Source organism: Nocardia sp. NPDC056000 (genome assembly GCF_042269265.1).
Taxonomy (GTDB): Bacteria; Actinomycetota; Actinomycetes; order Mycobacteriales; family Mycobacteriaceae; genus Nocardia.
The window spans coordinates 342,645-452,924 of sequence record NZ_JBHJXS010000006.1; the positions used below are offsets into that span (position 1 = coordinate 342,645).

At 66.1% G+C, this 110,280-nt stretch carries 116 protein-coding genes (2 of these 116 running past the window's edge); 44 read left to right on the forward strand and 72 right to left on the reverse strand.

Annotated elements, in window-relative coordinates:
- A protein-coding gene (locus ACFC4D_RS20145) for a DEDD exonuclease domain-containing protein (protein ID WP_376065275.1) crosses the window boundary here: on the forward strand, window positions 1-1,350 show its 3' portion. It extends 381 nt beyond the left edge of the window; the window shows 1,350 of its 1,731 coding nt (coding positions 382-1,731); the start codon falls outside the window, past its left edge; its stop codon occupies window positions 1,348-1,350.
- 44 nt (window positions 1,351-1,394) lie between these two features.
- Here ACFC4D_RS20145 and ACFC4D_RS20150 read toward each other — a convergent pair whose 3' ends face one another.
- From ACFC4D_RS20150 to fabD, 14 genes are all read right to left on the reverse strand, one after another.
- On the reverse strand, window positions 1,395-1,832 hold the full coding sequence (locus tag ACFC4D_RS20150; protein WP_376065277.1) for a nuclear transport factor 2 family protein: 438 nt from the start codon (window positions 1,830-1,832) through the stop codon (window positions 1,395-1,397).
- Between the two features lie 58 nt (window positions 1,833-1,890).
- Window positions 1,891-3,015 (reverse strand): serine/threonine-protein kinase, encoded by a 1,125-nt coding sequence (locus tag ACFC4D_RS20155; RefSeq protein ID WP_376065279.1) that lies wholly within the window; start codon window positions 3,013-3,015, stop codon window positions 1,891-1,893.
- Window positions 3,016-3,060: 45 nt separating this feature from the next.
- The gene (locus ACFC4D_RS20160) at window positions 3,061-4,071 is read right to left on the reverse strand and encodes an acyl-CoA dehydrogenase family protein (protein ID WP_376065282.1); all 1,011 of its coding nucleotides are present in this window, start codon (window positions 4,069-4,071) and stop codon (window positions 3,061-3,063) included.
- A gap of 117 nt (window positions 4,072-4,188) precedes the next feature.
- Window positions 4,189-5,733 (reverse strand): acyl-CoA carboxylase subunit beta, encoded by a 1,545-nt coding sequence (locus tag ACFC4D_RS20165; RefSeq protein WP_376065285.1) that lies wholly within the window; start codon window positions 5,731-5,733, stop codon window positions 4,189-4,191.
- 12 nt (window positions 5,734-5,745) lie between these two features.
- Window positions 5,746-7,296 (reverse strand): phytoene desaturase family protein, encoded by a 1,551-nt coding sequence (locus tag ACFC4D_RS20170; protein ID WP_376065286.1) that lies wholly within the window; start codon window positions 7,294-7,296, stop codon window positions 5,746-5,748.
- Window positions 7,293-8,369: a 3-oxoacyl-ACP synthase III family protein gene (locus ACFC4D_RS20175; protein WP_376065288.1), complete on the reverse strand. Its 1,077-nt coding sequence runs from the start codon at window positions 8,367-8,369 to the stop codon at window positions 7,293-7,295. The genes ACFC4D_RS20170 and ACFC4D_RS20175 overlap by 4 nt, the downstream gene beginning before the upstream one ends.
- Complete coding sequence (locus tag ACFC4D_RS20180) at window positions 8,363-10,684, reverse strand: beta-ketoacyl synthase N-terminal-like domain-containing protein (protein ID WP_376065290.1); 2,322 nt, start codon at window positions 10,682-10,684, stop codon at window positions 8,363-8,365. The genes ACFC4D_RS20175 and ACFC4D_RS20180 overlap by 7 nt, the downstream gene beginning before the upstream one ends.
- A gap of 14 nt (window positions 10,685-10,698) precedes the next feature.
- Complete coding sequence (locus ACFC4D_RS20185; protein ID WP_376065292.1) at window positions 10,699-11,976, reverse strand: beta-ketoacyl-[acyl-carrier-protein] synthase family protein; 1,278 nt, start codon at window positions 11,974-11,976, stop codon at window positions 10,699-10,701.
- Window positions 11,973-12,362, reverse strand: coding sequence for a 3-hydroxyacyl-ACP dehydratase FabZ family protein (locus ACFC4D_RS20190; RefSeq protein WP_376065295.1), 390 nt, complete (start codon window positions 12,360-12,362; stop codon window positions 11,973-11,975). Before ACFC4D_RS20190 ends, ACFC4D_RS20185 begins: the two co-directional genes overlap by 4 nt.
- Window positions 12,359-13,609, reverse strand: coding sequence for a beta-ketoacyl-[acyl-carrier-protein] synthase family protein (locus tag ACFC4D_RS20195; protein WP_376065297.1), 1,251 nt, complete (start codon window positions 13,607-13,609; stop codon window positions 12,359-12,361). Before ACFC4D_RS20195 ends, ACFC4D_RS20190 begins: the two co-directional genes overlap by 4 nt.
- Window positions 13,606-14,052, reverse strand: a complete 447-nt coding sequence (locus ACFC4D_RS20200) for a hypothetical protein (RefSeq protein WP_376065300.1) — start codon at window positions 14,050-14,052, stop codon at window positions 13,606-13,608. The genes ACFC4D_RS20195 and ACFC4D_RS20200 overlap by 4 nt, the downstream gene beginning before the upstream one ends.
- A 7-nt stretch (window positions 14,053-14,059) precedes the next feature.
- Entirely contained in the window at window positions 14,060-14,839 is a 780-nt protein-coding gene (fabG, locus tag ACFC4D_RS20205; protein ID WP_376065302.1) for a 3-oxoacyl-ACP reductase FabG, read from the reverse strand.
- Window position 14,840: 1 nt separating this feature from the next.
- Window positions 14,841-15,242, reverse strand: a complete 402-nt coding sequence (locus ACFC4D_RS20210; protein ID WP_364643814.1) for a phosphopantetheine-binding protein — start codon at window positions 15,240-15,242, stop codon at window positions 14,841-14,843.
- 48 nt (window positions 15,243-15,290) lie between these two features.
- The gene (gene fabD, locus ACFC4D_RS20215) at window positions 15,291-16,250 is read right to left on the reverse strand and encodes an ACP S-malonyltransferase (RefSeq protein ID WP_376065305.1); all 960 of its coding nucleotides are present in this window, start codon (window positions 16,248-16,250) and stop codon (window positions 15,291-15,293) included.
- Between the two features lie 209 nt (window positions 16,251-16,459).
- On the opposite strand from fabD, the gene ACFC4D_RS20220 reads away from it, so the two are divergent.
- Both ACFC4D_RS20220 and ubiG read left to right on the forward strand, forming a co-directional pair.
- Complete coding sequence (locus ACFC4D_RS20220) at window positions 16,460-17,650, forward strand: FAD-dependent monooxygenase (protein ID WP_376065307.1); 1,191 nt, start codon at window positions 16,460-16,462, stop codon at window positions 17,648-17,650.
- Window positions 17,651-17,685: 35 nt separating this feature from the next.
- Complete coding sequence (gene ubiG / locus ACFC4D_RS20225; RefSeq protein ID WP_376065308.1) at window positions 17,686-18,390, forward strand: bifunctional 2-polyprenyl-6-hydroxyphenol methylase/3-demethylubiquinol 3-O-methyltransferase UbiG; 705 nt, start codon at window positions 17,686-17,688, stop codon at window positions 18,388-18,390.
- Between the two features lie 40 nt (window positions 18,391-18,430).
- On the opposite strand, the gene ACFC4D_RS20230 is transcribed toward ubiG, so the two are convergent.
- Genes ACFC4D_RS20230 through ACFC4D_RS20240 form a run of 3 tightly spaced genes read right to left on the reverse strand, consistent with a single transcriptional unit; the run spans window position 18,431 to window position 20,309 of the window.
- Window positions 18,431-19,339, reverse strand: coding sequence for an SDR family NAD(P)-dependent oxidoreductase (locus tag ACFC4D_RS20230; RefSeq protein ID WP_376065311.1), 909 nt, complete (start codon window positions 19,337-19,339; stop codon window positions 18,431-18,433).
- Window positions 19,336-19,851 (reverse strand): DUF2505 domain-containing protein, encoded by a 516-nt coding sequence (locus tag ACFC4D_RS20235; protein ID WP_375968124.1) that lies wholly within the window; start codon window positions 19,849-19,851, stop codon window positions 19,336-19,338. Before ACFC4D_RS20235 ends, ACFC4D_RS20230 begins: the two co-directional genes overlap by 4 nt.
- Entirely contained in the window at window positions 19,848-20,309 is a 462-nt protein-coding gene (locus tag ACFC4D_RS20240; RefSeq protein WP_375968125.1) for an ester cyclase, read from the reverse strand. The genes ACFC4D_RS20235 and ACFC4D_RS20240 overlap by 4 nt, the downstream gene beginning before the upstream one ends.
- A gap of 135 nt (window positions 20,310-20,444) precedes the next feature.
- Between ACFC4D_RS20240 and ACFC4D_RS20245 the strand changes: the two genes are divergently transcribed.
- Entirely contained in the window at window positions 20,445-20,924 is a 480-nt protein-coding gene (locus tag ACFC4D_RS20245) for a hypothetical protein (RefSeq protein ID WP_375968126.1), read from the forward strand.
- A 10-nt stretch (window positions 20,925-20,934) separates the two neighbouring features.
- Here the strand turns inward: ACFC4D_RS20245 and ACFC4D_RS20250 are convergent, their stop codons facing one another.
- A complete protein-coding gene (locus tag ACFC4D_RS20250; RefSeq protein WP_375968127.1) occupies window positions 20,935-21,576 on the reverse strand; it encodes a TetR/AcrR family transcriptional regulator in 642 nt (213 codons plus the stop codon).
- A 149-nt stretch (window positions 21,577-21,725) separates the two neighbouring features.
- Here ACFC4D_RS20250 and ACFC4D_RS20255 point away from each other — a divergent pair, with 149 nt between their 5' ends.
- The 5 genes from ACFC4D_RS20255 to ACFC4D_RS20275 all read left to right on the forward strand — a co-directional run bounded on the left by ACFC4D_RS20255 (window position 21,726) and on the right by ACFC4D_RS20275 (window position 26,474).
- A complete protein-coding gene (locus ACFC4D_RS20255; protein WP_376065314.1) occupies window positions 21,726-23,909 on the forward strand; it encodes an MMPL family transporter in 2,184 nt (727 codons plus the stop codon).
- 179 nt (window positions 23,910-24,088) lie between these two features.
- Window positions 24,089-24,859, forward strand: coding sequence for a BTAD domain-containing putative transcriptional regulator (locus ACFC4D_RS20260; RefSeq protein WP_375968129.1), 771 nt, complete (start codon window positions 24,089-24,091; stop codon window positions 24,857-24,859).
- A 121-nt stretch (window positions 24,860-24,980) separates the two neighbouring features.
- Window positions 24,981-25,379 carry a hypothetical protein gene (locus ACFC4D_RS20265; protein WP_364643847.1) on the forward strand — a complete coding sequence of 133 codons (399 nt, stop codon included), beginning with the start codon at window positions 24,981-24,983 and terminating at the stop codon, window positions 25,377-25,379.
- 19 nt (window positions 25,380-25,398) lie between these two features.
- Window positions 25,399-25,878, forward strand: a complete 480-nt coding sequence (locus ACFC4D_RS20270; protein ID WP_376065316.1) for a DUF1772 domain-containing protein — start codon at window positions 25,399-25,401, stop codon at window positions 25,876-25,878.
- Entirely contained in the window at window positions 25,875-26,474 is a 600-nt protein-coding gene (locus ACFC4D_RS20275; protein WP_375968131.1) for a TetR/AcrR family transcriptional regulator, read from the forward strand. Before ACFC4D_RS20270 ends, ACFC4D_RS20275 begins: the two co-directional genes overlap by 4 nt.
- Before the next feature lie 91 nt (window positions 26,475-26,565).
- Here ACFC4D_RS20275 and ACFC4D_RS20280 read toward each other — a convergent pair whose 3' ends face one another.
- The 4 genes from ACFC4D_RS20280 to ACFC4D_RS20295 form a co-directional block, all read right to left on the reverse strand.
- A complete protein-coding gene (locus tag ACFC4D_RS20280) occupies window positions 26,566-28,170 on the reverse strand; it encodes a cytochrome bc complex cytochrome b subunit (protein ID WP_364643856.1) in 1,605 nt (534 codons plus the stop codon).
- The gene (locus ACFC4D_RS20285; protein WP_375968132.1) at window positions 28,167-29,321 is read right to left on the reverse strand and encodes a ubiquinol-cytochrome c reductase iron-sulfur subunit; all 1,155 of its coding nucleotides are present in this window, start codon (window positions 29,319-29,321) and stop codon (window positions 28,167-28,169) included. The genes ACFC4D_RS20280 and ACFC4D_RS20285 overlap by 4 nt, the downstream gene beginning before the upstream one ends.
- Window positions 29,318-30,181: a c-type cytochrome gene (locus tag ACFC4D_RS20290; RefSeq protein ID WP_375968133.1), complete on the reverse strand. Its 864-nt coding sequence runs from the start codon at window positions 30,179-30,181 to the stop codon at window positions 29,318-29,320. The genes ACFC4D_RS20285 and ACFC4D_RS20290 overlap by 4 nt, the downstream gene beginning before the upstream one ends.
- 85 nt (window positions 30,182-30,266) lie before the next feature.
- A complete protein-coding gene (locus ACFC4D_RS20295) occupies window positions 30,267-30,878 on the reverse strand; it encodes a heme-copper oxidase subunit III (RefSeq protein WP_364643862.1) in 612 nt (203 codons plus the stop codon).
- Window positions 30,879-31,055: 177 nt separating this feature from the next.
- On the opposite strand from ACFC4D_RS20295, the gene ACFC4D_RS20300 reads away from it, so the two are divergent.
- From ACFC4D_RS20300 to ACFC4D_RS20310, 3 genes are all read left to right on the forward strand, one after another.
- Window positions 31,056-31,466, forward strand: a complete 411-nt coding sequence (locus ACFC4D_RS20300; RefSeq protein ID WP_375968134.1) for a hypothetical protein — start codon at window positions 31,056-31,058, stop codon at window positions 31,464-31,466.
- 77 nt (window positions 31,467-31,543) lie between these two features.
- Window positions 31,544-32,599 carry an anthranilate phosphoribosyltransferase gene (gene trpD, locus ACFC4D_RS20305; protein ID WP_375968135.1) on the forward strand — a complete coding sequence of 352 codons (1,056 nt, stop codon included), beginning with the start codon at window positions 31,544-31,546 and terminating at the stop codon, window positions 32,597-32,599.
- A 138-nt stretch (window positions 32,600-32,737) separates the two neighbouring features.
- Window positions 32,738-33,088: a hypothetical protein gene (locus ACFC4D_RS20310; protein WP_375968136.1), complete on the forward strand. Its 351-nt coding sequence runs from the start codon at window positions 32,738-32,740 to the stop codon at window positions 33,086-33,088.
- Window positions 33,089-33,169: 81 nt separating this feature from the next.
- On the opposite strand, the gene ACFC4D_RS20315 is transcribed toward ACFC4D_RS20310, so the two are convergent.
- Together ACFC4D_RS20315 and ACFC4D_RS20320 are read right to left on the reverse strand one after the other, a co-directional pair.
- A complete protein-coding gene (locus ACFC4D_RS20315; protein ID WP_364643874.1) occupies window positions 33,170-33,445 on the reverse strand; it encodes an Lrp/AsnC ligand binding domain-containing protein in 276 nt (91 codons plus the stop codon).
- Between the two features lie 44 nt (window positions 33,446-33,489).
- Complete coding sequence (locus tag ACFC4D_RS20320) at window positions 33,490-33,624, reverse strand: hypothetical protein (RefSeq protein ID WP_376065318.1); 135 nt, start codon at window positions 33,622-33,624, stop codon at window positions 33,490-33,492.
- A gap of 154 nt (window positions 33,625-33,778) precedes the next feature.
- Here ACFC4D_RS20320 and ACFC4D_RS20325 point away from each other — a divergent pair, with 154 nt between their 5' ends.
- Window positions 33,779-34,573, forward strand: coding sequence for a YdcF family protein (locus ACFC4D_RS20325; RefSeq protein WP_376065321.1), 795 nt, complete (start codon window positions 33,779-33,781; stop codon window positions 34,571-34,573).
- An 18-nt stretch (window positions 34,574-34,591) separates the two neighbouring features.
- Here ACFC4D_RS20325 and ACFC4D_RS20330 read toward each other — a convergent pair whose 3' ends face one another.
- Window positions 34,592-35,236, reverse strand: coding sequence for a TetR/AcrR family transcriptional regulator (locus ACFC4D_RS20330; protein WP_376065323.1), 645 nt, complete (start codon window positions 35,234-35,236; stop codon window positions 34,592-34,594).
- 63 nt (window positions 35,237-35,299) lie between these two features.
- Between ACFC4D_RS20330 and ACFC4D_RS20335 the strand changes: the two genes are divergently transcribed.
- A complete protein-coding gene (locus tag ACFC4D_RS20335; RefSeq protein ID WP_376065325.1) occupies window positions 35,300-35,764 on the forward strand; it encodes a VOC family protein in 465 nt (154 codons plus the stop codon).
- Window positions 35,765-35,804: 40 nt separating this feature from the next.
- Here the strand turns inward: ACFC4D_RS20335 and ACFC4D_RS20340 are convergent, their stop codons facing one another.
- Genes ACFC4D_RS20340 through ACFC4D_RS20360 form a run of 5 tightly spaced genes read right to left on the reverse strand, consistent with a single transcriptional unit; the run spans window position 35,805 to window position 40,883 of the window.
- Window positions 35,805-36,263, reverse strand: a complete 459-nt coding sequence (locus tag ACFC4D_RS20340) for a MaoC family dehydratase (protein WP_376065328.1) — start codon at window positions 36,261-36,263, stop codon at window positions 35,805-35,807.
- Window positions 36,260-37,744: a long-chain fatty acid--CoA ligase gene (locus ACFC4D_RS20345; protein WP_376065331.1), complete on the reverse strand. Its 1,485-nt coding sequence runs from the start codon at window positions 37,742-37,744 to the stop codon at window positions 36,260-36,262. The genes ACFC4D_RS20340 and ACFC4D_RS20345 overlap by 4 nt, the downstream gene beginning before the upstream one ends.
- Window positions 37,745-37,766: 22 nt before the next feature.
- On the reverse strand, window positions 37,767-38,924 hold the full coding sequence (locus ACFC4D_RS20350; RefSeq protein ID WP_376065333.1) for an acyl-CoA dehydrogenase family protein: 1,158 nt from the start codon (window positions 38,922-38,924) through the stop codon (window positions 37,767-37,769).
- 23 nt (window positions 38,925-38,947) lie between these two features.
- Window positions 38,948-39,700 (reverse strand): 3-oxoacyl-ACP reductase FabG, encoded by a 753-nt coding sequence (gene fabG, locus ACFC4D_RS20355; protein WP_376065336.1) that lies wholly within the window; start codon window positions 39,698-39,700, stop codon window positions 38,948-38,950.
- A 31-nt stretch (window positions 39,701-39,731) separates the two neighbouring features.
- Complete coding sequence (locus ACFC4D_RS20360; RefSeq protein ID WP_376065339.1) at window positions 39,732-40,883, reverse strand: acyl-CoA dehydrogenase family protein; 1,152 nt, start codon at window positions 40,881-40,883, stop codon at window positions 39,732-39,734.
- A 96-nt stretch (window positions 40,884-40,979) separates the two neighbouring features.
- On the opposite strand from ACFC4D_RS20360, the gene ACFC4D_RS20365 reads away from it, so the two are divergent.
- Both ACFC4D_RS20365 and ACFC4D_RS20370 read left to right on the forward strand, forming a co-directional pair.
- Window positions 40,980-41,612, forward strand: coding sequence for a TetR/AcrR family transcriptional regulator C-terminal domain-containing protein (locus ACFC4D_RS20365; protein ID WP_364643904.1), 633 nt, complete (start codon window positions 40,980-40,982; stop codon window positions 41,610-41,612).
- A gap of 64 nt (window positions 41,613-41,676) precedes the next feature.
- A complete protein-coding gene (locus tag ACFC4D_RS20370) occupies window positions 41,677-42,693 on the forward strand; it encodes an N-acetylmuramoyl-L-alanine amidase (RefSeq protein ID WP_376065342.1) in 1,017 nt (338 codons plus the stop codon).
- 7 nt (window positions 42,694-42,700) lie between these two features.
- Here the strand turns inward: ACFC4D_RS20370 and ACFC4D_RS20375 are convergent, their stop codons facing one another.
- Genes ACFC4D_RS20375 through ACFC4D_RS20385 form a run of 3 tightly spaced genes read right to left on the reverse strand, consistent with a single transcriptional unit; the run spans window position 42,701 to window position 44,732 of the window.
- Complete coding sequence (locus tag ACFC4D_RS20375; protein ID WP_376065562.1) at window positions 42,701-43,483, reverse strand: ABC transporter permease; 783 nt, start codon at window positions 43,481-43,483, stop codon at window positions 42,701-42,703.
- Between the two features lie 5 nt (window positions 43,484-43,488).
- Entirely contained in the window at window positions 43,489-44,232 is a 744-nt protein-coding gene (locus ACFC4D_RS20380) for an ABC transporter ATP-binding protein (protein WP_376065344.1), read from the reverse strand.
- Between the two features lie 17 nt (window positions 44,233-44,249).
- Window positions 44,250-44,732: a hypothetical protein gene (locus ACFC4D_RS20385; protein ID WP_376065347.1), complete on the reverse strand. Its 483-nt coding sequence runs from the start codon at window positions 44,730-44,732 to the stop codon at window positions 44,250-44,252.
- Between the two features lie 320 nt (window positions 44,733-45,052).
- Here ACFC4D_RS20385 and ACFC4D_RS20390 point away from each other — a divergent pair, with 320 nt between their 5' ends.
- Window positions 45,053-46,453, forward strand: coding sequence for a DUF222 domain-containing protein (locus ACFC4D_RS20390; RefSeq protein ID WP_376065350.1), 1,401 nt, complete (start codon window positions 45,053-45,055; stop codon window positions 46,451-46,453).
- A gap of 410 nt (window positions 46,454-46,863) precedes the next feature.
- Here the strand turns inward: ACFC4D_RS20390 and ACFC4D_RS20395 are convergent, their stop codons facing one another.
- From ACFC4D_RS20395 to cysD, 6 genes are all read right to left on the reverse strand, one after another.
- Window positions 46,864-48,183, reverse strand: a complete 1,320-nt coding sequence (locus tag ACFC4D_RS20395) for a TIGR03118 family protein (RefSeq protein ID WP_375968151.1) — start codon at window positions 48,181-48,183, stop codon at window positions 46,864-46,866.
- A gap of 103 nt (window positions 48,184-48,286) precedes the next feature.
- Complete coding sequence (locus tag ACFC4D_RS20400) at window positions 48,287-49,420, reverse strand: sulfotransferase (protein ID WP_375968152.1); 1,134 nt, start codon at window positions 49,418-49,420, stop codon at window positions 48,287-48,289.
- A gap of 20 nt (window positions 49,421-49,440) precedes the next feature.
- Complete coding sequence (locus ACFC4D_RS20405) at window positions 49,441-50,235, reverse strand: SDR family oxidoreductase (RefSeq protein WP_375968153.1); 795 nt, start codon at window positions 50,233-50,235, stop codon at window positions 49,441-49,443.
- On the reverse strand, window positions 50,232-51,434 hold the full coding sequence (locus ACFC4D_RS20410; RefSeq protein WP_376065352.1) for a hypothetical protein: 1,203 nt from the start codon (window positions 51,432-51,434) through the stop codon (window positions 50,232-50,234). Before ACFC4D_RS20410 ends, ACFC4D_RS20405 begins: the two co-directional genes overlap by 4 nt.
- Window positions 51,434-53,323 carry an adenylyl-sulfate kinase gene (cysC, locus tag ACFC4D_RS20415; RefSeq protein WP_376065354.1) on the reverse strand — a complete coding sequence of 630 codons (1,890 nt, stop codon included), beginning with the start codon at window positions 53,321-53,323 and terminating at the stop codon, window positions 51,434-51,436. Before cysC ends, ACFC4D_RS20410 begins: the two co-directional genes overlap by 1 nt.
- A complete protein-coding gene (gene cysD, locus ACFC4D_RS20420) occupies window positions 53,323-54,228 on the reverse strand; it encodes a sulfate adenylyltransferase subunit CysD (RefSeq protein ID WP_375968250.1) in 906 nt (301 codons plus the stop codon). The genes cysC and cysD overlap by 1 nt, the downstream gene beginning before the upstream one ends.
- A gap of 286 nt (window positions 54,229-54,514) precedes the next feature.
- Here cysD and ACFC4D_RS20425 point away from each other — a divergent pair, with 286 nt between their 5' ends.
- Window positions 54,515-55,423, forward strand: coding sequence for an IclR family transcriptional regulator (locus ACFC4D_RS20425; RefSeq protein WP_376065357.1), 909 nt, complete (start codon window positions 54,515-54,517; stop codon window positions 55,421-55,423).
- On the opposite strand, the gene trxA is transcribed toward ACFC4D_RS20425, so the two are convergent.
- The gene (gene trxA / locus ACFC4D_RS20430; protein ID WP_376065358.1) at window positions 55,420-55,767 is read right to left on the reverse strand and encodes a thioredoxin; all 348 of its coding nucleotides are present in this window, start codon (window positions 55,765-55,767) and stop codon (window positions 55,420-55,422) included. The two genes, ACFC4D_RS20425 and trxA, sit on opposite strands and share 4 nt — an antisense overlap.
- Window positions 55,768-55,783: 16 nt before the next feature.
- Window positions 55,784-56,158 (reverse strand): MerR family DNA-binding transcriptional regulator, encoded by a 375-nt coding sequence (locus tag ACFC4D_RS20435; RefSeq protein WP_364643935.1) that lies wholly within the window; start codon window positions 56,156-56,158, stop codon window positions 55,784-55,786.
- Between the two features lie 73 nt (window positions 56,159-56,231).
- On the opposite strand from ACFC4D_RS20435, the gene ACFC4D_RS20440 reads away from it, so the two are divergent.
- Window positions 56,232-56,789 (forward strand): NUDIX domain-containing protein, encoded by a 558-nt coding sequence (locus ACFC4D_RS20440; RefSeq protein ID WP_376065360.1) that lies wholly within the window; start codon window positions 56,232-56,234, stop codon window positions 56,787-56,789.
- Here the strand turns inward: ACFC4D_RS20440 and ACFC4D_RS20445 are convergent.
- On the reverse strand, window positions 56,764-57,246 hold the full coding sequence (locus tag ACFC4D_RS20445; protein WP_376065362.1) for an SRPBCC family protein: 483 nt from the start codon (window positions 57,244-57,246) through the stop codon (window positions 56,764-56,766). The two genes, ACFC4D_RS20440 and ACFC4D_RS20445, sit on opposite strands and share 26 nt — an antisense overlap.
- A 144-nt stretch (window positions 57,247-57,390) precedes the next feature.
- Between ACFC4D_RS20445 and ACFC4D_RS20450 the strand changes: the two genes are divergently transcribed.
- Complete coding sequence (locus ACFC4D_RS20450) at window positions 57,391-57,906, forward strand: L,D-transpeptidase (protein WP_364643941.1); 516 nt, start codon at window positions 57,391-57,393, stop codon at window positions 57,904-57,906.
- A 55-nt stretch (window positions 57,907-57,961) separates the two neighbouring features.
- Here the strand turns inward: ACFC4D_RS20450 and ACFC4D_RS20455 are convergent, their stop codons facing one another.
- Window positions 57,962-58,708, reverse strand: coding sequence for an SDR family oxidoreductase (locus tag ACFC4D_RS20455; protein ID WP_376065363.1), 747 nt, complete (start codon window positions 58,706-58,708; stop codon window positions 57,962-57,964).
- Window positions 58,709-58,794: 86 nt separating this feature from the next.
- Here ACFC4D_RS20455 and ACFC4D_RS20460 point away from each other — a divergent pair, with 86 nt between their 5' ends.
- Window positions 58,795-59,628: a helix-turn-helix transcriptional regulator gene (locus tag ACFC4D_RS20460; protein WP_376065365.1), complete on the forward strand. Its 834-nt coding sequence runs from the start codon at window positions 58,795-58,797 to the stop codon at window positions 59,626-59,628.
- A gap of 1 nt (window position 59,629) precedes the next feature.
- Here the strand turns inward: ACFC4D_RS20460 and ACFC4D_RS20465 are convergent, their stop codons facing one another.
- A complete protein-coding gene (locus ACFC4D_RS20465) occupies window positions 59,630-60,202 on the reverse strand; it encodes a TetR family transcriptional regulator (protein WP_376065368.1) in 573 nt (190 codons plus the stop codon).
- Between the two features lie 160 nt (window positions 60,203-60,362).
- On the opposite strand from ACFC4D_RS20465, the gene ACFC4D_RS20470 reads away from it, so the two are divergent.
- Complete coding sequence (locus tag ACFC4D_RS20470) at window positions 60,363-61,529, forward strand: FAD-dependent oxidoreductase (protein ID WP_376065370.1); 1,167 nt, start codon at window positions 60,363-60,365, stop codon at window positions 61,527-61,529.
- A gap of 36 nt (window positions 61,530-61,565) precedes the next feature.
- Here the strand turns inward: ACFC4D_RS20470 and ACFC4D_RS20475 are convergent, their stop codons facing one another.
- Both ACFC4D_RS20475 and ACFC4D_RS20480 read right to left on the reverse strand, forming a co-directional pair.
- Window positions 61,566-62,114 carry an NADAR family protein gene (locus ACFC4D_RS20475; protein ID WP_376065373.1) on the reverse strand — a complete coding sequence of 183 codons (549 nt, stop codon included), beginning with the start codon at window positions 62,112-62,114 and terminating at the stop codon, window positions 61,566-61,568.
- Between the two features lie 166 nt (window positions 62,115-62,280).
- A complete protein-coding gene (locus ACFC4D_RS20480) occupies window positions 62,281-63,486 on the reverse strand; it encodes a hypothetical protein (RefSeq protein WP_376065376.1) in 1,206 nt (401 codons plus the stop codon).
- A 137-nt stretch (window positions 63,487-63,623) separates the two neighbouring features.
- On the opposite strand from ACFC4D_RS20480, the gene ACFC4D_RS20485 reads away from it, so the two are divergent.
- The 3 genes from ACFC4D_RS20485 to ACFC4D_RS20495 all read left to right on the forward strand — a co-directional run bounded on the left by ACFC4D_RS20485 (window position 63,624) and on the right by ACFC4D_RS20495 (window position 67,412).
- Window positions 63,624-65,174, forward strand: a complete 1,551-nt coding sequence (locus ACFC4D_RS20485; protein ID WP_376065379.1) for an alkaline phosphatase D family protein — start codon at window positions 63,624-63,626, stop codon at window positions 65,172-65,174.
- Window positions 65,175-65,228: 54 nt separating this feature from the next.
- Window positions 65,229-66,488: an FAD-dependent oxidoreductase gene (locus ACFC4D_RS20490; RefSeq protein ID WP_375968168.1), complete on the forward strand. Its 1,260-nt coding sequence runs from the start codon at window positions 65,229-65,231 to the stop codon at window positions 66,486-66,488.
- 99 nt (window positions 66,489-66,587) lie between these two features.
- The gene (locus ACFC4D_RS20495) at window positions 66,588-67,412 is read left to right on the forward strand and encodes an SDR family NAD(P)-dependent oxidoreductase (RefSeq protein ID WP_375968169.1); all 825 of its coding nucleotides are present in this window, start codon (window positions 66,588-66,590) and stop codon (window positions 67,410-67,412) included.
- Between the two features lie 56 nt (window positions 67,413-67,468).
- Here the strand turns inward: ACFC4D_RS20495 and ACFC4D_RS20500 are convergent, their stop codons facing one another.
- A complete protein-coding gene (locus tag ACFC4D_RS20500) occupies window positions 67,469-67,855 on the reverse strand; it encodes a MerR family transcriptional regulator (protein WP_376065382.1) in 387 nt (128 codons plus the stop codon).
- A gap of 142 nt (window positions 67,856-67,997) precedes the next feature.
- Between ACFC4D_RS20500 and ACFC4D_RS20505 the strand changes: the two genes are divergently transcribed.
- On the forward strand, window positions 67,998-68,843 hold the full coding sequence (locus ACFC4D_RS20505) for a hypothetical protein (protein ID WP_376065383.1): 846 nt from the start codon (window positions 67,998-68,000) through the stop codon (window positions 68,841-68,843).
- A gap of 5 nt (window positions 68,844-68,848) precedes the next feature.
- On the opposite strand, the gene ACFC4D_RS20510 is transcribed toward ACFC4D_RS20505, so the two are convergent.
- The 4 genes from ACFC4D_RS20510 to ACFC4D_RS20525 form a co-directional block, all read right to left on the reverse strand.
- On the reverse strand, window positions 68,849-69,292 hold the full coding sequence (locus ACFC4D_RS20510) for a pyridoxamine 5'-phosphate oxidase (RefSeq protein ID WP_376065385.1): 444 nt from the start codon (window positions 69,290-69,292) through the stop codon (window positions 68,849-68,851).
- A 9-nt stretch (window positions 69,293-69,301) separates the two neighbouring features.
- Window positions 69,302-70,099: a ParA family protein gene (locus ACFC4D_RS20515; protein WP_376065388.1), complete on the reverse strand. Its 798-nt coding sequence runs from the start codon at window positions 70,097-70,099 to the stop codon at window positions 69,302-69,304.
- A gap of 156 nt (window positions 70,100-70,255) precedes the next feature.
- Complete coding sequence (locus ACFC4D_RS20520) at window positions 70,256-70,672, reverse strand: cytochrome c oxidase subunit 4 (RefSeq protein WP_364643981.1); 417 nt, start codon at window positions 70,670-70,672, stop codon at window positions 70,256-70,258.
- 13 nt (window positions 70,673-70,685) lie between these two features.
- Entirely contained in the window at window positions 70,686-71,684 is a 999-nt protein-coding gene (locus tag ACFC4D_RS20525; protein WP_375968176.1) for a cytochrome c oxidase subunit II, read from the reverse strand.
- 419 nt (window positions 71,685-72,103) lie between these two features.
- On the opposite strand from ACFC4D_RS20525, the gene asnB reads away from it, so the two are divergent.
- A complete protein-coding gene (asnB, locus tag ACFC4D_RS20530) occupies window positions 72,104-74,065 on the forward strand; it encodes an asparagine synthase (glutamine-hydrolyzing) (protein ID WP_364643987.1) in 1,962 nt (653 codons plus the stop codon).
- A 17-nt stretch (window positions 74,066-74,082) separates the two neighbouring features.
- Here asnB and ACFC4D_RS20535 read toward each other — a convergent pair whose 3' ends face one another.
- The 3 genes from ACFC4D_RS20535 to ACFC4D_RS20545 all read right to left on the reverse strand — a co-directional run bounded on the left by ACFC4D_RS20535 (window position 74,083) and on the right by ACFC4D_RS20545 (window position 78,506).
- Entirely contained in the window at window positions 74,083-75,999 is a 1,917-nt protein-coding gene (locus tag ACFC4D_RS20535) for a sigma-54-dependent Fis family transcriptional regulator (RefSeq protein WP_376065389.1), read from the reverse strand.
- A 302-nt stretch (window positions 76,000-76,301) separates the two neighbouring features.
- Complete coding sequence (locus tag ACFC4D_RS20540; protein ID WP_364643994.1) at window positions 76,302-77,030, reverse strand: IclR family transcriptional regulator C-terminal domain-containing protein; 729 nt, start codon at window positions 77,028-77,030, stop codon at window positions 76,302-76,304.
- 6 nt (window positions 77,031-77,036) lie between these two features.
- A complete protein-coding gene (locus ACFC4D_RS20545) occupies window positions 77,037-78,506 on the reverse strand; it encodes an APC family permease (protein WP_376065392.1) in 1,470 nt (489 codons plus the stop codon).
- A 301-nt stretch (window positions 78,507-78,807) separates the two neighbouring features.
- Between ACFC4D_RS20545 and ACFC4D_RS20550 the strand changes: the two genes are divergently transcribed.
- Entirely contained in the window at window positions 78,808-80,319 is a 1,512-nt protein-coding gene (locus ACFC4D_RS20550; RefSeq protein WP_376065395.1) for an amidase, read from the forward strand.
- Window positions 80,320-80,362: 43 nt separating this feature from the next.
- Entirely contained in the window at window positions 80,363-81,892 is a 1,530-nt protein-coding gene (locus tag ACFC4D_RS20555; protein ID WP_376065396.1) for an APC family permease, read from the forward strand.
- A 48-nt stretch (window positions 81,893-81,940) separates the two neighbouring features.
- Here ACFC4D_RS20555 and ACFC4D_RS20560 read toward each other — a convergent pair whose 3' ends face one another.
- Window positions 81,941-82,336 carry an ankyrin repeat domain-containing protein gene (locus ACFC4D_RS20560; protein ID WP_364644007.1) on the reverse strand — a complete coding sequence of 132 codons (396 nt, stop codon included), beginning with the start codon at window positions 82,334-82,336 and terminating at the stop codon, window positions 81,941-81,943.
- Window positions 82,337-82,399: 63 nt separating this feature from the next.
- Here ACFC4D_RS20560 and ACFC4D_RS20565 point away from each other — a divergent pair, with 63 nt between their 5' ends.
- Both ACFC4D_RS20565 and ACFC4D_RS20570 read left to right on the forward strand, forming a co-directional pair.
- The gene (locus ACFC4D_RS20565) at window positions 82,400-83,773 is read left to right on the forward strand and encodes an FAD-dependent oxidoreductase (RefSeq protein ID WP_376065399.1); all 1,374 of its coding nucleotides are present in this window, start codon (window positions 82,400-82,402) and stop codon (window positions 83,771-83,773) included.
- Window positions 83,774-83,932: 159 nt separating this feature from the next.
- Complete coding sequence (locus ACFC4D_RS20570) at window positions 83,933-84,673, forward strand: hypothetical protein (RefSeq protein WP_376065400.1); 741 nt, start codon at window positions 83,933-83,935, stop codon at window positions 84,671-84,673.
- A 49-nt stretch (window positions 84,674-84,722) separates the two neighbouring features.
- Here the strand turns inward: ACFC4D_RS20570 and ACFC4D_RS20575 are convergent, their stop codons facing one another.
- Genes ACFC4D_RS20575 through ACFC4D_RS20585 form a run of 3 tightly spaced genes read right to left on the reverse strand, consistent with a single transcriptional unit; the run spans window position 84,723 to window position 87,402 of the window.
- Complete coding sequence (locus tag ACFC4D_RS20575; RefSeq protein ID WP_375968251.1) at window positions 84,723-85,400, reverse strand: methionine ABC transporter permease; 678 nt, start codon at window positions 85,398-85,400, stop codon at window positions 84,723-84,725.
- Between the two features lie 23 nt (window positions 85,401-85,423).
- Complete coding sequence (locus ACFC4D_RS20580) at window positions 85,424-86,524, reverse strand: methionine ABC transporter ATP-binding protein (RefSeq protein ID WP_376065402.1); 1,101 nt, start codon at window positions 86,522-86,524, stop codon at window positions 85,424-85,426.
- Window positions 86,521-87,402, reverse strand: a complete 882-nt coding sequence (locus tag ACFC4D_RS20585; protein ID WP_376065405.1) for a MetQ/NlpA family ABC transporter substrate-binding protein — start codon at window positions 87,400-87,402, stop codon at window positions 86,521-86,523. Before ACFC4D_RS20585 ends, ACFC4D_RS20580 begins: the two co-directional genes overlap by 4 nt.
- A gap of 131 nt (window positions 87,403-87,533) precedes the next feature.
- Here ACFC4D_RS20585 and ACFC4D_RS20590 point away from each other — a divergent pair, with 131 nt between their 5' ends.
- Complete coding sequence (locus ACFC4D_RS20590; RefSeq protein WP_375968186.1) at window positions 87,534-88,397, forward strand: MetQ/NlpA family ABC transporter substrate-binding protein; 864 nt, start codon at window positions 87,534-87,536, stop codon at window positions 88,395-88,397.
- 1 nt (window position 88,398) lies between these two features.
- Here ACFC4D_RS20590 and ACFC4D_RS20595 read toward each other — a convergent pair whose 3' ends face one another.
- From ACFC4D_RS20595 to ACFC4D_RS20615, 5 genes are all read right to left on the reverse strand, one after another.
- On the reverse strand, window positions 88,399-89,424 hold the full coding sequence (locus ACFC4D_RS20595; RefSeq protein WP_376065407.1) for a hypothetical protein: 1,026 nt from the start codon (window positions 89,422-89,424) through the stop codon (window positions 88,399-88,401).
- 13 nt (window positions 89,425-89,437) lie between these two features.
- Window positions 89,438-90,229 (reverse strand): DUF4239 domain-containing protein, encoded by a 792-nt coding sequence (locus ACFC4D_RS20600; protein WP_375968188.1) that lies wholly within the window; start codon window positions 90,227-90,229, stop codon window positions 89,438-89,440.
- A gap of 133 nt (window positions 90,230-90,362) precedes the next feature.
- Window positions 90,363-91,106 carry an adenosylcobinamide-GDP ribazoletransferase gene (locus tag ACFC4D_RS20605; RefSeq protein ID WP_376065409.1) on the reverse strand — a complete coding sequence of 248 codons (744 nt, stop codon included), beginning with the start codon at window positions 91,104-91,106 and terminating at the stop codon, window positions 90,363-90,365.
- 204 nt (window positions 91,107-91,310) lie between these two features.
- Entirely contained in the window at window positions 91,311-93,308 is a 1,998-nt protein-coding gene (gene cobT, locus ACFC4D_RS20610; protein WP_376065410.1) for a nicotinate-nucleotide--dimethylbenzimidazole phosphoribosyltransferase, read from the reverse strand.
- Between the two features lie 105 nt (window positions 93,309-93,413).
- Window positions 93,414-94,382 (reverse strand): helix-turn-helix domain-containing protein, encoded by a 969-nt coding sequence (locus tag ACFC4D_RS20615; protein WP_375968191.1) that lies wholly within the window; start codon window positions 94,380-94,382, stop codon window positions 93,414-93,416.
- 86 nt (window positions 94,383-94,468) lie between these two features.
- Here ACFC4D_RS20615 and ACFC4D_RS20620 point away from each other — a divergent pair, with 86 nt between their 5' ends.
- Genes ACFC4D_RS20620 through ACFC4D_RS20630 form a run of 3 tightly spaced genes read left to right on the forward strand, consistent with a single transcriptional unit; the run spans window position 94,469 to window position 94,961 of the window.
- Window positions 94,469-94,591 carry a hypothetical protein gene (locus ACFC4D_RS20620; RefSeq protein WP_364644037.1) on the forward strand — a complete coding sequence of 41 codons (123 nt, stop codon included), beginning with the start codon at window positions 94,469-94,471 and terminating at the stop codon, window positions 94,589-94,591.
- Window positions 94,588-94,818, forward strand: a complete 231-nt coding sequence (locus ACFC4D_RS20625) for a hypothetical protein (RefSeq protein ID WP_376065413.1) — start codon at window positions 94,588-94,590, stop codon at window positions 94,816-94,818. Before ACFC4D_RS20620 ends, ACFC4D_RS20625 begins: the two co-directional genes overlap by 4 nt.
- A complete protein-coding gene (locus ACFC4D_RS20630; RefSeq protein ID WP_376065416.1) occupies window positions 94,818-94,961 on the forward strand; it encodes a hypothetical protein in 144 nt (47 codons plus the stop codon). Before ACFC4D_RS20625 ends, ACFC4D_RS20630 begins: the two co-directional genes overlap by 1 nt.
- Before the next feature lie 43 nt (window positions 94,962-95,004).
- Here ACFC4D_RS20630 and ACFC4D_RS20635 read toward each other — a convergent pair whose 3' ends face one another.
- On the reverse strand, window positions 95,005-95,682 hold the full coding sequence (locus ACFC4D_RS20635) for a DUF3043 domain-containing protein (protein ID WP_375968194.1): 678 nt from the start codon (window positions 95,680-95,682) through the stop codon (window positions 95,005-95,007).
- 174 nt (window positions 95,683-95,856) lie between these two features.
- On the opposite strand from ACFC4D_RS20635, the gene ACFC4D_RS20640 reads away from it, so the two are divergent.
- From ACFC4D_RS20640 to ACFC4D_RS20655, 4 genes are all read left to right on the forward strand, one after another.
- Entirely contained in the window at window positions 95,857-96,207 is a 351-nt protein-coding gene (locus ACFC4D_RS20640; protein ID WP_067565240.1) for an iron-sulfur cluster assembly accessory protein, read from the forward strand.
- A gap of 203 nt (window positions 96,208-96,410) precedes the next feature.
- A complete protein-coding gene (locus ACFC4D_RS20645; RefSeq protein ID WP_376065418.1) occupies window positions 96,411-97,382 on the forward strand; it encodes a carbohydrate kinase family protein in 972 nt (323 codons plus the stop codon).
- Window positions 97,383-97,506: 124 nt separating this feature from the next.
- On the forward strand, window positions 97,507-98,583 hold the full coding sequence (locus ACFC4D_RS20650; protein WP_376065420.1) for a homoserine O-succinyltransferase: 1,077 nt from the start codon (window positions 97,507-97,509) through the stop codon (window positions 98,581-98,583).
- Window positions 98,584-98,683: 100 nt separating this feature from the next.
- Window positions 98,684-99,397 (forward strand): MBL fold metallo-hydrolase, encoded by a 714-nt coding sequence (locus tag ACFC4D_RS20655; RefSeq protein ID WP_364644054.1) that lies wholly within the window; start codon window positions 98,684-98,686, stop codon window positions 99,395-99,397.
- A gap of 84 nt (window positions 99,398-99,481) precedes the next feature.
- Here the strand turns inward: ACFC4D_RS20655 and ACFC4D_RS20660 are convergent, their stop codons facing one another.
- Window positions 99,482-100,582 (reverse strand): branched-chain amino acid aminotransferase, encoded by a 1,101-nt coding sequence (locus ACFC4D_RS20660; protein ID WP_375968197.1) that lies wholly within the window; start codon window positions 100,580-100,582, stop codon window positions 99,482-99,484.
- A 204-nt stretch (window positions 100,583-100,786) separates the two neighbouring features.
- Window positions 100,787-101,887 (reverse strand): glycine cleavage system aminomethyltransferase GcvT, encoded by a 1,101-nt coding sequence (gene gcvT, locus ACFC4D_RS20665; protein WP_376065422.1) that lies wholly within the window; start codon window positions 101,885-101,887, stop codon window positions 100,787-100,789.
- A gap of 114 nt (window positions 101,888-102,001) precedes the next feature.
- Between gcvT and ACFC4D_RS20670 the strand changes: the two genes are divergently transcribed.
- From ACFC4D_RS20670 to ACFC4D_RS20690, 5 genes are read left to right on the forward strand one after another with little or no spacing between them, the layout of a single operon-like run.
- Window positions 102,002-102,322 carry a hypothetical protein gene (locus ACFC4D_RS20670; protein WP_376065424.1) on the forward strand — a complete coding sequence of 107 codons (321 nt, stop codon included), beginning with the start codon at window positions 102,002-102,004 and terminating at the stop codon, window positions 102,320-102,322.
- The gene (locus tag ACFC4D_RS20675; protein WP_376065426.1) at window positions 102,322-103,728 is read left to right on the forward strand and encodes a hypothetical protein; all 1,407 of its coding nucleotides are present in this window, start codon (window positions 102,322-102,324) and stop codon (window positions 103,726-103,728) included. Before ACFC4D_RS20670 ends, ACFC4D_RS20675 begins: the two co-directional genes overlap by 1 nt.
- A 5-nt stretch (window positions 103,729-103,733) precedes the next feature.
- A complete protein-coding gene (locus ACFC4D_RS20680) occupies window positions 103,734-104,039 on the forward strand; it encodes a hypothetical protein (RefSeq protein ID WP_376065427.1) in 306 nt (101 codons plus the stop codon).
- Window positions 104,036-104,341 (forward strand): hypothetical protein, encoded by a 306-nt coding sequence (locus ACFC4D_RS20685; protein WP_376065429.1) that lies wholly within the window; start codon window positions 104,036-104,038, stop codon window positions 104,339-104,341. The genes ACFC4D_RS20680 and ACFC4D_RS20685 overlap by 4 nt, the downstream gene beginning before the upstream one ends.
- Window positions 104,342-104,536, forward strand: coding sequence for a hypothetical protein (locus tag ACFC4D_RS20690; RefSeq protein WP_376065431.1), 195 nt, complete (start codon window positions 104,342-104,344; stop codon window positions 104,534-104,536). It abuts the gene before it with no gap.
- A gap of 17 nt (window positions 104,537-104,553) precedes the next feature.
- Here the strand turns inward: ACFC4D_RS20690 and ACFC4D_RS20695 are convergent, their stop codons facing one another.
- From ACFC4D_RS20695 to ACFC4D_RS20720, 6 genes are all read right to left on the reverse strand, one after another.
- Window positions 104,554-105,534, reverse strand: a complete 981-nt coding sequence (locus ACFC4D_RS20695; RefSeq protein ID WP_376065434.1) for an exonuclease domain-containing protein — start codon at window positions 105,532-105,534, stop codon at window positions 104,554-104,556.
- A 2-nt stretch (window positions 105,535-105,536) separates the two neighbouring features.
- Window positions 105,537-106,076, reverse strand: a complete 540-nt coding sequence (locus tag ACFC4D_RS20700) for a hypothetical protein (RefSeq protein WP_376065436.1) — start codon at window positions 106,074-106,076, stop codon at window positions 105,537-105,539.
- 115 nt (window positions 106,077-106,191) lie between these two features.
- Entirely contained in the window at window positions 106,192-107,262 is a 1,071-nt protein-coding gene (locus ACFC4D_RS20705) for a helix-turn-helix domain-containing protein (RefSeq protein WP_376065438.1), read from the reverse strand.
- The gene (locus ACFC4D_RS20710) at window positions 107,263-108,054 is read right to left on the reverse strand and encodes a hypothetical protein (RefSeq protein WP_376065441.1); all 792 of its coding nucleotides are present in this window, start codon (window positions 108,052-108,054) and stop codon (window positions 107,263-107,265) included. It lies immediately after the preceding gene.
- A 253-nt stretch (window positions 108,055-108,307) separates the two neighbouring features.
- Entirely contained in the window at window positions 108,308-109,747 is a 1,440-nt protein-coding gene (locus tag ACFC4D_RS20715) for a protein kinase (protein ID WP_376065444.1), read from the reverse strand.
- A 36-nt stretch (window positions 109,748-109,783) separates the two neighbouring features.
- Window positions 109,784-110,280, reverse strand: the end of a protein-coding gene (locus tag ACFC4D_RS20720) for a hypothetical protein (protein WP_376065446.1). 772 nt of this gene lie beyond the right edge of the window; only the last 497 of its 1,269 coding nucleotides appear in the window; its start codon lies off the right edge, out of view — the gene reads right to left on this strand; the stop codon is at window positions 109,784-109,786.

Sequence of the window (110,280 nt, forward strand, 5' to 3'; positions counted from 1 at the left end):
GTGCTGTGCACGGTGCGGCTGGCGCGGCGGGTGCTCGGGCGCGATGAGGCCCCCTCGGTGAAGCTGTCCTTCATAGCGGAACTGCTCGGCGCGCAGACCCGTCCCACGCACCGCGCGCTCGATGACGCGCGCGCCACCGTGGACGTGCTGCACGCGCTCATCGCCCGGGTGGGCAATCAGGGCGTGCACAGCCTCACCGAGCTGCTGGACTATCTGCCGGAGGTGACGCGCCGCCAGCGCGCGAAACGGACTCTCGCGGCGGACCTTCCGGCCACCCCCGGGGTCTATCTCTTCCGGGGTCCCTCCGATGAAGTCCTATATATAGGAACCGCGGTGAATCTTCGCCGCCGTGTCCGCAACTATTTCACCGGTTCGGACACCCGTCCGCGCATGCGCGAGATGGTGCAGCTGGCAACGCGAGTCGATCATGTCGAGTGTGCGCACGGGCTCGAGGCGGGTGTGCGCGAACTCCGGCTGTTGCTCGCGCACACTCCGCCGTACAACCGGCGCTCCAAATTTCCGCAGCGCGCGTGGTGGCTCAATCTCACCGACGAATCGTTCCCCCGTTTCGCGGTGTCCCGCACCCCCGCCCGAGACTCCCTCGGCCCCTTCACCTCCCGTGCCGATGCCATGGAGGTGGCGACCACGATCGCCGAGAATTCCGCCCTGCGCACCTGCACCGCCCGCATCCCCCGCGACGGCGCGCACGATTGCCCGCCCGCCGTGGTCGGCGGTTGCCCGGCGAGCGCCCAAAACAGACCCCTATATATAAAGGAGTACGCGCACGCCCCGGAAGCGGTCCGCGCCCTCTTCTCCGGCGATAGCGACGCCATCCTGATCGCGATCCAGGAAAAAATCGAATTCCTTTCAACCGCAGAAAATTTCGAGGCCGCAGCCCGTCTGCGGGACCGCACGGTCACTGTTATCCGGGCCCTGCGCCGCACCCAGCGCCTCGCCGCCCTCACCCGCATCCCCGAACTGATAGCCGCCCACCCCGACGGAGCCGGTGGCTGGCAGTTCGCGATCATCCGCCACGGCCGCCTCGCCTCGGCGGGCAACGCGCCCCGCGGCATCTCCCCCATGCTGACGGTCGACCGGCTCGCGGCCGCCGCCGAAACCGTCATCCCGCCCCGCCTCAACTCCCCCGCCGACCCACCCGTCCATCCCCCATTGCACGGCGCACTGCCGGAGGAAGTCGGCCTCCTGGTCCGCTGGCTCGAACAACCGGGCACCCGAATAGTCCGAACCACCGACGGCTACGCCGAACCCCGCCTCGGCGCGGGCCTCTGGCTGGAATGGCTGGAACGCGCGGAGAACGCGCGCAAACTCGACGACCCGCAGCCGTCATAGCGAACCTTCAAGGCCCCGATGCGGGCCCGAAAACTAGCAGGAACTCACCGACTCCGCCCAGCCCCTTCATAACCCACCCCGAGAACGTCCAGCACCGCCGCGGTATCCCGATAGAACGGCCGAAACCCAGCAATAAGCCCATCCCGAAAAGTGATCCACTGAACCAACTCCGTCTCCAGCCCCCGCCCCGTAGCACGAGCCGTCAATCGCCCCCGACTGTGCACAACCACCACATCCCCCTCCACGACAAACCACTGCTCGAGAAATTCCAACGCACTCCAAGCCTCCCCGAAAGCCGTCAAGAACTCAGCGAACCCCTCAGCCCCCCGCCACTCCCCTCCATACGGCAGCACCCCGGCCTGAGACATCACAACATCAGCCGCCAAATAAACAACCATCCCCTCAACCCCCGCATCCCCACGCACATAGGCAGCCTCGGCGTCATAGAACTTCTGCAAAACGGCAAGCGAGTCGACGGTCATCCCTCGATCCTCGCCGCCCCCGCCGCACGGTTCCGGCGGTAATCCGCCGCGGCGCTCGTCAGAAGTCGACCGCGGACGTGAAGCCTTGAACGGGGGCGATTTTGATCGGCATTGCGATTGCTGCCCCCGCGGCGGTGGTCGGTTCCATCGACTGCCGGTGGCCCGCGCTGGATACGCCGCGAATCAGAGCGATGACGAGAGCCAGCAGGATCAGGAGCGATACCGCGATGAATACGATCGCTCGCACGGGGCTACCTGATTCGGCCGGTTCGGCCGCCGGGGACTTCGGCGGCGCTGAAGCCGGCGGCTTCGGCACGAGATGCCGGGGGTTGACCATGGTGGCGCGATCCGACGAAGTGAGCGCCCGCTCGGTCTCGGTCGCGAATTCCATGCAGTCGGAGAATCGGTGGCCGGGTGATTTCGCCATCGCGGTGGCGATCACTTCGTCCAGGCCGCCGGGCAGGTCCGGGCGAAGCGCGGTCGGGCGTGGCGGTGGTGCGGTGAGGTGGGCCGCGAATACCGCGGCTTGATCCGATCGCGGGAATGGTGTTTGCCCGGTGAGCATTTCGTAGAAGGTCGCACCGAGCGAGTAGACGTCGGCACGAAGGTCGACGGGGACGCCTTCGAATCGTTCCGGTGCGGCGTAGGCGAGGCTGGCCATGACCGTCGACCGTGTCGCAGTGTCGTCCAGGCTGCGGGCGATTCCGAAATCGGCGACCAGCACCTGCTCGAGATCATCGATCTGTTCGATGAGCAGGTTGGCCGGTTTCACATCCCGATGCAGCACCCCTTGGCGATGCGCGAAGCCAAGCCCGCGTGCGGCTCCCGTGATCAGGTGCAGCGCGCGATCGGCGGGCAGTCGGCCGTCGGCGCGTGCAATCAATTCGGCGGTGTCCCCGCCCGATACGTAGCGCATGGCCAGCCACAGCACCGGATCTCCGGGACCGCTGCGGTCATGTATGGCAACGATATTGGGGTGTTCGAGCCGGGTCACCACTTCGACTTCACGCTCGAAACGCGCCCGCGCCTTCGGATCCGCGCTCAGTGCCGAATTGACGACCTTGAGCGCCACCTGCCGCTGCAGCCGCGGATGCTGCGCCAGATACACCTGCCCCATTCCGCCGGAGCCGACCAATTTTCTGATGGTGTAACCGGCGAACACCGTCCCAGGCTCGAATGCCACCCCTGACAACACCTTCCACAACTCGATACCTCGGTGAACCCTACGTCAGGATTCGACGGTGGGTGTGAAGGCTTGTAGGAGGGTGGATTTGATGGGGGTGCGGGTGGTGCAGACGAGGGCGAAGGTTGCTTCGCGCATGAGTTGTTCGGCGGGGGTGTGGGTGAGGGTGGAGCGGCTGCCGGTGGTTACCACGGCGGCTGCGGCTGCGGTGAGGGCGGCTTGGGATATTTCGGCTCGGAGGGAGTGGGTCAGGGCGGGGTTGCCGAGGGCGGTGGCGTATTTGGTTCGGAGAGAGGCGAGTTGGGCCCTGTAGGGGGTGGCGTCGATCGGTTGAGATGCCAGGTAGCGGTTGATGCGGATGAGGATGCCCAGGGAGAGGGCGCCGTTGATCCAGTCGCTGAGGGGGTTGGGGGCGGATTCGTCGACCGGTTTGATGGAGATCAGGGTGGAGTCGGGGACGAAGGATTCGGTGAAGCGGAGGGCGACGGTGGCGCTTGCGTCGGCGGCGGTCAGGGGGAGGCGGGTGGCGGTGAGGGCGGCGGTGTCGTGGATCGGGATGAGCAGGGTGGCAACGGATTCGGTGCCGCTGGCGTGGACGCGGACGGCAGTGGCGACGGCGTCGATGTAGTCCCAGCCGGTGATGAAGGGGGCGGTGCCGGTGAGGAGGAAGCCGTCCGCGACGGGTTCGGCGAACAGGGTGGGGTTGGCGCGGGCCGCCGCCCAGGAGACGCCACAGCGGTAGGTGCCCGCGAGCATGCGGGGCAGGAAGCGCTCGCGCAGCGCTGCGTCGGGGCTGAAGGCGACGGCGCGCAGGGCTCCCAGGTGTTGCGCCCAGACGAAACCCGTTGCGAGACAACCGCTGATGATCGTCGCCGCGGTATCGATGAGGATGTCCGGTGACATGCCCTCGGAGAGCGGGAATCCGTAAAACCCGCGTTCGGCGAGAGCGTCGAAATGCGCGGCGGGGATCTTGCCGGTGCGATCGACGTCCGCGGCGTGATCGTCGAGCACTTCACACACGAGTGTTTCGGCCGCGCGTACCCAGTCCACACTCATTCGGTTCCCTCCCAGATCCCGATCGAGGCCCACCGTGAATTCGACATGGCGACCTCGGGCACAGGGAGACTACCAGTGCCGATATGGGTGATTTCGGGTGATTCGGCTCGCGCGGAGCTACTGCGGTGGGTTCCCATGCTTGCGGATCGGCAGTCCGACTTGCTTGCGCCGCAGCATCGCCAGTCCGCGTATGAGGGCGATTCTGGTGTCGGCGGGATCGATGACATCGTCGACGAGTCCGCGTTCGGCGGCGTAGTACGGGTGCATGAGTTCGGTGCGATATTCCTTGACGCGCTGCTGCCGCAGGGCTTCCGGATCGTCGGCGGCGGCGATCTCGCGGCGGAAGATCACATTGGCGGTGGCCTCGGCACCCATCACCGCGATCTCGTTGGTCGGCCACGCCAATGCCAGATCGGAGCCGATGGATCGGGAATCCATGACGATGTACGCCCCGCCGTACGCCTTGCGCATAACCACCGAAATCCGCGGCACCGTCGCATTGCAGTACGCGTACAGCAGTTTCGCGCCGTGGCGGATGATGCCGTGGTGTTCCTGATCGACCCCGGGCAGGAATCCGGGCACATCGAGCAGGGTGACGATCGGGATATTGAACGCGTCGCACATCTGCACGAAGCGCGCGGCCTTCTCCGAGGCGGCGATATCGAGCACGCCCGCCAGCACGATCGGCTGGTTCGCGACGATCCCCACGAGCTGCCCGTCCAGGTGCGCGAAGATGCACAGGATATTGGCGGCCCAGTTCTCGTGGACCTCGAAGAAGTCCCCGTCGTCGACGATCTCCTCGACCACGGTGCGCATATCGTAGGGCCGGTTGCCGTCGGCGGGCACGATGTCGTAGACGCGTTCGCAGCGCCGATCCGGCTGGTCCGGGGTGTCGGCGACGGGGGCCGGATCGCGATTGTTGGCGGGCAGGATGGCCAGCAGGTATCGCACATCGTGCAGGCATCCGGCTTCGTCGTCGTAGGCGAAATGCGCGACCCCGGAGGTGTCGGCGTGCACATCCGCCCCGCCGAGTCCGTTCATGGTGACCTGTTCCCCGGTGACGGCGGCGATCACATCGGGCCCGGTGATGAACATCTGCGAGGTCTCGCGCACCATGAAGATGAAGTCGGTGAGCGCGGGGCTGTAGGCCGCGCCGCCCGCGCACGGCCCCAGGATCACGCTGATCTGCGGGATCACCCCGGAGGCCGCGACATTGCGCTGGAAGATCCCGCCGAATCCGGCGAGCGCGGTGACGCCCTCCTGAATGCGTGCTCCCGCACCGTCATTCAGTCCGACCAGGGGCGCACCGGCGGCCAGCGCCAGATCCATGATCTTGTGGATTTTCTGCGCGTGCGCCTCGCCGACCGCCCCGCCCATGATCCGGAAGTCCTGCGCGTAGACGAAGACGGTGCGGCCGAAGACGGTGCCCCAGCCGGTGACCACGCCATCGGTATGGGGTTTGCGGTTCTCCAATCCGAAGCCGGTGGCGCGATGTTTGCGCAATGCGTCGACCTCGTGAAATGACCCCTCGTCCAATAGGATCGAGATGCGCTCGCGGGCGGTGAGCTTACCTTTGGCGTGCTGGGCCGCGGTGGCGGCCGTATCCGGCCAATCCAGCACGCGTCGTTTGATATCGGCCAGTTCCGCTGTGGCTCTGCGCATTCGATACCCCTTTTATCTGGTGGATGCCTGAAAGCGATCGATGCGATCGAAGGCCGGTACGAAAACCGGTGCGCCCGCGACCAATTCGGCGGTCTGGATGCCGGAGCTGACCACGGTGAGCACCCCGCCGCCGGGCTGGGTCCAATGCCCGGAGAAGAAGAGTCCGTCGACGGGCCCGCGATGCGGCATCCGATCGGTCGAGCTCTGGTCCGGGGTGTGCGCCCAGCCGTAGATCGCGCCCTGCTGATTGAGCGTGTAGCGCTCCATGGTTCGCGGTGTTCCGGCTTCGGCGAAGTCGATATGCCCGCCGATCCCGGGTATCACCTGCTCGAGTTTCTCCAGCATGAGCTGCTCATAGCGCGGCTTGTGCGCCCGCCACGAGTCCACCGCGTCGTAGGCGATGAGCGTGGACAGTGTCACCAGGTGTTTGGCCCGCCCGCGCAGCAGTGATGAATCACTCAGTGTCGGAACGGTTACCGCGAGCGCGGGCACCTCACCGGCATTCATGCGGTCGTAGACGATGTCGTGATCCCAGTGGTCGTACAGGAAGGTTTCGTGCGCGACGTCAATCTCCTCGAGCGGTAGATCGGTGGCCAGGAACACCACCGCCGCCGAGAGCGATGGGCGCATATCCCGCAGTCGCTTCGTATATTCCTGTCCCACAACGGCTTCACCGATCAGCTCGTCGCAGGTCTGGAGCGGATCGGCATTGGAGATGACGGTCTGCGCGCGAATGCGCTGCCCATTGTCGAGGACGACCCCGGTGACGCGGTCGTTCTCGACGGTGATGCGCCGCACCGAGGTCTTCAGCAGCGTCTCACCACCGGCGGTGGTCAGACTCGAGGCGATGCCGTCGACCAGATTCTGGAAACTGCCGACGCAGTAGTAGACGCCCAGATCCACATAGTTCATCAGCATCGGAGCCCAGGTGTCGAAGGCCGCCGAACTGGGCGGCACACCGAGATACGGCCACAGCGTGCCCAGCAGCGCCTTCAATTTCGGATCGCGCAAATGCTGATCGAAGACCTCTCCGACGGTCCGATGCCGGTATTCGTGCAGCAGCGGCAGCCCGGCCGCGAGCAGATCCTCGGACGGCAGATCCGGTGGCGTCCGCATCACCTCGCGGGCCAGCTGTGTCGAAAGCCGTTGCAGGCGGCGCAGTCCCAGCTTCTCCTCCGGAAAGAGCCGGGTGTGGACGTCGAGAAACTCGGGCCCGGTGGGGATGTCGACGCTGGTGCCGGGAAACATGGCCCGGTACAGCGAATCCAGCTGCCGGAACTCACACCGATCGGCGACCCCGAGGTAATCCAGCAGCAGCGGCAGCATGCTCGGAAATCCGCTCTCACCGTGTTCGGCACCGGCGATCAAATGCACCGCCGAATCGAAGATCTGCCGTTTATGCGTGAACGAGTGCGCATAACCGCCGAGCCGGTTGTGCCGTTCCACCACCAGCACGCTGCGCCCGGTCTGCGCGAGCAGCGCCGCGGCGGTCAGGCCGCCCAGCCCGCTGCCGATGACCACGACGTCATAGCTGTCCTGTGCGGCATCCACCAGAATCGTCATCGCGGGCTCTTCTCTGCTGTCCAGGTCAACGCCATTCCGGCGTAAATCCAACGGCTGGTTTCGATTCCGAGCAGCAGCACCTTGTCACCCGGGCGAATGCGCCCGTGCTGCCAGGCGTCGTCGAGTGCGATGGGCACCGCCGCCGAGCCGGTCGCGCCCACGTCGGAGAGGTTCTCCATGATCTTGGATTGCACGGTTTTCCACTGTTCGGCGGACATGCCCGCGGATTCGAGTTCGGCGGTGAAGTAGGGCGCGTTGCCTTCGGGCAGTACGCATCCGGTGATCTCGTCGATGGTCAGATCGCTCGCCCGCAGCAGGGCGTCGAGGGCTTCCACGAAGACGGTCGGCCCGAATTTCTCGGACTGCACGACATCGAGGTTCAATCGCACCATCTGCCGTGCGGCCAGCTGTTCGGCGATCGGTGCGTGCGTACCGCCGCCGACGATGTGCATACCGGGCTGGCGATCACCGCCGATGCAGGCATTCACGCTGCCGTGCAATCGATCCGGGCCGTCACCGGATGTCAGCACGACCGCGCCCGCACCATCGCCGAAGTTGTAGAACGAGATTCGATCCCGCAACCGCACGGCCTCGGGATCGCCGCTGCGCAGATACGGGAACAGCAGCGGTGAGATGATCTCGCTGCCGATCACCACCGCATTGGCGTACCGCCCGGATTCCAGCATGCGCCAGGCGATATCGAGCGCCTGCACCGCGCCCGCGCAGCCCGAGCGCACCTCGACCACCGCGCAGCGCGTCAGCCCGAGTCGCGCCTGCACGAATGTGACCTGCGCGGGCAGATGGTATTCCGGGCTGGAGGTCGACATGACCAGCAGTTCGACATCCCCGGGTTCGATCCCGACGCGGTCGAGCGCCTGCCGCGCGGCCGCCTCCGCCATCTCCCCATTGCTGACCAGATGGTGGCCGGAGATCGGATCGATGGCCCAGTGCCTGCGCTGCACCTGCAAACCCTCGAGCACCTCGGGCGGCAGGGTTCCGCACAGCCCCGCCATATCGTCGTTCGTGAGCGGTGCGCCCGGCAGATACGCGCCCGTGCTGGCGATCGTCACCACGATGTACTCCTGTCGTCGGCGGTGCGCACCGGGGTCAGCACCACGCTGATATGGGTGCCGCCCGGCGAGGAACTGTTGATCAGCACGGGCTTGTCGAGCGGCTGTTCGGCCGCGAGCGCGATGGCCAGGTGCGCGCCCGCGCCGACCGGTTCGCCCAGCCACCGCTTCGGTGTTTCGACGAACGGTTCGGTGCTGTCGAAAACCCTTCCGATGGCGGCGAATTCGGCGGTGTCGAAGGCTTCGATCCCGGCCGCGTTGGATTGGATGCGCGTGACCTGCGCCGCGGTCAGCCCGGCATGCGTCAGCGCGGCCCGCATGGCGCGTTCGAAACCGCCTCCGTCCGTATCGAATTCGCCGATGCCGCGACCGTCGGAGGCCATACCGAATCCGGCGAATTCCGCGCGCGGCACCGCACCGCGCGCCAGCGCCTTCGAAAGCGGTTCCAGCACAATGCCGTATCCGCCCTCGGTGGGAATGTATTCGGGTGACCGCGCGAACGCGGGCAGGCGTCCGTACGCGGTTTGCGCCGCGGCGCAGAAGGTATCGACGGCGGGCACCACGATGGCATCAGCGGTTCCTCGGCGCAGCAGATCGCGCGCGACGCACAGCGCGGCCGCACCCGCGGCGTGCGCGGCGGTGAGCGTGGAAGTCACGCCGGTGAGCCCGAGTTTCATGGCGACCTGTCCGGCGGCGGCGTTGTAGACGGTGTTCGGGAACACCGCCGGATTGGCGCTCTCCGGCCCGGAGTCGACCAGCGGCACCACGAATTCCTCGATGCTGGCGAGCGGTCCGAGCCCGGTGCCCAGCACCACGCCGATGCGCGGTGCGGGCCGCTCCGCCCCGGCCAGTCCGGCATCGGCGAGCGCCATGGCGGAGGCCATGATGGCATACCTGCCGAGCCGGTCGACGCGACGCCGTTCCCGCGGCGGCAGTTCCCATTCGGGGTTGCCGAGCAGTGCCGCGAACCGTTCGGGCCTGCGGTCCGCGGCCGAGTAGTCGCGGTAGGCGGTGTGCAGTCCTGCGATGGTGTTCCAGTCCGGGCCGAGCGCGGCCAATCCGGTGATGACGATCGGTTCATCGGCCGGTGCCGGAATATCGATCCGGCCGGGCAGTCCGAACAGGATGCTGGCGTTGGCCCCGGCGAACGCGAAGTTGTTGGACAGCGCGGCCGCGGTGTCGAGGGGCCGCGAGCCGCCGGGCACCACATCGATGGCGCAGTGCGGATCGGCCTCCAGGAATCCGGCCGTGGGCGGCGCGGTTTGCTCCCGCAGCGCCTGTACGGTCACGATGCTCTCGACCGCGCCCGCCGCACCGAGCAGATGCCCGATCATCGATTTGGTACTGCTCAACAGGGTTTTCGAGGTGCCATCGCCGAAAGCCGTTCGGACCGCCGCGACTTCGGCCGGATCATTCTTGGGCGTTCCGGTGCCGTGCCCGTTCACATACCCGACGTGTTCGGGCCGCACACCGCCCGAGGCGAGTGCCGCGACAATGGCACGCGCCGCCCCCGCGCCTTCGGGATGCGGTGCGGTGGCGTGATATCCGTCCGCCGACAGCCCGTAGCCGAGCACCTCGGCCAGCACCGGCGCATCGTGCGCCGCCGCGATCTCCGCCCGGGTGAGCACCAACATGCCACTGCCCTCGCCGAGCGAAAGACCATCGCGCCCTTTCGAATACGGCGCGGCCGGATTGGGCGACAGTGATTCCAGGCTGTTGAATCCCGCGAACGTCACCCCCGACAGCGAATCGCTCCCGCCCACCAGCAGCGCGTCGGCATGCCCGTCGCGCAGCAGTTCCACCGCGTGCGCGATGGCGTGCGCACCGGAGGCGCAGGCGGTGTTCACCGACAGCACCGGCCCGCCGAATCCGAAGGCCGCGCCGATCACCTCGGCGATGGTTTGCGGTGATACCAGCAGCAGCTGTTCGAACGGTGCGGGCTGCCCGCTCGCCTCGGCGCGCAATGCCTGTTCCCCACTGACCAATCCACCGTTGCAGGTCGCGAACACCACGCCCCAGCGCTGCGGCGGCACGAGCTTCGCGAGTCCGCTGGCGGTCAGCGCCTCCTCGGCGGCGACCAGCGCGAAATCCAGCGACGGCTCCCGCACGACATCGGAAATCCCGGCGTACGAGGGCTTTACCTCCTCGGGCACCTCCCCCGCGAGCTTGGTCCGGTATCCGGCCATGGGCAGTCCGGCTACCGGGCGAATGGCGACCGCACCGGCTCGCGCACCCTCCCACAGCGGTTGCAGGCCGATGCCGAAGGCGGTGACGGCCCCCATTCCGCTCACGACTATGCGGTCGATGGTTTTCGACATGAGTTCCTCCGGGTCTACGAGATGGGGCGCAGCGCGAGCGCCACCTGCTGACCGGCCAGCCCGCGGGCCAGCGCCAGCGCGCCGGTGAGCGTGGCGGCCGGGCGCGCGGATTTGGGCACCCAGTCCAGATCGCAGTCCGGATCCGGGGTTTCCAGGTGCAGCGTCGGCGGCACGATCGCGTGATGCAGGGTGAGCGCGGCGACGGCGATATTGAGCGCACCGGCCGCGCCGACCAGATGCCCGGTCTGCGGTTTCACGCTGCTGGCCAGCACGGTGTCGGCGGTGGACCCCAATGCCGTTCGGATGCCCCGGGTTTCGGTGACATCGCCGAGCCGGGTGGCGCAGCCGTGCGCGGCGATGTACCCGACCTGATCGACCGGCATGGCGGCATCGTCGAGCGCCCGGGTGATGGCCGCGGCCAGCGCCCGCCCGTGCGGTTCGGGGGTGAGCGCCTGCCGGTCGTTGGTCAGGCCCGAGCCCGCGATCTCGGCGTAGCAGCGCGCACCGCGCGCGAGTGCGGCGTCCCGGCGTTCCAGAATGAGGAAGGCCGCGCCGTCGCCGAGCACCGAACCGGAGCGATCCCGGTCGAAGGGCCGGAAAGCCGAGGGGCCGAGATCATTTCGATCCGACAGCACCCCGATGGTGTCCATATGCGACATCGGCCACCACGAGGTCGGATCGTCGAATCCGCCCGCGACCGCGATATCGGCCTCACCGCGCCGCAGTGCCCGCGCGGCCCGGGCGACGGCATTGGCTCCCGCCTCCGCGGTGCCGTGGAAATAGGCGTTCGGCCCACGGACCCCGAACATCTGGGACAGGAAGAACAGCACGGCGGGCTGCAAACCCTCGACGTAGAACAGTGGCGGGAACACCGAGGAGGCGACCTCGCCGAGTTTGCGGAAGTCGGCCCGGCCGTCCGCACCGCGCACCGCCAGCGCGCCCTCGACCACGCCTTCGGGGCGGCACAGTTCCTTGTTGCCGCCCGCGAACACCCCGGTGCGCGCCGGATCCAGCTCGGCCACGTCGAGTCCCGCGTCTCGTAGCGCGAGCAACGCTGCCGCAGCGGCGATTTCATCGACCGGGGCCATGAAGCGGCGAGCCTTGCGCTCCAGGTAAGTACGAACATCGAAGTCCCGCAACTGCGCGGCCTGGCGCGTGTGCAGTGATGCGGGGTCATAGGTCGCGATCGGCCCGATTCCGGTGCGGCCCTCGATGAGTCCCTGCCAGGTCGGTTCCTGGCCCTCGCCCAGGGCGGTGATCAGTCCGATACCGGTGACGACTACCCCGTTCATACCGGCACCACCGCCTCGACCGGGCTCAGGCGCAGCGACCGGCAGGTGGCGACCACCCGATCACCGACCTTGGCCTGCACCTTGAACGTGCCGGGCGCGGTGGTCAGCGTCGCCTCGATGATGACACGATCCCCCGGCTGCACGAAGTGCCGGAAGCGCACCACCCCGGCCTCACTCGCCTGCCAGGCCGGACCGGGTTCGCCGACAACGTATTTCGCGGTCTCGATCATGCTGTCGAGCAGCAGCACCCCCGGCAGCACCGGGAAGCGCGGAAAGTGGCTGTCGAAAATGGCCAGGGTGGCCGGGATATTGCGGACCGTCACCGCACGCTGTCCGGGTTCGACGAGCAGCACCCCGTCCAGGATCGGTTCCCATGCCGGATTCATTCGTGCTCCTGTGGCTTGGCGACGACCAGGCAGGTGTTGGTGCCGCCGAATGCGAAGGCGTTCACCAGCACCGCACCGACCTCGCGATGGGCGGCGATATTGGGCACGTAGTCCAGATCGAGCTTGGGATCGGGCCGATCGAGGTTGATGGTCGGCGGCACGATCGAGGTACGCAGCGCGCCGACCGCGGCCAGCACATTGAGCGAGGCCGCCGCCGAAGTCAGGTGCCCGGTCATGGATTTCGGCGAACTGACCGCCAACCGCGCGGCGCTGTCGCCGAATACGGATTTGATGGCGATGGTTTCGGAGAGATCGTTACCGGGCGTCCCGGTCCCGTGCGCGACCACGTAATCGATATCGGCGGGCGCGATTCCGGCATCGTCGAGCGCGCCGGTCATGGCGCTGATCGCACCGCCGCCGTCCGGTGGCGAATCGGTGATGCGGTACGCGTTCAAGGTCGAGGCGTAGCCGCGCAATTCGGCGAGGACGGTCGCGCCGCGATCCTGCGCCGCCTCCCACTCCTCGAGCACCACCATGACCGCGCCCTCACCGATCACGAATCCCGAGCGATCGGCTTCGAAAGGGCGGGAAGCCTTTTCGGGCCGATCGTTGTAGTCGACGGTGAGCGCGCCCAGCAGTCCGAAGCCGAGCACATCCATCCAGCTGGTCAGTGTGTCGGTGCCGCCCGCGACCATGGCGAGGGCGTCACCGTCCTGAATGGCCCGGAACGCCTCACCGATGGCGTGTCCCGAGCCCGCGCAGGCGGTGCTGACGCTGATCATCGGCCCGGCCGCGTCTGCCGCGACCGCGAGCGCGGACAGGGTGATATTGGCATTGCGGTACAGCACATCTCGCGGCGCGTGCCGATAGATCTCGGTGGCCCCGGTCTGATCGCGCAGGTACGCGACATCGACGACGGTCTGCAATTCCGGGCGGCCGACACTGGCTCCCACCGCTATGCCGATCCGCTCGGGCGCATAGGTGCCCGGGCCGATCCCGGCCTGCGCCAGGGCCTCACGGGTGGCGGCGATGCCGTACCGTCCCGCGTCGGGCAGTCGTCGATCCCGCAGGTCCGTACAGCGGAAGTCCTTGACCTGTCCCCCGATTCGCGCCGGATAGGTGGACGCGTCGAAGGTGGTGAGCGGGCCGACGCCGCTGCGCCCGGCGGCCAGACCCGCCCAGGTCTCGACGGCAGTATTGCCCAGCGGCGTCACCGCGCCGATACCGGTGATCGCGACCCGCCTCACAGCGCACCCCCGAGCAGCTGTTCCCCGTGCAGGCGAACCCGTTCGGGGTCATCGAGTTTGCCGGTGTCGATGAGCGCGCACATCACCCCGGTGGCGGTCAGCACCCGCCGCTCCCCGACGGTGACGGTGCCGTCCAGCACCGCGACCTCATCGGAATTCGAGATGACCGTGCCGTCGATGGTGAGCACATCGCCGCTGTACACCTCGGATTCGAATTCGACGTGCTCGATGCTCAGCAGCGCCGCTCGCCGGGCGTAGTCGCTGCTGAGCATGACCAGCCAGGCCCCCGCCTGGCAGAGTGCCTCCAGCACAAGGGGTTTCGGCATGACCGGTCCGTCCGGTCCCACACGCCAGAACTCCTCGGCCGCCGAGGTGAGTTTGCGCGCCCGGATCTCGGTATGCGGTGTCCAGGATTCGATGCGGTCTACCAGGTGGAATCGCATACAGTCCTCACAGCTTGGGGCGGCCGAGGCCGAGCGCGGCGCCCGCGCCGCCGTCGACTCGCACCAGCGAACCGGTCATATACGCCGCACCCGGTCCGGCCAGGAAGGCGACCACCTCGGCCACCTGTTCCGGACTCGCGAACTCGCGCACGGGAATCTGCTGTTTGATCGAGCGCCCGCCGTCCTTGGCCAGCAGGCCGCCGACCAGTTCGGTCGGGGTGAAGCCCGGCAGGGCCGCGTTCACCCGGACGCCGAATCGCGCGAGTTCCAGTGCGCTGCACCGGGTGAACGCGTTGATGGCGGCCTTGGAGGCGGCGTAGTTGGATTCGCCGATCCAGCCCGCCTCCCCCATCACCGAGGAGACATTCACGATCGCGCCCGCGCGCTGACCCATGAAATGCGCCATGGCGGCCTTGGTGCAGTTGAAGGTGCCGCCGAAATTGGTGCGCATGACCTCGACCCAATCCGCTTCCGCGAGATTGAAAATCAGTCCGTCCCTGGCGATTCCGGCATTGTTCACCAGAATGTCGAGCCCGCCGAGTTCGGTGACGGTGCGCTCGACCAGGGTCTGCGCCTGCTCCGGCTCGGCGACATCCGCGCCCAGGGCAATGGCTTTCCCACCGCGCGCGTCGATTTCGCGCACCACATCCTCGGCTTGGGCGCTCCCGGAGCGATAGTTCACCGCGACCCGGGCACCGGCGGCGGCCAGGCGCAATGCCACCGCCCGCCCGATCCCCCGCGACCCACCGGTGACGAGCGCGACCCGACCGTCGAGTTCGGCAGCCATATCAGGCCGCATTCTCGGCGGCCTTGGCCTTGCCGATCACAATGTCGACCAGGTTCTGCACGGTCAGCAGCGACATGATCCGCTCGGCGGGCAGCTTGCCGGCCAGCGCCTCGACATCGATCTGCGGCATCACCTTGGCCAACTGGGCCAGGCCGGCCGCGGTGACGATCTCGTTCTCATCGCCGAATTCCTCATCCGGGATACCGCCCTGGATGGCGTCACCGATATCGGAGGCCTGCACCTTGATGCCGCTCTTGCGCTCGACGCGGAACAGAATGTCGAGCAGGTCGATGGACTCGGCGCCGAGCTCATCGATGAGGGTCGACTCCAGGGTTACCTCGCTGTCGTCGAGCCCGAGGGCGGCGGCCACGGCTTCGATAACGGTGGAATTGATTTCGGACATGAGGGACTCCTCGTGAAGTGGTGAAACTGTTATTCGTGAAGCGGTGGTTCAGGAGGCGATCGCGCGAGCGTTCTCCAGCGCCGCGAGCACCGCGGCGAGGTTCTTGGGATTGCCGGTGCCGAGCGTTTGGGCTTCGGGCGCAATGCGTTTGGCGAAACCGGTGAGCGCACGACCCGGGCCGATCTCCACCAGCGTGGTGCTGCCGCCATTGAGCGCGGCGCGAACCGTGCGGACCCACTGCACACTGCCGCTGAGCTGGCGGCGCAAGAGGATTCGCGCCTCCGCGCCCGAGCGCAGGGGTGCGGCGGTGACCGAACTGATGACCGTCATGCGGGGATCGGCGAAGGGCTGGCGATCCAGCTCGGCACCGAAGTCTGCGGCGATGGCGTCCATCAGCGAACAGTGAAAGGGCGCACCGACTTTGAGGCGGACGCACTTCTCGGCCCCGGCGGCCAGCGCGGCGGTCTCGACCTCGGCGATGGCGGTCGCGGTGCCGGAGATCACGGTCTGTTCGGGCTCGTTGTAGTTCGCGACCTCCGCGCCCGGGGCCTGTTCGCACAGTTCCTCGACCCGCTCGGCCGACAACCCGATGATCGCCAGCATGGCTCCCGGCACGCTCTCCCCGACCTGCGCCATGAGTTCGCCACGGCGCGCGACCAGCAGTAGTGCCTGCTCATAGGTCAGCACCCCCGCCGCGGCCAGCGCCGCGAACTCACCGAGGCTGTGCCCGGCCACCGCCGCGGGCTCGAAGCCCCTGGCGCGCAGTACATCCCAGATGGCCAGGCTGGTGGCGACCACGGCGGGCTGGGTGATATCGGTGCGCTGCAACTCCTCCTCGCTGCCGGTGCTGCACAGCTGCGAGATCGGCTGCTCCAGTACGGCATCCGCCGTCGCGAAGACGGCCGCCGCCTCATGATGATCGGCGCGCAAGGCGGTCGCCATCCCCGGACGCTGTGATCCCTGACCTGGGAACATGCCCAGAATCGGGCCCTCGAGCTCAATACCCATCGCTCGTGATCTCCTCTCCAGAGCGCCTGGAACTGAGCATGCCGGGCGGTACTGTGCCGCCCACTGGATCGCGTGCCGGGCGGTCCACTTGCAGTTCACTGGGCGGACCACTGACCGTGACCGAATTCAAGACAACCTCGAGATGCCCGGCCAGCTGCGGTGGCCAGGCTGGCACCCGACATCGCACTACACATTGCCGGGAGGCGCAGATGGTAGGGACACAGGCCCGCCGAGTCCTGATCGCCGGGGGCGGGATCGGCGGTCTGGCCGCCGCACTGGCGTTGCAGCACAGGGGATTCGACCCGATCGTGTTCGAACGCTCCGAAACGCTGCGGGACGGCGGGGCCGGATTGCATATCTGGACCAATGGCACCCTGATCCTGGACCAGCTCGGCGTCGCCGACGAGGTGCTGAAAATCGCTCCGGCACAGGAGATCTGTCGATTCGCATCGTCACGTGGCGAAGTGTTCGGGGCCTGGGACGTCGGATCGTTCACCGCGAAGTACGGGCGGCCGACCATCGCCGTGGAGCGATCGGTCCTGCACCGAGCCTTGCGAGAGGCGCTGAGCGGCAATGTTGTTCGAACCGGTGCGGAGGTGGTGTCGTTCGAGCAGAACGACACCGGCGTGACCGTGCGCCTCGCGGACGGCAGCACCGACACCGGCGATGTGCTCATCGGCGCGGACGGCATCAACAGTGCGGTCCGCATCGGGCTGCACGGTGCCGAAAAGCCGCGCTACAACGGCTATATCGCCTGGCGCGGCAAAGCGGCGCTCACCCACGACCTGATTCCCCCGGGCACCTTCCACGCGCTCTTCGGGCCCGGTACCCGCTTCACCTACTACGACGTCGCCCCCGGCGTCGTGCACTGGATGAGCGTGGCCAATGGTCCGGCGGGCGGGGCGAACGAACCGGATATGAAGGCGCTGCTCGCCGAACGCCATCGCGGCTGGGTCGACCCCGTGAGCGAAATCCTCGCCGCCACACCGGAGTCGGACATCATTCGCAGTGACGTCTACGACCGGCGGCCCAGTAAGAAGCGCTGGGGACGGGATCGGGTGACCCTGCTCGGCGATGCCGCGCACCCCATCACCTTCAATATCGGGCAGGGGGCGTGCCAGGCCCTCGAAGACGCCATGATCCTGGCCGATGAACTCGCCGCCACCCCCGATGTGCCATCGGCCCTGCGGCTCTACGAACAGCAGCGCATCCCGCGCACCGCCGGAATGCAGCGCACCGCCTGGCTCATCGGGCAGATGGGCGCGGTGGAGAATCCGGCCCTCATCCAGCTGCGCCAGCTCGTCATGCGCCTGGCCTGGCCGAAATTCGCGTTCACTGCTGCCGAACGCGACCAGATCTCCTATGCCGCACGGTGGGCCACCGTGCCGACCGCCCCGTGACCGCGAACCACCCTGTGAATTCGGAAGGAAACCCCATGACCGAGCCGGCCACCGATCCCTATTTCTTCGGCGCCTTCGCCGACAAATGGTGGAGCGAAGACTCGAATATGAAGAACCTGGCCTCTTTTCAGGGCCCGCGGTTCGCGTACTTCGACAAGTTCGTCGACAGCTGGACCGGTAAGAAGGTCCTGGACGTGGGCTGCGCGGGCGGCTTCACGACCGAATTCCTCAGTGCGCGTGGCGCTCTGGTGAGCGGGCTCGACCCCTCCCCCAATCTCATCGCCGTCGCGCGGGCGCACGCCGAGGAGACCGGCAAGACCATCGACTATCAGGTCGGCGTCGGTGAGCACCTGCCCTACGCGGACGGGGCGTTCGACATCGTCACCTGTGTGGATGTGCTCGAGCATGTGACCGATCCGGCGCAGACCGTGCGCGAGATCGCGCGCGTGCTGGCTCCCGGCGGAATCTTCCTGTACGACACCATCAATCGGACGCCGGTCTCGTACTTCATGATGATCGTGATGCCGGAGTACGTGATGAAGATCGTCCCCAAGGGCGCACACGCGTACAAGGACTTCATCAAGCCGAGCGAGATGCGCGGCTACCTGTCCGGCGCGGGCCTCACCCAGCTGGACAAGATGCGCGGGCTCACCATTCTGGGCCAGCGCAAGGACGGCAGCCTGATGACCTGGCAGGGCCTGGACAGCACCTCGACGTACATGAACGTCGCCAAGAAGTAGAAACGCGTGGGGACGTCCCGTACGGGACGTCCCCACGACTTCAGGCTTTCCGTACCAGCGACTCCGAGACCTCCCACAGTTCGCGGGCCTTCTCGGTGTCATGCGATTCGGGTGCGCTGGGCACCTTGTCGCGGCCGGTGAAGTAGCTGCCGGTCACCTCCGCCATTTCGGGGGCGGTGGCCAGCCAGGCCAGATCGTCCGCGGACTGCGAGAGCGGACGGGCGACCGGCATCATCAGCCGGATGATCGGGGTCATCAGCTGGAAGCCCCGGCGCATCAGCATCGGATAGTTCCGGGACAGCCGGGTTTCCGGCATCAACCCCGGATCGAAGGCATTGGCGGTGATACCGCGATCCGCCACCCGCCGCGCCAGCTCATAGGTGAAGTAGACATTGGCCAGCTTGGAGGTCGAATAGCGCACCCGGCCACCGCGATTCGACGCGGTCCGGCGCTGCACCTCGACGTCGGCGAGCTCACCGGGCGTGGTCCACTCGGGCGCGGGGAAGCCGCCCGATTTCGCCGGACCCTGATGCACGTCACTGGACACCACCAGGATGCGAGCGCCCGATGCCAGCGTCCCGATCACCTCGTCGATGAGCTGGAAATGCCCGAGATGGTTCGACGCGAACGTCATCTCGAACCCGTCGGCGGATTCCTGCACCCCGTCCACGATCTGCAATCCGGCATTGCAGATGATCGCCGCGGGCGGCACCGCGAGCGATTTCAACTGCCGCGCCGCATGCCGCACCGAGTCGATCGAGGCCAGATCGATGATCACGATCTCCACCTCGGCCGTGGGCACGGCGGTCAGGATCTGCTGTTTCGCCGCCGCCGCGCGACCCTCGTCCCGGCAGCCGAGAATGACCGGGATCCCCTTGCCCGCAAGGATTGTCGCGGTCGCCAGACCCAGACCGGAACTCGCCCCGGTGATGACGATCGGCGCGCTCATGCCTTGTCCTGCCGCTCGCGGGTCAACCAGGTCTCGGTGTACTCGGCGATCTGGGTCACCTCATTACCCACATCGGTGGCGATATTGCCCTCGATCGCCTTGCCCAGCACCGGAACCCGCACATCCACCGTGCCGTCGAAATCCAGCGTCGATCGCGCACCGGCGTCCTTGAGCACGAATTTCGCGGCCAGCGTGATGGGCATACCGGCGATATCGGCCACCATCTCCGCATGCGCGATGCCATCGGCGAGCGGACCCCAGGACTCGGTCACCTCCAGCCGCACCGAATCCGGAATCAGCTTGGCGACCTGCGCGGGCATCCGCCCGACCGGCGCGGGCTTGGATACCACGATTTTGGTGGTGTCGCCGGTCACCTCGAAGGACACCAATTCCGCTCCCGCACCGTCCAATTCGGCGACCCGGTCCACCCAGTACTGCCGGGTGGTGACCGCGCGATGCACCTCGGCCGCCGACTGCGCGTACTCCTCGACGCGACTCACCTTGCGTGTCATAGCGTTCCACCTGTCCGCGGAGTCGAGCTCTTGGACGAGCTCCATTTGAATTTCAGGCCGAGCGCGCGGCGCATATTCTCGTCGAAGCCGATGGACCAGCGCTCGGTGATCAGCCCGGCGTCGACCCGGAACACGACCAGCGCGTTGAAGCTGACCTGCTGCCCGGTCGCCGGAATATTGAGGACCTCCCCCAAATGTGTTCCGGACCAAGTGTTATGGCACGCGACGAGGCCATTATGCGCGCTCATCTCATGGGTCTGCACGGTGAGATCGGGCAGTACCGTCCGCATCAGGCCGATCGAGGCGTGCGCACCCTCCGGCCCGCGTTCGGGCGCACCCGGGAACGCCTGGTGGTCAACGTATTTCGGGGAGTAGATCTCATACGCGACATCGAGTTTGCCCTGGCTGGCCATCTCGTCGAATACGCGGCGTATCAGCGCCTTGTCCGCCTCTGACATCAAGATCTCCTGACTGCGGTTCATCGGTTTCCTGCGCCCGAGGATCACACCGCGGCATTGGACGAAACCTTGAACTCACCTTGACTCGAGTGGACCTCGAGGCGGCGCACCAGTAACCGCGGCAATTGTTTTCGCATGCGAAGCATCACCACCACAGTTCTCGCCGCCGCACTGCTGGCGACCCCGGCGCTGCTCGCGCCGAGCGCCCAGGCCGAGCCCGACCGCACGGTCCACGTCTTCGAGAAGATGACCTCGTTGGAGATCAACGGGATGACCGGCACGTACTCCTACACCATCCACGACACCCCGGATGGACCGGTCATCGGGCAGACCACCGGATACTGCACCGTCTTCTTCCAGGATCCGGGCACCAAGGAGATGTACTCGTACTGCGATGACACCATGAGCTTCCACGGCGGCACGCTGCACTCCTTCGGCGTGATCAATATGACCACCGCCTACGCGGGCGTGCCGATCACGCTGGGCGTGAACGGCACCGGCGGAGAGTTCGGGAATCGGCTCGGCACCCGCTACTGGGTGGCCAAGTCCGAACCGAGCGCGGATTCGCGCTCGCAGATATTCACCGCGACGTCGGATTTCACCTTCATGTCCTGAGGTCCGAACCTCAGCACAGTTGCGCGTCGAACAGCGGCGCCAGTGAGGCGAGCATGAACTTCTCGCCCTGCCGCGCACCCCCGGCCACCCGGCCGCTCATCGTCAAGGAGACGAAACCGTGCAGATACGCCCACATGGTGTGCACGGCCGCGGCCGGATCACGCAGGCGTTTGCCCTGATCGGTGGCGATGGATTGCAGCACCGCGTGGAACACGGTGAACCCGCGCTCCACCTCCGGCGGCATCTCCGCCCCGTCGAACGAGACCCCGGCCTGTCCGTTCATGGCCTGATACAGCTCGGGCGCGGCGAACGCGAAATTCCAGAACGCCGAGCCCACCGCGGTGAGGCGGCGTTCGACGGGTTCGCTCATGGTCGCCTCGATGCGGTCCGCGATATCCCGGAAGCCGACGCACATCACCTCCGAGACCAGCGCGTCCTTACCGGAGAAGTACTGGTAGATGACCGGCGAGGTGTATTCGATGCGGTCGGCGATGCGCCGGATGGTGACCGCCTGCCAACCCTGCTCGGCCGCGATGCTGCGGGCCGTGTCGAGCAACAGGTTTCGCATGTACTCGCGCTCGCGTTCGCGTCGCCGTCCGCTGGGGCTGCTCGCAGGGGCCTTGACCTCTCGCTCCACGGATCCTCCTTTCATTGACAACAGCATACTGACAACGGTTGACTGTCTATCAGTGATAGATGTTCAATGGTCGATAGCTCAGCTACTACTGATCGAACGACAGGAAGCGCACCATGTTCACTCGGTTAGGTCTCTTCATCGTTCGGCGAACGAGGTTGGTCCTGGTGCTTTCCGGGATCATCGCCGTGGCCGCAATGGCACTGGCCGGCACCGCGTTCTCGAAACTGGAGACCGGCGGATTCGCCCCCGACAACGCGGAATCGACGCACGCCCAACAGCTCATCGATCAGCACCTGGACGGCAATCCGAACCTGCTGCTGTTGATCGAGGCCAAATCCGGCAAGGTCGACGATCCCGCCGTCGCGGCCGCCGCCGACCGGGTCACGACCGCGCTGAAGCAGCGCTCCGAAGTGCGAAACATCGTGTCCTACTGGACAACCGGCACTCCGGCGCTCAAATCACAGGACGGCCGCTACGGACTGATCTCCGCCTTCGTCAGCGGTGACGAGACCGCCAGCGCCAAAACCGTTGCCGCCGTGGTGAAGGACGACCTCGGCAAGGCGGGCGATGCGGTGACGGTGCGGGCCGCCGGTGCGCTCGCGGTCAACAACGACATCAACACCGCGGTGATGAAGGGCCTGGTGCTGGCCGAATCCATCGCGCTGCCACTGACTCTCATCCTATTGCTCGCCATCTTCGGCAGTGTCATGTCGGCGGTGCTGCCACTACTCATCGCACTGCTGGCCATCGCGGGCACCTTCGCCGAACTGTCCCTGCTCGCCGAGGTGACACCGGTGAGCATCTTCGCCACCAACCTCATCACCGCCATGGCGCTCGGCCTGGCCATCGACTACGCGCTGCTGACGGTGAGCCGCTTCCGCGAAGAGCTCGCCCGCGGCACGTCCACACCGGACGCGGTGGTCCATACCGTCCGAACCGCCGGGCGCACCATCGTTTTCAGCGCGGTCACCGTCGCGGTCGCGCTCTCCGCGGTGCTGGTCTTCCAGTCCACCTTCCTGCGTTCGCTGGCTCTGGCCGGTATCGGGGTCACGGTCATCGCGGCCGCGGCGGGCACGATTCTGCTGCCCGCACTGCTCGCGGTGCTCGGCCCGCGTATCGACGCCGGTCGAATTCCTTTCGTGCACAGCGCGAGTGCGCAGGAATCGCGGACCTGGGGCCGGCTGGCCGCGGCCGTCATGCGCCGTCCGGTCGCCACCGCCATTCCGGTGCTGGCGATCCTGCTGCTGGCCGCCGCGCCGGTGCTGCGCATCGAATTCGCCACCGTCGACGATCGCTCACTGCCCACCACCACCGACAGCCGCGTCGCACTCGATGTGCTGCGCACCCAGTTCGGCGGCGACAGCACCGCGACCATCGACGCGGTCACCACCGATCAGGTCTCGGTGGTGGCGATCGACGACTACGCCAGGAAACTCTCACTGCTGCCCGGCGTGGCCCGAGTCGACAGTCCCGCAGGGGTTTTCGTCTCCGGACAACCCGCGGGACAGGCGCAGCGCCAGCTCGCCACGCCCACCGCGCAGCAGGTGGTCGTGACACCGAACGCCGATATCCACCCCGAATCCGGCACCGCACAGGATCTGGTGCGAACTGTCCGGGCCACTTCCACCCCGGACGGCGCGCATTTCCTGGTCGGCGGCACCACCGCCACCCTGGTCGACACCAAACACGCCATCGGCACCCGGTTGCCGTGGGCACTGCTGCTGCTGGTCGTGACCACCTTCGTGGTGCTGTTCCTGTTCACCGGCAGCGTGATTCAGCCACTGCGGGCGCTGCTGCTGAACGCGCTCGGACTGTCCGCCACCTTCGGTGTGATGATCCTGATCTTCCAGCAGGGCCACGGCGCCGGACTGCTCGGCATCACGCCGCGACCGCTGGACATGTCGATGCCGGTGTTGTTGCTGTGCATAGCATTCGGGCTCTCGATGGACTATGAGGTATTCCTCATCAGCCGCATCAAGGAACTGCACGATGCCGGGGCGAGCACCCGCGAGGCGGTGGTCGAGGGACTCGGGCGCACGGGCCGCATCATCTCGGCGGCGGCGGTGCTGATCGCGATCAGCTTCTTCGCCTTCGCGCTCAGTCCGGTGAGTTTCGCGAAGTTCTTCGGCATCGCCGCGGGGCTCGCGGTGGTGCTCGATGCCACCGTGATGCGCGGAATTCTGGTTCCGGTCACCTTCCGGCTGCTGGGTGAGCGGGCCTGGTACGCACCGGGACCGCTGAAGCGGCTTCACCAGCGCATCGGCGTCCGGGAATCGGATGCGGACGAGTTGCCCGCGGCACAGCCCGAAGAGTCGGCGTCCGCCCCGGCAACACTGACGGGAAGTTAACAGGTTTACCTGAAACCCAAGGTAGACAAGCTATTTCGAGCTCCCTCCCGGCGCAGCGCACAAGATCACGACCGGACACGATCGGCTATCAGTGATAGGATCGCTAACGGTTGAGATCAGCGGCGACTCGACTGCGCTGGGGGGGATCTTCAATATTGGCTTGTTATGTTGGGGGCAGTATGGAATTTCAACTTCTCGGTTCACTGGACCTATATGCGGGACGTGCTCCGATTAGCCTCGGTCCACCGAAACAACGAGCAGTGCTCCTTCCACTCCTTTTGGAGCCCAATACACCGATCGGCTTCGACACATTGGTCGAACGGGTATGGGATGAATCACCGCCTTCGGATGTTCGCAATGTCGTCTATACGTATGTCACCCGACTGCGGCGCATTCTCGAGAAAGCGAACGAAGGCTGTAATTCCGCGAATGACGTCAGAATCGTCCGCCAGAACGGCGGATATCTGCTGGATATCTCTCCGCACTGTATCGACCTGCACCGGTTTTATGCGCTGATGAGTGAGGCCCGGCAGGAGAACAACCCTCGCACCAGGGCTTTCCTGCAGAAATCAGCACTGAATCTGTGGCAGGGATGCCCGATCGCGAATATCTCCGGGAGCTGGGCGACCCGGGTCCGGGAATGGCTCGACCGGGAACGACTCGATGCCATGACCGATTGGGCCGAAACGGAAATAATGATCGGTAACTCGAGTGCGGTGATCACCGAACTCCGCCGCGAGATGGCGAATAATCCACACTCCGAGCTCGTGATAGAGAAACTCTTGCAAGCCCTCATGCAAACCGGGCGCACGGTGGAGGCGCTCGAACTGTATGGGACAGCTCGCGGGCGCATTGTGGAAATGATGGGCGCGGAACCCGGGCCGCGGCTCCGGGAAATTCATCGCACCCTGCTGGCCTCGGATAGTTTCGATCTGCGCGAAATTTCCTGAGGGCGGAACCGTGGCCATCGGAATCAAGATTCCGTCAAGTGTTCCGGCCAGTCATCGGTGACAGTCTTGGTGCGCATATTCGACGGCGTGCCACAGCGCACACGAGATTAAGGCTGGATGGATGGCCAACGGGAAAACAGTCTTGCGTCAGGTGGTTCGCAGCACCGCCTGGGCTCAAGGCGCCGCACGCGTGGCGATCGGCAGCGGCATGCTGCTCAACCCCGCGGAGACGGTCAAATCGTGGTCGGGCGAGTACGACGAGAAGATGTCCTCGTTGCCGTCCCGGGCGTTTGGGGCCCGGGACCTGGTGCTCGGCGCCGGCACCCTGTTCTCGCTGTACCGGGGTCATCCGGTGCGGCACTGGTTCGTACTGAGCGTGGGACTCGAGCTCATCGACGCCTCGGTCACGCTCAACAAGCGTCGCATCACCGGCAATTCCGGTGCCCCCGACACCTGGGAACTCCTCACTGCCGCAGGTCTTTTCGGTGGCCTCCTGGTCGCCGGCCTGCTCGACGACTGAAGATTTGGAGCGAAGAACAGTGCGAAACATCACCGAAGGACTGCTGACGGTTTCGGTGCTCGGCAGCGCCGTCGTCTACGGAACCGACGTATTCTGCGCGATCGTGCTGCGCCCCGCCCTCGCGGCGGTCGATGACAACGTACTGGTGCAGACCATCGGCAATGTGCACCGAATCGCGGACGCGCGCATGCCGATTCCCGGCGCGATCGGCTGGATCGCCGCCGGGCTGGCGGCGGTGACCTCGCTCATCGACGGCGATAGGAAGGTCACCCTGCTGGCCGCGCTGGCATTCGCGTTCCTGGCGATCTGGATGGCCATCTACATCCGCGTCAGCGCTCCGATCAACAAGCAGCTCACCGCCGCGTCCCAGGGCGACGCCCCCGCGGGCCTCGACCCGCGCGCCCTCCAGAAGCGCTGGGACAGCGTCATCTACGCCCGCGCCGGACTCCAGACCGTCGCACTGCTGAGCCTGTGCCTGGCCATCCGGGAAGCCGCGTGAGCAGAGTTCGCATGACCGCCGCACAGCGCAGTGAGCAGGTGCTCACCGCAGCCGTGGCGGCCTTCTGCGAATCCGGTTACGCCGGAACCACCACCGATGACATAGCCCGCCGATCCGGGGTCTCTCAGCCCTATGTCATCCGCCTCTTCGGCAGTAAGGAACAGCTCTTCCTCGCCGCGGTGCACCGGGTCTGCGACCGCATCGAGGAGATCTTCCGGGCGATCACCGAAAACCGGGGCACCACAACGGATCCGGTGGAATTGCTCGCCGGGCTCAGCGCGGGCTACGCCGAGATCCTGGACGAGCGCGAACTCGTCGTCGTACTGCTGCACGGTATGGCGGCGAGTTCACATCCCGCCATCGGCGTCGCGGTGCGCGCCCGCTACGGCGAGATCTACGCCCTGGTCAAGCAATTGACCGGTGCCACACCGGATCTGGTCACCCGCTTCTTCGAAACCGGCATGCTGCTCACCGTCATGGCGGCGATGCAGGTCATCGGCCCCGGCGCGGTGCCCGCCGACTGGGCGCGGGAGATCACCGAAACCCTGAACGCCGAAGCGGCACGGCCACAACGCGATACCGAGGTCACGGTGTAGACCGGCGGACCGGCCGCGGGGGTGCGCGGAAACGGGGAAGGCCCCGAGTCGAATTCGACTCGGGGCCTTCCCTTTACAGCTTGGCTCGGCCTCAGTGGCCGTGCGAACCACTGTCCGCGGTGTCCTGGTGTGCTTCCAGGGCGGCCAGCATGTCGTGCTCTTCCTTGTGCGCGTTCTCGACGTTCTCCAGCTGCTGCTGGGCCGGGTCGGCGAACAGGAAGGAGCCGGTGCCGGGCTTACCGGCGGAGCCCAGCTTGGACATCTTCTTGGGCACCGGAGCGCCCTGGTACTCCAGCGGGATCGGGTGACCGTGCGAGTCGACCGGGCCCAGGGGCTGGTGGATCTCGATGTACTCACCGTGCGGCAGGCGCTTGATGACACCGGTCTCGATACCGTGCTCGAGCACCGCCCGGTCGCTGCGCTGCAGACCCAGGCAGAACCGGTAGGCCGCGAAGTACGCGAGCGGCGGCACGGTCAGCAGGGCGATGCGGAAGAACCAGGTGGTGGCGTTCAGCGAGATGTCGAACTTCAGCGAGATGATGTCGTTGACACACGCCAGGGTCAGCACCAGGTAGAACGCGATGGCCATGGAGCCGATCGCGGTGCGCACCGGCACATCGCGCGGACGCTGCAGCAGGTTGTGCCGCGCGGTGTCGCCGGTGAGGCGCTTCTCGATCCAGGGGTAGATCACCAGCACGGTGAACACCAGGCCCATGATCAGCGCGACCCAGAAGGCGGCCGGAACCGTGTGACCCCAGAAGTAGAGCTCCCACGGCGGCATCAGACGCGCCATACCGTCGGTCCACATCATGTAGAAGTCCGGCTGCGAACCCGCGGAGACCTGAGACGGGTTGTAGGGACCCAGGTTCCAGATCGGGTTGATCTGCAGCACGCCACCCATGATCGCGACGACGCCGAGGGTGAAGGCGAAGAACGCGCCCTGGTCGGCGGCGAACACCGGCACGATGCGCGCGCCGACGACATTGGTTTCCTTGCGGCCCGGTCCGGGGAACTGGGTGTGCTTCTGGTACCAGACCAGCGCGACGTGCGCGGCGATCAGGGCCAGCAGGATGCCCGGAATGAGCAGCACGTGCGCGATGTACAGACGCGGGATGATGATCTCGCCCGGGAAGTCGCCCGCGAAGATCAGCCAGTGCAGCCAGGTGCCGATGACCGGAACACCGATGGTGATGCCCGAGAAGGCCGCGCGCAGACCGGTACCCGAGAGCAGGTCGTCCGGCAGCGAGTAACCGAAGAAGCCTTCGAACATCGCCAGGATGAGCAGCAGCGAGCCGATCACCCAGTTGGCCTCACGCGGCTTGCGGAACGCGCCGGTGAAGAAGATGCGGAACAGGTGGATGATGATCGACGCCGCGAAAAGCAGTGCCGCCCAGTGGTGCACCTGGCGCACGAACAGACCGCCGCGCACCTCGAACGAGATGTTCAGCGCGGTCTCGTAGGCCCGCGACATGGTGACACCGCGCAACGGCTGGTACGAGCCGTTGTAGACGGTCTCCGACATGGACGGGTCGAAGTACAGCGTCAGGTAGATACCCGACAGCAGCAGGATGATGAACGCGTACAGCGCGATCTCACCGAGCAGGAACGACCAGTGGGTCGGGAAGACCTTGTTGATCGACCGCTTCACGAATGCGGCAGCGTGGTACCGCTCGTCGAGTTCGTTGACCTGGCTCATGAACGACGCTCCCAGAAGGCCGGGCCGAGGGGCTCGAGGAAGTCGTGTACGGCGACCAGATAGCCCTCGGCATTGACGGTGATCGGCAGCTGCGGCAGCGCGCGAGCGGCGGGACCGAAGACCGGCTTACCCCACTCGGTCGCGGAGAACTGCGACTGATGGCAGGGGCACAGAATCCGGTTGGTCTGCTGCTCGAAAAGCGAGGTCGGGCAACCGAGATGGGTGCAGATCTTCGAGTACGCGAAGTAGTCGCCGTAGTTGAAGCTCTCCTGGCCCTTACGCTTGATGGCCTTTTCGGCATCCGCGGTGCGCAGGCGAATCAGCATGACCGCGTTGCGGATTCCACGCAGCGACTGCAGGGTCTCGTGCTCGTCGCCACGCCATTCTTCCTTCCAGGGGAAGACGGTTTCCATGGCGCCGGCGTCGAGGTCCTCCGGGCGCACCAGGACGATGTCCTCGGGGCGGCCGGTATCGCGACGCAGGAAGATGGTCTGGCCCGCGTAATCCGGGGTCCAGCCCGAAACCCACAGCGGCGACTTGTCGCGCTTGGCCCACGGGTTCTTGATCATGCCGCCCGCGAACACCAGCAGTGCGCCGATGCCGAGCACGCCGACGCCGGCGCCCGCGGTGCGGGTGATCAGCTTGCGGCGGCCCAGGGTGGAGGTCTCCACCGCGTCCTGCAGCTGTGCACCCAGCGTGCGGCGGTTGACCTCGGAGGAGCGGCCGTCGTGGCGGTCCTGGATGGAGATCTCGGCCGGGATGAACTTCTTGCGGATGAGCACCACGGCGATACCGACGGCGAGCACCGCGATACCGAGCGTGAGGCCGTACAGCGGAGTGGTCAGCGTGTAGGCGGTGTTGCCGTCCTCGCCGCGACCCTTGTACTCCCAGGGCCAGAACAGGTAGATGCCGACGAGCGCGGCGCCGAAGATGCCGGAGATGGCGAACCACAGCGCCACCTGGCGCTCGGCGCGCTTCTCCGCGCGGGTGCCGGGCACCGGCCAGCGCGGTGCGCGGTAGGCGACGTCGACACCGTCGAGCTTGGTGCCGAGTTCGACGAGCTCATCGCGCGACATGGCGTCGAGCTGCTCATCGGTGAAGTCCTTCTCGCTGGGGTTGTCCCCCATGCCTTTTCGCTCCTGTTCGCTCATGACCGGGATCCGATCCACATGGCCGATCCGACCAGAACCACGATGCCGACGATCCAGATCGCCAGACCCTCGGTCGCGGGACCGAAGCCGCCGAGGCCGTAGCCGCCCTCGGACTTGGTCTCCATGCGGTCCTTGATGTACGCGACGATGTCCTTCTTCTCCTCCGGCGACAGCTGCCGGTCGGAGAACTTGGGCATGTTCTGCGGGCCGGTGAGCATGGCCAGGTAGATCTGCTGTTCGCTCGCCTCTTCCAGGGGCGGGGCGAACTTACCGGAGGACAGTGCGCCGCCCTTACCGGTGAAGTTGTGGCAGGACGCGCAGTTCATCCGGAAGAGTTCGCCACCGCGGCCGAGATCGGCTCCGGCGATGATGGACTCCTGGGCGATCTCACCGTTCGGATCGCGCAGCACGGTCGGGCCGCCGCCGTTCGCCTGAATGTAGGCGCCCAGGGCGTCGGTCTGACCGGCGTCGAACTTCGGGGGCTTGCGCACGATCTGCGCCTCGTTGCGGGCGGCGGGCATACGACCGGAGGAAACCTGGAAGTACACCGCTGCCTCGCCGACGCCGATCAGGCTCGGGCCGCGATCCTGCACACCCTGCAGGTTGGCGCCGTGGCAGGTGACACACGAGGTGTCGTAGATCTGCTTGCCCTCGCGGATGAGCGCGGACTGGTCCTCGTGCGCCGTGGCGACCTGTGCCGTCGGGGTCAGGGCCGATGCCGCGAAGCCGGCTCCGACGAGGCCCATCAGGAGAACCAGACCGCCGGCGAGCTTGCGGCGCATGCGCCGCTGCTTGCGGGTCTTGGTGGCCTCGCCGATCCCCTCGCTGGGATCTGGCGCTGACGGGGGAGATGAACTCATCTGTGTCCCTTTGGAGTAGACGGAACCGACTTGTCAGAAGCTTCGTGCCTACGGCGGGCTGTGCCGTGGTACTGGATCCGCGTGGTTAGCGGATGAAGTAGATCGTGGCGAAGAGCCCGATCCAAACGATGTCGACGAAGTGCCAGTAGTAGGAGACAACGATCGCCGCGGTCGCCTGCGCGGGGGTGAACTTGCTGAGCGAGGTGCGGACCAGCAGGAACACGAACGCGATCAGACCGCCGATGACGTGCAGACCGTGGAAGCCGGTGGTGATGTAGAACACCGAGCCGTACACGGTGCTGGAGATCGTGGTGCCTTCTTTGACCAGGTTCGTGTACTCGTAGCCCTGACCGGCCACGAACATCGCACCCATGATCAGCGTGATGGTGTACCAGCGGCGCAGGCCGAACACGTCACCGCGCTCGGCGGCGAAGACGCCCATCTGGCAGGTGAAGGACGAGGCCACCAGGACTGCGGTCACCGGCACGGCGAGCTTGAGGTTCAGCTCGGTCGGCTCCATCGGCCACTTACCGTGGGCCTGCGCGCGAGCGACAAAGTACATGGCGAACAGGCCGGCGAAGAACATCAACTCGCTCGACAGCCAGATGATGGTACCGACGCTGACCATGTTGGGCCGGTTCAGCGAATGCACTCGCTGGGTAATGGCCGATCCTGGGGTCCCTACTGCGGTCGTCACGCCGGTAAGTATGACTTGTCGTAGTACGACAGACATAGCGGGGTACGAAAGTTCGTCGTACGTGTCGGAAACCGCAGGGCGAGCAAGCCTCTCGATGGGCGCTCGGCGTGTCACGGACCAACCTAGATTGCCCAGGTAAGAGAAACCTGAGCCCTATTTCGGAGGAGTTTTCGAACCATGGAGTGGGTGCGGCGACTGCTGCGACGCGGCGGGACAACGGAACTGGATCCCGGGCGCGCCGATCTCATCTCGGTGGCGTCGAGTTTCGATGACGCGGAGGCATGTTCGGCCGCCTTGGCGCGCGCGGAGAACTGGACTCCCGACCAGCCGGTGCTGCTGCGGCATCACCTGCGAATTCCCGAAGAGCGGCGGGCCGAAATCTTCGCCATCGCCGCACAGGGCGGCTACGCGCCCGGTGATACCGCAGACGGGTCGAATGTGATCTTGCAGCGCGTGCAGGTGCTCGATGCCCTGCACTGTTCGCAGGAGCGCTCGCGGATGGCGAGTCTGGCTCATCGCCACGACGGCGAGGCGCTGGGCTGGGATGCGCTGCAACCGTCGCCGGTGCCGCCGAAGGAAAAGAAATAGCCCCCGCCCACTAGGCTTGCTCCGACAACACCGATGGCCCCGACATCACTCCGGACTTCCGGGGGAACGGAAGAGCAATGAGCGCGCGCAGCTGGCGAGAAATCCTCGGCATCCTCACCGATGGCAATGATCTGTCCACCGATGAGGCCGCGTGGGCCATGAACGAGATCTTCACCGACAGCGCCACCTCCGCGCAGATCGCCGCCTTCGGCGTGGCCCTGAAGATGAAGGGCCCCACCCCCGAGGAGCTGGGCGGCCTGGCCCAGGGCATGCTCTCGCACGCGCGCCGGGTGCCGTACAAGGGTGCGGCGGTCGATATCGTCGGTACCGGCGGTGACCGCTCCGGCACGGTGAATATTTCCACCATGTCCTCGATCGTGGTGGCCGCCACCGGAATTCCCGTGGTGAAGCATGGCAACCGCGCGGCATCGTCCAAGAGCGGCGGCGCGGACGTGCTCGAGGCGCTCGGGGTGAAGATCGCGCTCGGCCCCGAATCGGTGGCGACCTCGGTCAACGAGGTGGGCATCGGTTTCTGTTTCGCCCCCGTCTTCCATCCGTCCCTGCGCTTCGCGGGTCCGGCGCGCAGTGAGATCGGCATCCCGACGGTCTTCAATATCCTCGGCCCGCTGACCAATCCGGCCCAGCCCACCGCGGGCCTGATCGGCTGCGCCTTCGCCGATCTGCTCCCGGTCATCGCGGGCGTATTCGCCGATCGCGGCGCGTCGGCATTGGTCGTGCGCGGCAATGACGGCCTGGACGAGATCACCACCGCCGACACCACCGACGCCTGGGTCGTGGCGGGCGGTCGCAGCTTCGAAACCACCATCGACCCAACCGAACTCGGCATTCCCCGGGTGGCCCCGGAGGCGCTGCGCGGCGGCGACGCGGCCATGAACGCGGTGATCGCCCGCAATATGCTCGCCGGTGAGCCCGGCCCCGTACGCGATGCGGTGCTGCTGAATTCGGCGGCCGCGGTGGTCGCCTTCGAACTGACCCCGGACACATCGGCGGACGATCTGCACCCGCGATTGGCCGCGGCCCTGGAGCGCGTCGCCGCAGCCATCGACACCGGCGCGGCCGCGGATCTGCTGGACCGCTGGGTCACCGTCACCAATCAGCTCGGTTCGGACTGAACGCCCCTTATCACTGCCGGGAGGCGTGTTTGCCGGTGGGATGCTTGTGACGGCGCTACAGTTTTGGCGTTGAGCAGGCGGTTTCCCGCTGATGGGTGCGGCTGACCGCGATACTGGCCTAGTCGAGGATGTGCGGCAATGGTGCGGTTCGGGCGCGACGGAATACCTTGGCGGCGGGGCTTTTTCACGATCGGCGCGGTGCTCGCGGCGGGGGCCGCGCTGGGGGTGGTGCCCGAGAGCGGGGCACATCCGGTCGCGCCGATACTGACCCAGACCGCGAGCGGCACGCTGAGCGTGGACGGGCACGATTACGGCGATCCGGCCGGATGCCTCACCGTCCGCAAGGTGCCGCGCCGCCTGGCGGTGGTGAACCACACCGCCCAGGAGGTCCGGGTGTACCTGCTACCCGGATGCAAGGGCGGGGTCACCAATGTGGTCGAGCCCGGCCGGTCCGCCACCCCGCTCGGGGCATCCATACAGACCGGCTGAGGTACCGAGGTCCGCAGCGCTGACGCATCGCTCCGTACGGACGTATCCGGTCCGTACGGAGCGATTCGCGGGTTGAATCCGCTACTCGCCGATGGAGAAGCCCGCTTCGACATCAGCGCGGTTGTAGGACTTGAAGGCGATATGAGTCGCGGTGCGCACGACCCCGGCGGTCTTATTGATCCGCCCGGTCACCACTTCGGCGATGCGCTCGTATTCGCGCACGCGCACGACGGCGATCAGATCCACGTCGCCCGCGCAGGAGTACACCTCGGCCACCCCGTCGATATCCGCCAATTCCTGCGCGGTCTCAGGAATGCGGTCGGACTCGGCGTGGATCAGCACGATCGCGGTAATCATGGCGCCAACTCTAGGTGATCACCGGGACGATGTTGCCGGTTGCGTCAGTCGGGCAGCGCACCCAGCTCCTCGATGGGACCCCCGAGGAGCTCGGTGGCGGCCCGGTGAATCTTGGCCAGAGCGCCCATGAGGTTGGCGCGCTCGGTGGCGGAGTCGTTCGAGCAGATGCGTTCGGACACGGCCGGTCTGCGTTCGGTCCCACTGACTGAGACGGTACCCGGAATTCGGGGCTTGATTTTCCGAAAACCCATCCCGGCCAGCCGATTCGGGTGATCATGGATCGAAATGTGAACCGACTAGTAGTCACTAGTGTGGCTACCCTGGGGGTTTTCGATGTTCGATCTGCTACCGGCCGTTCCGGTTCTCCGTCATATCTCCCGAAATACCGCGCGGCTCGCCGTGCGCACCCTGCTCGCGGGGGCCACCGTCGTGGTGGTCGCGGCGGGGGCCGCACCGGCGCAGGCCGATACCGATGCGGTCGCCGTTCCGGCGCAGTCCGAGGCGGTGACCGCCGCACGTCCCGATACCGTGACCGCACCGGGCGCGACGGCCGTCCCGGGGCACACTCAGCCCATCACCATGCCCGCCGTGCCGATCGCCGGGATCACCGAAGACGTTGTGAGCGCGCTCAATTCGGTGACCACGCTGGTGCCGGGCCTGGACCTGCCCGGGCTGGAACTGCCCGCCATGTTCAGCCCGAGCACCGCCATCGTGGTGCTCGGCTACGGCCTGATGCCGGACGGCGAAATGCGCCCCGAGCTGATCAACCGGTTGTACGCGGGCTATGTCTCGGCACTGCTGTCCCCGATGGCCCCGGTGATCCTCACCGGCGGCAATCCGCAGGCCGGTGTCACCGAGGCGCAGGCCATGGCGGATTGGATGACCCAGCGCGGTATCTCCCCCGAGCGCATTCACACCGAGACCAAAGCGAATTCGACGGTGCAGAACGCCGCGTTCTCGGCCCGGCTGATGGAGGTGATCGGCGCGCACGCCGCCATCCTGATCACCTCGGCGGACCATATCGCCCGCGCGCTCAGCAATTTCCGTTCGGCCGGGATCTCGGTGGTGGCGACCATGACCCCGGATGAATCACCCTTGTCCGCACAGCCTTTCGGCCCGGACAAGTAGTCCCGGCAACCGAGGCGGTCACTCGCGCAGCAGTTGTGCGGTGACCGCCTCGGTGAGCCATTCCCGGTATCGCGCCGCACTCCAGCCTCTTTGCCGCCGCAGCAGCCGGAACACATGCGGTGAGGCGAGCGCGAAGAAGATATCCGCCGCCGCTTCGGCATCGAGTCCGGGCCGGAGCGCATCGGCGCGAAAGAGGTTGTGGGTCAACCCGAGCCAGGTCTGGTACGTGTCCGCCTCGGCGGCCTCGGAGCCCGCGCGCATGGCCGCGTCGGCCGCGCCCGCCTCGATGCCGACCATGATGAGATCGCCCGCGCGCTCGAAAAGTCCTGCCGTGTACTCGATGAGGCGTTCGATCGCGGCGGACGCGTCGGTATCGGTTTGCGCGGCAAGCACTTCGGGCCGATCGAGCACCGCGACGGGTTCCTCGTCGCCCACGGTCGCCACCCCGATCGTGTGCCGGAACAACTCGAACTTGTTCGGGAAGGCGTCGTAGAGCGTGCGCTCCCCCACCCCCGCGCGGCGCGCGATCTCCCGCATGGTGGTGGCGGCATAGCCGGATTCGACGAACAGTCCGGTCGCCGCCGCCCGGATGGCGGCGCGCGTGGCCGTGGCGGTCTCGGCGCGTTTGGCCGCTCGGTAGGTCCTCTTGACCGGTTGGCTCATGAGGAGCATCCTATCAATATCTACCGCAGTGCCACTGCGGCGAAATTCGAGAAGGTGACTTCGATGCCCGAACTGGCAGGCATTCATCACATCAAGATCCCGGTGACCGATCTGGTGCGCTCGGTGCGCTGGTATCGGGACGTGCTCGGTTTCCGCCCGACCGTGCAGTTCACCGATGACGACGGGGTGGTGCGCGGAACCGCGGGCGAACTCCCCGGTATCGGCGCGTCGATGCTGGGCCTGCGCGAGAACGCCCTCGCCGCACAGGGCTGCAAGGATTTCGACCCGGTGAGCCTGGGCGCACGCGGTCCCGCCGATCTGGAGCGCTGGGCCGCGCATCTGGACGCGCACGGCGTCGAGCACTCCCCCGTCATCGAGGCCAGTATCGGCTGGCTACTGGTCTTCAACGATCCCGACGGCCTGCAACTGCATATCTACACCTGGGCCGAGCACGCCGCCGATACCGCCGACCGCCCCGGCTACGGCACCCCGATCGACGATCCGGACACCTGGCTGCCCGCACGGTGAATCGGTGTGGGAGCGAGGGGTTCCCACACCGATTCACACCTCAGGACAGGTAGCGGGCAATACTCTCCGCGACGCAGGCCGGTTTGGACTCACCCTCGATTTCGACGGTGACCGTGCGCTCGGCCTGCACGCCGCCGGGGATATCGGTGACGGTGTTCAGGGTGAAGCGGCCGCGAATGCGGCTGCCCACCGGCACCGGGGTGATGAAGCGAACCTTGTTGAGCCCGTAGTTGATCGCCATGCGCGCGGCACTGAAGGTCATCACCTGCGCGGTCATCGGCACGACCAGGGACAGCGTCAGGAATCCGTGCGCGATGGTGCGGCCGTACGGTCCGGCCGCCGCCCGTTCCGGATCGACGTGAATCCACTGGTGGTCGCCGGTGGCCTCGGCGAAGCGGTCGATGCGCTGCTGATCGATGAGAAACCAGTCGCTGACACCGATTTCGGTGCCGGCGGCGGCGCGCAGTTGATCGAAGTCGGCGAAATCGGTGACGCTCATGCGAAGCGCTCCTTCAGTTCTCGCTTGAGGACCTTATGGGTGGGGCCGAGCGGTAGCGTGTCCAGGAATTCGACCCGGCGCGGGTACTTGTAGCGCGCGACATGCTCACGGGCATAGTCGATCACCTCATCGGCGGTGACCGGTTCGGCGGGCACGACCACGGCCAGGATCTCCTCACCGTAGTTCTCATCGGGAACGCCGATAATGGCAACCTGGGCGATCTTGGGATGCCGCAGCAGCGCGGCCTCGACCTCGGTCGGGTACACATTGAACCCGCCGCGAATGATCATCTCCTTGATGCGGTCGACAATGCGCAGATAGCCCTTGTCATCCTTGGTGCCCAGGTCGCCGGTGCGGAACCAGTTGTCCACCACGGCTTCCGCGGTCGCCTCGGGTCGCCCGGTGTAGCCGCTGAACACATTGTGACCGCGCACCACGACCTCGCCGATGGTCCCGGCGGGCAGCAGTTCGATGCGATCGCGCACATCCGGATCGGCGATCTCCACCTCGACGCCCCAGACCGGATGGCCGACGGTGCCCGCCTCCGGACCGAGTTCGGGCTGATTGACCGAGGCGGTCGGTGAGGTCTCGGACAGTCCGTAACCCTCCAGGATGTACGAGCCGAAGACGCGCTCGAATTCCTCGAGCACCGAGGGCGGCAGCGCCGCGCCGCCGCTGATGCACAGCCGCAGGTGCGGCAGGGTCTCGAATTCCTTCGCGGCTTCCAGCATGCCGATGTACATGGTCGGCACGCCGTGAAAGGTGTTCACGTTCTCGGCGTTCATGAGCCGGATCGCTTCCGCCGCATCGAATCTCGGCAGCAGCACGAGGGTGGCTCCGACCCGCCAGTGCGAGTTCATGGACACCGTCTGACCGAAGACGTGGAATAGCGGCAGCGCGCCGAGCGCGATGTCATCGCGGTGCACGTCATTGGCGTCGAAGGCATTCACCGTCGCGCACATGACCATATTGAGATGGCTGAGTTCCGCGCCTTTGGGTCGCCCGGTGGTGCCGCTGGTGTAGAACACCACGGCGGTGTCGAGCGGGCCGCGCGAGACGAAAGTCTGAATCGGCTCGCCGACAAGCTCTTTCGGATCGACACACCGAATTCCCGCACGCTCGGCCGCGACCTGTCCGACCGGTGCGACCATCTCGTGGCAGATGAGCAGCGAGGCCCCGCTGTCGGTCAGTACGTATTCGGCTTCATCGGCGGTGAGCAGCAGGTGTACCGGCACCACGGTCGCGCCCGCCGCCAGAATGGCGTAGTAGGCGCGCGGGAAATCGGTGGTGTTCGGCCCCATGAGCGCGACCCGATCCCCGGGCCGCACCCCGAGCTCGATGAGCGCGGCGGCCTGCTCCCGCGCCTGCCGCCACAGCTCGGCGAACGTAATCCGTTGTGCCCCTTCGATGAGGGCGATGTGATCGGGTCGTCGCCGCGCGGGTTCGGCGAGGATGCTGGCCAGGGAGAGCGTCGCGTTCATGGAGACCTCGGGGAGATTGAAGTTACAGACCCATGTCCTTGGCGATGATCATCTTCATGACTTCGCTGGTGCCGCCGTAGATCCGGTTGACCCGGTTATCGGCGTAGAGCCGGGCGATGGGGTATTCGTTGATGAAGCCGTAGCCGCCGTGCAGCTGGAGGCAGCGGTCGATCACGCGGGCCGCCACCTCGGTGCAGAACAGCTTGGCCGACGCGGCATCGGCGGCGGTGAGCGTTCCGGCGTCCAGGGCCTCGAGTCCGCGATCCACCACGGCTTCGGCGGCGTCCACTTCGGCCTGGCAGGCGGCGAGCTCGAATTTGGTGTTCTGGAAACTGGCGACCGGCTGTCCGAAGACATTGCGCTGCCGCGTGTAATCCTTGGCGAACCGCACCGCCGCCTTGGCCTGCGCGTACGCGCCGACGGCGATGGACAGGCGTTCCTGCGGCAGGTTCAGGCCGAGGTAGGAGAAACCCTTGTTCTCCTCGCCGAGCAGGTCCGTGACCGGTACCCGCACATCGGTGAAATTGAGTTCGGCGGTATCGGACACCCGCAGGCCCAGCTTGTCGAGCTTGCGGCCGACGGTGTAGCCCTCGGACTTGGTGTCCACCAGGAACAGTGAGATTCCGTGGCGGCGATCATCGGCGCGCGGGGCGTCGGTGCGGGCGCACACGATCACCCGGTCGGCGTGTACGCCGCCGGTGATGAAGGTCTTGGACCCGTTCAGCACGTAATGCGTGCCGTCCTCGGAAAGCTTTGCGGTGGTGCGCATACCGGCGAGATCGGAGCCGGTGCCGGGTTCGGTCATGGCGATGGCGAACATGATCTCACCGCTCACGAAACCGGGCAGCAGCCGTTCCTTCTGCTCCTGTGTGGCCAGCATCTTCAGATACGGCAGGCACAGCCCCACGTGCACGCTGGAGCCGCCGAAGGAGACCGCCGCGCGGGCGGCCTCTTCGATGAGAATGCTCTGGAACTTGAAGGATTCGATACCCGCGCCGCCGAATTCCTCCGGAACCTCGATACCGAAGACGCCGAGTTCGGCCAGCTTGTAATAGAACTCGCGCGGTGCGATCCCGGCCTCGAACCACTGGTCGTACACGGGCGCGACCTCGGCTTCGATGAAGGCGCGCACCGTCTTCCGGAAGGCTTCGTGGTCGGCGTCGAAAACTGTTCTCTGCATGATGATTTCTCTCTCGAGAGTCGTTAGAGCTTGCGCCCGCCGTCGACGTAGATGGTCTGGCCGGTCACGAAGGAGGAGTCCTCGGAGGCCAGGAACGACACCACGTTGGCGATATCCTCCGGCTGCCCGACGCGGCGCAGCGGGGTGATATCGGCTGCGGCCTTGCGGAATTCGGCCGGATCGACACCCACGCGCGCGGCGGTGGCATCGGTCATATCGGTGACGATGAATCCGGGCGCGACGGCATTGACATTGATCCCGTACGGGCCGAGTTCGATGGCCAGCGTCCGGGTGAACCCCTGAATCCCCATCTTGGCGGCCGAGTAATTGGCCTGTCCCCGGCTGCCGAGCGCGGACACGCTGGAGGTGTTCACGATCTTGCCGGACTTCTGCTTCACCATGTACCGCTGCGCCGCCCGGCTGCACAGGAACGCACCGCGCAGATGCACCGATATGACGGTGTCCCAGTCCTCCACGGACATCTTGAACAGCAGATTGTCGCGCAGCACACCGGCATTGTTGACCAGTACGTCGACCGAACCCAGTTCGGCCGCAACGCGTTCGAATGCCGCGTCGACCGAGGCTTCGTCGGCGACATTGCACGCCACCGCGATGGCCTTACCGCCGGCCGCGACGATGGCGTCGACGGCGGTCTTGCAGGCGGCCTCGTCCAAATCGGCGATGACGACGGTGAATCCGTCGGCCGCGAGCCGAGTCGCGGTGGCCGCGCCGATACCGCGCGCCGCGCCGGTGACGAATGCAACCTTCGAAGTCATGGTGAAACTCCTTGTCAGCGAATGTGAGTGGTCAGTTGAAGGCGTTGACACCGGTGAGCGCGCGCCCGATGAGCAGCTTCTGAATCTGGCTGGTGCCCTCGTACAGAGTGAGCACGCGAGCGTCCCGAAGGTATTTGGCGACCGGGTATTCGTCGATATAGCCGTAGCCGCCGAACACCTGAATGGCGTTGTTGGCGGCCTTCACCGCGGCCTCACTGGCGAACAGTTTCGCGACCGAGGCTTCGGTGCCGAACGGTTTCCCGCGCTCCACCAGGTCGGCGACCCGCCAGGCGAGCAGCCGCGCCGCCTCGACATCAACGGCGATATCGGCGAGCAGTTCCTGAACCAGCTGGTAGGAGGCGATGGGCTTACCGAACTGTTCGCGTTCCCCGGCGTATTTCACCGCGGCTTCCAGGCAGCCGCGCGCGACGCCGACACATCCGGCGGCCACGCCCATGCGGCCCTTGTCGAGCGCGCCCATGGCGATCTTGAAGCCCTGACCCTCGGCACCGAGTCGGGCGGTGTCGGGCACGCGCACCTGATCGAGCACGAATTCGGCGGTGGCCTGGCCGCGCAATCCGAGCTTGCCCTTGATCTCGGTGCGGGTGAATCCGGGCGCGTCGGTGGGCACCAGGAAGGCGGTCACACCCCTGGGCCCCGGTCCGCCGCTGCGCGCGAAGACGATCGCCACATCGGCCCAGGTGCCATTGGTGATGAAGATCTTGGTGCCGGAGAGGAGCCAATCATCGCCGTCCCGAACGGCTTTGGCGGTGAGGTTGCCCGCATCGGATCCGGTGCCGGGCTCGGTGAGCGCGAAGCAGCCGATCGCCTGTCCGGAGGTCAAGCGCGGCAACCATTCCCGCCGCTGCTCCTCGTTCCCGTAGGTCTTGATCGATTTGGCGACCAAACCCAGTGAGACCGAGACGATTCCGCGCACCGAACTGTCGCCGCGGCCGAGTTCCTCCAGCAGCAGGCAGTAGTCCAGGGCGGTGCCGCCGGATCCGCCGTACTCCTCGGGAATCTCGATGCCGAGGAAGCCCATATCGCCGAGTTTGCCGACGATGGCGGTGTCCACCGCTTCGGCGCGATCCCATGCGGCGGCGTACGGCACGACCTCTTTGTCCACCCAGGCGCGGGCGACCTCGCGTAGTTCGCGCTGTGCCTCGCCGAGCTCGAAGTCCATCTGTGATAGCTCCTAACCAAACGTTGTTAGGTTTATAACCCCGAAGCTATCCTAACGGTGTTCGGTTTTTCAAGACCCGGGTGATAACTTGCGACTATGGCCAGACCGAAGGTGCCGCTCCTGAGCCGCGAACGCATTCGCGAGGCCGCGCTGACCCTCATCGACCGCGACGGCCTGGCCGATCTGTCCATGCGCAAACTGGCCGCCGAGCTGGGCGTGCAGGCCGCGTCGCTGTACGGCCACTACCCCACCAAGGACGATGTCCTCGATGACATCGCCTCGGGCATCATGAGCCGCGTCGACACCTCCGAATTCGAGCACGGTGATTGGCGGCACGGGCTCATGTCCTGGGCGCGGTCCTATCGCGCCGAACTGGTGGCGCACCCGAACTTCGTGCCCTACCTGGCCGCGGGTCCGGGCAAACGAGAGGAGAATCTGCGGCACGCCGACGCGGTGCACGGCGGGCTGGTCGGTGCGGGCTGGCCGCCCCGCGAGGCCACCATGATCGGAGCCGCCACCCGCTATCTGGTGATGGGCGCGACCATCGGATCGTTCTCCCGGGGTTTCGTCGATGACGTGCAGGTCTATCGGGACCGCTACCCGCATCTGGAGCAGGCGCATCTGCTGCGCGCCCGCGCGGACGAAATCGATTCGGAGAGTTTCGAATTGGCGTTGAACGCGTTCGTCGACGGGCTCGCCGCGCGCTTCCCGGCGCGGGTCGCGGAATAATCGTTGCCCTTTCGTACGATTCATCCGCGAAAGAGCGAGGGTGGTAGTGACACAGCATATTCGGATGGATCGCCGCACACTGTTGACCGGGACGGCGGCGCTGACCGCGGCCGGACTGTTCGGGGCGCGCGGCAGCGCAGGGGCCGCACCGGCCGAGGGGACCGATTGCGCGGGTGCGGCTTTCACCGCACTGCGCGATATCGAGCCGAACGCGAAGCCCGCCTCGGTGCGCTTCCGGGTGGCGGGTAAGTGGACCGATCCGATTCCGGTGCGCCGCACCGCGCACGGCCGCGATGACCGGCCGGGCAAGCTGTCCGAGATCGTGCCGGTTCCGGCCGGTGCGGACAAGGTCGACGTGATCGCCGAGAACGTCACGCTCCCGGGCATTTTCGCCCCGGCCACCGCGCAGCCGTTCAAAACTCCGGTGACGACCTCCTACGCCTGGGGATTCCCGGCGGTCACCCGCTCCGGCTGGGGTGCGGACGAGACATTGCAGACCTGGGGTGAGCCGGAATACGCACCGGCGCAGGTGCTCACGGTGCACCACACCCAGATCCCGACCGGCCAGGAGTATGACGATTACCGCGATACAGTTCGCGGTGTCTACCGCTTCCACGCCCTTCCCGATCCGGACGGTCAGGGCTGGGGTGATCTCGGCTATCACCTGATGATCGACCCGAACGGGGTCATCTACTCCGGCCGCCACCCAGGCACCGACGACGCGCCCATCTTCAAACCGGGCACGGACCTGAAGCCCGGGGCCGAAGTGGTCACGGCGGGCCATGTGCGCGGGGCGAATTCGGGAAATATCGGCATCTGCTTGATCGGCGATTTCAGCCGCACCCTGCCCAGCAAAGCCGCACTGCACAGCCTCGACATCGTATTGACCCGCCTCTGCTCCGGGCTCGGCATCAATCCGTTCGCCCAGATCAATTACGTGAACCCGGCCAACGGCGTCACCGCCGTCAAACCCGCTGTCGCCGGTCACGGTGACTGGCAATCGGTGTGCGGGGAGACCACCTGCCCCGGCGATTTCCTGCACACCATCCTGCCGCTGCTGACGGCCCTGTCGCAGTTGTGAATCCGGATCAGTCGGTGGTGGGATCGCGCCGGGACAGGCCCACGGTTCCGAGCGCGAAGAACACCGCCGCGATGAGGGCGAAGTAGGCGAGGGAACCGTTGGCCCCGCCGAAGATCGGGTGAATCGTCGGATACTGGCCCGCGCCCAGTTCGCCGTTCTTGAACGGCATCCACTGCTGCACCACGTTTCCGATCTTCACCGGGAGCAGGGCGGAGAAGGCTTCGATGCCGAACTTCCAGAGCAGTACCGCTCCGACCACGACACCGGGGCGCGGTATCAGTCCGGCGATGCCGATGCCCAGGGCACTGACGAGGAAGGCGAAAACCGGTAGGGCCCAGAGCAATCGGAGACCGGCGGCGGAGGTGGCGTCGACGCGGCCCCACACATCGGGGAAGACGGCCGGAAACGCCACCAGCAGCATGACCACGGTGACAAAGGTGGCGGTCACGGCGATCAGCCCGAATACGATCAGTTTCGCGACCGGCAACAGCCACCGCCGGGGTTGTGCGGAGTACACCAATTCCACCGTGGCGTACTTGAATTCATTGCTCAGCGAGGCGACACCGGCGGACATCAGGATGACGGTCGAGAAGATCATCACCCAGTACCCGGCGTTATTTGTGTCCATGCCACCGCTGCCGTTGACCTTGTTCATGCCCGTGGCAATCGCCAGTCCCGCGTTCAAGGCGAGCGGCAGCAGTACGGCGAGCGGCACGATCGCGAACCACAGCGGGCTGCGGCGGGAGAGTTTCGCCAGTTCGCTTCGTACCGAATTGCTCAGCGCCACCATCGAATTCACGACTCCACCCGTTCGGTCGCGCCGTCGTATTCGACACTGCCGCGGGTGACCGCGAGGTAGGCCGCCTCCAGCGGTCGCGGGCCGGAGCCGAGCGCCACGGTGTCGTCCCGGCTCGCATCGGACAGCACCTTGCCGCGGCCCATGATCACGATGCGATCGGCGGTGATCTCGACCTCGGTCAGATTGTGCGAGGCCACCAGCAGCGTACGGCCCTGTGCCGCAAGCCCGGTCAGCAATTCCCGCAGCCACAGGATGCCGTCCACATCGAGGCCGTTATCCGGTTCGTCGAGCACGATGGTGCGCGGATCACCCAGCAGTGCGCTCGCGATCCCGAGCCGCTGCAACATTCCGAGCGAGAACCGCCCCACGAGCCGATTCGCCACCTCCGTCAGCCCCACCCGGGCGAGCACCCGCTCGACCTCGGTCACCGGGATACCGCCAAGGCGCGCTTGCCATTTCAAATGCTGCGTCGCGGTATGCCGCGGATCGCGCGCGAAGGTGTTCAGATTGAACCGGACGGTGCGCATCGGCTCGGTGAGCCCGCGCAGCGACTGCCCGTCGATCCGCACGGTGCCCGCATCGGGTGTGGTCAACCCCGCGATCATGCGCATGGTGGTGGATTTGCCCGCCCCATTGGGCCCGAGCAGATACGTGATCGAACCACTCGCCGCCTCGAAACTGACATCGCCGACCGCGACCTTGTCACCGAAGCGCTTGGAAATACCGGAAACCGAGATCATCAGCTATCGAGCGCGCCTCAGTACCCGAAGTCCGGATTACCGGAGCAGCCGCCCATACCGGCACAGGTGGCCTTCCAGTCAACCTTCCACAGCCCATCCTCACGGATATAGCTGTACGTCCCACTGGAGGCGGGGAACCCCGCCATCACCCCGGAAAGCGTTGCGGTCATGGTGTTTCCGGCAATGCTCTTCGAGGTAGCCCGCTCCTGAATCGACAGAAAGTCATACACCCCACCCTGCGACAAAATCCCCTGCAGCGCGGGCGCGACCGAGTTCCCGTGATAACTGACCTCAGCCTTCGCACTCATCGGCAAACTCGGATTCCACAGCGCCGCAAACTGCCCCGCCAGCGCGTCCAACGACGGATCCGCATCCCGCACATACAAATCCGCGACCGTCGCATCCCGCACCGACCGATCCGCAACCGCAGGCGCAGCAAGCCCCACCGTGACCAACCCAGCAGAAACCAAGGCGGCGAACGCGCCCACGATCTTCTTCATGACACTTCCTTCGCAATAGTCAGTGCTCAGGACGCTACTTCCCGAAGTTAGGTTAGTCAAACCTAAGTTAGGCCCCTGGAGGCGACGGGGCCTGGACGAAACAAGAGAAGGGCCGAGAAATGAAAAGCGAAATTATCTGAATATTGTTGAATCACAATGCAATTCGGCTTTCGGGGTTTGTTTTTCGGGAGTAGAATAGAGGTATGAATTCAGGGGAGAACATCGCAATCACGGACAGTGCACACGCACTCTCCGCTGCGATCGATTCCCTTGTTTCTCAGCCGCTTATTCCGGTATCGGACAACGACATCGTCGAATTGATGCAGCAGATCGAGACCGCCACCCGCAAACTCGACGCGATGAAACTCGATTTGGTCGTGCAGACCTGCTCACGGTCACTGCCCAAGCGCGCCGGAGCAGGCTCGGTGGCGCTGTTCCTGCAAGACACACTGCGGATCTCGCACGGGGACGCGCTGAACCGCTGGCACTGCGCCGAGCAGGCCGCGATCTGGCCGCGTGTAGGAGACAACGCCGAAGTATCGACCCCTGCGCCAGTGCTGCCCAATACCGCTCTCGCGCAAGAGGAAGGCGCGATCGGACTTGACCATGTGCGCGTGATCCGGCAGGTCATGGACCGGCTGCCCAACCAAGTCACCGCCGAAGACCGCGCCCTGGCCGAAGAACACCTGGCCCGGCACGCTCGGGCGTTGAACCCGAACCAGCTCCCCAAAATCGGTGACCGGATCCTGGGGCACCTCGACCCGGATGGCACCCTCACCGACGACGCAGACCGTGCACGTATGCGCAGTATGCGGTTGAGCCCACAGGGTTTCGACTTGATGTCCACCATGACCGTGGTGTTGACCCCCGAAGCCCGCGCCGCGATGGATGCGGTCTTGGCCAAGCTCGCCCGGCCCGGTCTGTGCAACCCGGCCGATCCCGAAAGCCCGTTCGTGGTCGATGAGAACCTCGACCCCGAGGTTGTGAAGGCCGCTGCCAAGCGCGATATGCGCACCACCGTGCAACGCCAGCACGATGCGTTGTTCGCGCTGCTGCACCCGGACTTCCACCCAGCACACCTGGGCGTGCACCGTGGGCTGCCGGTCACCACCATCGTGACCATGAGCATCCACGATGTGGAACGCGCCGCTGGTGTGGCCACCACGGCCACCGGTGGGACTGTGCCTGTCGCTGTGGCGTTGGAAATGGCCGCCCGCAAGAGCAAGACGTTCTCGGTCATCACCGACGGCGAGGACATGCCCCTGCACATCGGTCGGGCCCGCCTGGCGAACCCGGCCCAGCGGATGGCGTTGATCGCCACCGAACGCGGCTGCACCCGCCCCGGTTGCACCGCACCCGCCAGCATGGCCGCTGTCCATCATGTGACCGAGTTCGTCAAAGGCGGCCTGACCGATATCGAAAACCTCACCCTGGCTTGCGATCACTGCCACGCGTTGGTGAATGACACCCCGACCGGGTGGACGACCATCAAGCTCGGTAAAGGCTCGAAGTTCGCCGGGCGGACAGCGTGGATCGCACCCGCGCATATCGATCCGACTCGGACACCGAAGGTGAATCACATGCACCATCCGGACGAGTTGATGGCGACCGCCCCGGCAACGCCACCGTTGCCCGCCGCCCGTGCTCGGGCGTGCGCGCCGAACCGGATGCGCCAGCGACCCTGGGTATTGCCTCGCCCAGCTTGCCCAGCCCGGCAATAGGTTCCACCCTCCCCTGTATCCACCGTCAGGAGCCTTCCTGCCGGTGCTACAGGCATGTCCGCACCACTCCAGGCATGCCCACACCTCAATCCGGGTGCCCCACGTCCGGCTCCAGCCCTCCCGCAGTCCGGACAAAGAAGCAGTGCTGGGCACGCCGTCTGCCGTACCCGACTTGCTCTCCCGCAACCCGCGCCCGCACCTCACGCACCCGACGGGGTGACTGGCCGTGGTCGCCTCCCAAGACCAAAGAACCAAGCCGCTCAAGTGTTTGGTTCTTGTTGTTGGTCTTTATCTTTGTTCTTGTTCTTTTCTTGTCCGGGCGTCTTTGTCGTTTGTTCTTGATCTTTTTCATACAAAGCGAAAGGCCCCGAGCCGAAATCGACTCGGGGCCTTGGTATTACTGCTGGCTGCTACTGGAGCCGGAGGCTGCCGAAGAGGCCGTCTTTCTCGTCCTCGGGACCCGCGGTGAAGTAGAGGGCGTCGGAGTCGCCGAGGCTTTCACCGTTGCCGAACATCAGCGCCCAGAGGCCGGGGATTTCGATGGGCGCGCCGGAGGTGTTGCGCAGGTAGTCGACGGGCTTGCCGGTCTTGTCGTCGATGGCGACGATGTGGCCGAGGCCGCCGAAGTTGCCGACCAGGATCTTTCCGGCGAGGGGGCCGAAGGAATCGGGGGCGATGGTGACGCCCCAGGGGGCGTTGAAGCGGTCGTCGCCGTCGATGGTGCGAACCAGTTTGCCGGTGGCGTCGAATTCGGCGACCTTGCCCTTGCCGGGCTTGCCCGCGGCGGCCTTATCGGCGGCCTTGTCGAGGGAATCCTCTTCGCCTACATCGATTTTGGTGGCGTCGACCTCATCGGGCTTGGTGGTGGCGTAGGAGACGAACACGCGCTGGCCGATGGTGGTGACGTTCCACGGAGCCGGATCGCCGGGCTTGACCTTCTTACCCTTGGCCGGATCGGCGGGGTCGAGGTTGTCGCCGGTGGCGAAGGGGTTGGCGTAGCCGGTGGTGCCGATCAGCTGCCAGTTCTTGTCGAAGGTGCGGATCTGCGGGTTCTCGCCGAAGTCGGCGGCCAGCAGCTTGTCACCGGACGGGGTGAGGGCGATGCCGAAGAACTGCATCCCCTTGTCCTTACCGTCGAAGACGGTGTTGGCCGGGCCGTCGTGGCGCACGATCGCGCCGCCCGCGCCCTGTTCGGTCCAGGCGGAGATCTTGCCGGAATCGGTGGCGAAGATGAAACGTGCGGAGCCGGTGAGCTTTTCGTCCTTGCCGTCATAGCTGACGGGCTGATCCTTCACCACGAACAGGTCCGAGGTGATGGGCGCGGGATTGAAGATGACGCCGGTGGTCTTGCCGACGCTCTTATCGGAGGTGTCCGAGTCCGCGCCGGGGACGGTGACGAGCTTCAGCGGATCCTGAAACAGCTTCTGGAACTTGGGATCCGAGGATTTGGTGACGTCACCGACGAACTGGAAGGAGAATCCGCCGCCGCCGACCCAGAAGTGCCCGCCCGCACCCTTGGGGCGATCGGCCAGGCCCCAGGCGTTGACCATGTCCGGATAGGTGAACTGCGCCTTGTACGAGTCCTTGTCCGCGGCCAGGTTGATCTGGGCGTAGTGGTTACCGTCCAGTGCAGCCGGATAGTTGTCGGCGGCGGGCTCCGACTTCGAGCACGCGGCGGCGACCAGTATGGCCGCGCCGAGCGCCGAGATCCGCATCAGATTCTTACGCAATTCCCTCGTCCTTCCAGTCCAGACCGCATTTCCACGGTTAGGCGACGCTAACCATAGCTGGTTTAGGTGATGCTAACCATATCCGGAAGGACGAGGGGTGTGCCTAGCTTTCGAACTCCGCCCTGACCTGCGCTTCGGTCAGTCCGTAATCGGCCAGGGAGTACCGGTGAACGGGTTTACGATCACCGCTCTTACTCTCCTCATCGAGGGAGCCCATGGCCGTACGCGCGGAGTCCGAGAAATCGATGTCGAAAGCGCCGTAGATCTTTTCGACGGTGCCCATGGGATCGGCCCGCAATTCATCGAATTCGATATCGAGGAACTGCTCCGGGTTGTATCGCGCACGGGCGCTGTTGAATTCGCGCAGCCCGCGCGACCACAGCTCCAACTGCGACTTGCCGATGGTCTCCCCCACGAAGGTGGTCGACCACCCGCGCGCCGCCTGATCGGACAGGCTGCACGAGGATCCGACGATGGTCACCGGATCGCGATGGGTCTGAATGATCAGCGCGTCCGGGTACACCGCCATGAGCGCGTCCAGGGCGAACAGGTGGCTCGGATTCTTCAGCACCCAGCGCCGTTCATCGCCGAGCCCGATGAGCTGCAAGTTCTTCCGATGCCGGGTGTAGGCGTCGGTCCAATCCTGCTTGCGCAACCACTGCGAGTAGGTCGGCAGATGGGCCAGCGACTCGTACGAGATGGACTTGGCCGTCTGGCGCAGCAGCTGCCAGCACTCCTCCACATCGGCGGCGCTCATATAGTGCACGCCCATGAATTCCGGATTCTCGATGCGATGCTGTGCGAATCCGGCGTCGATGCGCTGGTAGATCGGATTGTCGGCCCAGCTGTCGCGCGGCGGGCGCGGCTGCGGGAAGTCCGCCAGCCACATCTCCAGGGCCTGATGCCCCGGATCCGCGGCCAGCAGCCGATGCAGTGCCGTGGTGCCGGTGCGCGGCAGTCCGGTCACGAAAATCGGCCTGGTGACCCGGGTTTCGGCATAGGCCGGATTGGCTTTCCAGGACGCTTCGCTGAGCGCGCGGGCGACCAGCGCCCCGCGCAGGAAGAACCGGCTCATCTTGGAGCCGAGCTCGGTGAGTCCGGCATCGCGCTGATACGACTCCAGCAGGGTGCTCAAACCCTCCAGGTAGTCGTCCGCGCCGAAGTCTTCGAGGCCGCAGACCCGGGTGGCCGAGGCGTGCAGATCCTCGACGGTGCCGACGGAGGTGCGTGCGCTCATGGGTGGTAACTCCTTGCTCATCAAACGTGGTATTCGCCGCAGTTGACGTCGATGGTCTGGCCGGTGATGGCATTGGCGAACGGCGAGGCCAGGAACACCACGGTCTGGGCGATCTCATCGGGCAGCGGCAGCCGCTTGAGATCGGTTTTGGACGCTGTCTGCTGGTAGACCTGCTCCTCGGTGATGCCGTACTTCTTGGCGATCTCGCCGAAGTACCACTTCAGCTGATCGGTCCAAATGTAGCCGGGGGCAACGGTGTTGACACGGATTCCCTTGTCACCGAGTTCGGTGGCCAGGGTCTGTGACATGGCAAGCAGCGCGGATTTGGCGACCTTGTAGCTGCCGTAGCGGGGTTCGGAGTGCCGCAGCACCGCCGAATTGATCATGACGACATTGCCCTTGGTTTCGGCGAGGGCGTCGGTGAAGGTCTGCGTCATGCGCAGTCCACCGAGCACGGTGAGTTCGACGCTGTCGCGAATCTGCTGAAAGTCGGTGCGCGCCAGCGGTTTCATGGACGGCACCGAGAAGGCGTTGTTCACCAGCACGTCAACCTGGCCGAACGTCTCCACCGTGCGCGCCAGCAGGTTCCGCACCTGCTCCTCATCGGTGATATCGGTTGGCACGCTGAGGCTTACGCCGCCCTCGGCCTCGATCTCGTCGGCGACCTCCTTCAAACGGGACTCGGTGCGGGCCGCGAGCACGACCTTGGCACCGGCCGCAGCGGCCTCGAGGCAGATGGAGCGGCCGAGGCCGGGGCCCACACCGCTCATCACCACGACCTTGCCGTCGAGCAGTCCTGTCCTGAGCCGGGTCATCCGAGCATCCTTCCCGCGAAAGCGCGCTGGCGGTTGGCGATTCGTTCGCGCCAGCCCGCCTCGTCGATCTGATTGTGTGCGTAATGCGGCAGCCGTTCGGCCACCTTGTCGAACGGCACCAGTTCGATGGTGGGGCCGTCCGCCTCGGTCATCGGACGGGCCACGCGCTGCCAGCGGAACTGGAGAATGCCCAGGCGGCGGCCGGTGGTCTCGATCCAGTTGGTGACACCCGGGTTGCGCGCGGAGACGACCATGCGGATCATGCCGTCCGGATCCGCCTGTGCCTGAGCGTGATTCAGGCTGGTTTGGTGATTGCTGTAGTCCAGCGAGATGTACCAGCGGCTGCCGAGCTGGAAACCCTGGTACGGCGCATCGGATTTCGGCACCGTGATGATGAGCGCCTGATCGTCGGCGAGATCGAAATGCCCCACCGAGGAGTACTGGGTGCTCAAACCGCCCGGGGTGAGCCGGGGTTCGGTCAGGGTGTTGACCGGCAGGTTCAGATAGAACCACTTGGGGAAGTTGAACCAGGTGTTGACCCGGGTCAGCAGCATGCGACCGGCGGCGCGGTAGCGCTTGCGCAGACCCGCCACATCGGGTTCGGCCGCTGCGGTGCCGATGGTGTCGACGCGCTCGATGCGAATCGAGCCCTTGCGCTCGGTATCCCAGTCGCCGTACACCTCTCGCACCGCGAGCATGGACGCGCCCTCGCCGAGCACGAAGTAGTTCGGCTCCGGATTCTCCTTGGGCGGGCCGAATCGCAGCTGGTAGCTGCCGTCCTCGGCGATATCGAGGCGGCGATCGTCGAAGGCGTCATCACCATTGGGGACATCGGTGGCGGTGTAATCGCCCTTGAGCACCTGGAAACTCAGGTCGACGGTATTGCCGCGCACGCCGGTGAGCAGGTACTCACCGTTCGGCTCCACATTCGCGTGGTAGTACAGCGTGTCCGGGTTATCCAGGCCCATCTTGGTGTACGGGCCGGTGGAGGTCACGAAGTACGGGTGCGAGGTGCCATGCGCGCGGGACAGTTGCAGGACCGCGGCGATGCTGCCCTGCAAATAGTCGTAGCCCTCGGCGAGGTCGTGCTCGTCGCGGATGAAATCCGCTGCGGCGATGAGCTTCTCGGCCTCGGCGACCGCGGCCAGGAAGGGCTCGGTCAGCGGGAGTTCGGCCTGTTCGATGTTGGGGGTGTCCATCAGGCGTCTGCGATTCCTAGTTCTCGGCGGATAAGACGGGCTATCTCGGCGGGGTTGCCTTGATCGGGCGTAATGGTGAGTTCGGCGTACTCCGGGCGCTCGTAAGGCGAAGAGATGCCGGTGAATTCGGGCAGCTCTCCCGAACGGGCACGCTTGTACAAACCCTTCGGATCCCGAAGCTCGCACTCCTCGATCGGCGTGTCAACGAAGATCTCATTGAACGGCAATCGCTTGTCGTCGTGCAGCTTTCGCGCATCGCGGCGCTGCTCCCGGAACGGGCTGATCAGCGAGACGATGGCAATGGTGCCCGCATCGGCGAACAGTGACGCGACCTCCGCGACGCGGCGAATATTCTCGCGCCGATCCGCATCGGTGAAGCCGAGATTGTTGTTCAGGCCGTGCCGCAGGTTATCGCCGTCGAGGAGATAGGCCGGGCGACCGGCGGCGATCAGCTGTCGCTCCAATTCGACCGCGATGGAGGACTTTCCGGAGCCGGACAGCCCGGTCAGCCACAGCGTCATACCCTGGCTCAACCGCTGCCCGCGATCCACGGCCGAGTTGTGCCACACCACGTTCGCGCGCGGGCGGCGGCCGGTGGCGCGGTGTCCGCGATCGCTGGTCGCCTCGGCGATGCCCGGGGTGCGGGCGGTGATCATGCCCGCCGCGACCGTCTGATTGGTGCTGTCGTCGACGAGAATGAAACTGCCCGTGGCGCGATTGTCCCGGTACGGATCGAACATGATCGGCTGCCGGGTGTGCAGCGTGACGCGCCCGATGTCATTGAGCGCCAGCGCTTCCGCCTCGGTCTGCCGGTGCAGGGTGTTCACATCGAGGCGGTAGTCCAGCTCGGTGACCCGCACCTTGGTGTGCTGGGTGGCGGTGCGAATGCTGTAGTCGTTCCCGGCGCGCAGCGTGCCGGTATCGGAGAACCAGCAGACCATGGCATCCAGCTCACGATCCTGATGCGGCTGATTGCCGGGCCGGGCGAGCATATCCCCACGGCCGATATCGATTTCGTCATCGAGGGTGAGCGAGACCGCCATACCCGCGAAGGCTTCTTCGATCTTGCTGCCGCCCGGACCCCAGATCTCCGTCACGTGACTGGTGCGACCCGACGGCAGTGCCACCACTTCGTCACCCGCCTTGAAGATGCCGCCCGCGATGGTGCCCGCATAACTGCGCTGCGATTCGCCGTGCGGTCGAATCACATACTGCACAGGCAATCTGGCGTCGATGAGATTGCGGTCGGAGGCGATGTGCACCTCCTCCAGATGACGCAGCAGCGGCGGTCCCGCGTACCACGGTGTGTGCGTGGACATATCGACCACATTGTCACCGTGCAGCGCGGACAGCGGCAGGAAGCTCAGATCGCCGACATCGAGTTTGGTGGCGAAATCCGCGAACTCCTCGCGGATTTCCTCGAATCGCTGTTCGGACCAGTCGACCAGATCCATCTTGTTCACGCACAGCACCAGGTGGCCCACACCCAGCAGCGAGGACAGGAAGGCGTGGCGACGGGTCTGCTCGGAGACGCCCTTGCGCGCGTCCACCAGGATGAGCGCCAGGTCCGCGGTGGATGCCCCGGTCACCATATTGCGGGTGTACTGCACATGCCCGGGGGTGTCCGCGATGACGAATTTCCTTCGCGGCGTGGTGAAGTAGCGGTACGCGACATCGATGGTGATGCCCTGTTCGCGTTCGGCGCGCAGGCCGTCGGTGACCAGTGACAGATCCGGTCCGCCGTTACCGCGCGCCAGGCTGGCGCGTTCGATGGCGTCGAGCTGATCGGAGAACAGCGATTTGGAGTCGAAGAGCAGGCGGCCGATGAGGGTCGATTTGCCGTCGTCGACACTGCCCGCGGTGGCGAGCCGTAAAAGGTTGCGGCGCATCAGAAGTAGCCCTCTCGCTTGCGATCTTCCATGCCGGATTCGGAGATGCGGTCATCGGCGCGGGTGGCGCCGCGTTCGGTGAGGCGGGTGACGGCGGTTTCGGCGATCACCGCGCCGGGGGTGGCGGCATCGGATTCGACGCAGCCGGTGCAGTCGGCGTCGCCGAGGGTACGGAAGCGCACGCTGGTCTCGAAGAGTTCCTCTTCGGGCTTGCGGGCGATGAACCTGTTGTCCGCCAACAGCATTCCGTCGCGCTCCAGCACCAGGCGGCGGTGCGCGTAGTACAGCGGCGGCAGCGCCACCTCGGCGCGCTCGATGTACTCCCAGATATCGAGTTCGGTCCAATTCGACAGCGGGAACACGCGAATGTGCTCGCCCTTGCTGTGCTGACCGTTGTAGAGGCTCCAGACTTCGGGCCGCTGTGCCCGCGGATCCCACGCACCGTATTCATCGCGGAAGCTGAAGACGCGTTCCTTGGCGCGCGCCTTCTCCTCATCGCGCCGCGCGCCGCCGAAGACGGCGTCGAAACGGTGCTCCCGAATACTGCGCAGCAGGGTCGCGGTCTGCAGCCGGTTGCGGGATTCGCCCGCCTTCTCGGTGACCCGGCCCGCGTCGATATCGTCCTGCACACTGCCGACCAGCAGCTGTGCGCCCAGGCGTTCGACGGTGCGATCGCGGAAGTCGATCACCTCGTCGAAATTGCGGCCCGTATCGATATGCATCAGCGGGAACGGCAGCGGCGCGGGCCAGAACGCCCGCCGCGCCAACTCCAGCATGACCGCCGAATCCTTACCGCCGGAGAACAGCAGCACCGGTCGTTCGAAGGTGGCGGCCACCTCCCTGATGATGTGCACCGACTCCGCCTCCAGGGCGTCCAGGTGCGACAACTCGTATCCCGCGCGCATTCGCTTCACTCACTCGCCGCGTCGATCTTCGCGACCGCGTCTTCCCGAAGGCCGTATCTGCCCGAAAGACTTGCGGTGTCGAATATTCGACGCTATTGTTCGATTATGTGACACCGACGATAGGTCGCCCGACCAGTCCCGGTCAATACCCAGCGCCCGATCAGCGGCCCATCCGTCACCCCGGCATGTTTCCGGCCGGGATCCACACCCCGCCGCCGCGCACCACTCGCGATAGATTGGCCTCATTGCACGCGGCCCGGCCGACCCGACGACCACCGAGGACGACTTGACTGAAATCGCCTCCACCACAGCGCTATCCGAGGCCGGTACCCGCGGCACCGATGAGGTGAGCGCCTCGCCGCCGACCCGGCGCGTGGTGCAGACGATCGAGTTACTGTCCCGGCATCCGGCCGAACATCTGTCGCTGGCCCGCATCGTGCGCGGAACGGGCATGTCCCGGGCCACCGCGCACGCGGTATTGACCCAGCTCACCGCCGATGGCTGGACCATCCGCGACGCGGACGGCAACTACTGCCTGGGCCTGGGATTGATGACGGTGGCACGCCGCGCGGAGGCGGCCTTCCCGCTCCGGCGACTGGCGGCGGAAGCGATTCGCCGCCTGGCCGACACCCATCGCATGCCCGCCTTCCTGGCCGAGCGCGAAGGCGATTCGATCGTCATCACCGAGGTCATCGGCACCCCCTCGGTACCGTGGATGCGCGCCGGCCGCCATATCCCCTTCGCCCCGCCGGTCTGCCGCGAATTCATCGCCTGGGCCCCCGCCCCCGCACGCGCGACCTGGCTGGCGGCCGCCGAACCGGCCCACCAGCCACGCCTGAAACTCGTCCTGGACGCCATCCGCGCCCGCGGCTATTCGGTCGAACGTCTCGCCGACGATTCCGCCCCCATGCTGGAAGCCCTTGCCTCCCTGCGCAACTCCCCCCTCACCGACCCCCTGCGGCATCGCCTCAGCGATATGATCACCGAACTCATCACCATCGACTACCTCCCCGACGAACTCGGCGACCAGAACGCCGTGGTCTCGGTGGCCGCCCCGATCTTCGGCGCGGACGGCGACGTGGTCGCCTCCCTGGTGGTCTGCCCCGACACCCAACTCCCCGCCGCGCAATTGACCGCTTTGGCCGAGGCGGCGATCACCTCGGCCGACACGGTCACAGCCGCCCTACGCCACTAACTACCGGCGGCGGCGTCGATCGCGGCCAGCAATTTGGTCTTCGACTGCGCCCCGATCATGGTCCGCACCAGTTCCCCATCCCGGAACAGCAGCAGCGTCGGCAGCGACATGATCTGGTAATCCCTTACGGTGCCCAGGTTTTCGTCATGATTCAGCTTGCAGATCGTGAGGCTGTCCGTCCGCTCGCGCGCGATGACGTCCAGCACCGGCGCGATCATCCGGCACGGCGGGCACCATTCGGCCCAGAAATCCACCAGTACCAGCCCCGGCCGGGCGAGCACCTCATGCTCGAACGTCTTATCGGTGACGTCGATGATTCCGGTTGCGGTGTGCGACTGCGACATACGATTTTCCTTCGATTCAGAACGGGCTGGGGTCGGCATTGCGATGGGCGGCGTCCTGTAACCGGCTGATGAGACCGTCGCGGCGCGCGGTCAATTCGTCGATCTGCGCGGTCAGGTCCGCGATGGCGCGGCGGTATTCGGCCAGCGAGGCCGGGCAGTCGTCGACGTGCTCGCCGCCGGAGGCCAGGCATTCGAGGAAGGGCCGGGTTTCCTCGACCGGAATGCCGAGCAGGTTCAGGCTGCGGATCTCGGCGACGGCGCGGACTGTGTCCTCGTCGTATTCGCGGTAGCCGTTGGCCTGGCGGGCCGGGGCCACCAGGCCCAGGGCCTCGTATCGCCTGATCGCCTTCGGGCTGACTTCCGCCAGCCGGGCCAGTTCGCCGATCCTCATGCCATCGAATGTAAATGCTGCCCCTAGGGGCAAGGTCAACCCCCGCGGCCGCGCGATGGGCCAAGATCGAGGGATGGAAGGGATCAGTTCACGGGAGATCTACTCGAATCGATGGATGACGCTGCGCGAGGACGTCGTTCGGCATGACAACGGGCAGCAGGGGATCTACTCGCATATCGACAAGGGCGATTTCGCGCTCATCATCCCGTTCGACGGTGCGCGGTTCCATCTGGTGGAACAGTTCAGATATCCACTGCGACAGCGCTGCTGGGAGTTTCCGGGCGGTTCGGTGCCCGATGCGAGCGGCTTCGATCCGATCGCGGTGGCACGCCAGGAACTGCGCGAGGAGACGGGATTGCGGGCCGAGAAGCTGGAATTCCTCGGCAGATTCGCGGCCGCGCCCGCGACCGCCAACCACTACGGCCACGTCGTACTCGCCACCGGATTGACCGAGGGCGAGCATGAGCGCGAGGCGACCGAACAGGATATGCGCGCGGCCTGGTTCACCCGCGATGAGCTGGAATCGATGATCGCCGAGAACGTGATCGTCGATTCGCACTGCATGGCGGCCTATCTGCTGCTCTTACTGCACGAGCGCAAGGGCGCTACGCCGACTCCCCCGCGTGCTTGATCAGGCCGTTGACGACCTCCGGGAAATCCGCGGTGATCTGCGGGCCGATCTCGGGGCCCGCGGTATCGGCGGCGGGGCCGGTGATCTCGGTGCGGTAGGTGACGCGGGTGCGGCCGTCGCCGAGGTCGGTGAGCCGGTGTTCGGTGCGGACCTCGATATCCTCGTCGACGAAGACGTCGGACCAGAGCTCACCGTCGATGATCTCGACGAACCGCAGCTCCACGGTGTCACCCTCCGGCGAGGTCATCCGGAATGTGGTGCCGACCGCGAAAGGCCCGTCCAATTCGAAGCTTTCGATGCCCGGATTCCATTCCGGCCACCGATTCGGGTCCGACCAGCTGCGCCACAGCGCCGCCGCGTCCACCGTGGTCTCGGCGCTGAATTCGTACTCCCACATGGTGATCTCCCGTGCTCGGAACCGCTTCGAGCGGGACAGTATCCGTTTTGCGGTGTACACGCCGATTCTCCAGCGTGGCGATTCGGCACGAATCCTCGCTTTGCGCTTATAAGATGCACTGATAGTTCCTGTGCATGACCAAAATGGTGGTCTCGAACCACCGGCGTACAGCGCTGCGCCCTGGATGAGCGAGGTTGGAACGTCATGAGCGGCAAGCAAATCCGTAATCGCACGGCCGGGATCCTCACCGGTCTGGCCTCGGCGAGTCTCGCCCTGTCGGGTACCGCCCAGGCCGAACCGCTATGGCCCGGCGGCCCCGATGTCCCCGGCGTCCCCGCCATTATTCAACCGCCGGCCCCCGCGCCGGTGGTCGCGCCCTGCACCACCGCGGGCGCTCGCGTCTGCATGAGCCTGTCCGAGAACGAGGCCTGGCTCATGGAGAACGGCAAGGTCATCTACGGCCCGACCCCCATTTCGCACGGCCGCCCGGGATTCGAGACTCCCCCCGGCGTCTTCCACGTGGCGTCCAAGAAGGAATACCACTGGTCGACCATGCACAATGCCGAGATGAAGTGGGCCGTGTTCTTCAACGGTGATATCGCCACCCATATCGGCCCGATCGAAGAGAAGTCGCACGGATGCATCCGGATGACTCCCGAGGGCGCGGAAACCCTGTACCGCTGGGTTTCCAATGGCGACATCATCGAGGTCGTCCGCTAGTTTCGGCTCTACCGGGCACTCATGGCGGCAGTTCCGCCATGAGTGCCTTTTTCGATTACCAAGGCAGTCGGCCGTATTCGACATCCGAACCCCACAGAAAGCCCCAGAGCTGACCCGACGGGCCATCCGGCGGAAGGGTCGCCAGGTACACCGACGGTTCCGCGCCCTGTGCCGCGGACCGGAAACCGGTGTTGTGGTTCAGATCGGTGGCGCAGTAGCCCGGGTTGGCGGCATTGACCTTGATGGGGGTCTCCCACAGTTCCTTGGCGTACATGGCGGTGACCATATTCAGCGCCGTCTTGGAGGACGGGTACGGAATGGAGGCCATCTGCCACATCGGGCCCTCGGGATTCAGCATCATGTCCAGCGAGCCGACCTCGCTGGAGACATTCACGATGCGCGCGGCCTCGGCCCGGCGCAGCAGCGGGAGCAGCGCGTTGATGACCGCGACGACGCCGAACACATTGGTGTCGTAGACGCGCCGCAGATTCGCGAGCGAGGTGGAGGACGGTTTCCCGTCCCGGTCCATACCGCCGGTGATTCCGGCATTGTTGATCAGGATGTCCAGGCTGCCGAATTCGGAATCGATCCATTCGGCGGCGCGGGCGATGGAGTCCTCATCGGTGACGTCGAGCTGAACGAAATGCGCCTGTGCGCCTTCGGCTTTCAGGGCGTCCGCGGCGGCTTGGCCGAGATCCTTATCGCGAGCCCCGAGTAGGACGGTGATGCCGCGAGCGGCGAGCTGGCGGGCGGTTTCGAATCCGATGCCCTTATTGGCTCCGGTGATGAGTGCTGTGGTCATGAACCAAGCATCGTGCCGCGACGGTGGCGGCGGGAGGACCAAGTTGTACCACCCAGCGCGGCCCGCGAAGGAGGACACTCGGGACTATGGCGGATCGAAGCGCACTGGCCGAATTCCTGCGGACGCGACGGAATCGCCTGCGGCCCAGCGATGTCGGCCTGCCCGACGGCCTGAACCGGCGCGCGGCCGGACTGCGCCGCCAGGAGGTCGCGCAATTGGCGGGGATCTCGGTGGACTACTACATCCGCATGGAGCAGGCGCGCGGGGCGAAACCGTCCCGGCAGGTGCTCTCCGCGCTGGCGCGGGCGCTCATGCTGACCGTCGATGAGCGCGAGTACATGTTCCGGCTGGCCGGGGAGCATCCGCCGATCAGCGGCGGCCCCAATCGCACTGTGCCGCAGTCGGTCCGGATCATGCTCGATACGCTCGGCTCCCCGGCGTACGTGGTCGACGCCACCTACGAGATCCTGGCCTGGAATCGCTGCGCGAAACCGTTCATCGGCGATCTGGACGACCACCCCGACCATGAGCGCAATATGGTGCGCTGGATGTTCCTGCAGGCCGGGGACCATCCGCAATGGTCGGACGAGTCCACCCGGCGCTTCGCACGCTCCACCGTCGCGGATCTGCGCGCCGCCTACGCGCGGTATCCCGGCAATCCGGCGCTGGCCCGGCTGGTCACCGAATTACTCGGTACCGCACCGCGTTTCGCCGATATGTGGAACTCACACGATGTCGAGGTACGGCGCGGGCACAACAAGAGTATCGATCATCCCGACCTGGGGCTGCTCGAATTCGAATGCCAGGTGCTGCACGTCTCCGATACCGATCAGCGGATCATCGTCTACTGCGCCACCCCCGGCACCCGCACCGCCGCCGTATTCCGCGCTCTCGCAACGGAATCCCGCCCCAGTCAGTGACTCAGGGAGTCGAGGTCAGATAGCGCTGGATGGTGGGGCCGATATCGGCGATGAGCTGGTCGGGGGTGAGCGCCAGCACCGGGGGGATGCGCAGCACGTAGCGGCATAGGGCGATGCCCAGCATCTGGGTGACGATCAGCCCGGCTCGGCGGGGCGCGTCGGCGGGCTCGCCGAGCCGCAGTACGGCGGGCATGACCTGTTCGGCGAAGATCTGCCGCACCCGCTCGGTGACGGAGTCATCGGTGACCGCCGAGCGCAGCAGGGTGAGCATGACCTCGTTGCCCGGCGGCACCTCCCAGATCTCCAGGAACCGGCGCACCAGCAGCTCTCCGAGCGAATCCTCGGGCACCGCCGCGAGATCCGGGAGTTCCAGGCGCACGTCCACGGCCGCGGCGAACAGGCCCTCCTTACTGCCGTAGTAGCGCATGACCATGGACGGGTCGATGCCCGCGTCGGCGGCGATGGCGCGAATGGTGGCCTTGCGGACGCCGTCCTCGGCGAACCTGCGGCGCGCGGCGTCCAGGATGGCGGCGCGGGTGGCGTCGGAGCGGCGCGGGGCGGGTGCTGCGGTCATGCCAACAACTGTAGGCCAACACTCGTTGGCGCACACGATCGGACCGGCCGGTGCGGTCAACATTTGTTGGCCAACAAGTGTTGACGTACCTGCGACCGGGGCATATCGTTCTAGTCAACAGATGTTGGCCAACGAATGTTGGCAAGATCGAGGAGTCGATATGAACGCCATTCCCGCCACCACCACGGTCGCCATCGTCGGCGCCGGCCCGGCCGGTCTCACCGCGGGCATCGCACTCGCCGACGCGGGCGTGGATGTGGTCCTGCTGGATCGCCTCGCCGAGGGCGCGAACACCTCCCGCGCGGCCGTCGTGCACGCCCGCACCCTCGAGGTGCTGGAGCGCTTCGGCATCACCGATGAGATGCGTGAACGCGGAATCGTGGTGCCGCACTTCGTCATGCGCGACGGTGAGCGCGCCATTGTCGAGATCTCCTTCGACAAGCTGCCTTCGGCGTACCCGTACACGCTCATGCTCGGGCAGGAGACCACCGAGGCAATCCTGTTGGCGCGCTTGGAGAAAGCGGGCGGCAGCGTGCATCGCCCGTACGAGGTCACCGGCCTCACCCAGGACGAGAACGGCGCGACCCTGACCTACACGGGTCCGGACGGCGCGGGCTCGCTGCGCGCGGACTACGTGATCGGCGCGGACGGTATGCACAGTAAGGTCCGCGACGCCGTGGGCATCGCCTTCACCGGGGCGAGCTATCCGGAATCGTTCGTACTGGCCGATGTCCGGATGACCTGGCCGGACGCCCGAGACCAGGTGGCGCTGCACCTGTCCCCCGAGGGCGTCACCGTCATCGCACCGCTGCCCGATGAGACCGGCGATCGCTACCGCGTCGTCGCCACCCTCGCCGACGCACCCGAGAAGCCGAATCTGCGAGACATCCAGGCGATCCTGACCGCCCGCCGCCCGGCCTCGAATGTCCAGGTGCACGAGGTGCTGTGGAGCTCACGCTTCCGCGTGCACCACCGCGTGGCCGAGCAGTACCGCGCCAATCGCGTCTTCCTCGCGGGTGATGCCGCGCACGTGCACAGCCCGGCGGGCGGTCAGGGCATGAACACCGGCATCCAGGACGCCGCGTTCCTCGGTGACGTACTGGCGCGCACCGTGCACGGCGAGCCGAAGCTGCTGGACACCTACGAGCAGACCCGCCGCCCGGTGGCGTTGCGAGTCGTGTCGTTCACCGATCGGGTGACGCGCATGGCGACCCTGCGCCCGGCTCCCGCCCGGCACCTGCGAAACCTGTTGCTCAGCACGGTGACCCGCATCCCGGCGGTACGCCGCACGCTGGCCTTCCGCATTGCCGAACTCGACAACCGCTGACCGATGCGCCGCCCCGAGCCGCACCGCCGCGTGGAATCAGGCCACCGAGACCAGGGCTTCGCGAGCATCCATGAGCGCGAAGCCCAGCAGGTTCTCCCCGCGCCAGGTGGAAGGGTGTGCGGCGGCGGGGTTTTCGGCTCCCAGGCCGATGCCCCAGATGGTGTCGCGCGGCGCGGCTTCCACCAGAATCTTGTCGCCGGTGGCGATGAGGAAGTCCCGCAGGGGTTCGTGCTGCCCGAATTTGGCGATACTGCCGCGCATGACGATATCGAAGCGGTGCGCCACCCAGGTGTCCTGATCGAATCCGCGCACCTCGCGGCCCAGCCGTTTGGCATCGGCGGGCGTGGCGCTGTTCAGCACCTTGGCGCGGATCTCCTCATCACCGAACAGGCGGGCCTTCTCGCCCATCATGAAATGTTCGGCGCTGCCGTAGGTCTGGCCGTCGACGGTGAATTCCACCGGCCACCACTGGCTGAGCACCCACTTGCCGACCTCGTGCCCCGGGGGGCGGGTATGTCCCCAGAAGTAGAGAAATTCGGGTATGGCCCCGTCCGCCATCTCAGCTGTCAGCTGCGCCCTGTCCACAAAACCCGACCCTAGCCGACCCCCGCGACACAATCCGATGCATTGTTCGCCACACCGCCCGACCCGCCGCTATGCCCGCACCGCATCGCGAACACGCTCGTCATCTCCGGACCGCAGACACCACGCCCGTCATCCCGGCGCGTTTTCGGCCGGGATCCACACCGTCTCAATATGACAGCGCGCGTAGGCGATCCATGACCGCGGCGGGCGGATGATCTTCCACCCGGTAGCGCGGCGGATCGAAACCCGGGGCCGGAGTGAGGGATACGTGAGCGGCGACATCCTCCCAGGCGACCCGGAAGACCTCGCCGGTCATGGTCACCAGGCAGACGAAGTGCGCGTGCGGCAGCAGGGTGGGGACGCCGTCGGTCCACGGCGTCATGGTGTGTTCGGTGCCGTCGGGCGCGCGCACGTGCATGACCTCGCTGACGGCCTCCTCGCGATAGCGGTCCGCGCGCAGGTATTCGGTTTGAATGCGGTACGCGTGTGCGGCCAATTGCGCTTCGGCGCTGCGCAGCGCGGACCAGGCCGGATGCCCCTGCGGCACCTGGAGCGGCACCAGATCGCCCTCGGCGTCCACGGTGTAGGGCAGTGGGGTGAGCGGGCGTAGCGCCTCGTCGTATTTGTTCGCGGCCATCTCCAGGAAGGCCGGGAGCTGCTCATCGGAGGGGTCCAGCACCACGAACATGCCGAGGTGCCCGGGCATCAGCACGATCGGCCGGGTGCCGGTGCGGGTCGCGACCCCGGCCAGCCAACCCGCCACCAGCGGTAGCGAGCCGACATAGCTCTCACCGTCGTCATCGGCGAATTCCAGCACCCGGGTAGTGGTGGTGGGTTCGAACGCGGCGAGCGTATTCATCGCCAGCCCGGCCATATTCACGTGTGCCGCGCGGAATACCTGTTCGGCGTCCACACCCCAGCGCTCCAGATCGAGCGTATTGACGAAATGCATGGTGGCGGGCATATCGATCACGACCAACTCGATCAGATACGGCAGCGCGGGCCGCCACACCATCACATCCTGGCCCTCGAACCCCTCCGATTCGATGCGGGAACGCTCGGACCCGCGCAGTACCGGGCGCAAGCGCCCCGCCACCGCATCCCAGGTGTCGGGCGCGCTCTCGGTGAGGTACTCCCCCATCAAATCGTCGACACGGCGCCGGCGTTCGGCGTCCGGCTGCCCCTGACAGCGTTTGTACAACGTATCCAGCATCAACTTGCCGTGCCCGGATTCACGGAAGCGGAAACGCACTTCGAAAGCGGCGGCGTCGAACTCGGCGGAATCAATGCCCTCGTAGCCGAGGACTTGCGCAAGCACCTTCTCCCCGAACCGATTTCGCGCCGACCCGAACACCCCTCCCAGAAAACTCATGTTCCGGACTATACGGAGCGGGACCGACAATCGGTCCAGCTCGCGACGCCGCGACACGCCGCTCCGTAGCCGAGCATTCGCGGACCGGTCCGGCACAGTTCAGCTGATGTTGAGCTAGCTGATGAAAGGTCGGCCACATGGCTATACATCTCTCGCGGCGCACCCTACTGCGCACCTCGGCCGCCGGACTGATCGTCGCTCCGGCGCTCGCGGCGTGCTCGTCGAATGATGGTCCCGCCCTGGTCAAGCAGCGACCGAAGCTGACGCACGGGGTGGCGGTCGGTGACCCCCGCTCGGACGGCGCACTCATCTGGGCGCGCTCGGATCAGCCCGCCAAGCTCATCGTGGAGACCGCTGCCACCGAATCCTTCAAGGACGCAAAGCGTTTCGAAGGCCCCATGCTGACCCCCGATACCGACGGCACCGGCCGGGTGCGGGTGAACGGCCTGCCCGCCGGACAGCAGGTGCACTATCGCGTCACCCTCGACGGCGATGCCACCTCCGAACCCGTCACCGGTGTTTTCCGCACCGTGCCGACCGGTGCCTCGGATATCAAACTGCTGTGGTCCGGCGATGTGGTCGGCCAGGGTTACGGCATCAATCCCGACCTCGGCGGAATGAAGATCTTCTCCGCCATGGCCGCGCGCGATCCGCATTTGTTCATCCATTCCGGTGATTCCATCTACGCGGACGGCCCGCTCAAGGAATCGGTGACGCTGCCGGACGGCCGGATCTGGCGCAATACCGTCTCCGAGGCGAAAAGCGCTGTGGCGCAGACCCTGGATCAGTTCCGCGGTAATTTCGCCTACAACTTCACCGACGAGAACTATCGCCGCTTCAATTCCTCGGTGGCGCAGATCGTGCAGTGGGACGACCACGAGACGGTCAACAACTGGTATCCGGGCGGACAGGTCGGCCCGACCAAGGGGTACACCGAACGCAGTATGGATGTGCTCGCCACCCGGTCCTGGCAGGCATTTCACGAGTGGATGCCGGTGGAGCCCAAGGAGGCCGTGGACGGGCGGCTGTATCGCAAGATCTCCTACGGACCGCTGCTGGATGTCTTCGTACTGGACATGCGCACGTACAAGGACACCAATGACGAGAATCGCTCGCCCGACGGCAAGATTTTCGGCGCGGCCCAAACCCAATGGCTCATCGGCGCTTTGAAGGATTCCAAGGCGACCTGGAAAATCGTGGCCAACGACCTGCCGCTCGGAGTGGTCGTGAAAGATGGTGAACAGCCCGATCGCACCGCTTTCGAGGGTCCGGCGAACAATGATCCGGGCGCGCCCTCGGGGCGTGAGACCGAGATCGCCAAGGTGCTCTCATCCATCAAGGCCAACAAGGTTTCCGGCGTCGTCTGGCTCACCGCGGATGTGCATTACACCGCCGCGCACCACTATTCGCCCGAACGCGCCGCGTTCCAGGACTTCGACGAATTCTGGGAATTCGTCTCCGGGCCGTTGAACGCCGGTGCGTTCGGCCCGAACCCCCTGGACGGAACGTTCGGTCCGGAAGCCGTTTTCGTGCACGCTCCCCCGGTGCAGAACGCCTCCCCGCTGGACGGCGCCTACCAGCATTTCGGCGAGGTCAGCATTGACGGCAAGTCCCGCGAACTCACAGTGAATCTGTGCGACGCGACCGGAAACGTGCTGTTCACACAGCGTCTCACGCCCGCACACTGAGACGGCGGTCCAAGTACGAGCAGGACGGGCTCGACTATGGTTAGCTGTAGCGCCATGAGCACGTCCTTCTCCACCCTCCCGGCCGAGTTCCTGCCGCGCGACACCGCGGATGTGGTTCGTACCGTTCGGGATTCGCGCAAATCGACGAAACCGCTGATCATCCGCGGTGGGGAGCGACCGGACGAAGAGCTCGCACTGCCCGAACAGGGCACCGTGCTCTCGCTGCGCAAGATGAACCGGGTCCAGGTCGTGGACGCCGACGCCCGCACCGTGCGGGTGCAGGCGGGCGCGCGCCTGTCCGATATCGACCGCACCTTGGGCGCACACGGTTTGGGCCTGCCCATCGTCGGCGACCACCGGGATATCACCGCGGGCGGTTTCGCGGCGGTCGGCGGGCTCAGCGCCGCCTCGCATCGCTTCGGCATGTTCAGCGATAACGTCGTCGAGGTCGAATACGTCGATCAGGACGGGCGTTTCGGCACCTGCGGGCGCAATCATCACACCGAGCGCTTCCACCGCATCCTGGGCGGCGGCGGGCGCACCGGCATCATCACCGCGCTCACCCTCGGGGTGACCGAGGTGGACAAGGACCGCACCTGGCTCACCACGGACGCGCATCGCTTCCTGGACTTCGACACCTTCGTGGAGCAGGCGTACAAGGAGATTCAGTCACCCGGTGAGGCCATGCTCCAGGTCGGGCGCTGGGTGGACACCGCACCGCTGAAGGTGGCGCGGCCGGTCGGCACCGGCACCGTGCAGCTCGGCACGGTGCGCTTCGGGCAGTGGTCGAGCCTGCATCCGACCGCGCCGAATCTGTCGCTGCGCGCGCGGCGCGAGGTCGGCTCGCGGGCTCGAAAGTCGCTGGGCGCCATCGCCGCATCGGCGGGCGGGCGCGCCGGTATGCCGGTGCGCAATGCCGCGGCCGGTGCGCTCATGTTCGCTCCGAAGGTGCTGACGCTGCGCGATGCGGAGTACCTGGCCGATACGGTCATCAGTTCCTCCGAACGTGGTTCGGCATACCGCATTTCGGTGTTCGCGCCGATGTCGACCTACCCCAGGGTCTTCCACAAGCTGCACGATCTGTTCTCCGGGCATCGTGAGCAAACCGGTTGCTTCACCGTGATTTCCGCGCTCACCTACGGGGTGCGCTCGCACTACCTGCGCGAACTCGATAACGAAGATCATGGCTTCATCACCTTCACCTGCCGGTTGCGCCCGGCCGCGCTGCCCTCGGAACTGTTGCGGGACATCGTGTCCTCGATCGATGAAATCTGCCTGGCCGAACGCGCCCGGCGTTATGACCCGACCGATTAGAATGTGTTCCGCCGCACCGCCAGCAATCGGCTAGCAGCCGGGTGGTGCGGACGGTATCGGTACTGTCGGCGGGGTATCGGTGCATGGTTCGGCTCATTCATGACTGAAGGTTGCCTGTCCATGATGGAATTCCGCACTGCTCGCCGTCCGCGTCCCGCCGTCGATTCGATCGCGGGCAAACGCATCGTGATCACCGACGCCTGCTCCGAAATAGGCCGGGCCACAGCGCGATTACTCGCCTCCCACGGCGCAGAGGTGCTCCTCGTCGCGCGCCGCGGGAGTCAACTGGCCGCCGATTGCGCCGACATCATCGAGGCCGGTGGGCGCGCGCACTGGAATCGCTGCGATCTGTCCGCGCTCGGTGATGTGGATCAGCTGGTCGAATGGCTGGTCACCGATTTCGACAGCATCGATGTGCTGATCAATAACGCGGGCCGCCCATCCCGCCGCCCGGTCCTGCAATCGCTGGATCGCTTCAGCGATTACCAGCGCACCATGGCCGCCAACTACTTCGGCCCGCTCCGGCTGACCCTGGGCCTGCTGCCCGCCATGCTCGCGGGCGGTTCCGGTCATGTGGTGAATGTCGGCCCCTGGAGCCTGACCACCGGCGCCGCACCGAATTTCGCGTCCTATGCCAGCTCGCAGGCGGCCTGGACCACCTTCGGGCAGTGCGCCGACGCCGAACTCTCCCCGCGCGGGATTCACGTCACCGCCGTGCACTATCCGGCCTTCCGCATCGACGCCACCGCGCCGACCTACTTCACCGAACAACCGGTGCTGGACGCGAGCGAGGCGGCGCACTGGATAGAAACCGCCATCCGCACCCGGCCCGCCCAGCTCCAACCCCGTTTCCCCCGCGCCCTTTTGGGCCTCGCGGGCATGTCACCCCGCACCACCCGGTTGAAACACGCCCTCGGCATCTGAGCCAGCTCCACTCGATGAGGGGAGACGGGGTGCCGGGCAGTGCGGCACCCCGCCTTTCAGCCCACCCGCAGGGACCGCTCGAACTCCTTGCGGCGCACCGTCGCGACATATTCGGCGACGGCGGCGCGACTGTGTTCCAGCGCCGCGATGCGGGCTGTCATGCGGTCGTACTCCTGCTCCAGGGTCGCCAGCATCTCCGGGGTGGGATTCTCGAAATGGATATCGCGCGGCGCTTTCAAGCACGGCAGGATCTGCTTGATGATCCGCACCGGCAGCCCCGCCGCGAGCAGCCCCCGAATCTGCACCACCCGATCCACATTCGCCTCGTCATAGCTGCGATAACCGTTCGCGCACCGATCCGAGGCGATCAAACCCTGCTCCTCGTAATACCGCAGCAGACGGGGCGGGGTGTCGGTCAGCCGCGACAGCTCTCCAATGCGCATGCCGTCCATAACAACGGGACGGGCACAAATGTTCTGAGCTGCCCCGAATCGTCTATCTGTAGGCTCGCGAAGGAGGTTTCCGGGCACGCCCGCTCTGCGGCACCGCGCGTCGCCCACCAGCCCACCGGTCGGAGGTATCTCCTTGTCCAGCACAGCGATCCGGTCGCGGTCCGCGGGCGTCTCCGGTCATCTTCTGGTCGCCCTTGTCGCCCTGGCTGTGGCGCTGAGCCTGGCCCTGGTCATCGCCCCGCGCACGCTCGCGGCGAGTGGCTCGGCCGATTTCTCCGATGAGAATGCCCTGCGGGATGCGTTTCGGAAGGCGTTTGCCGAGTACTGGGCGTCCGGGTCCGGGGATTTTCCGGCGAGCCTGCAACATACGGTCGACTATTGGTTCCGGTATCACATTGCCAAGGCTGTGATCGCCGGGCTCCTGCTGATAGTGCTTGCCGCGCTGGCGGTTCTGGTTTGGAAGGCATTTCTGCGGGCCGCCGAGCTCGGCGCCGGAATCAGTGCCGCGCTCGCCACCGCCGGAACGTTCGTGAGCCTGCTGGCGCTGTTCGCGCTGCTGACCGTGATGGCGAATATCCAAGGCGTGGCGGCACCTTTCGCATCGTTGCTGCCCATGCTGCCGGTCGGTGATTCCGGCGGCGATCTCGCGCCCACCCTGAATCAGATCCGGCAGGACCTGGCCGAGGACCGGATCACTCCCGCCCTGCGCGTGATGATCGACGACTTCGGCAGATATCACGCGGCCATGGCCGTGATCGCCGCGACCACGGGCGTCATCGCGATCGTGGCGAGCGCACTGTGCTGGCGCGCCTTCGCCCGAACAACCGGGTCCGACAAACGAACCCGGCGCACGCTGGCCGTATTCGCCACGCTCGCAACCGTGTTATCACTGGCCGCCATCACCATCGCGGTGGTCAACACGGCCACCGCCGCGGACTCCCCACCCGCCCTGACCGCATTCTTCGACGGCGGCTGGTGATCACCTCACCCGTTCCCGTACACCCGATCCGGAATCACCAGCACGACCGCCCGCCGATCCTCGGCCATCACCCGGTCGTACTCATCCCAATCATCATGCGTCCCACCGGCCGCGGTGAACACCTCCCGCAGCAACACCCGCAACCGCTCCCCATCGATCCCCGCCACCGGATCATCCGGCCCCACAATCCACACATTCCCCTCAACCGTGCGCCACTCCCACCCCACCCGAACCACCACCGACATCCGCGGCCGCACCCGCAAATTCGCCAACTTCCGAGTCCCACCCCGCAAAACCATCCCCACCACCGGCTCACCACTATCCGGATGCGCCAACACCCCCGCATTGATCAGCGAAGACTGGATGGTCCCATCCGCCCGCGACGTCGAAACCACACACAACCCATGATCACCGGCAATCAGCCGCGCGAATTCAGCGAGATCGGTCACGATCGAAGTCTACGTAGTCGCGGATTGCCCGGTGCGGGAGATCAATTCACCGGCTAGCGCGCGGTACTGGTCGGCGCCTTGGGATTTGGGGGCCCAGGTGGTTACCGGTTCGCCGGCGAGGGTGGCGTCGGGGAAGCGGACGGTACGGGAGATCTGGGTGTCGTAGACGCGGTCGCCGAAGACCTCTTTGACTCGGGTGAGGACTTGGCGGGAGTGCAGGAGGCGGCCGTCGAACATGGTGACGACGATGCCGGATAGGTGTAGGCGGGGGTTGAGGCGGTCGCGGACCTTTTCCATGGTGTCGGTGAGCAGGGCCAGGCCGCGTAGGGCGAAGTATTCCGGTTCCATGGGGATGATGACGCCGTCGGCGCACGCCAGGGCGTTGACGGTGAGCAGGCTCAGCGACGGCTGGCAGTCGATGAGGATGTAGTCGTAGCGGTCGCGGATGGGGTCCAGGACGCGGGCCAGGCATTGTTCGCGGCCGACCTCGTTGACGAGCTGGATTTCCGCGGCGGAGAGGTCGATATTGCTCGGGAGCAGGTGCATGTTCTCGACGCCGGTCTTCATCAGCACCTCGTCGACCGAGGGCGCGTTCCGGCTGAGCAGGTCGTAGATGGTCAGCTCGAGGTCGTTGACGTACACGCCCAACCCGGCCGACAGCGCGCCCTGCGGATCGAGATCGACCAGCAGCACGCGCAGTCCGGTCTCGGCGAGCGCCGCTCCTAGATTGATGGTCGAGGTCGTCTTCCCGACCCCACCCTTCTGGTTGCACAGGGCCACGATCTGCGCTTCAGAGGTTGCCAACATGTTGCCAGGCTAGCCCCGCAGGCTCCGGACCCGGTGCTGCGACGCGTGAGTGTTTACTCACGAAATACCGCCCGCACCGGCCGAGTACGCGGACAACGCGAAGCGCCCCACCGGAATCCGGTGGGGCGCTTCGTAGTTCGACTCGATACCGCCGAATCAGTGCTTTTCGGGGCCGAGGTGGTACTCGAACACCAGACCGCCCGCGGCGACCAGGATGCAGACCACGCCGACGCCGATCAGCCAGTACTGGAAGAAGGCGAAGCCCAGGGCGGTGATGGAACCCGCGCCCGCGAGCAGGATGGGCCAGAACGAACCGGGCGAGAAGAAGCCCAGGTCGCCTGCGCCGTCCACGATTTCGGCCTCTTCATAGTCTTCCGGACGCAGGTCCAGTCGACGGGCGACGAAGCGGAAGTAGGTGCCGACGATCAGCGCCAGACCCGCCGTCAGCACGATGGCGGTGGTGCCGGCCCATTCGACGCCGGTGCGCGACTGGGCGGTGAAGTAGGCGTAGACGACGCCCACGATCGCGAAAAAGACCGCGAGCAGTTCGAAGATGCGAGCTTCGACCTTCATGTCAGTTCATCCCTCACTTGACTTCGGAGGCGAGTTCGTTGCCACGCGCATCGCGCTTGGTGTTGAACGGCTTGGTGGTCGTCGCCAGCGGCGACTGCCCGATGGACTCCAGCGCCGCCGCGTTGGTCTTGCCATCCTTGCGCGCATCCAGGTACTTCTGGAAGTTCTCCGGCGAAACCGCGCGAACCTCGAAGTTCATCATGGAGTGGAAGGTGCCGCACATCTCGGCGCAACGGCCGACGAACGCGCCTTCCTTCTCGATCTTGGTGATCTGGAAGATGTTGTCCGAGTTGTTCTGCTTCGGGTTCGGCATGACGTCCCGCTTGAACAGGAACTCCGGCACCCAGAAGGAGTGGATGACATCCGCCGCGGCCAGCTGGAACTCGATGTTCTTACCGGTCGGCAGGACCAGGACCGGGATCTCGTTCGAGGTGCCGACGGTCTCGATCTTGTCGTAGTTCAGGTACGAGATGTCATTCGCGGGCAGACCGTTGTTCGGGCCGGGTTGCGGGTGACCGTCCTCGGTGCGCTCCGCGTACTCGTCCTTGATCTGCTGGTTCATGTCCTGACGGACGTGATCGACACCGTCGTACACCGGAGCGCCGCCCTTGAGGTCGACCTTCTGGTAGCCGAACTTCCAATTCCACTGGAACGCGGTCACATCGACCACGACATCCGGATCGGAGACCTTCTCGTGCACGTAGTTCTGCACCACCACGGTGAAGTAGAACAGCACCGCGATGATCACGAACGGAGCCGCCGTGTAGCTCAGCTCCAGCGGCACGTTGTAACCGGTCTGCCGCGGGAACTCCGGGGAGTCCGCCTTCTTGCGGTGGAACGCGATCGTCCAGAAGGTCAGACCCCACACGATCACACCCATCACCAGAGCGGCGATGACGGACCAAGTCCACAGCTCGCGCATCCGGGTGGCCTGCGGCGTGACGCCCGAGGGCCAACCGAATCGAAGCCACGGGTTGTCGATCGAGCATCCGGAGACGAGCATCGCGGTCATCCCCAAGGACACCGCCAGCCCGGCCCGTCGAAGGATGCGGCCCCGCCGACCCTGGGCGGGTCGTGCCCCTATCGCTTCGCTCGCCTTGTGCGCCACGCTCAACGCCTTCCTGGTCGTCTATTCGACTGGCATCGCCCGGGCTCCCTACCGCCGGGCGACACAACTACAGCACGCTGGGAACCTCTGAGACCGTTCGCGCGCAACGCAGGATCGGCCCCGGGAGTTCCCGAGTACTACGCAGCGTAGACCAAACCGGGCACACCATTGTGATGGGGTCGGCTTCGACACTCCGAGAACCTCATAACCCGTGGATACGGCCTCTGGCGGCGCGATCAACGCGCGTGCGGCATACTCGGACAGTACGTTTCGCGTATCGACGCGCGACTCTCCTTTACTCCGGAAACGAGGTTCTGCCCGCAGTGTGTGGACTGCTCGGATTTCTGACGGCTCAGACGGCGACCACCCCGGATGGGCGGACGGTCGAGACCACGGCGGCGCAGGTGTACGAGGCGCTGCACTGCCAGCGGCATCGCGGCCCCGATGAGAAGGGCACCTGGAACGACGATCGCATGATCTTCGGCTTCAATCGCCTGTCCATCATCGATATCGAGCATTCGCATCAGCCGCTGCGCTGGGGCCCGCCGGAGAACAGGGAGCGATACGCGCTCACCTTCAACGGCGAGATCTACAACTACCTCGAACTGCGCGAGGAGTTGAAGGCCGCGCACCAGGCCGAATTCGGCGATGAGCCGATGTTCGCGACCGAGGGCGACTCCGAGGCGATCGTCGCGGCCTTCCACTACTGGGGAGCCGAGGCCGCCAAACGCCTGCGCGGCATGTTCGCCTTCGCCATCTGGGATACCGAGACCGGCAAACTGTTCATCGCGCGCGATCCGTTCGGCATCAAGCCGCTGTTCCTGGCCACCGGGCCGGGCGGCACCGCGTTCGCGAGTGAGAAGAAGAGCCTGCTGGAACTGCTTCCGGCGCTGGAGCTTTCCGACGACCTCGATCCGCGCGCGCTCGAGCACTACACGGTGCTGCAGTACGTGCCCGAGCCCGAGACGCTGCACAAGAACATCCGCCGCCTCGAATCCGGTTGCTACGCCTGGATCGAACCGGGCCAGAAGCCGCGCTTCACCCGCTACTTCAATCCGCAGTTCCGGGTGCGGCCGTTCGGCGCCGCGAACACCCGGTACAAGGAGATCGCGGCGGCGCTGGAGGATTCGGTCGCCAAGCATATGCGCGCCGATGTGACCGTCGGTTCGTTCCTGTCCGGCGGTATCGACTCCACCGCCATCGCGGCGCTCGCGATTCGGCACAACCCGAATCTGCTGACCTTCACCTCGGCGTTCGAGCGTGAGGGGTACTCCGAGGCCGATGTGGCCGCCGAGACCGCCGCCGCGATCGGCGCGAAACATTTCATTCGCATGGTGACGCCGGAGGATTTCGCCAACGCCATCCCCGAGATCGTCTGGTACCTGGACGAACCCGTCGCCGATCCGGCGCTGGTGCCGCTGTACTTCGTCGCCAAGGAAGCCCGCAAGCACGTCAAGGTGGTGCTGTCCGGCGAGGGCGCGGACGAGTTGTTCGGCGGGTACACCATCTACCGGGAGCCGCTCTCGCTCAAGCCGTTCGAGTATCTGCCCAAGAGTGTGCGCAAACTCGCTGGCCTGCTGTCGGACCGTATTCCGGAGGGCACCCGCGGTAAGAGCCTGCTGCATCGCGGCTCGCTCAAGCTGGAGGACCGCTACTACGGCAATGCCCGCAGCTTCAATGACGCCCAATTGCGTTCGGTACTGCGGGAATTCCGCCCGGAGTGGACGCATCAGGATGTCACCGGCCCCATCTACGGCGTGCAGGACCGCGCCATGGATCCGGTCGCGCGCATGCAGCATCTGGACCTGTTCACCTGGTTGCGCGGCGATATCCTGGTCAAGGCCGACAAGATGACCATGGCCAATTCGCTCGAATTGCGGGTCCCCTTCCTCGATTCCGAGGTCTTCAAGGTCGCCGAGCAGATCCCGTTCGAACAGAAGATCACCAAGGAGACCACCAAATACGCGCTGCGCCAGGCACTGGAGGGCATCGTCCCGCCGCATGTGCTGCACCGCGCGAAGCTGGGTTTCCCGGTGCCGCTGCGGCATTGGCTGCGCGGTCCGGAACTGTTCGACTGGGCGCGCCAGCAGATCGCCGACTCCGGCACCGATCACCTGCTGAACAAGCCCGCGATCCTGGCCATGCTTGAGGCGCACCGCACCGGCCCGATCGACCATTCGCGGCGACTGTGGACGCTGCTGGTGTTCATGGTGTGGCACGGCATCTTCGTCGAGGACCGCATCAAGCCGGAGATCCAGGAGCCGGTGTACCCGGTCAGCCTCTGAGCCGACGGGGCAGGCGCTCACCCGGTGAGCTTCTGCCCCACCCGGATTCCGTACGCCTGGATCTTGCGATAGAGCGAGGACCGGGCGATCCCGACCAGCACCGCGGCATCACGCCGATTCCCGCCGGTCTGCATGAGCGCCCGCACGATGGCGCTGCGCTCGGCCGCCTCGATGGGCGTGAGCCTGCGCCCACCGGAGACGAAACAGGTCTCGGGCAGATCCTCCGCGCGCAGATCCCCCACCGGCCGCCGAGTCAGCGCCGTACGCAACGCTTCTCGCAGTTCCGCGATATTTCCGGGCCAATCGTGGCCGAGCAGCACCCGCAAGGTGGCGGGGGTGCACGCCACAGTCCGGCGCGGAGCGAGCACGCCGAGCAGATGCGAAACCAGTTGCGGCAGATCATCGATGCGATGCCGCAGCGGGGGGACACTGACCGAGATGTCGAAATGTCGCAGGACGGAATCCAATTGAGCGTGTGGATCCCGGCCACAAGCACGCCGGGATGACGGGGGCGAAGCATTCCCGGCTGAGGGGGTCGGAGCATTGCGGGATGACGGGGTGGGGGTATGCGGGGATGAGGGGGTGGGGTTTCCGGTGGCGTCGGCCGAAACCGCGTGCGCGCATTCGGTGTTCGTGTGCGCCATGGTGGCGGCCAGCCAGCCGTGTTCACCGCGTTCGTCGAGGATGCGATCGAGATCGTCGTAGTCGCCGGGGAATTCGTCGAGGTGGGCCAGGACCAGGGTGGGCAGGCGGGTGGCTTCGAGGCCCTTCAGGACCTGGGCGACCGGGTCGGTGCGGCAGTCGATGACGACCAGGGGGCGGGTGGGGAAGGCGCGGCGGTGGGCGGCGGTGAGCAAAGCCAGTTTGCCGCTGCCGGATTCGCCGGTGAGCACCACGGGAGCGGCGGTGTGCGCCGCGTCCACCACCTCGCCGGTGACGCGACGCCAGGCGGCGGAATCACCCGGGATCTCGGGCATGCCAACCGATTTCACCGGGGCACGGCGGGCGCTCGGCTCCGGCGCGGTGAGATCGACCCGCAGCACCACACCCGCGATATCCGCGCCGACGGTCACGGTTTCCGGTCGCACTCGAGCGGAGCGGCCGGAGGGCATCTCGACGTCGAGCACCATGCTGTCGCGCAATCCGCTGAGCCCGGAGGCGATTTCGCGGATGTACGCCTTCTCCTGCGGCAGCAGTTGCTGATTGGCGCGGGTATCGCTCATGAACACGTCACCGCCGAGGGAGACCACCGGCCCGCGCGCGGTGCGGCTGACCCGCAGGAAATGTTCGAGCACCGCCTGCTGATGTACGGATCCGCTGGCGCGCAGCTCGATCTCGATATTCCGCGCCGCCTGCTGGGCGAGCGAATGCATGAACGGACTGGCGTCGGTGGCCAGGCAGCTCAGATCGAGTACGCCCTGCACCAGCCCGGTCAGCGGATCGCGGATCGGTGCGCCCGCGCAGGCGAAGACGGTGATGTTCTCCGCGAAATGCTCATGGCCGGTAATGAATACGGCTTTGCCCGAGGCCAGCGCGGTGCCGACCCCATTGGTGCCGACCTCGCCCTCGCTGTAATTGAAGCCGGGCGCGAAGAACACGGTGTCGAACCGCCCGCCCAGCAGTCGCTGATTGTCGCGCCGCAGCAGCACGCGCGAATTGCGGTCGGTGAGCGCGATACTCACCGGCAGATCGCTCAATTCCAGTTCGAGGCGGTCGATTACGGGCAGCGCGCATTGGACGAACCGGCTCTGTAGATCGAGATCGCCCACGTAGCCACGATCCAGCACATTCGACAGATCGCTGACGCCCGCCTCGACCGATCGCCGCCAGGATGCCGACACCAGACCGGACACCCCGTCCACGGGGAGATCGCCCGAGCTGAGGAAGCTTTCGCGCGCACGCACGACCGGGATGCTGTGGCCGGCCAGACTCACGGGTGCCCCTCTCGCCGTAGTTTGCTGCCTTCCACCTTCAAGTGTCCCAAAGTGGGACATCGTATCCGGGTGATTCCACCTGAAACTGATGACACCAACGACTGTGACCACAGCCGCTGACGGATACGTGCCCCATTCGGCTGTGGCACCTGTTGGAGTGCCCACCCGCCCCGGCCATCGGTGCCAGTGTTGTCACCCGTGACCTACCGCCCAAGGTTCGCGTCAGGGTCGGGGCTGGTGGTGCGGCGCTGATTGAAGACGGCGCAGGTCAACCCGCTACGCACGGTAAGCGGCCGTACTCGTCAATACAGCAGCGGGCCCAATAGTTTCGCGTACTTACGAGCCGATTCGTCATGTTCCAGCAGTGCCGCATACCGGCCGCTCGGTCCCGAAACACACAGTGCGCCTTCGGCGGTGCCGTGTTCGCTGTACACCGGATACGCCAGGCAGGCGATGCCCGGCACCAGTTCATTGACCGCGCTCGCATAGCCGGTCTCGCGAATGACCCGCATCTCCTCGGCCAGCACCGCATGCTCCACATGGGTGTGCGTGGTGATCCGCGCCGGATCGGAAATCATTGCCCGCCACTGGGTCCGGGTCGAGAGCAGCAGTTTCCCGGCGGCCGAGGCATGCGGATGCCGGACCAGTTCGCGCTCCCCCGGCACCGGATGATCCGGATCCTCATTGGCGACCTGCACCGAATCGGTGCGGAAATGCATGAGGTGCACCGCGAATCGCGTCGTCGCACGGAATTCGTCCAGACACCCGCGCGCGGCGGCGGGCACCACCGGGGTGTTCAGCGCGCCCGCCAGTCCGCGCAATCGCACGCCGAGCCCGAAGCCGCGCAAATCCGCTGTGCGCACCAGATATTCGTCCGCGACCAGCGCGTTGATCAGCCGATACGCCGTCGCCGGTGCCATATCCAGGCGATGTGCGATCTCCTTGGCGGTCACCCCGACCCCGCATTCGGCGACCACCTCGAGAATGGCCAGGGAATTGGAGACCGCGTTCGTGCGGCGCGAATCCTTCATCGCGTACTACCGGAACGTCGCGGTCTGGAGCAGATCGGTGCGCCGCGGCTCATCGTAGATACCGATGCCGCGCAATCGATCCGGCGCGAACACCCGCAACCAGGCGGTGTAGACCAGCGATGCGCCCAGCACGGCGGCGTAGACGGTCAGCAGTTCGGCATTGTTGCTCTGATTCGAGAACGCGGCCGCCCCCACCAGCAATGCCAGCAGCACCGCCGTCACCGCACCCAGCACATTGAGCGCCCGGCTGGATTCGTGAATCCGCCGCAGCAGCGCGGGCCCGGCCAGACAGGCGGGCAGATAACTGCCGAGATAACCGAGCGCGCTGAGCGTCAGGAACGATCGAATACCGTCCTGCGGTTCGGTGCCCGCCAGCAGTGCGCCGACCGCACAGCCGGTGATCACACCCATGGCCAGCACGATGGCGTGCGCGGGCGTATGGAACCGCCGATGCGCCCGCCCCACCACCGCGGGCGCGATGCGCTCGCGCCCCATGGTGAACAGCACCCGCACCAGCGCGTTGGTGGATGCGATGGTGCAGGCGAAGAACGAGGCGGCGATACCCAGATCCACCACGGCCGCGAGCACCCGGGCGTCCTGCCGCAGCAGCAGATCCGTCACCGGTGTCTCGGTGCCCGCACTCAACGCCGAACCGCCGCCCAGCGCAATCGATTCCGCGACCACCGCCACCACGTAGATGGCCGCCGCCGCGACCGGCGTCCACACCAGCGTGCGCGGCACCGACCGGAACGGCCGATACGACTCCGAGGACAGCGTGGTCGCACTCTCGAATCCGACGAACGCGCTGATCGCCACCACCGCGCTCATGGCGAGATTGCCGGTGCCCGGACGCTCGGTGTACTCGTGCGGCAGTCCCGCACCGCCACCGCCCCGGGTGAGCAGATAGATCATGAGCGCCAGCACCACCGCCACCGACACGCATTCGACCAGCAGCGTGGCCCCCGCCGAGACGCGAATTCCGCGCACCATGAGCAGCACCGCCACGGCCGCCGCGATGAGCAGCACCGCGACTACGGCCGCGGTGGAACCGAATCCGCTCAGCCCCGCGGTCTCGGCGAACTGTCCCGCATAGGTCCCGACCGCGATCAGTCCCGCCACGCTCACGCTGCCGTATCCGACAATCGCGGACCAGCCGACCGGAATCGCCACGGTGGGCCCGAGTCCCTGCGCCACATACGTATAGAGCCCGCCGCTCACCGCGAGCCGCTGTGCCATCGGCCGGATCAGCAGCGCCACACAGGTCGCCAGCAGTCCCGCCGCCACGAACGCCAGCACGCTCGCGCCCCCGCCCACCGCGCTGATCACGAAAGGCGGTGTGACAGCGGCGGTTCCGGACGGCGCGATGGCCGCCACCGATTGCGCGAACACCGGCAGGAACGGGAGTTTGCGGCGAGTGAGCCCGCGTAGCGAGGAACGCCGCACCACCAGTGGCGGACTCGGCGTCGGCGCGGGCATTCTGTATCCAACTCTCTACTGCTGTGACGTGAAGTCCCACAGCGTGCTCGATCCCGATGTCGGGCAGGTTAATTCCGGTTACGGCCATTTATCGCGGGGTGAGAGAATTCCCGCCCCAATTCTCTCGTTCGCGGTCACCGCGACACGATGCCCTCGTTACAGCCGCCTACTACGGTTCCGCAGCAACACCGAGTAGATCGAAATACCGAATCTCACTCCGGTGCCTGTCACTGATCAGGAAGGCGGAATCAGCTGTGGCCGAGAAAAGCCGCTCCAATCGCGATACGGAAGGGGACTTCCGGTGAAGCGGCGCACCGCAATGGGATTGGCGCTGAAAACGGCGGCGGCCATAGCGACGGCCGGTGGAGTGGCCCGTGCGATTCCCGCCACCGCGGCCCCCGCCGAGGCCGAATTGGCCTTCACCCCGGCCACCGAATTGGCCCGCCTGGTAGCGGCCGGGCAGGTATCGGCCACCGAACTCGCCACCCTGTTCCTCGAGCGGATCGATCGGCTGAATCCGGCGCTCAACGCCTTCACCACGGTGATGCGGCAGCAGGCGCTGGCCCAGGCCGCCGACCTCGACACCCGGCAGGCGCGCGGTGAGCGACTCGGACCACTGCACGGTGTGCCGATCGTGGTGAAGGACGAGGACCACGTCGAAGGCATCGTCACCACCTACGGCGGCGGGGCGTTCTCGGTTCCGGCGGCACGGGACAGCGCGGTCGTGGCCCGATTGCGCGCGGCCGGTGCGGTGATTCTGGGCAAGACCACCATGCCCGAATTCGGGATCTGGGCGTTCACCGAATCCGATGCGCACGGCATCACCCGCAATCCGTGGGATCTATCCCGCTCCACGGCCGGATCCTCCGGTGGGACGGCGGCCGCGGTGGCGGCGGGCCTGGCCCCGCTGGGTGTGGGCGGTGACGGCGGCGGGTCGATCCGGCTGCCGTCCTCGTGGTGCGGATTGTTCGGTCTCAAACCGCAATTGGGGCGGGTGAGCGCCGCGCCGAATCGGGAACTGTGGAACAACCTGGGCGTCATCGGCTGCCTGTCCCGATCGGTCGGGGATTCGGCGCTGTTCTACGACATCACTCAGGGCTCGACTCCGGGCGTGGACATCTACAGTGCGGGCGCGCTGGACGGCACGTTCAGCGCGGCGGCCGCGACCCCGCCCGGCCCGCTGCGCATAGCCATCTCCACGAAACCCGCCAGCCTCGCCGCGACGGTGGATCCCGAGACCGCCGCCGCGCTGGAATCGCTCGGCCGACTGCTGGAATCGCTGGGCCATCACGTCTTTCACGGTGAACCCGCCTATCCGGATATCACCGCGGCCTTCGAGCCCATGTGGCTGGTCTCCCCCGCAGCCGAATCCCGCCGGGCCGATCATCCGGAGCTGCTGGAGCTGCGCACCAAGGAATTGGCGCTCTACGCAATGGCTTTCGACAATCCGGTCGCGCTGGGCGCGGCGCGCGCCGCCACCGATGCGGTGATCGGCGCGGTCATGCCGTTCTTCGATACCGCCGATGTGCTGATCACTCCGACCACGCCCGGTCCGGCCTGGCCGGTCGGACAGCTCACCGGAATGGATTTCCACGGAGCGGCACTCAAATCCCTTCCGGCAGCGAGCTGGACCAATATCTGGAATGTGTGCGGTAATCCGGCCGCCGCCATTCCCACCGGATTCTCCGGCGGCGGCCTGCCGCTATCGGCGCAATTGATCGGTCCACCGAACAGTGAATTGCGCTTGATATCCCTGGCCGCGCAGATAGAACAGGCCCGGCCCTGGTCCGGTACGCGGCCCTCGATCCACTGAATTCCCCAATAGCTCTGAAACCGGTTCGTAGAGAGATGAGTTCATGACCCAGCAAATACAGGCAGCGCCGGTAACCCCGGCCGCACCCGATGAAACAGTGAGCGGCGCTTCGGGTGTGCATCGCCTCAAGCCGAATGCCGTCGGATTGCTCGGCGTGGTCTTCATGGCCGTCGCCACCGCGGCCCCGATCACCGCCATGACCGGCAATGTGCCGTTCATGATCTCCTCCGGCACCGGGACCGGCACGCCCGCCGGATTCCTGATCGCCATGGTGGTGCTGGCCATTTTCTCGGTGGGCTTCACCACCATGTCCAAGCACATCACCGCGACCGGCGCGTTCTACGGCTTCATCTCCTACGGTCTGGGCCGCACCGTCGGCCTGGCGTCCGGCCTGCTGGCGGCCTTCGCCTACATGGTGTTCGAACCGTCGCTGGTCGGCATTTTCGCCAGCTTCTGCACCAATACCGTTGGGGCGCAATTCGGTGTGCACGTGCCGTGGTGGGTGTTCGCGATCATCATGATCGGCGTCAATGCCATCGGCACCTGGTTCGGCATCGCGGTGGCGGAGAAGCTGCTGGTGGTGCTGCTCGGCACCGAGGTGCTGGTGCTCGCGGTCATGGCGATCGCGGTGGCCGTGCACGGCGGCGGCCCGGACGGCTTCTCGTTCGAACCGCTGAATCCGGTGAACGCCTTCGCCGGTCCGTCGGCGGGGCTCGGCCTGTTCTTCGCCTTCTGGTCCTGGGTCGGATTCGAATCGACCGCCATGTACGGCGAGGAATCCAAGAATCCGAAGAAGATCATCCCCAAGGCCACCATGATCGCGGTGCTCGGCGTTGGCGTGTTCTACGTGCTGGTGTCGTGGATGGCCATGTCCGGCAACGGTATCGAGGAGTCGGCGAAGCTGGCCGGGTCGGACAGCCCGATGGATGTGTTCTTCAACCCCACCACCGCCTACGTCGGGCACTGGGCCGTGATCGCCATGCAGTGGCTCATGATGACCGGATCGCTGGCCTGCGGTATGGCCTTCCACAATTGCGCGGCCCGCTATCTGTACGCCCTGGGCCGCGAAGGCGTCATCCCGGCGCTACAGCGCACCATCGGCCGCACCCACCCGGGTCACGGCTCACCGCATATCGCGGGTCTGGTGCAGACGGTGTTCGCGGCGCTGCTGGTGCTGGGCTTCGGGCTCGCGGGCAAGGATCCGTACTCGGGCACCTACACGCTGCTGGCCATCCTGGGCACCATGGCGATCCTGGTGGTGCAGTCGACCTGTTCGTTCGCGGTGCTGTGGTACTTCCGTAAGAACCATCCGGAGACCCGGCACTGGTTCCGCACCTTCGTCGCGCCGCTGACGGGCGGGCTGGCCATGCTGGCGGTGGTCGGGCTGCTGATCGTGAATATGGGTGTCGCGGCGGGCAGCGAATCGGGCTCCCTGGTGCTGCGAGCGACACCGTGGCTGGTCGGGGCCATCGTGGTGGGCGGGATCGGCGCGGCGCAGTACCTCAAGCGCCGTGATCCGGACCGCTACGCCCTGCTGGGCCGCACCGTCCTGGAGGAGACGCACGAACGCTGACCACGAAGCACGATGGGCATCCGCTATCCGGCGGATGCCCATTCTGTATTAGTTCAGGAAGCTCTCCAGGAACGCCGTGCGATCGAACATCGCCGCCGTATCGCGCGCCGAGGGACTTCCGGCATCGGGATCGGCCCCCGCTCCGATCAGCGCCTTCAGAATCCCGCTCTCACCCTTGAAAACCGCTCCGGCCAAAGGCGTTTGGCCCGCGTCATTGGTCACATTGGGATCCGCGCCGTGCTCGAGCAGCGTGAGAACCGCCGCTTCGTTCCCGTAGTACGCGGCCAGCATCAGAATGCTGTCGCCATTCTCATTGGTGAGATTGACCGGAACTCCGGCGTCCAGGTACGCGCCCAATTTCTCGGCGTCACCCTGGCGTGCGAAGTCGAAGATCTGACCGGCCAACTCGAGGACCTTGTCGGCATCGGGGTCGTTCGCGCTCATTCGTCCAGTACTACCACCATGCGGTCGCACCCGCTGGCGGACCGGCGACGTAACGTCATCGGTATGACTGAACGTCTGGTGATCATCGGCGGGGACGCGGCCGGGATGTCGGCGGCCTCGCAGGCGCGGCGCATGAAATCGGCGGAAGAGCTGGAGATCATCGTCTTCGAGCGCGGCCATTTCACCTCCTTCTCCGCCTGTGGCATCCCGTACTGGGTGGGCGGGGATGTGACCGACCGCGATGAGCTCATCGCGCGCACGCCCGAGGAGCATCGGGCGCGCGAGATCGATCTGCGCATGCGCGTCGAAGTCCTGGAAATCGACGTCCCCGGCCGCCGGGTGCGGGCGCGCGATCTCGAGGCCGGTACCGAAACCTGGGTCGACTACGACAAACTCGTCATCGCCACCGGAGCCACACCCATCCGCCCGCCCATTCCGGGCATCGACGCCCCCGGCGTGCACGGCGTGCAGACCCTGGACGACGGCCAGGCGCTCATCGAAACCCTCGAATCCACCGCGGGCCGCCGGGCCGTGGTGGTCGGCGCGGGCTATATCGGCGTCGAGATGGCCGAGGCCCTGATCAACCGCGGCTACGAGGTCACCATGATCAATCGTGGTCAGCAGCCCATGGCCACCCTGGATCCCGATATGGGCGCACTCATCCGGAAAGCCATGGACGGCATGGGCATTCGCGTCCTCTGCGATGCCGAACTCACCGAAGTGCTGCTCGACGGTGACGGCCGCGTCCGCGCCGTCACCACCGCCGACGCCGAATTCCCCGCCGACGTGGTGGTGCTCGGCATCGGCGTGCGCCCCGCCACCGAATTGGCCCGTGCCGCAGGGCTTCCGCTCGGCCTGCACGACGGCCTGCTCACCGATCTGTCCATGCGGGTGCGCGGCCACGAGAACATCTGGGCGGGTGGCGACTGCGTGGAAGTGCTGGATCTGGTCTCGGGCACCGAACGCCATATCGCCCTGGGCACGCACGCCAATAAGCACGGCCAGATCATCGGCGCGAATATCGGCGGCGGCTACGCCACCTTCCCCGGCGTCGTCGGCACCGCCGTCAGCAAGGTCTGCGACCTCGAAGTCGCCCGAACGGGCCTGCGCGAGAAGGACGCCCACGCCGCGGGCCTGCAATTCCTGACCGTCACCATCGAATCCACCAGCCGCTCCGGCTACTTCCCCGGCACCGCCCCCATGACCGTCAAAATGCTCGCCGAACGCCGCACCGGCCGTCTGCTCGGCGTCCAGCTCGTCGGCCGCGAAGGCGCCGCCAAACGCATCGACATCGCCGCGGTCGCCCTCACCGCCCGCATGACCGTCGACCAGATGATCGCCCTCGACCTCGGCTACGCACCCCCCTTCTCCCCCGTCTGGGACCCCATCCTGGTCGCCGCCCGCAAGGCCGCCATCGCCGTGGAACGCAACCGCTGAGGCGATTCCGCGGCCGCCACAGCCGCGTGCGCGAGGTGTTACGCACCCGTGTTTCCGGGAATAGCTCGGCGAAGGAGATTGTCGGGCATTGTTAGGGGAGCGGGGTCCGGGCAGCGATCTCCGACAGCTGTCGGCGAGCCCCCCGGAGGAGTTTTGCGCGTGAAATGGCGATGGGCACAGGGCGGCGGGGAACCACCGGCGGAACCCGCCGGCAAAGCGGCGGAGCCGCCACGCACACCGGTGAAACCCAGGGGGCCTTCGGCTTTCGAACTCGCCGTACGGGCAGCCGAGAGCGAACCCGAGTACGAGGCGCGCACCGGACTGATACTGACGGCGGTGCGGGAACTGCTCGGACGCGATGACGACGCCGAGCTGGCCCGCGACCGGACGAACGTGCAGACACGACTGGTCGAGGCCGCGCGCACCGCACCGGATACCGCGCTGCGACTGCTCTGCGATGTCGCCGATCGCTGCGGTATCGATCCGGCCGCCGGGCGTCAGGTGATCGAGGTGTGGACCGCGCGGCCGATCGCGGCGGAATTCGCCCGAACCTGGTTCGCGGTCAACGGATTACTGCAAGACAATGCCGAACTCGGTGCGTGGCTGGCGAATTCGGTGCGCGCCGGGGTGCAGGAGGTATCCGACGAGTTCCGAGAACTGGCGCGGGAACATCTGACCGGCCTGCTGGACAAGCACTTCGAACGATACGAGTTCACCGGCGGCACCACACCGCTGTGGCAGGTGCTGTACGCCCTCGGCCCCGCCAGCCGATCCGACTGGTTCTCCCGCCTGGGCGATCTGGCGGCATCGCGCGGCGAACAGCGCGAGGCCGCCCGGCGCTATGAACTCGCCGAACGGTTCGGCGGCAGCCGGACCGGCCGAATCCGGCAGTCGCGGTAGCGATTCGGTGCGGACGGCCCGCCGACGAGGTGACGGGCCGTCCACCCCCTCAACGCCGCAGAACCCTGCGGGCCAGCCAGTTCCCGAAGAACTGGATGCCTTGCACCCCCGCGATGATGATCAGCGTGGCCACCAGGGTGACCTGCCAATCGAAGCGCTGATAGCCGTAGACCAGGGCGAAATCACCCAGGCCACCACCGCCCACGGTGCCCGCCATGGCGGACATGTCGACCACCGCGATGACCACGAAGGTGTAGCCGAGTACCAAGGGGCCCAGCGCTTCCGGGATCAGCAGGGTGGTGATGATGCGCAGCGGACCGGCCCCCATGGAGCGGGCCGCCTCGATCACGCCGGGATCGACGGTCACCAGATTCTGTTCGACGATTCGCGCGATGCCGAACGAGGCCGCCACGATCATGACGAACGCCGCCGCATCGGTGCCGATGGTGGTGCCGACCACCTCCAGCGTCACCGGGCCCAATGCCGCAAGCAGAATGATGAACGGAATCGGCCGCACCACGTTCACCAGGAAATTCAGCACCAGATTGATCGGCGCGTTCGCCAGCAAACCGCCCTTGCGCGTGGTGTACAGCAGCGTGCCCAGCGCCAATCCGATCAGTCCGCCCACCACGAAGGTGAGCAGCACCAGGTAGATCGTGGTGCCGATGGCCTCGGTGAGCACGGGCCGCAGCTTGTCCCAATCGGTGTGCACCGCAGCGTAATTCATATCCGCGTGCACGGTCGCGTAACTCATGCCGACCTCCGATCATCCGCGACGAGCGCAGCCGCGTCCGCCTTATCGGTGATCCGCGCACCCGGCCCGGCCGAGTGGGTGGCATCGCGTTCCAGCTCGCGCGCCACCTGGTCCACGGCCTCGGGTGTGCCATCCAGTGCCAACGTGAGGCTGCCGAAGGTCTTGTCCTGCAACGTGCTCACGCCGCCGTACACGATCTCGAAGCTGACGCCCGCCTTGGCGGCGGTGGCCAGGGCCGCGCCGATACCGCGTTCATCGGCGATATCGACGGTGACGAGCCGGCCCGGATGCTTCTCGCCGAGGCGTTGCAGCTCTTCGGGATTGGGCCGGTTGTGCAGCACCGTCTCCACGAAGGATCGGGTGGGCGTGGCCTGCGGGGCGGCGAAGACGTCGAAAGTGTTCGCCAGCTCCACGATTCGGCCCTCGGCCAGGACCGCCACCCGGTCGGCGACGGCGCGAATGACATCCATTTCATGGGTGATCACCACGATCGTCACGCCCAGTTCGCGATTCACCTTCTTCAGCAGCCGCAGCACCTCACCGGTGGTCTCCGGATCCAGCGCCGAGGTCGCCTCATCGGCCAGCAGTAGCGCGGGCGAGGTGGCCAGTGCGCGGGCGATGCCGACGCGCTGCTTCTGCCCGCCCGAGAGCTGATCGGGATAGCTGCGCGCCTTATCGGTGAGCCCCACGAATTCCAGCAGCTCCGCCACCCGCGCCTTGCGCCGCGCGCGTGGCCAGCCCGCCACCTTCAGGGGATATTCGATATTGCCCGCGGCGGTGCGTGATCGGAACAGATTGAACTGCTGGAACACCATGCCGATATCGCGCCGCAGCTGCCGCACCCGGGATTCGGGCACCCCGGTGATCGGATCACCCGAGATGAGCACGGTCCCGCTGCTCGGCTGCTCCAGTGCGTTGATGAGCCGCACCAGCGTGCTCTTACCCGCACCGGAGTAGCCGATCACCCCGAAGATCTCCCCGCGCTCGATGCGCAGATCGATCTCGCTCAACGCGGTGTGCGACTGCTTGCCAGCGTTGAACACCTTGGTGACCGAACGGAATTCGACAGCGGCGCTCTCGGTTGCGTTGCCGCTCACTTCTTCTCGCGGATGGTCTGCTGCACCCGCGCCAGAATCTGCTCCAGCTCCGGCCCGCTGCGCTTGACCTCGACCGCAGTCCCCTTGGAGGTCTTGGCGACCGCTGCCTGCACCTCGGGCCCGTGCCAGATCTCCACCAGCTTCAGATAGGTGGGATTGGTCTTGTCCGCACTGCGCGTGACGAACGCGTTGATGTACGGCTCCGCGCCGGGATTCTTCGGATCATCCTTGTACAGCGCCGAATTCGGGTCGATGCCGGACTTCTCCAGGAAGGTGTTGTTCACGATCGAACCGTCCACCGAGGCCAGCGACAGCGCGGTCTGGGTGGCGTCGACCGCGGTCACCTTCACCTTGGACGCGCCCTTGTCGACATCGGCCGGGGTCGGCTGCTTGACGTCACCGGACAGCTTCAGCAGTCCGGCGGCCTGCAAGACGAACAACGCCCGCGCCTGATTGGTCGGATCGTTCGGAATGGCGATCTCACCGCCCTGCGGGATATCGGCCAGACTCTTGTGCTTCTTGGAGTACAGCCCCAGCGGCACGATCTGGGTCGCGCCGATCGGCGTCAGATCATCGTTGTTGGCGACGTTGTACTGCCCGAGGAATTGCAGATGCTGGAACAGATTCACATCCACCTGCTTCTGCGACAGCGCGGCATTCGGCTGCGAATAGTCGGAGTAGTGGGTGATCTTCAGGGTGATCCCCTGCGCCTTCGCCTGCTCCTCGAACACATCCCACTGCGGATCGGTCTCGGTGGTGCCGATGCGCACCACATTGCCCGCCGCGTCATCGTTCTTACCGCACGCCGTCGCGGTGAGGGTCAGCCCCGCGACTGCCGCAACCAGGACCGGGATCGCCAGTACCCGTTGGAATTTCACTCGTGCTCCCACTTGATCGTCGAAAATCGAACCTGATAAGCCAACCCTTCCGGCAACCCCCGAGCAATGATTGCGATCCGGGCGATCGAAACACTCCCGCATCCGCGATGCGATCGCCTAGCTTGTCCAAAATGCGAAAATTGCGCCGTCTCCTGGTGATTCCGCTGTTGCTGAGCCTGGCCCTGAGTGCGGCCTGTGGCCGGGAACACGACGAGAGTGTGGTGCGCATCGGTGTGAACGATCTCGCACAGCCGCACTGGGACGTGTTCAAGAAGAAGGCGTCCGCCGCGGGCATCACCGTCGAATTCGTGAACTTCTCCGATTACAACCAGCCGAATCCCGCACTGTCACAGGGGCGGGTGGACCTCAACAAGTTCCAGCACATCCGGTATCTGGCCAACTACAACGCCCGCAATAACGACACCCTGATTCCGCTGGGCGCGACCGAGATCTACCCGCTGACGCTGTACTCCAAGAAGCACAGGAACGTGTCCGAGGTACCGCAGGGCGGCGAGATCACCCTGAGCAACAATCCCGCGAACCAGGTGCGGCCGCTCTTGAGCCTGGCCGCCGCCGGATTGATCGTGCTGAAGAACGGCGCGAGCTGGGATTCCAAGATCGAGGACGTCGACAAGGCCGCCTCCAAGGTGCGGCTCACCACCATCGATCCGACGCTCACCGCGCAATCGCTGGAGAGCGTCGACGCGGCCTTCGTGGACGACACCTTCGCCCAGCCCGCGGGGCTGACGCAGCAGCAGGTCATCTACACCGATGACCCCAATCGGCCCGATCTGACCCAGTACATCAATATCTTCGCCGCCCGGGCCGCCGATAAGGACAACCCGAAGCTGCTCCAGCTGACCAAGCTCTATCACGATCCCGAGGTGGAGGCCGCGATCAAGGCCGAAACCGGCTATCAGGGCATCTTCAAGAACAATCCGCCCGCCGAATTGCAGACCGCGGCAACCGAACTCGAAGCCAAGTTCAAGAAGTAGGTCAGCCGCGGCGGCTGCGGGCGTTCTTCGCGCGGGCGGCGGCGAGGATGGTGATGACCATGACGGTCATCATCTGCAGGGTATTCCAGTCCACCGGCTCGGGGGCGGGCGGCGCGGCCAGCACCACCGGACGCGGAGGTATGACGACCGGGATCACCGGTGGCACAGGCGGCACCGCCGCGATCTCGACGGGCGGTACCACCGGAGCCACCACGGGCTCGACCACTGCGGGTGGTGCGATGGCCGAGGGAATGAGCAGCGGGATGCCGGGAATCTCGGGCGCGACCGGCAGCAGGAGCAGACAGGTGAGTGCGGCGCTACCGAGCGCCGCACTGCCGACCACGACACTGCCCGCGCCTGAGGAACCCGGTCCCACCAGACCACTGGATCCGGGAACGAAGCCCGGACCGATCAACCCGGAGCCGAATCCGCTGCCGGTAAGCAGGCCGAGACCCAGTACGGCACTGCCGAATACGGCGCTGCCTGCGCAGGCGGTGAGCACGCTGCCGGACTCCAGTCCCAGCGTCTCGCCGAGCGTGCTCGGAGCGGCCACCTGACCGCGAAACGCATCCGAGGCCGAACCGGACCCGGGTAGCGCGATGGCCGCGGCGGCCGGATCGGCGGCGCTGCCGCTGCCCGCGCTGCCGGTGGCCGAACTGCCGGTGCTCAGATAACCACCGCCCGCGACCGGGTTCACCCCCAGTGAACTACCGGATTTCGCACCGTCCCTACCGGAACTGCTCCCCGAGGCCGCTCCGCCGTTCGCGGAGCTGCTGCCCGAAGCGCCCAGCCCGATACCGGAATTGCTGCCGGAATCGCTGCTCCCCGAACCCACTCCGAGCGAACTGCCGGTGGGCCCGTCGATGGGAGCCGCGCCGCCACCGGAACCGGCACTGCCGGAGATGATCTCACCGATCGACGGCAGCCCCGGATCGGCGACGGCCGCGGCGGGATGTACCGCCAGGAACGCCGCCGCGATCGGAGCTGCCGCGAATCTGCCTGCGCCGCCGCGCTTTCCCTTATTCATGACTACCTACTCTTCAGCGCGGCAGAATGCTCGAGGAGCCGCCGGAGACGATGTGCTCATACCTGGACAGCGCCAGTTCGAAAGCGTCCTTGGACACCATGTTTCCGCCCGCGAAGGGCCGATCCAGTTGGTAGACCGCGAGAATCACCGCACCGATCACCACGCCGAACAGGCCGGTCATGATGGTGCTGCGCCGGGTGACGACCACACCGGAGAACACCGTGCCGAGCAGCAGCATCCCGGTGCCGAACCACAGCGCCACGTAGAGGAAGGTGGGCAGCCGGTAGGCGGCGTCCATACCGCGGTCGTAGCGCGCGTCCGAGACCGCGTCGAGCGCCGAATCCGCTTTGTCCTGAATGTCCTTGACGTTCGGATCCGCCGTGGACAACCCGGACACCGCCGCCCGCAATTCATCGAGGGTGTTCTGGGTGTCCTGGCTGAGCTTGGCGTCCTTGCTCATCACCGACCACTCCGACCCGACCACCTGCTCGGTGTAATCGCGCACCAGACCCTGGATCTGGGTGCGATCCTGCATCGGCAGATCATTGGCCGCCTCGTACACCGAGACCAGCGCCTTCGCCTCGGACACGGTATGCGCGTGCGAATTGTCGTACTGCTGCCACAGAATCACGACGATGAAGGCCACGATGGCCGCGAAGAACATATTCACCAGATCCAGCACCATCGTGCTGGAAGCTTCGTCATCACTGTGCCGCCAGGTATCCGGGCGCAATCGATCACCGACCAGGAAGACGGCTACGGCGACCACCGCGAACAGGACGAGCACACCCAACTGCAATGCCATACTCGGCTCCGCCTCCCAGGCACGGGCAATATCGAACACGAGATATTCGAGGCCACTGGGCGGTCGGATTGTGACGCAAGCAATCCGTTATAGAAGACCGCAGGTAACGATCCCCCGGTCAGCACGGGATCGGTCAGCCGAGGGTGAAGACCCCGGCGGCAATCGCGACGGCGAATTCCAGTGCGGCTCCGAGCACATCACCGTTGAGTCCGCCGAATCTGCGCACGCAGTGCCGCACCAAGAGGACCGCCACTCCTAGCGCGGCAACCACGCCGAGCGGCCCGATCCACCACTGGTTTCCCGTGAATAGCGCTGCCGCCACCGCGATTGCGGCCCAGAGCGTGCTGACGATCGCTCCTTGAGTCCCCGCGACCAGCGCCCCGAACCCCGCTCCCGGCGCGGCCTCGATCCCCCGTCGGCAAGCCAGCACCACGGCGACCCGCCCGACCGCGACCGCCACCACGATCCCCGCCCATCGCCCGGCATCAGCCAAGGCGGCGAACGAAACGGCCTGGATCCCAATCACAAACACCAGCGCGGCCACCCCGAACGGCCCCGCCCCACCACTCTTCATGATCTCGCGCGCACGCTCCGGCGGCCCGTAACTCCCGAGCCCGTCCATAGTGTCGGCGAGCCCGTCGATATGCATCCCCCGCGTAATCAGCGCCAGCCCCGCCACCGCCACGAACCCAGCCAGCAGCCACGACGCCCCAACCGCACCGAGCCCCCACATCAGCCCGGCCGCACCAAGGCCCAGCAACGTCCCCACCACGGGTGCCCATCCAATGGCCCGACCAGCCGCGCTTCGATCCACGTCATCCGGTCCGCGCACGGGCAACACCGTCAACCACGAAAGCGCGAGTCGCACACCATTCATGAGCGCCGGGCCTCGGCGCTAACAGCACGCGACCGCCCACCCAGGACAAGCTGCCACTGCCGGACACATCCGAATGCGGCTGATTCTCGCCGCATGAGCGCACCCGCTCGTGGGCGGGTGGATTTCGTCTGTGATCGCGGAGCGAATGTTGTTCCCGCGTCGGACGCTTTCGCAAGCGCCCGAGCGGGTTTCGTCGTCGCGGCTTTACGCACCGGCGGATTCGGTTGCGGCGTCGGCGGTGCTGACCCCGGCCTGGGCGAAGGTCGCCATTTCGGCGAGGGTGGCCACGGCGGCGCGCAGGACCGGGAGGGCGGTGACCGCGCCGGAGCCTTCGCCGAGGCGCATATTCATTTCGACCAGCGGTTCGAGCTGGAGGCGCTCGAGGGCGACGGTGTGCGAGGGCTCGCTGGAACGGTGGCCCGCTACCCACCATTCCTTCGCGCCGAGTGCCAGCTGGTTGGCGACGAGAGCGGCGGCGGTCACCACCACGCCGTCGAGGATCACCGGGGTGCGGCGGGCGGCCGCGCGGGCGAGGAAGCCCGCCATGGCGGCGAGGTCAGCGCCACCTGCGGTGCGCAGCAGGGCAACCGGGTCTTTGACGACCGGGCGGGCACGCCACATGGCATCGCGGATGGCGGCGGTTTTGCGGATCCAGCCCGCGTCGTCGACGCCGGTACCGCGACCCACAGCGACGACCGGTTCGGTGTCGGTGATGGTGGCGATCAATACGGTGGCGGGGGTGGTGTTGCCGATCCCCATATCGCCCGCGATGAGAAGGTCTGCGCCGGAATCGATTTCCTCATCGGCGATGGCGGCGCCGGCGGCGAGCGCGGCCTGCACCTCGGCCTCGGTCAGCGCGTCCTCGCGGTCGATCGAGCCGCTGGACTTGCGCACCTTGTGCCGCGAGATCTCCGGCGCGGTATCGCCCTGCACCGCAATGTCTTCCACCCGCACGGTGGCATCGGCCAAGCGCGCGAGCACGTTGACCGCCGCCCCGCCCGCCAGGAAGTTGGCGACCATCTGCGCGGTCACTTCACTGGGGTAAGCCGAAACCCCATGCGCCGCAACACCGTGATCACCCGCGAACACGACCACGCGTGCACGCTCGAACTGCTTGGGCGGACACACACCCTGGCAGGCGGCGACCCAGTTCCCCAGCTCTTCCAACCGTCCCAGCGCCCCAGCCGGTTTGGTCAGCTCCAGCTGCCGCTCCTTCGCCGCGACCAGGAAATCGCCATCCGGCCCCGGCACCGGACCGAACGAAATCCGCACGGGCTTGGTGAGTTTCAACCCGCCATCGGCGCTCGGGTCCGACTGCGCGGCAGCCTGATCCGACGCAGCGGCGGCCGCCACGGCACTCGACACCACAACGGTCTCAGCGGTGGAAACCGTAACCGTCTCGGCGGCCGAAGTCGCGTGGGTCTCGGCGGTGGAAGCCGCAGCTGCCCCGGTGGCAGAGTCCGCCGACCCGGTGGCGGAACTCGCAACACCGGCGCTGGAGTCCGTCGCGGCCGAATCCGGCTGTGCGGCATGCTGTCCCGCGGTTCCCGCCGCGGTCGCGAGCACGGCGGCGACCTGCGCGTTGGCGGTCGCGGTCGCCTGGGCGTCCGCGGTGGCGGCCGCATCGGTGAGCGCCGCGGCGGAGGCAAAGGCGCGGTCGGGCTTGATTCGCAGCGGCTGGCCCGCCACCACGAGGTAGATCTCATCGCAAAGCTGAGCCAGGCGCTGATTCAGCGCACCGAGCTCATCGCGGAAGAGGCGGCCGGAGTGGGTGGCGGGGATGACGCCCAGGCCCACCTCGGGGCTCACGATGACGAGTCGTTCGGAGTATTCGGCGACTGCCGCGACCAGCGCGTCGACATCTGGCGCAATGGTCCCGCGCGGGGATTCCCACGCGCCACGCGCATCGATGCGGGCCGTCAGCCAGGTGCCGAGATCGTCGATGAGTGTCGACGGGACGGGCTGGGCCAGCGCGTCGACCGGATCGCCCTCCACGACGGTCCAGTTGCCGGGCCGCCGAACCCGGTGTGCCGCAATCCGTTCGGCGAAATCCGCATCCTCGGGATCCGGTATCGCGGTGGCGATGTACCGCACCGCCTCCGATACGACCAACTGTTCCGCGAAAGCCGACTTACCGGACCGGGCTCCACCGAGCACCAGCGTCCGTAGCGGTCGATCGGTTGACTGAGCACTGTGCGACACGTCAGCACGGTATCAACACCCCGCACTCCCCAGCCGATGAGGCACGACTCGAGCGCGGAAACGATGCGGTGGCATGACGCGGCAGGTCCGGACACCCGCGCATGATCAAGCGGTGCGCACGCCTCCGAAGCGACGGCGATATTCGGCGGGCGCGATGCCGACCTGCCGCTGGAAGTGATGCCGCAGCAGCGCCCCCGATCCGAACCCGCACCGATTCGCCAGACTCTCCAAATCCAAGTCGGTGTCTTCCAGCAGCTGCTTGGCGAGCAGAATCCGCTGCCCGGTCAGCCATTTCACCGGCGTGGTCCCGGTCTCGGCCGCGAACTTGCGCGCGAACGTCCGCGTGGACGTATTCGACCGCGCGGACAGCGATTCCACCGTATGCGGCAGCTCCAGGTTCTCGCCCATCCAATGCAGCGTCTCGCTGAGACTGTCCGAACTGCAATCCACCACGGGCCGCTCGATGAACTGCCGCTGCCCGCCGTCGCGCTGCGGCGGCACCACCATGCGCCGGGCGATGGCATTGGCGACCGAACTCCCGAGCTCGCGCCGCACCAGATGCAGGCACGCGTCGATGCCGGCGGCCGTGCCCGCGCTGGTGATCAGATTGCCCTCGTCCACGAACAGCACATCCGGATCGACGGTGGCCTGCGGATACATCCGCGCGAGTTGCTCGACATACCGCCAGTGCGTGGTGCATTTGCGCCCGTCCAGCAGTCCGGCCGCACCCGCGAGGAAGGCCCCGGAGCACACGGTCAGCACGGTGGCCCCGCGCTCGGACGCGTCCCGGACCGCGTCCACCACCCGCGGGTCCATGTCATGTTCCGCGGAGTACGGGAACGCCGGAATCGCCACCAGATCCGCGTCCCGCAATTCCTCCAGCCCGTACTGCGGCGTCACCGCGATACCGGGCGAACTGGATCCGAGCGGCTTACCGGGTTCGACACCGCAGACCCGGAAGTCGAACAGCGGCAGCCCGTCCGAGGTCCGGTCCAGCCCGAAAACCTCACAGACGACGCCGAATTCGAACATGGCGAGGCGTTCGTTGAGTACGACGGCGACCTTCGAGAGCATGTTCCCATCCTAACTGGCGGGATATTTGCGAACTATGTCAGAACTGCCACTGTTGGCAGTAACTGCATTAGAGAAAACTTACTGCCATGCAAGCCCTTACCGCAATCACCGCAGCCGGAACCGCGATGAGCGCCCTCGGCTACCTGACCTACGCCGCCATGGCCTGGGACAGCACCGAATCCACCGATGAGAACGAGGCATGCGCATGACCACCATCAGCCACTTCCACGCCCTGCACGCCACCACCGAGACCGAACCCAAGGCGAAGGCCATGTTCAGCCGACTCTTCACCCTGTTCGCCGCCGCCGGCCGCGCCGTACCGTTCCATCGCGAATCCGATTGGGGCCACAGCGGATCCACCGGCGTCATCGACCGCGATCACGATCGCGCCGCCCTCGAACTGCACGCCATCTCGAGCATGCGCGAGCACGGCTGATGAGCTGGCTGTCCCTGGCGCTCGTCGGCCCGGCCCCGCGACAGTGGGGCACGCACGCCACGGCCGTGCACTTCGGCGACGAACGCCCGTACCAGCCGCCCGAACCACCGTGTCATCACGACACCGACCCCGACAATGACTGAGGGCCGCCGAATCATTCGGCGGCCCTCGTCGTTTCGCGAGAATCTAGATGCTGTCCCCCGCGCTGACCCGCGGCTTCGGCGCACGCATGCGGCGAATCTGCGAGGCGCGCACGAACGAGTACCAGCCCAGCGAGAAGCTCGACTCGGTGGCATCCGGGAAGCGCTCGCGCACCCGGCGATTCACGATGCGGCCGAGGATGATGCCCTCGATGATCATGAAGACCATCATCACCAGCATGGCCAGCGTCACGATCGCCTGCAGTGCGGGCGAGAGGATCATGCTCAGGATCAGCACGAGTGCAAGGGGCATGAACAAGCCGAGCAGATTGCGCCGCGCATCCACGATGTCGCGCACGTAACCCTTCACCGGACCCTTGTCGCGCGGCAGCAGGTACTGCTCCTCACCGGCGAGCATGCGCGCCCGGCGATCCTGCACCGACGCCTTGCGCTCGGCCGAGGCGACCTTGCGATCCGCACGGGAACCACGTAGCTCCTTGCGGCGCGCACGCGCTTCCTTCGAGGTCGCGGGCGCGGGCGCGACCGGCCCGCGACGGCGGGATTCGGCCTCGCGGCGCTTGGGGGTGGGCCGCCCTTTACCAGGGGTGGACGGGCGCTCCGCGACCGTCGCCGCACCACCGGCATCGACGACAGGGGTGTCGGAGGTGGGAGTGGATTCGCCACGGCGCAGGAACTTCACGGCGACCAGGCTATTCGATGGCATGCCCGCCGGAAAAACCTGGTCCGCCCGTTTTGCGCGCGCGGCCGCTCAATCCCTGCAACTGCTGGCAGAATGACCGCCGCGTAGGATTGGGAATAGTCGCCCGCGAAGTGGCGTTGACAGGCGTTGAGCCGTGCCCCTTCTCACGGGTTGAAAACAGGTCCTTTAGGAGAGTTCATGACTGTGCAGAACGAGACCACCACTCATGGTGCGACTCTGACGGACGCCGCTGCCGCCAAGGCGAAGGCGCTGCTCGATCAGGAGGGCCGCGACGACCTCGCGCTGCGCATCGCCGTACAGCCCGGTGGCTGTGCCGGCCTGCGCTACCAGCTCTTCTTCGACGATCGCAGCCTCGACGGCGATCTGGTCGTCGAATTCGGCGGCGTCAAGCTGGCCGTCGACCGCATGAGCGCCCCCTACATCCAGGGCGCCTCGATCGACTTCGTCGACACCATCGAGAAGCAGGGCTTCACCATCGACAACCCGAATGCCACGGGCTCCTGCGCCTGCGGCGACAGCTTCAACTGATATAGCTCGACCAGCGCGGAACCCCCTTCCCGGAGGTTCCGCGCTGTTGTGTGCTCAGGGTTAACCCGCCCGCAAGTTGGAGTTTCCTGTCTCGGACAGGGTATTTTCATAAGTGCGGACCCATCGGTTCGCTCCCCCCGGCCCCGCGTCTGCCTCGTCTCGAATAGGTGTGCGCAGCGCACGTCACCGAAGGATCGACGCCCGTGACCATCGCCGTGTCCGCATCAATCGCGACCGACCACCTCATGCGCTTTCCGGGGAAATTCTCCGATGCGCTGCTGGCCGACCAACTCCAGCACGTATCCCTGAGCTTCCTCGTCGACGACCTGGTCATCCGCCGCGGCGGCGTGGCGGGCAATATCGCCTATGCCATGGGCCTGCTCGGCCGCACCCCGCTGCTGGTCGGCGCGGTCGGACCGGACTTCTCCGATTACCGCCAGTGGCTCGAGACCAACGGTGTGGACTGCTCCGCCGTGCGCATCTCCACCGAGGCGCACACCGCGCGTTTCGTCTGCACCACCGATGAGACCATGGCGCAGATCGCCTCGTTCTACCCCGGCGCGATGAGCGAAGCCCGCGAAATCTCCATCGGCGAACTGGCTTCGGGCCGCGAGCTGGAACTGGTCCTGGTCGGCGCGAACGATCCCGACGCCATGGTGCTGCACACCGAACAGGCGCGCGCCGCGGGCATCCCGTTCGCCGCCGACCCGTCGCAGCAGCTCGCCCGCCTCGACGGCGAACAGGCCCTGTCGCTCATCGACGGCGCGGCCTACCTGTTCACCAATGAATACGAGTGGGGCCTGCTGCTGCAGAAGACCGGCCTCACCGAAGCCGAAATCGGTGAGCGCGTTGGCATCCGGGTCACCACCCTCGGCTCCAAGGGCGCCAAGATCGTCGACCGCGACGGCACCGAACTCCACGTCGACGTGGTCCCCGACAATGCCAAGGTCGACCCCACCGGCGTCGGCGACGGCTTCCGCGCCGGCTTCCTCACCGGCCACTCCTCCGGCCTGTCCCTCGAGCGCTCGGCCCAATTGGGTTCCCTCATCGCCGTTCTCATCCTCGAGACCGTCGGCACCCAGGAATGGACCCTCGACAAGGACGTGGCGTTGAAGCGCCTGCGCGAGGCCTACGGCCCGGATGCCGCATCCGAAATCGAGTCGATTCTTCGCTGACACCTGCTGGACTCTTTTGTACCGCACGCTGATCTCACGATCGGCGTGCGGTTTCTTCTGTGCTGACGCCTGACCCGGTCGTCGGCCCTTGTTCGTTGTAAGACATTTCTCGAAGGACCTGATGATGGTGGTACGGGTCGGCACTGTGGTGAAGATCGGAATTGTGGATCTGATCTCGTCACGGCCGGACAGCATGACGCGGCGGGTGTTCGCCGAGGCGGTACGCGGAGCGAGCGGACGACTCGGCTGGGCGATACCGGATTTGCCGTTTGCCGACCCTACGCCCGTGGAATGGGCGGAAACCGCTGTCAATCAAGATGATTCGCTCGGCGGGATCGAGTTGAGCTGCTTCGGGATCGATCCGCTCGGGTCGCCGGATGCGGTTGATTGGGCGGCGCTGGCGTCGATGGACGGGCTGATCATCAGCGGGAGTGAGCCGACCGCATCGGATATCGCCGATGAGCCGTGTCTGGCGATCATCGATCGGCTGATGCGTGAGTGCGCGGGGAGTTCGCTGCTGTTTTCTTGCCAGTCCGCGCATGCCGCGCTGTATCTGCTGCATGGGGTGCGGCGGCATCGGCTCGCGCGGCGGCAGCACGGGGTGTTCGACCATCGCGTGCATACGTCGGGGCTGCTCGATCTGGAGATGGGTACGGGCGCAGCGCATTCCGGGCCCGAGGCGGTGCTGACCGACGGGCTTGCCACGCCGGTGCGGGTGCCGCATTCGCGGTGGAATGTCATGGCTTCGGCGGATCTGCGCGCCGCCGGGCTCACCGTGCTGCTCGATTCCGAAGAGGCGGAGTGGCAGCTCGCCATCGGGCCCGCGGGGTTGCGGCAGGTGTTCATCCAGGGGCATCCGGAGTACCTCCCGGACACCATGGCGCGCGAGTACCGGCGGGATCTGCGCCGGTGGATCGCGGATCCTTCACTGCCGTTCCCGCAGATTCCCGTCGACTATTTCCCCGCCGAAGCGCACGAACAGATCGTCGCGCTCACCGAACTCGTCCGGATCAGTCGCGATCCGGCGGTGCTCGACGATCTCGTCCTGCCTGCGGATCACACCCGGGTGGCGCACGACTGGTCCACGTACTCGCGCGTGTTCTTCGCCAATTGGCTGACGGCCGTACGGGATCGGCGCGGAGTCGCGACGGAGACGGCCTTCGGCATGACATCCTCCGATCCGGAAGCACTGTCCGCGTAATCGCGCGCGGACATGTCCGTCATATTTCGACTGGGCGACAGTCCAACTTCCATGGGGGTACCGCACATTCGATCGTGCCAGAGGCAATAGGGTGTTCGGCATGGGCTCCGACCGTTTGTATTTTCGTCAGCTGCTCGCGGGACGCGACTGGGCCGTCGGTGATCCGATCGCCACCCAGATGCGGAACTTCGCGTACCTGATCGGTGATCGGGATACCGGTGACTGCGTGGTCGTCGACCCGGCGTATGCCGCCGCGGATCTGGTGGAGATCGCCGAGGCGGACGGTATGCGGCTATCCGGCGTGCTGGCCACCCATCACCATCCCGATCATGTCGGCGGCACCATGCTCGGCTTCACGCTGAGCGGGGTCAAGGAGCTGCTCGAGAAGGTCGATGTGGCGGTGCACGTCAATGCCGAAGAGCTGCCGTGGGTCGCGAATGTCACCGGCATCGCGCCGAGCGAGCTCACCGGGCACGCGCACGGCGACAAGGTCGCGGTCGGCGGCTTCGAGATCGAACTACTGCACACGCCCGGGCACACCCCGGGCAGCCAGTGCTTCCTGTTCGACGGACGGCTGATCGCGGGCGACACCCTGTTCGTCGACGGCTGCGGCCGCACCGACTTCCCCGGCGGCAACTCCGACGACATGTTCCGCAGCCTCCGCTATCTCGCTGAGCTGCAAGGCAATCCGACGGTGTACCCGGGCCACTGGTACTCCGAGGAGCCCAGCGCCGAGCTCACCAAGATCGTCGAGAAGAACTACGTCATGCGCCCGAAGACGCTCGAGGAGTGGCAGATCTTCATGCCCAGCTGACTTCCGGTCAGCGAAGTCCAGCCCCTAACGCATAGCGCCCGCCCCGAATCTCATTCGGGGCGGGCGCTTTTCAGCATCCGAGGATCAGGCCAGGGTGCGCATCCATCCGTGGCTGTCAGCGAAGGTACCGCGTTGGATACCGGTCAGGGTGTCCCGCAGCGCCATGGTGACCTCGCCGGGTTCGCCTCCGCCGATGGTGAATTCGCCCTCGGCGGACTTCACCGTGCCGACCGGCGTGATAACCGCCGCGGTACCACAAGCGAAAACCTCGGAGATCTCACCGGATTCAGCGCCCTTGCGCCACTCCTCCACCGAAATCTTGCGCTCCTCAACGGGATACCCCGAATCAGCGGCGAGAGTCAGCAGCGAATCACGGGTGATACCCGGCAGCAGCGAACCCGACAGCTCCGGCGTCACCAGCCGCGCCTGCGATCCGGTGCCGAACACGAAGAAGAGGTTGTTGGTGCCCATCTCCTCGACGTACGCCCGCTCGATGGCATCGAGCCACACGACCTGATCGCACCCCTGCTCGGAAGCCTGCTGCTGCGCCAGCAGCGACGACGCGTAATTACCCGCGACCTTGGCCTCACCGGTGCCACCGGGAGCCGCGCGCACGTATTCGGTCGACAGCCACACCCGCACCGGCTTCACACCGCGCGGGAAATACGCACCGGCGGGCGATCCGAGCAGCAGGTACTTGTAGGCACTCGCGGGCTTCACACCCAGCCCCGCCTCGGTGGCGAACATGAACGGCCGCAGATACAGCGACTCCTCGCCCCCGGCGGGCGGCACCCATTCGGAATCGATCTCGAGCAGCTGCCGCACGGATTCGATGAACAGCTCATCGGGCAACTCCGCCATGGCCATCCGCGCCGCCGACCGCCGGAACCGCGCGGCATTGGCATCGACGCGGAAGGTCGCGATGCTGCCATCGGCCTGCCGATACGCCTTGAGCCCCTCGAAGATCGCCTGCCCGTAGTGGAACACCATGGTCGCCGGATCCATCGACAGCGGCCCATACGGCTCGACCTGCGGATTCACCCACTCCCCATCGATGTAATCGATGGACACCATGTGATCGGTGAAGAACCGCCCGAACCCGGGCGCCGCGAGAATCTCCTGCCGACGCTCCGCCGAGGTGGGCGCGGGATGCGAGGTGCGGGTGAACTGCGCGGCAACTGTCATGCTCGGGAGTTTAATTCGCCGCCGAGAAGGACGCGCCGCCGCCCACCCACCCGCTAACCCGGGCGCGTCGAACCTGAGCAACCGACCGGTGCGAGGTGGGCCGACAAGGGCGGGCGAAAGCCGCAGCACCGATGTCAGCCAACCAATCGCAGGTACGTCATCCGTCCCTGTGCGGCGCGGTGAGCCACACAGGGATCGATGCGATCAGGCCGTGTGCGGCTCGACGAAGGGCGGGCGGATGACCTCGCACTTGAGGCGGCGGCCACGCACGTCGACCTCGACCTCATCGCCCGGCTCGAGCTTGGCGGCGGTGTCGAGCAGGGCGAGGGCGATGCCGACCTTCAGGGTGGGCGAGAAAGTGCCGGAGGTGGTTTCGCCGACCTGCTCGTCACCGCGCATCACGGCCTGGCCCTGGCGCAGAACGCCACGGTCGAGTGCCTTGAGCCCCAGCAGGATTCGGCGCGGACCAGCGGCCTTCTCGGCTTCGAGGGCTTCCTTGCCCCAGAACTCGGGTTTCTTCCAGCCCACGGCCCAGCCGGTGCGCGCCTGCAGCGGCGAAATGTCAACGGAGAGTTCATGTCCGTGCAGCGGGTAGCCCATCTCGGTGCGCAGCGTGTCACGCGCACCGAGCCCGGCGGCCTGACCGCCTGCGGCCTGGACCTGCGTCACCAGTGCGCGGAAAACCGCTTCAGCGTCATCCCATTTCGGCAGCAGCTCGTACCCGTGCTCGCCGGTGTACCCGGTCCGGCACACCCGCACCGGGCGGCCTTCCCACTCGGCATCGGCGTACGCCATGTATTCCATATCGGTCGGCAACCCAAGCGCCGCAAGCACTTCCGCCGACTTCGGGCCCTGCACCGCGAACACCGCGTACCCGCGATGCTCATCGGTCACAGTGATCCCCTCGGGCGCCTGCTTCCGCAATTCGGCAACCACCGCAGCGGTATTGGCCGCATTGGGCACCAGGAAGATCTCAGCATCGCTGACGTAGTAGGCGATCAGATCGTCGATCACGCCACCCTCGGGCGTGCAGCACAGCGTGTACTGCGCCTTTCCGGGCCGAATCCGATTCAGGTCATTGCTCAACGCCGAATTCACGAACGCCGCGGCCCCCGGGCCCGCGACGGTGGCCTTCCCGAGGTGGCTGACATCGAAAAGCCCGACCGCGGTCCGAACCGAGGTGTGCTCCCCCACGGTCCCCGCGTACGACACCGGCATCTCCCACCCCCCGAACGGCGCGAACGTCGCCCCGAGCTCGACGTGGACGTTGTGGATGGGCCCCTGCAACAGCTTCTCGTCGGTCACGCGCTGGAGTTTATCCGCCGCTGACCCGTCGGTTGTGATCCGGGCAATTCCCGGCAGACCGGTCATAGCAACCTGCGATAGAGTCTGCCGGAAGTTTGCAGTTGAGGGAGCACCATGCCATTCGAAGTCAACCCCGACGGCCTCCGCGCCGCCGCGGGCGCACTTGCCCTGCTCCCCGGCGATATAGACCGTGCTCCCCACCTGGGTGCCGAACCGGTTGCCGCAAAGATGCCAGGCTCAGCGGTCGGAGCCGCCCTGTCGCAATCCGACAACCTGAGCCGCAAAGCCAAAGACCTCCTGAAGGCCCGCTTCAACGAGTTCTCCGCCACCCTCGTCGTAGCCGCCGACACCTACCGAGGCACGGACACCGACGCCGCCACCCGCATCGCCGCCCTCACCGACATCAACTCTGGCGACCCCCACGCAGGCCGCTGATGCCCACCCCACTCCAAGTCCTGACCTGGGACGTGTCCGGCTATGCCACCACGGCAACCAACGCCACCCAAATCGCCGACGCCATCGTCAAAGCCTCCGGCACAATGCACGCCACCATCCACGACCTCCTCTGGCGGGGCGCGGCCCGCCAATCCGCCCAGTCCAAAGCCGACGCCGAACAAACCCAAATGCGCGCCATCGCCACGGCGTACGACGACCTGGCAACGGCTTGCGCCGGCGCGGCAAACGCCATGTCCGACCCGATCGCAACGATCAAGTTGATCATCCTGAACTACGTCCACCCACCGGTGTCAATCGGCGACGACTGGTCGATTGAAGGCGTGGAGGACTGGAATTCCGAAGCGGGACTACAACTTTCCCGCCTCGCAGGCCTGGCCTCCACCCTCTTCGCCGCCGATGCCGAATGGGGCGCGAAGATCGCCACGGCCAACAGCGAACTCGAAGCCATGGCCCCGGCAACCGCCCTGGCCGCAGCGAACGCAGTCATCCAAGCCGACAAAACGAGCGATCCCCGAGCCGATCCGGAACGAATCCAAACATCGGCGGCGGCATTCCAGCAGGTCTTCGCGCGACTGCCAACCAGCCCTGCGGACTGGTCCACCGCCGAGGCACTCAACCCAAAGAGCTACGACCCGAAGTATCAGGGCGTCGGCCCCGAGATCCGGGTCGCCCGGATCGACCCGGTGAAAGGCCAGGGTGTCGTACGGACCGGGCAATTCATCGAACAGCGCGATGTCACCTCGACTCCGAAGGGCGTCAATCCCTTCCCGCGCGACCGCGGCGACAATCGCTCCGCCGACCCCAATTTCGATCCCGAACACACCCGCGTGACCGCGTATGTCGACTACGAAAACGGCATCGTGGTCATGCGCCAGAACCCTTCGGTCGAACAGAACAGCGACGGCACTCCCGGCGATGTGAAGGTCGCGGCCCCGGACGGCCGAGTGTGGCAGAACCCCGACGGTTCGGTGCGCGTGCAATACGATGCCGCGAACCCCTTCGCACCGGGCGTGGCGAAAGACCATTCGGTACTTGGCGACCATACGATCACCGTCAACGGCGATCTGGTCTTCACTCCGGGAGCCAATGGCGTTCAGGTCAATGGAACCCGAACCGACTACCCGTCGCTGGAGGTCTATCAGGACCGGCCGAATGGACAGACCAGCACGCTGGCCATCGATTCGGCCGTAACCGGCAGATCCTGGGGTCCGGCGGTGAACCTGCCGTTCCATCACGACATCGGTTCCGGCGCAAAGGCTTTCTCGGATTTCTACGACTGGAATCCCGTGTCCGACACGAAGACCGCGGTCAGACCGTCTGTGCAGCTCGGCCCGACCACCGCACCACCGTACGTCCCGGTACCAGTACCCAAAGGAATGATCTGATGTCGATGGGATCGACAGTGCAGGAGCGATATTGGAAGGTCGCGACCCTGAGCGTCGCGGCGCTTCTCGTCGTGCAGGCGGTGGTATTCGCGGTGACCGCCGCGATCATCGATCTGGACGGGCCCGATCTCCCGCTGCGCGCCTTCCTGATTACGACCGGCGTCAGCGCGCTTACGACGATCCCGCTGCTCCGAAAGGGGCTCGGCGAACAGCAGCCTCTCGCCCTGGCCGCGATCGTGACCGCCGGGATCTGGCTTATCGCAACACTTTTCGAAATGCTGCTATACAGCGGAGCGGGGATCGTGTGGTGACCGAATTCAACGATCAGCGGCAATTCCTGCCCACTCGCGAACCTCGATTCAGTCGGACGTCATTCGTCAGCGCGGCAACCGGCGGATTCCTGAATGTCACGTCCCTGTTCACGCTGAACTTCGCCTACTTCTTCCTCGTGCTCTTCTTCCTGGTAGAGCTTGTGATCATCGCGGTGCTTCACCGCATCGGTGGACGGGCACGCCAGGTCGGAATTGGCCTTGCGGTCACATTACTCAGCGCTCTCGCAGTCATTGTGTTGATGCTGTGCACCGTTTGGCTTCGAGACCACTGGCTTCGGTAGATGACGTGGCCTACCCGAATCCAGAATTTCGCGTCCGATAGCGCCTTCTGGCGATCGGCGACCATCACCCTCCCACTGGCCATCGCCGGGGAGGCGGCATTGTTCGCGGCCGTCGTTGCCGCGATTACCGACTCCGATCCCCAGGCCGATCCGTTGGCTTTTCTCGCGGGTCTCGCCGTCGGTCATCTCTTCTGACCGTTGACCGTAGAAGGTCAGGACATCGTCACCGTCGGTTTTAGGGTGGCGAGGAAGAGCTGTTCGTCGAGGACTGCGATCTGCTGGCCTTGGGCGCGGAGGTAGGCGGCGCGGTGGGCTTTGGTGGTGGTGAAGGTGGAGGCGTCGGTGCCGGTGAAGCCGTCGCCGATCACCAGGCACGTGGTGCGTTTGGTGACGTTCTTGGCCGGGGTGGCGCCGCAGGCGGCGATGATATTCCAGGCTTCCTGGCGGGTGAGGGTAGTGAGATCGCCTGTGAAGACGATGGTTTGGCCGTACAGGGGGTGGGCGGGGTCGGTGCCGGTTATCTCCGGCATCGCCAGTTCTTCGCGGGCGAAGAAGGAGCGGCGGGGGCGGGAGTTTTCGGTGCGGAGAGTCTCGGAGCGGCGGGCTTCCGCTCGGCGCGCGGTGGATCGGGGGCGGTAGGGGCGATCAGTTCCGAGACGTTCGAGATCGGCGAGGGAATCGATTCCGGTGCGGGCGGCCAGGGCCAGGACGATGTCCGCGGCGGCTGTGGCATCGGCTGCCGCGTCGTGGTGGGTCAGTAGCGAGATGTCCAGTGCGTCAGCGACATCGGGGAGGCGGTAGCTGTCCAGGTCGAGGTGGCGTCGGGACATCGCCAGGCTGCAGCTGAAATCCCAACTCGGGGAGTCGATTCCGCTGTGGCGGCAGGCTTCGCGGATCGCTCCGCTGTCGAAGCCCGCGTTGTGGGCGACCAGCGGGAGGTCGGCGACCACGTCGAGCACCTCGGGGAATCGCGCGGCGAAGACCGGTTGGTCCGCAACCATTCCAGTTGAGATTCCGTGCACGCGAATGTTGTGGTGGGAGAAGAAATCCACCGACCGAGGTGGTCGGCACAGCCACGAGTGTGTGGCCAGCCGCACGCCTTCGCGAACGATCGCCACGCCGACGGCGCAAATGCTGCCGCGCGACGAATTCGCCGTCTCGACGTCGATTGCCGCGAACGACAGTCCCGGCATCGTCACCGCACCACGAGTGGCAGCGGACGCGCGGCAGGACCGCCATGCTCGGCGAGGAAAGCTCTTGCCACCCGTAATGATTCGAAATCCGCCCACGAGTCGGCCAAGTCGGCGATTCCGCGCGCCAAAATCAATGCCTCCCTAACGGTTTCATCCATCCCGTACAAGAACTGCCGCGCATGCACCGGGTGCACCAACTCCGGCCATTCCGGCCGGATCAACTTATTCCCTTGCGTCTCTTGATATTCGGTGAACAGCTCATCCACGGCGTCAACCTCCGCACGCGCGGCCGCCACCGTCGCATCGAGGTCCACCACACCGCCCGTCGCAACCCCGTCGGCAACCTCATCGCACCACACGGCGTCATATCCGCCGGTGAGCGTAGCGATCGCCGCGCCCTCATCCTCCCCGACAACCCAAGCGCCCGATAGCCGCGAAAGCCCCATGGCCCGACCAACATTCACATGCCAAACAACCAACCGGTCTCCCACCTTGTCGAGCACCACCACAAGGGACAAAACGGTCTGAGTCGCACTGGTCATGACGCTCCGAGGTCGCTGCGGATGCTCTGCATCCGACACCATAGGGCATGGGTCCGACAGGTCATCGAGGGCTATTTCAAAAGTGTTCGAGATCAACAGATTCCGACCGGTGGGTTCAGGTCGACTCGCCTTTCATATGCGACCAATCCGCTATCGAGACCACCCGATCGGCATAGCTGGAGTCACCACGCAACGAAGGCGTTCTCACATGCCGCGCAACCGGATAGCGCGCGGTCACGGTACGAAAATCCGCGTCCGATACCCGGCACTCCTCGACCAAGTGGTGGCTATGGATACCGATCTCGTCCAGTAGTTCCAGCGCACGCGGCAGCAATGACGGCTGCTCGATCACAGGCGCAACCGCCGTGCCGAACTCCCGATCAACCGGTAGGCCACCAGCACCGCCGGTCGCGAATGAGTCCCCGATCTGCGCACTCGGCAACAAAAACTCCGCCGCGAAGCGGTCCGCCTGGAGTTCAGCCACCCGATGACCTGGTTCAGCATCACAATGCATAACCAGATGCCCCAATTCGTGTGCGACATCGAATCGCTGACGGTGCGGATCATCCACATTCGGATCGAGCACCACAATCGGCCGGTGCGCACCCTCGAAGGAGTAGGCGGCAACCGCCGCCGTTCGAGCCGAACCGAAAATGACGAGCACACCATGGTTCTCGACCAAGCGAACAACATGACGTATCGGCGCAGTACCGAGACCCCACGCCTCGCGAACAGAGCGAGCAGCACGTTCAGGCGCGGCGCTGTCCAAATCGTCGATGGCGACCGTTATCCGCGGAACCTCGACCCGAGGGAACTCCACCCGGCTCTCCAGGGTCGAAGTCACCTCGGCCGCGAGTCGCCCATACGCGAACGCTTGATCACGGTCCAACTGCGTCGTGGACCGGAGCGATCTGAAATGCGGTGTCGTACTGACAATCGAGCCCGGGCGCATCATCAGGAATTCCGCCGGAATCGCCAGGCCGAGCGCCAGCTCGGCCACTGCGGACGCCGGTGGACGCGCCATCCCGGATTCCCAGGCGGACACCTCGCTCACACTCCGAGCAAGCGATTCCGCGAGTTCACTCTTACGCATTCCCGACAAATGCCGCGCCAATGTCAACCTGGCACCGTCGAAAAAGGCCGAAACCTCCATTGCCCTTTCGACGTTCGGCGTCCGTACGGTCACCTATCCAGCAGTACCACGCTCGGTTCGCTGGTCGTCTACCGGCCCGCGCAAACGCACCGGCGCATCGGGGACGGGATCCGGGCCGATCGGCGGCGGACCACTCGGCCCGGCCACGGAACTGTCCGGCGGATCGAGCAGATTGTGTTGCCACACCCAGGCATCACCGCCGCCGAGGTTGAATTGCGGACGGCCGATGACCAGTTCATGCTCGCCGGTGAATCGATTGAGACTGTGTGCGACAACGAAAGTCGGCAGATCCAGCTCCCGCTCCGCCAATGCGGCGGAGACCGCCGCCAACCCGTCGATCTCGTCGGGAGCGAAGGGATCGAAGAGCGACTGTTGACCGGAATCGGGATCGGATTGTCGCGCCACCCCCTGTTTCGTCCGGCTCTTCTGCGGCCATGGAATATGGTTGATCTGCCCGAACTTGCTGGAGGCCAACAGGAATCGACGCTTCCCATGGGCCCATCCGGGGCTTCCGTTCAGACCGTCGCGAGCAACCAGGTCGATATCCAGTTCGGGCATGTCACCGAGGTCACGGATAGCCGAGTCGGGAGTTTCCTCGACCCCAGCGCTGCCCGCTCCGGCACCGAAGCGCTCACAGCTGAAAACTCGGTCCAGCCGATCACGCAGCAATGTGTATCTGGTTGTGCCCACCCAGGTTTCATCGAGACCCGCGCGCGCCGCGTACATTTCCATCGTCTCTGCGATAGCGGACCGGTAGGCCCATCGAATCCCGGCAGATACGCCATCTTGCTCGAAGGCCGACACGACCTCCTGTTTCTCGGTCATCCCCGCTCCAACCCGAGCTCGTCGGCGCTCGAACTCTTGGCCGCCGACTGCCTGATCGTCGAATGAACTGGGCCGCGTTGCCCTTCAACCAGCAACGCTCAGAAGATCGATTCGCCAACGCCGCCCATCGCACCCCCTGCGATCGTGCTGTCAGTCAAGTATGCGTCGCAGAGCGGCTGCGATGACACAGATTCCGACGGGAATGTGAAACGCTCACACAGTCACAGGAGAACGACTAGTCGGTCCTTTGTGATCAGTTGGCCTTGATATGACCGATCTGTGCGGCCAATTCGATGACGCGCCTGTCCTGTTCGCCGTAGCGGACGGCCATCTGGCTGTGCAGGCGCTTGAGGCGGGTGAGGGCGGCCTTGACGTCGCCGGTATGGACGTGGCAGGCCGCGAGGCGGCGCTGGCAGTACATGACGTGGTCGTCGTAGGGGCCACGTTCGGCGGTCAGGTCGTCGATAAGTTCGCGGTAAAGGTCTGCGGCACCGGCATAGTCGACGCTTTCGAAGCGGAGGTCCGCCAGGCGCAGGCGGGCTTCGACGACATCGGCGTCGCGGGAACCGAATCGAGGTAAGGCTTTGTCCACAACGGTTTGCAATTCGTGCACGGCGGGGTCGTAGCGTGAGTCGTCGGCGAAGTCGCGGGCGCGGCGCATGGCGCGTTGCAGATCGCCGCGGCTGAAATCGGTGGGAACCGGTGTGGGAGGGACGGTTGGCGGCTTCTCCGGCAAATTGCGCAATATGCGCGTAGGAGACACGACCGTCTGAGCGGTCCGCGATGAGCCGCCAGCAGCAACGGCCCGGGCGTACATGTGCGCAGGGCTGAGCGGGTCACTGACCTCGGACAGCGATCCCACTCCCGTCGCATAGCGCAGCAGCACCGAGTGCACCGTCGCCGCGTCATCGGGCCGCTGATCCGGCGATTTGGCCAGCATCGCCATGATCAACCGCGCCAACTCGACAGGGACTTCCGGCCGCTCATAACGGATATCGGGCGGTGTCTGATGAACCTGGTTCTGCCACACCACATATGGGGAGCTGCCCGTCATAACCCGGTCGCCGGTGAGCAATTCGTGCAGCACCAGCCCCAGGGCATACAGATCCGTCTGCGGCACAACGGTTCCGCCTTCAACCTGCTCCGGTGCCATGAAAGCCGGTGTGCCCAAGGTATGTCCGGTGCTGGTGTACCGGGTCTTGTCGGCGTCGAGCGATACCGCGAGCCCGAAATCGAGCACCTTCACGGTCCCGTCATCGCACAGCATGAGATTCGACGGCTTCAAATCCCGGTGGTAGATGCGATTCCGGTGTGTAGCCGCGAGCACCGCCGCCGCCTGCGACCCCAGCGACGCGACCACACCGACGGGCAAAGGGCCCCGCCGATCGAGCAGGTCATCGAACGTAACGCCCTTCACGAATTCCATTACCAGATAAGGCCGTTCGGGCGTCCCCGGCTCGATCCCCGCATCATGGATCATCGGCAATCCCGGATGCCGCATCTGCGCCATGAACTCCGCTTCCCGGAAGAAGCGTTTAGTCCAATCCGGATCCTTGTCCAGGCTCGGATGCGTGAACTTCACGGCGATCTGCCGCCGCAGGTGGCGGTCGAAGCCGTCGTAGACCTGCCCCATGCCGCCCGCGCCGATCTCACTGATCAGCTCGTACCGGCCGCCGACGACCTGCGGTTGCACCGCACCTACCTCCGTGAATTCAGGAAAACCGACACGCTACTCGCCACCGCTGCCATGTGGGGACTGTGCGGGCGGTGCCGGCCGTTGATCCGGTGGCCGCAGCAGGCCCTGCGCGAGGCCGCGGAATCCGGTGCGGACCAGGCGCTCCATGGTCGAACGTTGCTGCTGCCAGGCGGTTTCCAGCTCGGTCAGCTGTTCGAAGGCGGCACCGTAGCGGCGCTGTTCGGCGAGCGGGATTCTGGGCACCGCGACCTGGTAGAGGTCGACGTGATTGCCGTCCGCCGCGTCCACGGCGGCGCGCAGGACACCGGCGAGGAAATTCGGATCGACGGCCTTGGCATTGGTGCGCACCAGCTGGATGCCGGAGCCGAGTAGAACACCATCATCGGCACAGACTCGGACGGCGGGTTCGGTGCTGATCACCACGGCCACATCGCCTTTGCGGACGGTGATCGCGCCGCTGGCATCCGTGTTCCCCCAGCGTGAGGCAGGGCGGCCCAGGCGGACATCCTTCGCCGAGAGCAAAGGCGTCT

What these genes read in the sequence shown, in the direction of transcription:
- ACFC4D_RS20540 (WP_364643994.1), bottom strand. Translation starts at nt 77,030, where the DNA reads ATGAAGGATTCGCGCCGCACGAACGCGGTCTCCAATTCCCTGGCCATT.
- ACFC4D_RS20520 (WP_364643981.1), bottom strand. Translation starts at nt 70,672, where the DNA reads ATGAAGGTCGAAGCTCGCATCTTCGAACTGCTCGCGGTCTTTTTCGCG.
- ACFC4D_RS20625 (WP_376065413.1), top strand. Translation starts at nt 94,588, where the DNA reads ATGACCACCATCAGCCACTTCCACGCCCTGCACGCCACCACCGAGACC.
- ACFC4D_RS20350 (WP_376065333.1), bottom strand. Translation starts at nt 38,924, where the DNA reads ATGCAGAGAACAGTTTTCGACGCCGACCACGAAGCCTTCCGGAAGACG.
- ACFC4D_RS20325 (WP_376065321.1), top strand. Translation starts at nt 33,779, where the DNA reads ATGTTCGATCTGCTACCGGCCGTTCCGGTTCTCCGTCATATCTCCCGA.
- ACFC4D_RS20390 (WP_376065350.1), top strand. Translation starts at nt 45,053, where the DNA reads ATGCAGCAGATCGAGACCGCCACCCGCAAACTCGACGCGATGAAACTC.
- trpD (WP_375968135.1), top strand. Translation starts at nt 31,544, where the DNA reads ATGAGCGCGCGCAGCTGGCGAGAAATCCTCGGCATCCTCACCGATGGC.
- ACFC4D_RS20695 (WP_376065434.1), bottom strand. Translation starts at nt 105,534, where the DNA reads ATGCCGGGACTGTCGTTCGCGGCAATCGACGTCGAGACGGCGAATTCG.
- ACFC4D_RS20560 (WP_364644007.1), bottom strand. Translation starts at nt 82,336, where the DNA reads ATGAGCGCGAACGACCCCGATGCCGACAAGGTCCTCGAGTTGGCCGGT.
- ACFC4D_RS20525 (WP_375968176.1), bottom strand. Translation starts at nt 71,684, where the DNA reads ATGACCGCGATGCTCGTCTCCGGATGCTCGATCGACAACCCGTGGCTT.
- ACFC4D_RS20380 (WP_376065344.1), bottom strand. Translation starts at nt 44,232, where the DNA reads ATGATCTCGGTTTCCGGTATTTCCAAGCGCTTCGGTGACAAGGTCGCG.
- ACFC4D_RS20340 (WP_376065328.1), bottom strand. Translation starts at nt 36,263, where the DNA reads ATGAGCGTCACCGATTTCGCCGACTTCGATCAACTGCGCGCCGCCGCC.
- fabG (WP_376065336.1), bottom strand. Translation starts at nt 39,700, where the DNA reads ATGACTTCGAAGGTTGCATTCGTCACCGGCGCGGCGCGCGGTATCGGC.
- ACFC4D_RS20670 (WP_376065424.1), top strand. Translation starts at nt 102,002, where the DNA reads ATGCCATTCGAAGTCAACCCCGACGGCCTCCGCGCCGCCGCGGGCGCA.
- fabG (WP_376065302.1), bottom strand. Translation starts at nt 14,839, where the DNA reads ATGGCTGCCGAACTCGACGGTCGGGTCGCGCTCGTCACCGGTGGGTCG.
- ACFC4D_RS20405 (WP_375968153.1), bottom strand. Translation starts at nt 50,235, where the DNA reads ATGACCCGGCTCAGGACAGGACTGCTCGACGGCAAGGTCGTGGTGATG.
- ACFC4D_RS20190 (WP_376065295.1), bottom strand. Translation starts at nt 12,362, where the DNA reads ATGAATCCGGCATGGGAACCGATCCTGGACGGGGTGCTGCTCGTCGAA.
- trxA (WP_376065358.1), bottom strand. Translation starts at nt 55,767, where the DNA reads ATGTCGCAGTCGCACACCGCAACCGGAATCATCGACGTCACCGATAAG.
- ACFC4D_RS20565 (WP_376065399.1), top strand. Translation starts at nt 82,400, where the DNA reads ATGACTGAACGTCTGGTGATCATCGGCGGGGACGCGGCCGGGATGTCG.
- cysD (WP_375968250.1), bottom strand. Translation starts at nt 54,228, where the DNA reads ATGCGCGCGGGATACGAGTTGTCGCACCTGGACGCCCTGGAGGCGGAG.
- ACFC4D_RS20250 (WP_375968127.1), bottom strand. Translation starts at nt 21,576, where the DNA reads ATGAAAGGAGGATCCGTGGAGCGAGAGGTCAAGGCCCCTGCGAGCAGC.
- ACFC4D_RS20630 (WP_376065416.1), top strand. Translation starts at nt 94,818, where the DNA reads ATGAGCTGGCTGTCCCTGGCGCTCGTCGGCCCGGCCCCGCGACAGTGG.
- ACFC4D_RS20575 (WP_375968251.1), bottom strand. Translation starts at nt 85,400, where the DNA reads ATGAATTACGCTGCGGTGCACACCGATTGGGACAAGCTGCGGCCCGTG.
- ACFC4D_RS20700 (WP_376065436.1), bottom strand. Translation starts at nt 106,076, where the DNA reads ATGACCAGTGCGACTCAGACCGTTTTGTCCCTTGTGGTGGTGCTCGAC.
- ACFC4D_RS20345 (WP_376065331.1), bottom strand. Translation starts at nt 37,744, where the DNA reads ATGAACGCGACGCTCTCCCTGGCCAGCATCCTCGCCGAACCCGCGCGG.
- ACFC4D_RS20545 (WP_376065392.1), bottom strand. Translation starts at nt 78,506, where the DNA reads ATGCCCGCGCCGACGCCGAGTCCGCCACTGGTGGTGCGGCGTTCCTCG.
- ACFC4D_RS20660 (WP_375968197.1), bottom strand. Translation starts at nt 100,582, where the DNA reads ATGACAGTTGCCGCGCAGTTCACCCGCACCTCGCATCCCGCGCCCACC.
- ACFC4D_RS20600 (WP_375968188.1), bottom strand. Translation starts at nt 90,229, where the DNA reads ATGGCATTGCAGTTGGGTGTGCTCGTCCTGTTCGCGGTGGTCGCCGTA.
- ACFC4D_RS20410 (WP_376065352.1), bottom strand. Translation starts at nt 51,434, where the DNA reads ATGGACACCCCCAACATCGAACAGGCCGAACTCCCGCTGACCGAGCCC.
- ACFC4D_RS20335 (WP_376065325.1), top strand. Translation starts at nt 35,300, where the DNA reads ATGCCCGAACTGGCAGGCATTCATCACATCAAGATCCCGGTGACCGAT.
- ACFC4D_RS20330 (WP_376065323.1), bottom strand. Translation starts at nt 35,236, where the DNA reads ATGAGCCAACCGGTCAAGAGGACCTACCGAGCGGCCAAACGCGCCGAG.
- ACFC4D_RS20465 (WP_376065368.1), bottom strand. Translation starts at nt 60,202, where the DNA reads ATGACCGCAGCACCCGCCCCGCGCCGCTCCGACGCCACCCGCGCCGCC.
- ACFC4D_RS20480 (WP_376065376.1), bottom strand. Translation starts at nt 63,486, where the DNA reads ATGAGTTTTCTGGGAGGGGTGTTCGGGTCGGCGCGAAATCGGTTCGGG.
- ACFC4D_RS20590 (WP_375968186.1), top strand. Translation starts at nt 87,534, where the DNA reads ATGCGAAAATTGCGCCGTCTCCTGGTGATTCCGCTGTTGCTGAGCCTG.
- ACFC4D_RS20370 (WP_376065342.1), top strand. Translation starts at nt 41,677, where the DNA reads ATGGATCGCCGCACACTGTTGACCGGGACGGCGGCGCTGACCGCGGCC.
- ACFC4D_RS20490 (WP_375968168.1), top strand. Translation starts at nt 65,229, where the DNA reads ATGAGCACGTCCTTCTCCACCCTCCCGGCCGAGTTCCTGCCGCGCGAC.
- ACFC4D_RS20385 (WP_376065347.1), bottom strand. Translation starts at nt 44,732, where the DNA reads ATGAAGAAGATCGTGGGCGCGTTCGCCGCCTTGGTTTCTGCTGGGTTG.
- ACFC4D_RS20655 (WP_364644054.1), top strand. Translation starts at nt 98,684, where the DNA reads ATGGGCTCCGACCGTTTGTATTTTCGTCAGCTGCTCGCGGGACGCGAC.
- ACFC4D_RS20160 (WP_376065282.1), bottom strand. Translation starts at nt 4,071, where the DNA reads ATGAGTGTGGACTGGGTACGCGCGGCCGAAACACTCGTGTGTGAAGTG.
- ACFC4D_RS20460 (WP_376065365.1), top strand. Translation starts at nt 58,795, where the DNA reads ATGGCGGATCGAAGCGCACTGGCCGAATTCCTGCGGACGCGACGGAAT.
- ACFC4D_RS20315 (WP_364643874.1), bottom strand. Translation starts at nt 33,445, where the DNA reads ATGATTACCGCGATCGTGCTGATCCACGCCGAGTCCGACCGCATTCCT.
- ACFC4D_RS20680 (WP_376065427.1), top strand. Translation starts at nt 103,734, where the DNA reads ATGGGATCGACAGTGCAGGAGCGATATTGGAAGGTCGCGACCCTGAGC.
- ACFC4D_RS20455 (WP_376065363.1), bottom strand. Translation starts at nt 58,708, where the DNA reads ATGACCACAGCACTCATCACCGGAGCCAATAAGGGCATCGGATTCGAA.
- ACFC4D_RS20435 (WP_364643935.1), bottom strand. Translation starts at nt 56,158, where the DNA reads ATGAGGATCGGCGAACTGGCCCGGCTGGCGGAAGTCAGCCCGAAGGCG.
- ACFC4D_RS20360 (WP_376065339.1), bottom strand. Translation starts at nt 40,883, where the DNA reads ATGGACTTCGAGCTCGGCGAGGCACAGCGCGAACTACGCGAGGTCGCC.
- ACFC4D_RS20555 (WP_376065396.1), top strand. Translation starts at nt 80,363, where the DNA reads ATGACCCAGCAAATACAGGCAGCGCCGGTAACCCCGGCCGCACCCGAT.
- ACFC4D_RS20180 (WP_376065290.1), bottom strand. Translation starts at nt 10,684, where the DNA reads ATGTCGAAAACCATCGACCGCATAGTCGTGAGCGGAATGGGGGCCGTC.
- ACFC4D_RS20240 (WP_375968125.1), bottom strand. Translation starts at nt 20,309, where the DNA reads ATGTCAGAGGCGGACAAGGCGCTGATACGCCGCGTATTCGACGAGATG.
- ACFC4D_RS20165 (WP_376065285.1), bottom strand. Translation starts at nt 5,733, where the DNA reads ATGCGCAGAGCCACAGCGGAACTGGCCGATATCAAACGACGCGTGCTG.
- ACFC4D_RS20515 (WP_376065388.1), bottom strand. Translation starts at nt 70,099, where the DNA reads ATGTTGGCAACCTCTGAAGCGCAGATCGTGGCCCTGTGCAACCAGAAG.
- ACFC4D_RS20500 (WP_376065382.1), bottom strand. Translation starts at nt 67,855, where the DNA reads ATGCGCATTGGAGAGCTGTCGCGGCTGACCGACACCCCGCCCCGTCTG.
- ACFC4D_RS20690 (WP_376065431.1), top strand. Translation starts at nt 104,342, where the DNA reads ATGACGTGGCCTACCCGAATCCAGAATTTCGCGTCCGATAGCGCCTTC.
- ACFC4D_RS20450 (WP_364643941.1), top strand. Translation starts at nt 57,391, where the DNA reads ATGAGCGGCAAGCAAATCCGTAATCGCACGGCCGGGATCCTCACCGGT.
- ACFC4D_RS20235 (WP_375968124.1), bottom strand. Translation starts at nt 19,851, where the DNA reads ATGACACGCAAGGTGAGTCGCGTCGAGGAGTACGCGCAGTCGGCGGCC.
- ACFC4D_RS20620 (WP_364644037.1), top strand. Translation starts at nt 94,469, where the DNA reads ATGCAAGCCCTTACCGCAATCACCGCAGCCGGAACCGCGATGAGCGCC.
- ACFC4D_RS20615 (WP_375968191.1), bottom strand. Translation starts at nt 94,382, where the DNA reads ATGCTCTCGAAGGTCGCCGTCGTACTCAACGAACGCCTCGCCATGTTC.
- ACFC4D_RS20230 (WP_376065311.1), bottom strand. Translation starts at nt 19,339, where the DNA reads ATGAGCGCGCCGATCGTCATCACCGGGGCGAGTTCCGGTCTGGGTCTG.
- ACFC4D_RS20485 (WP_376065379.1), top strand. Translation starts at nt 63,624, where the DNA reads ATGGCTATACATCTCTCGCGGCGCACCCTACTGCGCACCTCGGCCGCC.
- ACFC4D_RS20710 (WP_376065441.1), bottom strand. Translation starts at nt 108,054, where the DNA reads ATGACCGAGAAACAGGAGGTCGTGTCGGCCTTCGAGCAAGATGGCGTA.
- cysC (WP_376065354.1), bottom strand. Translation starts at nt 53,323, where the DNA reads ATGCGCCGCAACCTTTTACGGCTCGCCACCGCGGGCAGTGTCGACGAC.
- ACFC4D_RS20285 (WP_375968132.1), bottom strand. Translation starts at nt 29,321, where the DNA reads ATGAGCGAACAGGAGCGAAAAGGCATGGGGGACAACCCCAGCGAGAAG.
- ACFC4D_RS20675 (WP_376065426.1), top strand. Translation starts at nt 102,322, where the DNA reads ATGCCCACCCCACTCCAAGTCCTGACCTGGGACGTGTCCGGCTATGCC.
- fabD (WP_376065305.1), bottom strand. Translation starts at nt 16,250, where the DNA reads ATGGGTATTGAGCTCGAGGGCCCGATTCTGGGCATGTTCCCAGGTCAG.
- ACFC4D_RS20245 (WP_375968126.1), top strand. Translation starts at nt 20,445, where the DNA reads ATGCGAAGCATCACCACCACAGTTCTCGCCGCCGCACTGCTGGCGACC.
- ACFC4D_RS20640 (WP_067565240.1), top strand. Translation starts at nt 95,857, where the DNA reads ATGACTGTGCAGAACGAGACCACCACTCATGGTGCGACTCTGACGGAC.
- ACFC4D_RS20595 (WP_376065407.1), bottom strand. Translation starts at nt 89,424, where the DNA reads ATGAATAAGGGAAAGCGCGGCGGCGCAGGCAGATTCGCGGCAGCTCCG.
- ACFC4D_RS20170 (WP_376065286.1), bottom strand. Translation starts at nt 7,296, where the DNA reads ATGACGATTCTGGTGGATGCCGCACAGGACAGCTATGACGTCGTGGTC.
- ACFC4D_RS20365 (WP_364643904.1), top strand. Translation starts at nt 40,980, where the DNA reads ATGGCCAGACCGAAGGTGCCGCTCCTGAGCCGCGAACGCATTCGCGAG.
- ACFC4D_RS20635 (WP_375968194.1), bottom strand. Translation starts at nt 95,682, where the DNA reads ATGCCATCGAATAGCCTGGTCGCCGTGAAGTTCCTGCGCCGTGGCGAA.
- ACFC4D_RS20650 (WP_376065420.1), top strand. Translation starts at nt 97,507, where the DNA reads ATGGTGGTACGGGTCGGCACTGTGGTGAAGATCGGAATTGTGGATCTG.
- ACFC4D_RS20280 (WP_364643856.1), bottom strand. Translation starts at nt 28,170, where the DNA reads ATGAGCCAGGTCAACGAACTCGACGAGCGGTACCACGCTGCCGCATTC.
- ACFC4D_RS20220 (WP_376065307.1), top strand. Translation starts at nt 16,460, where the DNA reads ATGGTAGGGACACAGGCCCGCCGAGTCCTGATCGCCGGGGGCGGGATC.
- ACFC4D_RS20185 (WP_376065292.1), bottom strand. Translation starts at nt 11,976, where the DNA reads ATGAACGGGGTAGTCGTCACCGGTATCGGACTGATCACCGCCCTGGGC.
- ACFC4D_RS20265 (WP_364643847.1), top strand. Translation starts at nt 24,981, where the DNA reads ATGGCCAACGGGAAAACAGTCTTGCGTCAGGTGGTTCGCAGCACCGCC.
- ACFC4D_RS20310 (WP_375968136.1), top strand. Translation starts at nt 32,738, where the DNA reads ATGGTGCGGTTCGGGCGCGACGGAATACCTTGGCGGCGGGGCTTTTTC.
- ACFC4D_RS20605 (WP_376065409.1), bottom strand. Translation starts at nt 91,106, where the DNA reads ATGAATGGTGTGCGACTCGCGCTTTCGTGGTTGACGGTGTTGCCCGTG.
- ACFC4D_RS20260 (WP_375968129.1), top strand. Translation starts at nt 24,089, where the DNA reads ATGGAATTTCAACTTCTCGGTTCACTGGACCTATATGCGGGACGTGCT.
- ACFC4D_RS20210 (WP_364643814.1), bottom strand. Translation starts at nt 15,242, where the DNA reads ATGTCCGAAATCAATTCCACCGTTATCGAAGCCGTGGCCGCCGCCCTC.
- ACFC4D_RS20495 (WP_375968169.1), top strand. Translation starts at nt 66,588, where the DNA reads ATGACTGAAGGTTGCCTGTCCATGATGGAATTCCGCACTGCTCGCCGT.
- ACFC4D_RS20440 (WP_376065360.1), top strand. Translation starts at nt 56,232, where the DNA reads ATGGAAGGGATCAGTTCACGGGAGATCTACTCGAATCGATGGATGACG.
- ubiG (WP_376065308.1), top strand. Translation starts at nt 17,686, where the DNA reads ATGACCGAGCCGGCCACCGATCCCTATTTCTTCGGCGCCTTCGCCGAC.
- ACFC4D_RS20150 (WP_376065277.1), bottom strand. Translation starts at nt 1,832, where the DNA reads ATGACCGTCGACTCGCTTGCCGTTTTGCAGAAGTTCTATGACGCCGAG.
- ACFC4D_RS20470 (WP_376065370.1), top strand. Translation starts at nt 60,363, where the DNA reads ATGAACGCCATTCCCGCCACCACCACGGTCGCCATCGTCGGCGCCGGC.
- ACFC4D_RS20200 (WP_376065300.1), bottom strand. Translation starts at nt 14,052, where the DNA reads ATGCGATTCCACCTGGTAGACCGCATCGAATCCTGGACACCGCATACC.
- ACFC4D_RS20300 (WP_375968134.1), top strand. Translation starts at nt 31,056, where the DNA reads ATGGAGTGGGTGCGGCGACTGCTGCGACGCGGCGGGACAACGGAACTG.
- ACFC4D_RS20400 (WP_375968152.1), bottom strand. Translation starts at nt 49,420, where the DNA reads ATGAGCGCACGCACCTCCGTCGGCACCGTCGAGGATCTGCACGCCTCG.
- ACFC4D_RS20375 (WP_376065562.1), bottom strand. Translation starts at nt 43,483, where the DNA reads ATGGTGGCGCTGAGCAATTCGGTACGAAGCGAACTGGCGAAACTCTCC.
- ACFC4D_RS20290 (WP_375968133.1), bottom strand. Translation starts at nt 30,181, where the DNA reads ATGAGTTCATCTCCCCCGTCAGCGCCAGATCCCAGCGAGGGGATCGGC.